General features: G+C 46.1%; 119 protein-coding genes, 1 tRNA gene, 3 pseudogenes and 1 riboswitch (1 of these 124 running past the window's edge). Of the genes and pseudogenes, 68 read left to right on the top strand and 55 right to left on the bottom strand.

The genetic code is table 11. The features are described from left to right. Positions 1–825, bottom strand: partial view of a DUF4922 domain-containing protein gene (locus BMY16_RS10185; RefSeq protein ID WP_091842186.1) — the beginning only. It extends 2,862 nt beyond the left edge of the window; the window shows 825 of its 3,687 coding nt (coding positions 1–825); the start codon lies at positions 823–825; its stop codon lies off the left edge, out of view. 100 nt (positions 826–925) lie between these two features. Here BMY16_RS10185 and rlmN point away from each other — a divergent pair, with 100 nt between their 5' ends. From rlmN to BMY16_RS10145, 8 genes are all read left to right on the top strand, one after another. Beyond that, entirely contained in the window at positions 926–1,969 is a 1,044-nt protein-coding gene (rlmN, locus tag BMY16_RS10180; protein WP_091842185.1) for a dual-specificity RNA methyltransferase RlmN, read from the top strand. 16 nt (positions 1,970–1,985) lie between these two features. Beyond that, a complete protein-coding gene (locus tag BMY16_RS10175) occupies positions 1,986–3,035 on the top strand; it encodes a PdxA family dehydrogenase (RefSeq protein ID WP_091842184.1) in 1,050 nt (349 codons plus the stop codon). A gap of 3 nt (positions 3,036–3,038) precedes the next feature. Then, the gene (locus BMY16_RS10170) at positions 3,039–4,043 is read left to right on the top strand and encodes a lysylphosphatidylglycerol synthase transmembrane domain-containing protein (RefSeq protein ID WP_091842182.1); all 1,005 of its coding nucleotides are present in this window, start codon (positions 3,039–3,041) and stop codon (positions 4,041–4,043) included. Positions 4,044–4,108: 65 nt separating this feature from the next. Continuing rightward, positions 4,109–5,335, top strand: a complete 1,227-nt coding sequence (locus BMY16_RS10165; RefSeq protein ID WP_091842456.1) for a sigma-54 interaction domain-containing protein — start codon at positions 4,109–4,111, stop codon at positions 5,333–5,335. Beyond that, complete coding sequence (locus tag BMY16_RS10160; RefSeq protein ID WP_091842180.1) at positions 5,319–5,840, top strand: LptE family protein; 522 nt, start codon at positions 5,319–5,321, stop codon at positions 5,838–5,840. The genes BMY16_RS10165 and BMY16_RS10160 overlap by 17 nt, the downstream gene beginning before the upstream one ends. Positions 5,841–5,864: 24 nt before the next feature. Continuing rightward, the gene (locus BMY16_RS10155; RefSeq protein ID WP_091842178.1) at positions 5,865–6,626 is read left to right on the top strand and encodes a tetratricopeptide repeat protein; all 762 of its coding nucleotides are present in this window, start codon (positions 5,865–5,867) and stop codon (positions 6,624–6,626) included. 4 nt (positions 6,627–6,630) lie between these two features. Then, a complete protein-coding gene (gene secG, locus BMY16_RS10150; RefSeq protein WP_091842176.1) occupies positions 6,631–6,996 on the top strand; it encodes a preprotein translocase subunit SecG in 366 nt (121 codons plus the stop codon). Between the two features lie 72 nt (positions 6,997–7,068). Continuing rightward, on the top strand, positions 7,069–7,362 hold the full coding sequence (locus BMY16_RS10145) for a hypothetical protein (protein WP_091842175.1): 294 nt from the start codon (positions 7,069–7,071) through the stop codon (positions 7,360–7,362). 43 nt (positions 7,363–7,405) lie between these two features. On the opposite strand, the gene BMY16_RS16055 is transcribed toward BMY16_RS10145, so the two are convergent. The 3 genes from BMY16_RS16055 to BMY16_RS10130 are packed head-to-tail and all read right to left on the bottom strand — an operon-like array spanning position 7,406 to position 10,214. Then, the gene (locus tag BMY16_RS16055; RefSeq protein ID WP_411267778.1) at positions 7,406–8,542 is read right to left on the bottom strand and encodes a nitroreductase family protein; all 1,137 of its coding nucleotides are present in this window, start codon (positions 8,540–8,542) and stop codon (positions 7,406–7,408) included. A 33-nt stretch (positions 8,543–8,575) separates the two neighbouring features. After that, positions 8,576–9,361: a cytochrome c biogenesis protein CcsA gene (gene ccsA, locus BMY16_RS10135; protein ID WP_091842173.1), complete on the bottom strand. Its 786-nt coding sequence runs from the start codon at positions 9,359–9,361 to the stop codon at positions 8,576–8,578. 13 nt (positions 9,362–9,374) lie between these two features. Next, positions 9,375–10,214: a cytochrome c biogenesis ResB family protein gene (locus BMY16_RS10130; protein ID WP_317614782.1), complete on the bottom strand. Its 840-nt coding sequence runs from the start codon at positions 10,212–10,214 to the stop codon at positions 9,375–9,377. Between the two features lie 218 nt (positions 10,215–10,432). Here BMY16_RS10130 and BMY16_RS10125 point away from each other — a divergent pair, with 218 nt between their 5' ends. Further along, positions 10,433–12,142 carry a Na/Pi cotransporter family protein gene (locus BMY16_RS10125; RefSeq protein WP_091842170.1) on the top strand — a complete coding sequence of 570 codons (1,710 nt, stop codon included), beginning with the start codon at positions 10,433–10,435 and terminating at the stop codon, positions 12,140–12,142. Here the strand turns inward: BMY16_RS10125 and BMY16_RS10120 are convergent. After that, a complete protein-coding gene (locus tag BMY16_RS10120; protein WP_091842169.1) occupies positions 12,139–13,608 on the bottom strand; it encodes a sensor histidine kinase in 1,470 nt (489 codons plus the stop codon). The genes BMY16_RS10125 and BMY16_RS10120 overlap by 4 nt on opposite strands. Next, on the bottom strand, positions 13,556–14,254 hold the full coding sequence (locus tag BMY16_RS10115; RefSeq protein ID WP_170836082.1) for a response regulator: 699 nt from the start codon (positions 14,252–14,254) through the stop codon (positions 13,556–13,558). Before BMY16_RS10115 ends, BMY16_RS10120 begins: the two co-directional genes overlap by 53 nt. Positions 14,255–14,349: 95 nt before the next feature. On the opposite strand from BMY16_RS10115, the gene BMY16_RS10110 reads away from it, so the two are divergent. Both BMY16_RS10110 and BMY16_RS10105 read left to right on the top strand, forming a co-directional pair. Beyond that, positions 14,350–15,063 carry an AzlC family ABC transporter permease gene (locus BMY16_RS10110; protein WP_244513024.1) on the top strand — a complete coding sequence of 238 codons (714 nt, stop codon included), beginning with the start codon at positions 14,350–14,352 and terminating at the stop codon, positions 15,061–15,063. Then, positions 15,056–15,367 (top strand): AzlD domain-containing protein, encoded by a 312-nt coding sequence (locus BMY16_RS10105; RefSeq protein ID WP_091842167.1) that lies wholly within the window; start codon positions 15,056–15,058, stop codon positions 15,365–15,367. Before BMY16_RS10110 ends, BMY16_RS10105 begins: the two co-directional genes overlap by 8 nt. Before the next feature lie 177 nt (positions 15,368–15,544). Here the strand turns inward: BMY16_RS10105 and BMY16_RS10100 are convergent, their stop codons facing one another. The 33 genes and pseudogenes from BMY16_RS10100 to BMY16_RS09960 all read right to left on the bottom strand — a co-directional run bounded on the left by BMY16_RS10100 (position 15,545) and on the right by BMY16_RS09960 (position 42,283). Then, entirely contained in the window at positions 15,545–15,727 is a 183-nt protein-coding gene (locus BMY16_RS10100) for a hypothetical protein (RefSeq protein ID WP_091842165.1), read from the bottom strand. Positions 15,728–15,778: 51 nt separating this feature from the next. Beyond that, a riboswitch (cobalamin riboswitch) is annotated at positions 15,779–16,039 on the bottom strand. A 234-nt stretch (positions 16,040–16,273) separates the two neighbouring features. After that, a complete protein-coding gene (locus tag BMY16_RS10095) occupies positions 16,274–17,395 on the bottom strand; it encodes a DUF418 domain-containing protein (protein WP_091842164.1) in 1,122 nt (373 codons plus the stop codon). Positions 17,396–17,401: 6 nt separating this feature from the next. After that, a complete protein-coding gene (locus BMY16_RS10090; protein ID WP_091842162.1) occupies positions 17,402–18,022 on the bottom strand; it encodes a CatA-like O-acetyltransferase, family 2 in 621 nt (206 codons plus the stop codon). Between the two features lie 91 nt (positions 18,023–18,113). After that, on the bottom strand, positions 18,114–18,587 hold the full coding sequence (locus tag BMY16_RS10085; RefSeq protein WP_170836081.1) for an acyltransferase family protein: 474 nt from the start codon (positions 18,585–18,587) through the stop codon (positions 18,114–18,116). Continuing rightward, positions 18,511–18,888, bottom strand: coding sequence for an acyltransferase family protein (locus tag BMY16_RS10080; RefSeq protein ID WP_091842450.1), 378 nt, complete (start codon positions 18,886–18,888; stop codon positions 18,511–18,513). The genes BMY16_RS10085 and BMY16_RS10080 overlap by 77 nt, the downstream gene beginning before the upstream one ends. Continuing rightward, complete coding sequence (locus BMY16_RS10075; RefSeq protein ID WP_091842158.1) at positions 18,888–19,961, bottom strand: linear amide C-N hydrolase; 1,074 nt, start codon at positions 19,959–19,961, stop codon at positions 18,888–18,890. The genes BMY16_RS10080 and BMY16_RS10075 overlap by 1 nt, the downstream gene beginning before the upstream one ends. Positions 19,962–20,067: 106 nt before the next feature. Continuing rightward, positions 20,068–22,434 (bottom strand): outer membrane beta-barrel family protein, encoded by a 2,367-nt coding sequence (locus tag BMY16_RS10070; protein ID WP_091842157.1) that lies wholly within the window; start codon positions 22,432–22,434, stop codon positions 20,068–20,070. 128 nt (positions 22,435–22,562) lie between these two features. Beyond that, a complete protein-coding gene (locus BMY16_RS10065; RefSeq protein WP_091842448.1) occupies positions 22,563–22,964 on the bottom strand; it encodes a VOC family protein in 402 nt (133 codons plus the stop codon). Between the two features lie 5 nt (positions 22,965–22,969). Next, complete coding sequence (locus BMY16_RS10060; RefSeq protein ID WP_091842155.1) at positions 22,970–23,491, bottom strand: GNAT family N-acetyltransferase; 522 nt, start codon at positions 23,489–23,491, stop codon at positions 22,970–22,972. Next, the gene (locus BMY16_RS10055; RefSeq protein ID WP_091842154.1) at positions 23,488–23,832 is read right to left on the bottom strand and encodes a DUF3795 domain-containing protein; all 345 of its coding nucleotides are present in this window, start codon (positions 23,830–23,832) and stop codon (positions 23,488–23,490) included. Before BMY16_RS10055 ends, BMY16_RS10060 begins: the two co-directional genes overlap by 4 nt. A 58-nt stretch (positions 23,833–23,890) precedes the next feature. After that, a complete protein-coding gene (locus BMY16_RS10050; RefSeq protein WP_091842152.1) occupies positions 23,891–24,715 on the bottom strand; it encodes a MerR family transcriptional regulator in 825 nt (274 codons plus the stop codon). Positions 24,716–24,802: 87 nt separating this feature from the next. Beyond that, positions 24,803–25,210, bottom strand: coding sequence for a hypothetical protein (locus tag BMY16_RS10045; RefSeq protein WP_139207195.1), 408 nt, complete (start codon positions 25,208–25,210; stop codon positions 24,803–24,805). 1 nt (position 25,211) lies between these two features. After that, positions 25,212–25,985: a serine hydrolase gene (locus BMY16_RS10040; RefSeq protein WP_170836080.1), complete on the bottom strand. Its 774-nt coding sequence runs from the start codon at positions 25,983–25,985 to the stop codon at positions 25,212–25,214. Between the two features lie 112 nt (positions 25,986–26,097). After that, the gene (locus BMY16_RS16050) at positions 26,098–26,598 is read right to left on the bottom strand and encodes a CDP-alcohol phosphatidyltransferase family protein (RefSeq protein ID WP_411267780.1); all 501 of its coding nucleotides are present in this window, start codon (positions 26,596–26,598) and stop codon (positions 26,098–26,100) included. 26 nt (positions 26,599–26,624) lie between these two features. After that, complete coding sequence (locus BMY16_RS10030; RefSeq protein ID WP_091842146.1) at positions 26,625–27,173, bottom strand: GyrI-like domain-containing protein; 549 nt, start codon at positions 27,171–27,173, stop codon at positions 26,625–26,627. Between the two features lie 37 nt (positions 27,174–27,210). Beyond that, positions 27,211–27,336 carry a hypothetical protein gene (locus tag BMY16_RS15935; protein ID WP_262987327.1) on the bottom strand — a complete coding sequence of 42 codons (126 nt, stop codon included), beginning with the start codon at positions 27,334–27,336 and terminating at the stop codon, positions 27,211–27,213. A gap of 94 nt (positions 27,337–27,430) precedes the next feature. Further along, complete coding sequence (locus BMY16_RS15860; protein WP_244513037.1) at positions 27,431–27,856, bottom strand: VOC family protein; 426 nt, start codon at positions 27,854–27,856, stop codon at positions 27,431–27,433. Further along, positions 27,839–28,447 (bottom strand): annotated as a pseudogene (locus BMY16_RS10025) (DJ-1/PfpI family protein); the annotation flags it as partial. The gene BMY16_RS15860 and the pseudogene BMY16_RS10025, both read right to left, overlap by 18 nt. A gap of 14 nt (positions 28,448–28,461) precedes the next feature. Next, the gene (locus tag BMY16_RS10020; protein ID WP_091842144.1) at positions 28,462–28,962 is read right to left on the bottom strand and encodes a GNAT family N-acetyltransferase; all 501 of its coding nucleotides are present in this window, start codon (positions 28,960–28,962) and stop codon (positions 28,462–28,464) included. Positions 28,963–28,967: 5 nt separating this feature from the next. Then, positions 28,968–29,387, bottom strand: a complete 420-nt coding sequence (locus BMY16_RS15535; RefSeq protein WP_170836094.1) for a pyridoxamine 5'-phosphate oxidase family protein — start codon at positions 29,385–29,387, stop codon at positions 28,968–28,970. A 108-nt stretch (positions 29,388–29,495) separates the two neighbouring features. Continuing rightward, a pseudogene (locus BMY16_RS15530) lies at positions 29,496–29,669 on the bottom strand (zinc ribbon domain-containing protein); the annotation flags it as partial. A 37-nt stretch (positions 29,670–29,706) separates the two neighbouring features. Further along, entirely contained in the window at positions 29,707–30,234 is a 528-nt protein-coding gene (locus BMY16_RS10010) for a GNAT family N-acetyltransferase (RefSeq protein ID WP_244513023.1), read from the bottom strand. After that, positions 30,231–30,500 (bottom strand): zinc ribbon domain-containing protein, encoded by a 270-nt coding sequence (locus tag BMY16_RS15855; protein WP_262987329.1) that lies wholly within the window; start codon positions 30,498–30,500, stop codon positions 30,231–30,233. Before BMY16_RS15855 ends, BMY16_RS10010 begins: the two co-directional genes overlap by 4 nt. Before the next feature lie 234 nt (positions 30,501–30,734). Beyond that, positions 30,735–31,121: pseudogene (locus BMY16_RS15850) on the bottom strand (GNAT family N-acetyltransferase); the annotation flags it as partial. After that, positions 31,111–31,713 (bottom strand): flavodoxin family protein, encoded by a 603-nt coding sequence (locus BMY16_RS10000; RefSeq protein WP_091842139.1) that lies wholly within the window; start codon positions 31,711–31,713, stop codon positions 31,111–31,113. The pseudogene BMY16_RS15850 and the gene BMY16_RS10000, both read right to left, overlap by 11 nt. Positions 31,714–31,740: 27 nt before the next feature. After that, positions 31,741–32,262, bottom strand: coding sequence for a hypothetical protein (locus BMY16_RS09995; RefSeq protein WP_091842138.1), 522 nt, complete (start codon positions 32,260–32,262; stop codon positions 31,741–31,743). A gap of 9 nt (positions 32,263–32,271) precedes the next feature. Then, positions 32,272–33,492, bottom strand: a complete 1,221-nt coding sequence (locus BMY16_RS09990; protein ID WP_091842136.1) for a transglutaminase-like domain-containing protein — start codon at positions 33,490–33,492, stop codon at positions 32,272–32,274. Positions 33,493–33,680: 188 nt separating this feature from the next. Then, on the bottom strand, positions 33,681–34,289 hold the full coding sequence (locus BMY16_RS09985; protein WP_091842134.1) for a hypothetical protein: 609 nt from the start codon (positions 34,287–34,289) through the stop codon (positions 33,681–33,683). Between the two features lie 12 nt (positions 34,290–34,301). Next, positions 34,302–34,793 (bottom strand): RNA polymerase sigma factor, encoded by a 492-nt coding sequence (locus BMY16_RS09980; protein ID WP_091842132.1) that lies wholly within the window; start codon positions 34,791–34,793, stop codon positions 34,302–34,304. Between the two features lie 70 nt (positions 34,794–34,863). Then, the gene (locus BMY16_RS09975) at positions 34,864–37,227 is read right to left on the bottom strand and encodes an outer membrane beta-barrel protein (protein WP_170836079.1); all 2,364 of its coding nucleotides are present in this window, start codon (positions 37,225–37,227) and stop codon (positions 34,864–34,866) included. A gap of 229 nt (positions 37,228–37,456) precedes the next feature. Next, entirely contained in the window at positions 37,457–39,475 is a 2,019-nt protein-coding gene (locus BMY16_RS09970) for a M13 family metallopeptidase (RefSeq protein ID WP_091842129.1), read from the bottom strand. Between the two features lie 83 nt (positions 39,476–39,558). After that, the gene (locus tag BMY16_RS09965) at positions 39,559–41,706 is read right to left on the bottom strand and encodes an outer membrane beta-barrel family protein (RefSeq protein WP_091842128.1); all 2,148 of its coding nucleotides are present in this window, start codon (positions 41,704–41,706) and stop codon (positions 39,559–39,561) included. 16 nt (positions 41,707–41,722) lie between these two features. Next, on the bottom strand, positions 41,723–42,283 hold the full coding sequence (locus BMY16_RS09960) for a LiaF domain-containing protein (RefSeq protein WP_170836078.1): 561 nt from the start codon (positions 42,281–42,283) through the stop codon (positions 41,723–41,725). Positions 42,284–42,461: 178 nt separating this feature from the next. On the opposite strand from BMY16_RS09960, the gene BMY16_RS09955 reads away from it, so the two are divergent. Continuing rightward, positions 42,462–43,427 carry a LytR/AlgR family response regulator transcription factor gene (locus tag BMY16_RS09955; RefSeq protein WP_170836077.1) on the top strand — a complete coding sequence of 322 codons (966 nt, stop codon included), beginning with the start codon at positions 42,462–42,464 and terminating at the stop codon, positions 43,425–43,427. A 39-nt stretch (positions 43,428–43,466) separates the two neighbouring features. Here the strand turns inward: BMY16_RS09955 and BMY16_RS09950 are convergent, their stop codons facing one another. From BMY16_RS09950 to BMY16_RS09935, 4 genes are all read right to left on the bottom strand, one after another. After that, entirely contained in the window at positions 43,467–44,981 is a 1,515-nt protein-coding gene (locus BMY16_RS09950; RefSeq protein ID WP_091842123.1) for a S41 family peptidase, read from the bottom strand. A 454-nt stretch (positions 44,982–45,435) separates the two neighbouring features. Next, positions 45,436–45,509 (bottom strand) — tRNA-His (locus BMY16_RS09945). A 140-nt stretch (positions 45,510–45,649) separates the two neighbouring features. After that, entirely contained in the window at positions 45,650–47,107 is a 1,458-nt protein-coding gene (locus BMY16_RS09940; RefSeq protein ID WP_091842121.1) for a metallophosphoesterase family protein, read from the bottom strand. Next, the gene (locus BMY16_RS09935) at positions 47,104–47,592 is read right to left on the bottom strand and encodes a KdsC family phosphatase (RefSeq protein WP_091842120.1); all 489 of its coding nucleotides are present in this window, start codon (positions 47,590–47,592) and stop codon (positions 47,104–47,106) included. Before BMY16_RS09935 ends, BMY16_RS09940 begins: the two co-directional genes overlap by 4 nt. A 325-nt stretch (positions 47,593–47,917) precedes the next feature. Between BMY16_RS09935 and BMY16_RS09930 the strand changes: the two genes are divergently transcribed. The 15 genes from BMY16_RS09930 to BMY16_RS09860 all read left to right on the top strand — a co-directional run bounded on the left by BMY16_RS09930 (position 47,918) and on the right by BMY16_RS09860 (position 63,581). Then, entirely contained in the window at positions 47,918–48,484 is a 567-nt protein-coding gene (locus BMY16_RS09930) for a UpxY family transcription antiterminator (RefSeq protein ID WP_170836076.1), read from the top strand. 24 nt (positions 48,485–48,508) lie between these two features. Further along, positions 48,509–49,600 carry a GumC domain-containing protein gene (locus BMY16_RS09925; RefSeq protein WP_091842117.1) on the top strand — a complete coding sequence of 364 codons (1,092 nt, stop codon included), beginning with the start codon at positions 48,509–48,511 and terminating at the stop codon, positions 49,598–49,600. 4 nt (positions 49,601–49,604) lie between these two features. Further along, positions 49,605–50,885, top strand: coding sequence for a DUF4910 domain-containing protein (locus tag BMY16_RS09920; RefSeq protein WP_091842115.1), 1,281 nt, complete (start codon positions 49,605–49,607; stop codon positions 50,883–50,885). A gap of 2 nt (positions 50,886–50,887) precedes the next feature. Next, a complete protein-coding gene (locus BMY16_RS09915; protein ID WP_091842114.1) occupies positions 50,888–52,306 on the top strand; it encodes a lipopolysaccharide biosynthesis protein in 1,419 nt (472 codons plus the stop codon). 6 nt (positions 52,307–52,312) lie between these two features. Next, entirely contained in the window at positions 52,313–53,308 is a 996-nt protein-coding gene (locus BMY16_RS09910) for a glycosyltransferase family 2 protein (RefSeq protein ID WP_091842112.1), read from the top strand. A gap of 24 nt (positions 53,309–53,332) precedes the next feature. After that, positions 53,333–54,535, top strand: coding sequence for a hypothetical protein (locus BMY16_RS09905; RefSeq protein ID WP_091842111.1), 1,203 nt, complete (start codon positions 53,333–53,335; stop codon positions 54,533–54,535). A 31-nt stretch (positions 54,536–54,566) separates the two neighbouring features. Next, a complete protein-coding gene (locus BMY16_RS09900; protein WP_170836075.1) occupies positions 54,567–55,301 on the top strand; it encodes a glycosyltransferase family protein in 735 nt (244 codons plus the stop codon). Then, positions 55,298–55,993, top strand: coding sequence for a glycosyltransferase family 2 protein (locus BMY16_RS09895; protein WP_091842107.1), 696 nt, complete (start codon positions 55,298–55,300; stop codon positions 55,991–55,993). The genes BMY16_RS09900 and BMY16_RS09895 overlap by 4 nt, the downstream gene beginning before the upstream one ends. 11 nt (positions 55,994–56,004) lie before the next feature. Then, positions 56,005–56,790: a glycosyltransferase family 2 protein gene (locus BMY16_RS09890; RefSeq protein ID WP_170836074.1), complete on the top strand. Its 786-nt coding sequence runs from the start codon at positions 56,005–56,007 to the stop codon at positions 56,788–56,790. 64 nt (positions 56,791–56,854) lie between these two features. Next, a complete protein-coding gene (locus BMY16_RS09885; protein ID WP_170836073.1) occupies positions 56,855–57,937 on the top strand; it encodes an MraY family glycosyltransferase in 1,083 nt (360 codons plus the stop codon). Then, entirely contained in the window at positions 57,937–59,046 is a 1,110-nt protein-coding gene (locus tag BMY16_RS09880) for an MraY family glycosyltransferase (RefSeq protein ID WP_244513022.1), read from the top strand. Before BMY16_RS09885 ends, BMY16_RS09880 begins: the two co-directional genes overlap by 1 nt. Beyond that, on the top strand, positions 59,039–60,118 hold the full coding sequence (locus BMY16_RS09875; RefSeq protein ID WP_091842100.1) for a hypothetical protein: 1,080 nt from the start codon (positions 59,039–59,041) through the stop codon (positions 60,116–60,118). The genes BMY16_RS09880 and BMY16_RS09875 overlap by 8 nt, the downstream gene beginning before the upstream one ends. A gap of 12 nt (positions 60,119–60,130) precedes the next feature. After that, positions 60,131–61,180 carry a polysaccharide biosynthesis protein gene (locus tag BMY16_RS09870; protein WP_091842098.1) on the top strand — a complete coding sequence of 350 codons (1,050 nt, stop codon included), beginning with the start codon at positions 60,131–60,133 and terminating at the stop codon, positions 61,178–61,180. Next, positions 61,177–62,376 carry a polysaccharide biosynthesis C-terminal domain-containing protein gene (locus BMY16_RS09865; protein ID WP_091842096.1) on the top strand — a complete coding sequence of 400 codons (1,200 nt, stop codon included), beginning with the start codon at positions 61,177–61,179 and terminating at the stop codon, positions 62,374–62,376. The genes BMY16_RS09870 and BMY16_RS09865 overlap by 4 nt, the downstream gene beginning before the upstream one ends. A 2-nt stretch (positions 62,377–62,378) precedes the next feature. Next, positions 62,379–63,581: a glycosyltransferase family 4 protein gene (locus tag BMY16_RS09860; protein WP_091842094.1), complete on the top strand. Its 1,203-nt coding sequence runs from the start codon at positions 62,379–62,381 to the stop codon at positions 63,579–63,581. Between the two features lie 57 nt (positions 63,582–63,638). Here the strand turns inward: BMY16_RS09860 and BMY16_RS09855 are convergent, their stop codons facing one another. Genes BMY16_RS09855 through BMY16_RS09845 form a run of 3 tightly spaced genes read right to left on the bottom strand, consistent with a single transcriptional unit; the run spans position 63,639 to position 67,699 of the window. Beyond that, positions 63,639–65,831 carry a glutamine synthetase III family protein gene (locus tag BMY16_RS09855; protein WP_091842093.1) on the bottom strand — a complete coding sequence of 731 codons (2,193 nt, stop codon included), beginning with the start codon at positions 65,829–65,831 and terminating at the stop codon, positions 63,639–63,641. A 12-nt stretch (positions 65,832–65,843) separates the two neighbouring features. Continuing rightward, a complete protein-coding gene (locus tag BMY16_RS09850; RefSeq protein WP_091842091.1) occupies positions 65,844–66,731 on the bottom strand; it encodes a carbon-nitrogen hydrolase in 888 nt (295 codons plus the stop codon). Then, complete coding sequence (locus tag BMY16_RS09845) at positions 66,728–67,699, bottom strand: agmatine deiminase family protein (RefSeq protein WP_411267779.1); 972 nt, start codon at positions 67,697–67,699, stop codon at positions 66,728–66,730. The genes BMY16_RS09850 and BMY16_RS09845 overlap by 4 nt, the downstream gene beginning before the upstream one ends. An 88-nt stretch (positions 67,700–67,787) precedes the next feature. Here BMY16_RS09845 and BMY16_RS09840 point away from each other — a divergent pair, with 88 nt between their 5' ends. Next, positions 67,788–68,384, top strand: a complete 597-nt coding sequence (locus BMY16_RS09840) for an ATP-binding cassette domain-containing protein (protein ID WP_091842088.1) — start codon at positions 67,788–67,790, stop codon at positions 68,382–68,384. 5 nt (positions 68,385–68,389) lie between these two features. Beyond that, on the top strand, positions 68,390–69,148 hold the full coding sequence (locus tag BMY16_RS09835; RefSeq protein WP_244513035.1) for an ABC transporter permease: 759 nt from the start codon (positions 68,390–68,392) through the stop codon (positions 69,146–69,148). A 6-nt stretch (positions 69,149–69,154) separates the two neighbouring features. Here the strand turns inward: BMY16_RS09835 and BMY16_RS09830 are convergent, their stop codons facing one another. Next, on the bottom strand, positions 69,155–70,705 hold the full coding sequence (locus tag BMY16_RS09830) for a CotH kinase family protein (RefSeq protein WP_170836072.1): 1,551 nt from the start codon (positions 70,703–70,705) through the stop codon (positions 69,155–69,157). 615 nt (positions 70,706–71,320) lie between these two features. Here BMY16_RS09830 and BMY16_RS09825 point away from each other — a divergent pair. Beyond that, positions 71,321–72,082 carry a DNA/RNA non-specific endonuclease gene (locus tag BMY16_RS09825; protein WP_091842083.1) on the top strand — a complete coding sequence of 254 codons (762 nt, stop codon included), beginning with the start codon at positions 71,321–71,323 and terminating at the stop codon, positions 72,080–72,082. A gap of 13 nt (positions 72,083–72,095) precedes the next feature. Here the strand turns inward: BMY16_RS09825 and BMY16_RS09820 are convergent, their stop codons facing one another. Further along, the gene (locus tag BMY16_RS09820) at positions 72,096–73,898 is read right to left on the bottom strand and encodes a phosphoethanolamine transferase (protein ID WP_170836071.1); all 1,803 of its coding nucleotides are present in this window, start codon (positions 73,896–73,898) and stop codon (positions 72,096–72,098) included. Positions 73,899–74,034: 136 nt separating this feature from the next. Here BMY16_RS09820 and BMY16_RS09815 point away from each other — a divergent pair, with 136 nt between their 5' ends. Both BMY16_RS09815 and BMY16_RS09810 read left to right on the top strand, forming a co-directional pair. Then, positions 74,035–74,820 (top strand): Nif3-like dinuclear metal center hexameric protein, encoded by a 786-nt coding sequence (locus tag BMY16_RS09815; RefSeq protein WP_091842080.1) that lies wholly within the window; start codon positions 74,035–74,037, stop codon positions 74,818–74,820. A gap of 12 nt (positions 74,821–74,832) precedes the next feature. Next, entirely contained in the window at positions 74,833–75,681 is an 849-nt protein-coding gene (locus BMY16_RS09810; RefSeq protein WP_091842078.1) for a zinc ribbon domain-containing protein, read from the top strand. A gap of 2 nt (positions 75,682–75,683) precedes the next feature. Here the strand turns inward: BMY16_RS09810 and BMY16_RS09805 are convergent, their stop codons facing one another. Beyond that, on the bottom strand, positions 75,684–76,133 hold the full coding sequence (locus BMY16_RS09805; RefSeq protein ID WP_091842076.1) for a type I restriction enzyme HsdR N-terminal domain-containing protein: 450 nt from the start codon (positions 76,131–76,133) through the stop codon (positions 75,684–75,686). A gap of 48 nt (positions 76,134–76,181) precedes the next feature. On the opposite strand from BMY16_RS09805, the gene holA reads away from it, so the two are divergent. From holA to BMY16_RS09785, 4 genes are all read left to right on the top strand, one after another. Continuing rightward, positions 76,182–77,210: a DNA polymerase III subunit delta gene (gene holA, locus BMY16_RS09800; protein ID WP_091842075.1), complete on the top strand. Its 1,029-nt coding sequence runs from the start codon at positions 76,182–76,184 to the stop codon at positions 77,208–77,210. 777 nt (positions 77,211–77,987) lie between these two features. Next, positions 77,988–78,464, top strand: a complete 477-nt coding sequence (locus BMY16_RS09795; protein WP_091842445.1) for a helix-turn-helix domain-containing protein — start codon at positions 77,988–77,990, stop codon at positions 78,462–78,464. A gap of 67 nt (positions 78,465–78,531) precedes the next feature. Then, entirely contained in the window at positions 78,532–79,305 is a 774-nt protein-coding gene (locus BMY16_RS09790; protein WP_091842073.1) for a dihydroorotate dehydrogenase electron transfer subunit, read from the top strand. Beyond that, positions 79,293–80,201 carry a dihydroorotate dehydrogenase gene (locus BMY16_RS09785; RefSeq protein ID WP_091842071.1) on the top strand — a complete coding sequence of 303 codons (909 nt, stop codon included), beginning with the start codon at positions 79,293–79,295 and terminating at the stop codon, positions 80,199–80,201. The genes BMY16_RS09790 and BMY16_RS09785 overlap by 13 nt, the downstream gene beginning before the upstream one ends. 198 nt (positions 80,202–80,399) lie before the next feature. Here BMY16_RS09785 and aroC read toward each other — a convergent pair whose 3' ends face one another. Next, the gene (aroC, locus tag BMY16_RS09780) at positions 80,400–81,473 is read right to left on the bottom strand and encodes a chorismate synthase (RefSeq protein WP_091842070.1); all 1,074 of its coding nucleotides are present in this window, start codon (positions 81,471–81,473) and stop codon (positions 80,400–80,402) included. A gap of 38 nt (positions 81,474–81,511) precedes the next feature. Next, on the bottom strand, positions 81,512–82,108 hold the full coding sequence (locus BMY16_RS09775) for an FKBP-type peptidyl-prolyl cis-trans isomerase (RefSeq protein ID WP_091842068.1): 597 nt from the start codon (positions 82,106–82,108) through the stop codon (positions 81,512–81,514). Between the two features lie 300 nt (positions 82,109–82,408). Between BMY16_RS09775 and BMY16_RS09770 the strand changes: the two genes are divergently transcribed. From BMY16_RS09770 to BMY16_RS09745, 6 genes are all read left to right on the top strand, one after another. Next, positions 82,409–82,771 carry a hypothetical protein gene (locus tag BMY16_RS09770; RefSeq protein ID WP_091842067.1) on the top strand — a complete coding sequence of 121 codons (363 nt, stop codon included), beginning with the start codon at positions 82,409–82,411 and terminating at the stop codon, positions 82,769–82,771. A gap of 127 nt (positions 82,772–82,898) precedes the next feature. Further along, positions 82,899–83,792 carry a M48 family metallopeptidase gene (locus BMY16_RS09765; protein ID WP_091842065.1) on the top strand — a complete coding sequence of 298 codons (894 nt, stop codon included), beginning with the start codon at positions 82,899–82,901 and terminating at the stop codon, positions 83,790–83,792. An 8-nt stretch (positions 83,793–83,800) separates the two neighbouring features. Further along, positions 83,801–85,207: a C1 family peptidase gene (locus BMY16_RS09760; protein ID WP_244513020.1), complete on the top strand. Its 1,407-nt coding sequence runs from the start codon at positions 83,801–83,803 to the stop codon at positions 85,205–85,207. A gap of 26 nt (positions 85,208–85,233) precedes the next feature. Beyond that, entirely contained in the window at positions 85,234–87,357 is a 2,124-nt protein-coding gene (locus BMY16_RS09755; RefSeq protein ID WP_091842062.1) for a M3 family metallopeptidase, read from the top strand. Position 87,358: 1 nt separating this feature from the next. Next, positions 87,359–87,835 carry a GAF domain-containing protein gene (locus BMY16_RS09750; protein WP_091842061.1) on the top strand — a complete coding sequence of 159 codons (477 nt, stop codon included), beginning with the start codon at positions 87,359–87,361 and terminating at the stop codon, positions 87,833–87,835. A gap of 178 nt (positions 87,836–88,013) precedes the next feature. After that, complete coding sequence (locus tag BMY16_RS09745; protein WP_091842059.1) at positions 88,014–89,654, top strand: site-specific integrase; 1,641 nt, start codon at positions 88,014–88,016, stop codon at positions 89,652–89,654. Between the two features lie 352 nt (positions 89,655–90,006). On the opposite strand, the gene BMY16_RS09740 is transcribed toward BMY16_RS09745, so the two are convergent. Then, positions 90,007–91,341 (bottom strand): hypothetical protein, encoded by a 1,335-nt coding sequence (locus tag BMY16_RS09740; RefSeq protein ID WP_091842058.1) that lies wholly within the window; start codon positions 91,339–91,341, stop codon positions 90,007–90,009. 591 nt (positions 91,342–91,932) lie between these two features. Here BMY16_RS09740 and BMY16_RS09730 point away from each other — a divergent pair. Beyond that, a complete protein-coding gene (locus BMY16_RS09730) occupies positions 91,933–92,241 on the top strand; it encodes a hypothetical protein (RefSeq protein WP_139207193.1) in 309 nt (102 codons plus the stop codon). A gap of 222 nt (positions 92,242–92,463) precedes the next feature. On the opposite strand, the gene BMY16_RS09725 is transcribed toward BMY16_RS09730, so the two are convergent. Continuing rightward, positions 92,464–92,718, bottom strand: a complete 255-nt coding sequence (locus tag BMY16_RS09725; protein ID WP_091842053.1) for a helix-turn-helix domain-containing protein — start codon at positions 92,716–92,718, stop codon at positions 92,464–92,466. A gap of 249 nt (positions 92,719–92,967) precedes the next feature. On the opposite strand from BMY16_RS09725, the gene BMY16_RS09720 reads away from it, so the two are divergent. The 9 genes from BMY16_RS09720 to BMY16_RS09680 all read left to right on the top strand — a co-directional run bounded on the left by BMY16_RS09720 (position 92,968) and on the right by BMY16_RS09680 (position 99,231). Continuing rightward, entirely contained in the window at positions 92,968–93,249 is a 282-nt protein-coding gene (locus BMY16_RS09720; RefSeq protein ID WP_091842052.1) for a hypothetical protein, read from the top strand. A 36-nt stretch (positions 93,250–93,285) separates the two neighbouring features. Further along, entirely contained in the window at positions 93,286–93,630 is a 345-nt protein-coding gene (locus BMY16_RS09715; protein WP_091842050.1) for an SH3 beta-barrel fold-containing protein, read from the top strand. A gap of 66 nt (positions 93,631–93,696) precedes the next feature. Beyond that, positions 93,697–94,032: a hypothetical protein gene (locus tag BMY16_RS09710; protein ID WP_139207192.1), complete on the top strand. Its 336-nt coding sequence runs from the start codon at positions 93,697–93,699 to the stop codon at positions 94,030–94,032. Positions 94,033–94,120: 88 nt separating this feature from the next. Then, entirely contained in the window at positions 94,121–94,711 is a 591-nt protein-coding gene (locus tag BMY16_RS09705) for a tyrosine-type recombinase/integrase (protein WP_091842047.1), read from the top strand. Between the two features lie 331 nt (positions 94,712–95,042). After that, positions 95,043–95,687 carry a hypothetical protein gene (locus BMY16_RS09700; protein WP_091842045.1) on the top strand — a complete coding sequence of 215 codons (645 nt, stop codon included), beginning with the start codon at positions 95,043–95,045 and terminating at the stop codon, positions 95,685–95,687. Positions 95,688–95,743: 56 nt separating this feature from the next. Further along, on the top strand, positions 95,744–96,178 hold the full coding sequence (locus BMY16_RS09695) for a hypothetical protein (RefSeq protein WP_091842044.1): 435 nt from the start codon (positions 95,744–95,746) through the stop codon (positions 96,176–96,178). Between the two features lie 24 nt (positions 96,179–96,202). After that, positions 96,203–96,784, top strand: a complete 582-nt coding sequence (locus BMY16_RS09690; protein WP_091842042.1) for a hypothetical protein — start codon at positions 96,203–96,205, stop codon at positions 96,782–96,784. A 265-nt stretch (positions 96,785–97,049) separates the two neighbouring features. After that, the gene (locus BMY16_RS09685; RefSeq protein WP_091842040.1) at positions 97,050–98,708 is read left to right on the top strand and encodes a hypothetical protein; all 1,659 of its coding nucleotides are present in this window, start codon (positions 97,050–97,052) and stop codon (positions 98,706–98,708) included. Between the two features lie 55 nt (positions 98,709–98,763). Then, positions 98,764–99,231 carry a low molecular weight protein-tyrosine-phosphatase gene (locus BMY16_RS09680; RefSeq protein ID WP_091842039.1) on the top strand — a complete coding sequence of 156 codons (468 nt, stop codon included), beginning with the start codon at positions 98,764–98,766 and terminating at the stop codon, positions 99,229–99,231. Here BMY16_RS09680 and BMY16_RS09675 read toward each other — a convergent pair. Further along, complete coding sequence (locus BMY16_RS09675; protein ID WP_091842037.1) at positions 99,215–99,490, bottom strand: TIGR03905 family TSCPD domain-containing protein; 276 nt, start codon at positions 99,488–99,490, stop codon at positions 99,215–99,217. The two genes, BMY16_RS09680 and BMY16_RS09675, sit on opposite strands and share 17 nt — an antisense overlap. Before the next feature lie 361 nt (positions 99,491–99,851). Between BMY16_RS09675 and BMY16_RS09670 the strand changes: the two genes are divergently transcribed. The 13 genes from BMY16_RS09670 to BMY16_RS09610 all read left to right on the top strand — a co-directional run bounded on the left by BMY16_RS09670 (position 99,852) and on the right by BMY16_RS09610 (position 110,625). After that, positions 99,852–100,694 (top strand): prephenate dehydratase, encoded by an 843-nt coding sequence (locus BMY16_RS09670; protein WP_091842035.1) that lies wholly within the window; start codon positions 99,852–99,854, stop codon positions 100,692–100,694. Positions 100,695–100,737: 43 nt separating this feature from the next. Further along, entirely contained in the window at positions 100,738–101,898 is a 1,161-nt protein-coding gene (locus BMY16_RS09665; RefSeq protein WP_091842034.1) for a pyridoxal phosphate-dependent aminotransferase, read from the top strand. Between the two features lie 2 nt (positions 101,899–101,900). Next, positions 101,901–102,965, top strand: coding sequence for a bifunctional 3-deoxy-7-phosphoheptulonate synthase/chorismate mutase type II (locus BMY16_RS09660; RefSeq protein ID WP_091842032.1), 1,065 nt, complete (start codon positions 101,901–101,903; stop codon positions 102,963–102,965). Positions 102,966–103,002: 37 nt separating this feature from the next. After that, entirely contained in the window at positions 103,003–103,797 is a 795-nt protein-coding gene (locus BMY16_RS09655; RefSeq protein ID WP_091842031.1) for a prephenate dehydrogenase, read from the top strand. After that, a complete protein-coding gene (locus BMY16_RS09650) occupies positions 103,781–104,692 on the top strand; it encodes a DMT family transporter (RefSeq protein ID WP_262987326.1) in 912 nt (303 codons plus the stop codon). The genes BMY16_RS09655 and BMY16_RS09650 overlap by 17 nt, the downstream gene beginning before the upstream one ends. Positions 104,693–104,761: 69 nt before the next feature. Further along, positions 104,762–105,001: a GlsB/YeaQ/YmgE family stress response membrane protein gene (locus BMY16_RS09645; protein ID WP_091842027.1), complete on the top strand. Its 240-nt coding sequence runs from the start codon at positions 104,762–104,764 to the stop codon at positions 104,999–105,001. 7 nt (positions 105,002–105,008) lie between these two features. Then, positions 105,009–105,797, top strand: a complete 789-nt coding sequence (locus tag BMY16_RS09640) for an inositol monophosphatase family protein (RefSeq protein WP_091842025.1) — start codon at positions 105,009–105,011, stop codon at positions 105,795–105,797. Positions 105,798–105,808: 11 nt separating this feature from the next. Continuing rightward, a complete protein-coding gene (locus tag BMY16_RS09635; protein WP_091842023.1) occupies positions 105,809–106,654 on the top strand; it encodes a DnaJ domain-containing protein in 846 nt (281 codons plus the stop codon). A gap of 59 nt (positions 106,655–106,713) precedes the next feature. Then, a complete protein-coding gene (locus BMY16_RS09630) occupies positions 106,714–107,286 on the top strand; it encodes an epoxyqueuosine reductase QueH (RefSeq protein WP_091842021.1) in 573 nt (190 codons plus the stop codon). 113 nt (positions 107,287–107,399) lie between these two features. After that, positions 107,400–108,764 carry a signal recognition particle protein gene (ffh, locus tag BMY16_RS09625; RefSeq protein WP_091842019.1) on the top strand — a complete coding sequence of 455 codons (1,365 nt, stop codon included), beginning with the start codon at positions 107,400–107,402 and terminating at the stop codon, positions 108,762–108,764. A gap of 38 nt (positions 108,765–108,802) precedes the next feature. Further along, positions 108,803–109,438 carry a TerB family tellurite resistance protein gene (locus tag BMY16_RS09620; RefSeq protein WP_091842018.1) on the top strand — a complete coding sequence of 212 codons (636 nt, stop codon included), beginning with the start codon at positions 108,803–108,805 and terminating at the stop codon, positions 109,436–109,438. Positions 109,439–109,535: 97 nt separating this feature from the next. After that, the gene (gene folD / locus BMY16_RS09615; RefSeq protein ID WP_091842016.1) at positions 109,536–110,414 is read left to right on the top strand and encodes a bifunctional methylenetetrahydrofolate dehydrogenase/methenyltetrahydrofolate cyclohydrolase FolD; all 879 of its coding nucleotides are present in this window, start codon (positions 109,536–109,538) and stop codon (positions 110,412–110,414) included. Between the two features lie 31 nt (positions 110,415–110,445). Continuing rightward, a complete protein-coding gene (locus BMY16_RS09610) occupies positions 110,446–110,625 on the top strand; it encodes a tetratricopeptide repeat protein (protein ID WP_091842443.1) in 180 nt (59 codons plus the stop codon). A 42-nt stretch (positions 110,626–110,667) separates the two neighbouring features. Here BMY16_RS09610 and BMY16_RS09605 read toward each other — a convergent pair whose 3' ends face one another. Then, positions 110,668–112,788, bottom strand: a complete 2,121-nt coding sequence (locus tag BMY16_RS09605; RefSeq protein WP_170836070.1) for a virulence-associated E family protein — start codon at positions 112,786–112,788, stop codon at positions 110,668–110,670. 780 nt (positions 112,789–113,568) lie between these two features. Here BMY16_RS09605 and BMY16_RS09600 point away from each other — a divergent pair. From BMY16_RS09600 to BMY16_RS09590, 3 genes are all read left to right on the top strand, one after another. Beyond that, on the top strand, positions 113,569–113,967 hold the full coding sequence (locus tag BMY16_RS09600) for an HU family DNA-binding protein (RefSeq protein WP_091842012.1): 399 nt from the start codon (positions 113,569–113,571) through the stop codon (positions 113,965–113,967). 411 nt (positions 113,968–114,378) lie between these two features. After that, entirely contained in the window at positions 114,379–114,567 is a 189-nt protein-coding gene (locus BMY16_RS09595) for a hypothetical protein (RefSeq protein ID WP_091842010.1), read from the top strand. Positions 114,568–114,602: 35 nt separating this feature from the next. After that, a partial coding sequence (locus BMY16_RS09590) for a serine/threonine protein kinase (RefSeq protein WP_139207191.1) occupies positions 114,603–115,343 on the top strand: 741 nt, incomplete at its 3' end.

Here is a 115,343-nt window from a genome sequence, read left to right as displayed (position 1 = left end):
CTGTCCTAAGGCACTATTGACGGCATCGCAGATGGTCTTCTCACGATTATAGACGGGGATGATGACCGAGGCCTCGAATTCGAACTCCTGCTCATTGAAGTCCGGACGACGGTAGTAGGAGGGGTCGATCTTGGCGCCAATCTCTTGCAGGTGGGCCGTGGCGGCCTGTTCCATCTCTATCTGTACCTCGCGGTTGGCGGGATTCACGTAGTCGAACTGCTTCACACCCGAGGCGCGTGTATCCAACTCTTCCTCAGTGTAGAGCTTCTCGTTGATGTGGAAGATCTGTCCATTGCGGCTCAGGAAGAGGCGGAGGGCATAGAGGCCCGCATGATGATAATCGGTCTCACCTGCCTGCATGGCAAAGGTGTGGAGCAGGGGCGTCTTGATGAGCCAAAGCGATCCGAAATCGAAGTCATCGCGAACACTACCAATTTGATAGTCGATGACGGGATGGTCCTTGCGCTGGCCTTCGGTGATGTCGTAATGGTCGGCATAGACCATGGCAGCATCGGAATCGGAAGCCACACGGAGGGCGCGCTCCAGGGCGCGTTCACCGAGCAACAACTGTCGGGGTTTGGTCTGCAGCAGGGCATAGTCGGCATTGGCATTCTCTGCAATGCTCATGATGGTATTGCTGCTGGCAAGACTGTCGACGAGTATCTGCTGACAGTCGGAGAATCGTTTGGAGTCTTCGGCTGAGAGTAGTTCGGTGACGAGCAGGAATATATGTTGGATGGTCTTGTTTCCTCTAAGTTGCCTGACGGTATTCTGGGCGGCTTCAAGGTCGTCGCAAGGTAAAAAACAGTCAATTTTTTCTCTCATGGAATAAAAAGTATATTAATAAGGTGCAAAATTCGTAATATTTTCCGAGAATACCAAATAATTCAATATTTTTTTTGTACCTTTGCACAAAAAATAGACGATGAACGGCGAAAAGAAGGTATTGCTAGGTATGAGCCTCGACGAACTGAAGGCTGCTGTCAAGGAACTGGGAATGCCCCAGTTTACGGCAGGGCAGTTGGCGAAATGGCTTTATCAGCAGCACGTGATGGGTATCGACGAGATGACCAATATCTCCAAGGCAAATCGCGAGCGGCTCTCCGAACTGTATACCGTGGGAGCCAGGGAACCTATCGACTGCCAGCGCTCCGTTGACGGTACCGTGAAGTATCTCTTTCCCGTGGGTGACGGACAGCAATTCGTGGAAACGGTGTATATCCCTGACGGCGACCGCGCCACGCTCTGTGTCTCTTGCCAGGTGGGCTGTAAGATGAACTGTCTTTTCTGTCAGACGGGAAAGCAGGGCTTTGAAGGAAACCTGTCGGCGGGAGATATCCTGAATCAGGTCTATGCCCTTCCTGAAAGGGAGTCGCTGACGAATATTGTATTCATGGGACAAGGGGAACCGATGGATAACCTCGACAACGTATTGCGTGCTACCCAGATACTGACGGCCGACTATGGCTATGCCTGGAGTCCGAAGCGTATCACGGTAAGTAGTGTGGGGGTGAAGAATAAGCTGAAACGGTTTCTCGATGAGAGCGAGTGCCATGTGGCCATCTCGATGCACAGTCCCCTGCCAGAGCAGCGTAGGCAGCTGATGCCTGCAGAGAGGCAGATGTCGATTACGGAGGTGGTAGAGCTGTTGAGGCAGTATGATTTCACCCATCAGCGCCGTTGCTCGTTTGAGTATATCTGTTTTGCAGGTTTGAACGACTCGACAACCCATGCCCGTGAGATTGTCAGACTGCTGGAGGGGCTGGAGTGCAGGGTGAACCTGATCCGGTTTCACGAGATTCCTGATGTGGATCTGCCCGGAGCAGATGAGAAACGCATGGAGTCGTTGCGCGACTACCTGACGAAGCATGGGGTGTTTACGACCATCCGTGCCAGTCGGGGACAGGACATCTTTGCTGCCTGCGGACTGCTCAGTACAGCTATGAAAAGTAAAAAGGTAAAAGAATAAAAAAAGGTAAAAATATATGGAAGATAGAAAGATTCGCGTGGCTATCACGCACGGCGACACTAACGGCATCGGATATGAGGTGATTTTCAAGGCTTTCGAGGATCCCATGATGCTGGATTTGTGTACACCTATTATATATGGTTCTCCCAAGGTGGCTTCTTTTCATCGCAAGACCATGAATCTGGAGACTCCCTTCAGCATCATTGGTTCGGCTGAAGAAGCCCGTGAGGGAAAACTGAACCTGCTGGCCACCTTCGACGATGAGGTGAAGGTGGAACTCGGTGTTCCTACCGACGAGTCGGCTGAGGCTGCCAAAAAGGCCATGCAGCGTGCCAAGGAAGACCTGCAGAAAGGTCTCTACGATGTGCTGGTGCTGGCTCCTGTGAGACCTAATCCTAACCCTGCCAAGGAGGATAAGTCGCTACTCGTGATGTTAGGCGATAGGGTGCGTATCGGTCTGGTTACCAACCACCTGCCTATTAAGGACGTGGCTCAGGCCCTGAGCATGGAGAAGATTGCCGAGAAGGGAAGGCTGTTTCACACGAGTCTGAAGCGCGACTTCCGTATCTCCAATCCGCGTCTGGCTGTGCTGGCCCTGAATCCGCAGGAGGGGACAGAGGAGAAGGATGTGATCCGTCCCGCTATCGAGGCGATGGAGAAAGAGGGTATCCAGGCTTTCGGTCCCTTTGCTGCCGACGATTTCTTCGGCAACCATCAGTATGAGTATTTCGACGGTGTGCTGGCAATGTATGACGATCAGGGCACTGTGCCTTTCAAGACCCTTTCACAGGAATACGGTGTGAAGCTGAAAGCCGGCATTACGGCCATCTGTACCACCCCCGACCATGGGCCTGCCTTCGACATTGCCGGAAAAGGCATTGCCAGTGAGGACTCCCTGCGCCATGCCATCTATACCGCTGTCGACATCTATCGTCATCGCATCGACTATGACGAGCCGTTGGCACATCCGCTGCCCAAACTCTATCATGAGAAGCGCGAGGACGGCGAGAAAGTGCGCTTTGCCATCCCCAAGGCGAAAGACTCCAAGACTCCACAAGAGGAATAGCGGATGAAGAAGAAATACCAAAACGGTTTTTTCATCTTCGGTCTGCTGGTGCTGATTGTCATGGTGACCCAACTCGACTTCAAGGAAGTCTGGGCGGGTGTCCAACATGCCGGCTACTGGTTTATCAATGCCCTTGTACTCTGGGGATTCCTTTATATCATTAATACCTATTCCTGGTATCTGATTATCGACAGCATCGGTAATGAACAGGGTGTCTGCCGCAAATGTAAGATTGGTTTCTGGTGGCTCTATAAGATCACCGTTTCGGCTTTTGCACTGAACTATGCGACGCCTGGCGGACTGATGGGCGGCGAGCCCTACCGTATCATGTCGCTCGCACCGAAAATCGGTACCCAGCGGGCTTCATCGTCGGTGATTCTTTATGTGATGACCCATATCTACAGTCATTTCTGGCTGTGGCTCCTCTCGGTGCCGCTGTATATACTGACGCAGAAGATGACACCGCTCACTTATGTGCTATTGCCGATTATCGCATGTGTGGCACTGGTTGTGATATGGTTCTTTCAGATAGGCTACCGCAGGGGTATTGCTGTGACAGGCATGAACATTCTGAGTCATTTCCCCATGGTGAAGCGCTGGGCACAGCCCTTTGTGGAGCGTAACAGGGAAAAACTGGCTGAGGTGGATGCGCAGATTGCCGCCCTCCACAATCAGAATCCACGTACGTTTGTGGCTGCCGTGCTTCTGGAACTCTCCTGCCGACTACTCTCCACACTGGAGATCTATTTCATCCTGTTGGTGATTATGCCCGGTGTGACGATTCCACAGTGTGTGCTCATCTATGCCTTTACCACGCTTTTCGCCAATATGCTTTTCTTCATGCCCTTGCAGTTAGGAGGGCGCGAGGGTGGCTTCCTGATGTCGACGGAAGGTCTCAGTATGACGGCCCAGGCAGGTATTTTCGTGGCACTTTTAGTGAGGGTCAGAGAACTTATTTGGACGGCTATCGGACTGTTGCTGATCAAGTTCGACAAGAAAGAAAAGTGATTTTGCGTTAAAAATCTGCCAAAATTGCAGATAATTCAGAAATAATGTGTAATTTTGTCAGCTCAATGAAGACTTCAGAACTTCAAACCATCAAACAACGGTACAATATCGTAGGCAACTGCGATGCTTTGAACCATGTGCTCGACGTAGCCCTTCAGGTGGCGCCGACAGATCTCAGTGTGCTTATCGTGGGTGAGAGTGGTGTAGGTAAGGAGATTATCCCCCGCGTGATTCACGACAACTCTCCGCGCCGCCGAGAGAAGTACTTTGCCATTAACTGTGGTTCCATCCCCGAGGGAACCATTGACTCAGAACTCTTCGGCCACGTAAAGGGCTCCTTTACGGGTGCCATCAACGACTCACCTGGTTACTTCGGTGTGGCCAATAAGGGAACGCTGTTCCTCGATGAGGTGGGTGAGCTGCCTTTGGCTACGCAGGCAAGGCTGCTACGTGTGCTCGAGACGGGTGAGTATATCCCTGTGGGTGCCACTGAAGTGAGAAAGACCGATGTGCGTATCGTCGCTGCAACGAACCTGAATATCCGCAAGGCCATCAGCGAGGGCCGTTTCCGTGAAGACCTCTACTATCGTCTGAACTCCATCCCCATCCAGATGCCGCCGCTCCGTGAGCGTGGAGAGGATATCATCCTGCTGTTCCGTCTTTTTGCCATGCAGATGGCCGAGAAATATAAGATGGACCGTATCGTGCTCGACGAGGGGGCTCGCCAGCTGCTGATGAAATATAAGTGGCCTGGCAATGTGAGACAGTTGAAGAATATCACCGAGCAGATCTCGATACTCTCGCCAGAACGGAAAATCACAGCCAGCGTACTGAGCAAGTTTATTCCTCAGGATCAGGAGACCACCCAGTTGGCTGTCATCAACCACCGCAATGATGCTTCACACGATCAGGAGACGGAGACGCTGTATATGATGATACGACAGTTGCATGGCAGTATGAACGAGATGCGACGTGAGATGGAACTCCTGAAGAAACAGATTGAGGAACAGCATGGCCGTACCATCAATACTGTACAGCTACCATCATCCAACCAGTTGGCTCCTATCCAGCCTGTGGCACCCATCCAGTCTGTAGCTGAGGATGCCTTTGCCGAGGAGTATGTCGAGCCGGAGAAAGAACCGGAGAACCTCAATCTCAATGATATCAGCAAACAGATGCTTGAGAAAGCCCTGGAGCGTAACCATGGTAATCGCAGGAAGGCAGCACAGGAACTGGGCATCAGTGACCGTACACTCTATCGAAGACTGAAACAGTATGGATTGGACCAATAAATATGTAAAGATGGCCTTGACGGCGATGCTTGTCGCTGTCATCACAGCCTGTTCCGTGAGCTATAAGTTCAACGGTGCCAGCATCGATTATACGAAGACCAAAACCATCCAGATAGCCGAGTTTCCCATCCGTGCCAGCTATGTATGGGCTCCGATGCAGGCATTGTTCAACAACAGACTGAAGGACGAATTCAGCACACATACGAAACTTGAACAAGTGAAGCGTAACGGCGACCTGAAACTTGAGGGTGAGATTTCGCGCTATGAACAGCGTAACAAGGCCGTCAGTGCCGAGGGTTATTCGGCTATGACGGAGTTGTCGATCACCGTCAACGTCAGGTTTACAAATAACGTGAACCACAATGAAGACTTTGAGCAGCAGTTTACGGCACAACAAAGTTACGACTCCACACTGTCGCTGAACTCCGTGCAGGAAGAACTCGTCACGAAGATGATTGAAGACATCTGCCAGCAGATATTCAATGCAACGGTTGCCAACTGGTAGGAAGTGAATAATTAAAAATGAATAATGGTAAGGATAGCAGAACTCATCAAACACCCTGAGCAGCTTGACCGTGATACGCTCTATGAGTTACGGTCGATACTGGCATTGTATCCTTACTACCAGACGGCTCGCCTGCTGATGCTTCAGAACCTGTTCTTGCTTCACGACCCCTCTTTCGACGAGGAACTGCGCCGTGCTGCAATCTATATCACAGACCGTCGTGTGCTCTTCGATATGATCGAGGCTGCCCACTACCGTCTGCGTCCTTCCAAACCGGTTGCTAGCCAGACTGCAGAGACCACTGCCCAGCCATCAGCTTCACGTACGATTTCCCTCATTGATAACTTCCTTGAGTCGATGCCTAAAGAAGAAGCACCAAAGGAAAAACGCAAGCCGACACCAGCTGATGCGGCCGTAGACTATGTGGCCTATCTGATGGAGAGCGAACCCGAGGGTGAGATGATGCCCGGAGAGATACCTCAGATGCCTGGTCAGGATCTGATAGATTCATTCATAAATAGTGACAAAGGTCGTATTGTGCTCAATGAAGGTCCATTGCTGGCTCCTGAAGATGAAAAAGTTGCGGAATTTGTAGAAAAAGACCCTGAAGAAGAGTATTTTACCGAGACTTTGGCAAGAATTTACATAAAACAAGGCAGATATTCGAAGGCTCTTGAAATTATTCAGCGATTAAGTTTGCAATTTCCGAAAAAAAATGCTTACTTTGCAGACCAAATACGATTTTTAGAGAAATTGATAATAAATAATAATAAAAAATATAGTTAAAAAAATGTACACATTATTTGTAATTCTTATCGTAATTGCAGCACTGCTGATGATTGGCATTGTGCTCATTCAGGAATCTAAGGGTGGCGGTCTCGCATCTCAATTCTCAGGCTACAACCAGATTGGTGGTGTGCGTAAGACCACAGACTTCATTGAGAAGGCTACCTGGTTTCTCGCTGCCTTCATGGTAGTCATCAGTGTTGCTTGTGCTTATGTGGCTCCGCAGGCCACTACTAACATCTCGGTGATGGAGAACTATCAGGCTCCTGCCACCAATCCTAACAACCTGCCAGGTTTCGGTGCCAGCCAGCAGAAAGAGGCTGCTCCCGCTGCTGAGGCTCCCGCAGCTCCTGCACAGCCCGCTCAGTAAGTATTAGGTTATTCCCTCATACAATTCAGGCTCTCAACCATTGTGGTCGGGAGCCTGATTGATTGAAGTCATATGGCTTGGAAACGGAAATATCGCTGTAAGGCTTGTGGTTACGAGGCCGAAATCTATGAGGGCCGTGGTTTGTTCCGTCAGCAGATCACAGCTATGACATGTCCCGATTGTAAGACCATCCAGAATATCGTCGTGGGTGGTATCATTGCTGATGTGGCTCCTTCTTATAGGAGTGAGGTGGGGCGCCTCTGTCTGCAATGTGGTAGCGATCGTATCCGTATCTGGGACATGAGAACCTGTCCGAAGTGTCAGGGCACGATGGAAGATACGGGCGAAAAAGAGTTCTGGACTTAGAAGAACCCCACCGAAAGACACGTCAGGAATTATAATCCCTTCATTATTTGATAAACTTCACTTTAGAAGCATCACGAGGTTTGGCATCTGGCTGTTCGTCGGGATAACCGATGGCGATGATGTAATTCAACTTGTAATCGGCAGGAATGTCAAGGCGGTCAAGGAAGAACTTGCATTTCTCATTTGACAGCAGGAAACGCACGGGACCTCCCAGGCAGCAAGTGCCTAGACCCATCGATTGCGCAGCCAGCATCATATTCTCGCCAAGCAGACCGGCATCCAACTCACCACCGCCGTTGGCTGGCGTGCAGACACAGATAATATTCGGGGCGTTACGGAACATGTTCTTGAAGCCCTTATCGCGTTTCACCTGTTCGGCATTCTCCTGCTTGTAAACCTCCGTTACATCGGCAATCAGTTTCTGGTCTTCCACCACGCGGACAATCCATGGCTGACGATTCACACCACTCGGCGCATTGATACCGGCACGAACGATAACCTCCAGCTTCTCATGCTCCACGGGTTTGTCGAGGTACTTGCGGATGGAGCGGCGTGCCATGATGCTGCTCAACACAGGATTCACCTCCATACAAATATCGGCCTCGATATCGCTCATTTTATCCGTCGGTTCGTAGCGCTTCAGAACCCGTCCGTCACGGGAAACAAGGAATTTGGTGAAGTTCCACTTGATGTCGCTCTTCTTGTCGTAACCGGCATCCTGCTTGCGGAGCATCTCATCCATAAACTTACCCCTTTGGTCGTTGACATCGAAACCGCTGAAGCCTTTCTGAGCCTTCAGCCATGTATAGAGGGGAGCCTCATTCGCACCGTTCACCTCGATCTTGTCGAATTGTGGGAACTGAATATCGAAGTTGATTGAGCAGAACTGGTGAATCTCCTGAATAGTGCCAGGAGCCTGTTGACCAAACTGGTTACAGGGGAAGTCCAGAATCTCCAACCCCTCACTGCGGTATTTCTCATACAAAGCCTCCAACTCCTTGTACTGAGGGGTGAATCCACAGCGGGTGGCGGTATTGACAATCAGAAGTACTTTCCCCTTGTATTCAGAGAGTGATACCTCCTGGTCTACATCATTTATTACCTTAAAATCATAAATACTTTGTGCCGAAAGAGTCAGCACACTTACCATTGCCATCAGGCAAAAAATCATTCTTCTCATAAGCATATCAGTTTAGTTCTTTTCTTTAAGTTATCATGTACTATAAGTATGTACGCTGGAGCCTTGGGCAGCGGGCAGGTAATTGATGCCCCACCAACACATCTGCAGGAGGATGAAGGATAGGATGAGCATCCCCAAGGCCAGACGGGACTTTTGCTGAGGCAACTGGCGGTAGTGGATGTAAATGAGGTAGGAAAACCAAGTGATGGCAGCCCAGGTCTCTTTAGGATCCCATGACCAATAATGCCCCCATGCCTCCTTTGCCCAGAGTGCGCCAAAGAGCATGCCAATGGTCATGAAGGCCAACCCCACGTAAACCAGATTGTCTGTAATCTCATATTCTTCATCGGAAACCTTTCCCTTTTTGAAGCACAGCAGATAGAGTGCCATCACTGTTGAAGCACCTAAGACGGCATAGGCGAACATATAGACGATGACATGAGGGGCAAACCAAGGGCTCTGCAAGGCAGGCATCAGCGTCTTGGAGTGAATCTCAGGCTTGAAGAGGTTCACACAGATAAACACCAGTGCCAGAACCGTTGAGAACGAGAGTATCCACTTATATTTCCAACGCGAATAGACGGTGATACCTGCCAACGGCAGGAAGAACGAGTACCAGAGGCGTGTCTCACCCATTGTACGCAAAGGCGGACGTTCCAACGATATCCACATCATCAGGATAAAGCTAAAGAATATGGCGAGTCCTGCGATGGTCGACATATAGGCCACTGCCGTCTTCTCTTTCCAGGCAGCCCAGGCCCCTATAGCCCAAAGTAGCATCGCGGCAATCGCAAAATATATAAACTCTTCCCAACTCATGATCTTTCCATTTTTACTTTTTCACCTTTTTCCCTTTCAAAAACATGCAAACAGCTCCGGCAAGCATCATGTAGATGCCCGTATAGACCAGGGGCAACCAAGGGTCGCTCACAAGTTCAAGTATGGAGATCTGACTCATGGCCCCCATCTTTGTGTCGTAGCCATATTGGTAGATCTTCCATCCATCCACCTCTACGGGCTTGTTGACATCGACGGTGGTCTCAATCTTCTTGCCACTCTTAGTCTGAATCTGTATCTCTGAGGCATACCGCTTGGGTGAGCCGTCATCATAGGTCTCCATGATAAACTGCTTCAGTTCTATGGTCAGAGGCATCTCGCGGATGGCTCCATTCTGGGCCATTGCCCGCCATTCTGGCTCGCCAACCATTGTAATCATCTTCAGTCGTTGCATATCGGCATTGCCTAGTGTGGCAGTGGTCATGGCGATGAACAAACCAAGGTGATTCAGCAAAAAGGGAATGTTATTTAGTCGTCGGAGTACAGTGACGCCGAGAATCACCGCCATATAGACATAGATAAGCACAAAGGGCCAGAAAACAAGCATGTTGTTCAGCCACGTGCCATTCTCCGTCTGTCGCGTCAGTCCCATAATAATCGTGAGTAATACAGCATACATCAGCGTGGGAATGGCTGCCTGATAGGTGCCTATGAAACGAAACGCATAAACTCGTTTCCGCAAGAGGAAAACGGTGGCAATCAGTGCCAGGAATCCAGCTAGCACGATTCCATTGACAGGCCACGCAAAGGTCTCCCACACTACAGGGCCGACACTCAGTTCCAGTATCAGTCCTGCAAAGATAAGGCCTCCTCCAATGATAAAGCCTTCTTTCATTGTCCAGGGTTTAGTCCACATCGGAATTCAAATAATGGACAAAGGTACTCATTTTCCCCCAAATTCCTCTGCAATTGTGGTAAACATTATGAAACTTTATGATTTCCCTTGTGTCGAAATCCATAGCACGGGCCAGTTGTAACAGCATTGTAACATCTGTGTAATAAAGGCGTAACAAAATACCATTACCTTTGTCGCATCATTAAAAAGACAAAGAAATGGAATTGATTATCAACATTTTCTCGCTTGTGGGTTCGCTGGCATTGTTCCTCTTCGGAATGAAGACGATGTCGGAGGGCCTTGAGAAGTTTGCGGGCGATCGCCTGCGTAGTATTTTGGCGGCAATGACCAAGAACCGCATAATGGGTGTCCTGACAGGTGTCCTGATTACGGCACTCATCCAGTCGTCGAGTGCAACGACGGTGATGGTGGTGAGTTTTGTGAATGCCGGATTGATGACGCTTGGCCAGAGTATCGGTGTCATCATGGGTGCCAACATCGGTACGACGGTGACGGCGTGGATTATCTCGGCTGTAGGTTTCAAAGTGGATATTGCAGCCTTCTCTATTCCTCTGCTGGCCATCGGTATGCCACTGATTTTCAGTGGAAAAGGTAACAGGAAAAGCTTTGGGGAATTCATCTTCGGCTTCTCGTTCTTGTTTATGGGCTTGGCCTTCCTTCAGGATGTAGCTACAGCCATGGGTATTGGCGATATGGTGGCGGGCATACTGGCGCATGTGCCGCAGAATTCGTTCTTCACAATCTTGCTGTTTATTGTGGTCGGTGCATTGGTGACAATGATTGTACAGTCATCATCTGCCGCAATGGCTATCACGCTGATGCTCTTCGGCATGAACATCCCCGGCTTTGGTTTCGAGCAGGCTGCAGCATTGGCCATGGGACAGAACATAGGTACTACCATTACGGCGTTTATGGCCTCGCTCACCGCCAACACACAGGCGCGTCGTGCCGCTCTCGCCCACATGTTCTTTAATGTGTTTGGCGTCGTGGCGTTCCTCATCGTATTCTATCCAGCATGTGATGCTGTCAGCTGGTTTGTCGACAATGTGATGGGTGGCGGCAACGACCTCTTCAAGCTGTCGGCCTTCCACACCGCCTTCAATATCATCAACACGCTGCTGCTCATCGGTTTCGTCCGTCAGATTGAGATGCTCGTGTGCCATGTGCTGCCGATGAAAGCTCAGGACGAGGATTATCGTTTGCGGTTCATCAGCGGTGGTCTGCTCTCCACAGCAGAACTCAGCATCATGGAGGCACAGAAAGAGATTCACCATTTCGCAGAGCGTTGCCAACGGATGTTTGGCTTCGTTCCAGAACTGATGCAGACGGAGGACGAGACGGAGTTCAACAAACTTTTCTCACGTATCGGGAAATACGAAAGCATCACCGACTCGATGGAAATGGAGATTGCCGCCTATCTGAACAAGGTGAGCGAGGGGCGCCTGTCGGATGCCTCGAAGGCTCAGATTCAGAAGATGTTGCGCCAGATAACGGAACTGGAGTCCATCGGCGACTCGGTGTATAACCTCGGTCGCACGCTGAACCGCCACCGCATGCATTGTCAGGATGCCTTTACGCCAGAGCAGACGCAACACATGCAGACGATGCTCGGCCTCGTAGAAGGCTCATTGGAAGAAATGATGAAGCGCATAGACCTAACAGCACCAAGAACTAACATCACGAAATCCATCAACATCGAGCATGAAATCAACAACTACCGCAAACAGCTACGCAACCAGAACCTGTATGACGTGAATGCCGGTCACTACAGCTATCAGCTCGGCGTGTTCTACATCGATTTCATCTCCGAGTGTGAGCATCTGGCAGACTACGTGATGAACGTGGTGCAGGCAGGCAAAGGTCTGAACAACGACTATGAAGACAGACCGAGGAATGGACAGGATTAAAACCTCGCAAGGGTAAAGCGTATGGTGAGCCCGCCGCCGGGTGTGAGTTGTGCAGTTGCCGTTCCTCCGTGGGCAGCAACTGCATTTTTCACGATGGCAAGGCCGAGACCTGTGCCGCCGAGTTTGCGCGAGCGACCTTTGTCAATGCGGTAGAAACGTTCGAAGAGGTGGTCGAGGTGTTGCGGTTCTACGCCAGGGCCATTGTCGCTAACCAGGAACTCATAGAAATGGCGGCCTTCGGATTCTGCCTCTTTGCAGACAATGGCGAGACGCGAGGCACCTGTCGCGTAAGATATGGCGTTGTCGATGAGGTTGCGGAAGATGCTGTAGATTAGGCTTGCATCGCCGAGGACTTCTATATGCTGGGGCACTTGAAGCGACGGGGTGATGCCTTTGTCGTGGAGTTGCAGGGCTGTATCGTCGAGGGCACTCTGAATGATTTGCAAGACGTTTACCTGATGGTAATTTTCACGTGAGTGGCTGTCATCCATTTCGTCCAATTTGGTGAGCGCGCTCATGTCTTGTAGCAGTTTGCTCATACGCTCGCTCTGAGCATAGCAGCGCTCCAGAAAATGTTTCTTCTTGTCTTCGGGCATGTCTGGATGGTCGAGGATGCTCTCCAGGTAACCATGAATGCTGGCGGCAGGTGTCTTCAGTTCGTGAGCGGCATTCTGCGTGAGTTGGCGCTTGATGCGCACCTTGTCTTCCTCTGAATGGCGCAGTTTCCAGTAAAGCATGATGATGGTGTGACTGATGTCGCCCAGCTCGTCATCGGGCAGACGGCGCTCCAGTTCGTGATCTAGTTCCTCGCCTTCTTCAGCCTTGACGGCGAATTCACGAAGATAACCGATATGGCGGCTGATACGACGGGTGCTCAGATAGAGCACGATGCCCAGCAACAGGGTCAGGGCAATGGCAAAGTAGATGTAGGTGTTGTCGGCCTGAAGCGAGCGTGTCAACTCGGCAGAGTAGGGCACGGCAGCACGCACAATGAGGTTGCCGAATCGAGTGGCAGAATAGAAATAGGTCTCGTGGGTGGATTGTGACAGACGCTTGATGTCGTAGCCGTTACCATCACGCAATGCCTGTTGAATCTCCGTTCGCTGCAGGTGATTGCCCAGTGAACCGGGATTGGCATCGTAACTGTCGAGAAGGACCCGCCCATTCCTGTCAATAATCGACACACGAAGCCCTTCCATGCTGTGCCGTCCTACATAGTCGCGAAACAGACGGCCATTGGTCAGACTATCCTCGCCCAGCGTCTGCACCATTTCATAGTTGTACATCTGAAGGCGTGAGTGCAGAATGTCAATCTTGTATTCCTTCTCGCGCTGGTATTGATACACGCTGAAGCAAACTGCAAAGAGCAGGAAAACGCCACCTATGCTAAGCAGCAGGTTGCGCTGAAAGGACTTACTTCTCAAAGTAGTAGCCATATCCGACACGTGTTTTAATTTGTTTGCCATAACGACCGATTTTCTTGCGCAGTCGGGTGATATTTACGTCTACCGTACGATCGAGCACCACTACATCCTGCGGCCAGCAATACTTCAGCAGATCCTCCCGCGAAAACACCCTACAGGGATGCTGGAGAAAGAACGACAACAGTTCAAACTCCAGTTTCGTGCATATCAGTTCCTCGCCATCGAGGGTAACGGTCTTCGCGTTTAGGTCGAGCGTAATGCTTTCATAGCAAATCCTGTTACCTGAAGTTGTAATGGGCATATCTTCTTGTTTGGGCAAAGTATGAGACGCCCGTCTGAGTACCGCTCTGACTCTGGCCATCACCTCCTTCATACTCAGCGGTTTAGCAATATAGTCATCTGCTCCGATGTTCAGTCCCTTCACTAGGCTGTCTTCGCCATCGAGCGCTGTGATGAAAATGATGGGAATCTGCGCTGTCGTTGGGTTATCCTTCAATTGCCGTGCCATCTGGAATCCCGACATCTCGCCCATCATCACATCCAGCAGAATCAGTGAAAACTCATGCAGAGGAAGCTGGAGCGCCTCTTCTGCCGAATTAGCCGTCATGACCTCAAATCCTTCAGTCTCCAGATTGTATTGCAGTATCTCACAGATATCCTGTTCGTCGTCTATAACAAGTATTTTCATAAATTACATAAACTTTTGGGTGCAAAGTTAGCAATTATTCCGAAAAAAATTGGTGGTTTGGAATGAAAAGTGTACTTTTGCACGCCGAAACTGTTATGCGACAAAGAGAAATACTTCAAGGCTTTCGCGACGGAATCCCCATAGCTTTGGGCTACTTTGCCGTCGCTTTCTCGCTGGGCATCATTGCCAAGCAGGCAGGCTTGTCGGCTGTTGTGGGCTTTGTAAGCAGTTTCTTTACCCGTGCCTCGGCTGGCGAATATGGCGTCTATACGTTGGTGGCTGCCCAGGCTGCCTATGCCGAGATTGTAATCATGTGTTTGGTGGTTAACCTGCGTTATATGCTGATGAGTGCGGCACTCTCGCAGAAGATTGCACCAGGCACGTCGTGGTTGCACAGAGTGCTGATGGCCAGCTGCGTTACCGATGAGGTTTTTGGTATCTCCATCGCCCGTCAACCTTATTGTAAGCCAGCTTACACCTATTCGGCAGCCCTTGTCTCTACATTGTTCTGGGCGTCGGGCTGTGCAGCAGGCATTGTGGCTGGCGGTATGCTGCCGGCTAACATCGTTGCCGCCCTTAGTGTGGCCCTTTATGGCATGTTTCTGGCCATTATTATGCCCCCTGCCCGTAACGACCGTCATGTGCTGTATGCCGTAGTGGCCAGTTTCGTGCTGAGTGGCATCTGTGCTGTAGCACCTGTGGTGAGCAGCTGGAGCGCTGGTACGAGAACCATCGTGCTCACCATTGTTATTTCGGCTGTGGCAGCCTGGTTGAAACCTATTAATACCAAGGAGGAGGCCCATGGATAACCGTAGCATCATTATCTGCATTCTGCTGGCTATCATCACCACCAATTTAATACGTGTGGTGCCCATGATGCTCATCAAAGGTGAGATAAGCAACCGTTTTGTGCGCAGTTTCCTGTATTATGTGCCCTACGTAACGCTGGCCGTCATGACCTTTCCCAGTATGATACAAACCACCATCTCGCCCCTCTCTGGCATCGTCGCCCTCGTAGTAGGAATCATCGCTGCCTGGCGCCGCTTAGGTCTTTTCCCCGTAGCCGCTATCTGCTGTGCCATCGTGTATCTGATGGATAGCGTGATGCAATGATGTGGAGGCCGTTAGGTAAGCTTAACGGTGCTCGCTGCTCTGTCACTTGTGGTTGTAGTACTTGATGAGTAGGGCGACTCCTGTGAAAGCAATGACAAATTCAATGGCAACAATAAAGATATACTGCATAATAGTAATGGTTTTATAAGTTAGGCGAAATGGCGCAGATCCAATTCTCTAAAGTATTAGAGCAACCAGAGGTCGAGCGATTGAGATTGCACGTCGGAGCATCTGGCTGTTCTCGATCTGCCTGACATTCATACTCTGGACACTGATGGTTTCAGCACCCAACTTGTCGGCTATCTCCTCAGCGATAGCCTGACAACTGTCGTACACGACGACGATTGATTCATGTTTCATAATCCCACAAAAATGTTTGTTTCTCCGCACGCCCTTACATCGAGGGTCGTTTGGCATGTTACCGAAAAAGGCTGGTCTTCAGACTTTCCTCCACTCCCAAGCGCCTTCTCACCCAAACGGGCAATGGCGTGTTTTTGCGAGAACAAAGCTGAAAGTAATCGAGCTTTGTCGAGCGTGAACGCTATCAAGCGAAGCTTAATGGCGTTTATGCTTGGGAGCCATAATGGAGTTTACTGCTGCGGGACAGTCGGGGATTCACACCCCAGTTCCCAATTAAGCACAGCTAAGTGCACCTTTACGGGCGACTCTTTCCAGAATCACAATGCAAAGGTACAATAAAGAAATGAAAAAGAACACTTTTGGAGACAAAAAAATCAGAATTTGTCAGTTTTTTCATAATTATTTGGTATTTCCCTATTTTCAAACAGGGAAATACCATTGACATCATTTCTTGAACTTTACTTGGAGTAGCCCCTGACTTTACTCCGAGTAAACTCCCACTTTACTCCGAGTAAAATACCGCTTTACTCCTTATGATGTATCTAACTAAAAATCAATCCATGTCAGTTTTCTCCAAAGACCCTCTAACGGTCCGCGAGTATGGCTGCTAAACCAATAACGGGCAAAGAGATACTGACAAACAACCATTCCACATCCAACCATGACGGCATAGGTAACACCTAAAAGCCGATAACAGGCAAGACCATAGCCGCAGAAGATGAAGCAGCCGATGATGGATTGGAGCAGGTAGTTGGTAAGACTCATACGCCCAAAGATACAGAGATGATGCAGCACTCGACGAACACCCTCGAAAGCATACCAAGCCGAGACGATGGCAGAGACAATCATCAATAGGATCAAGAAGTTGTAGATGGGCGTAAGCCAAGATTCAAGATTGCCAAAATCCACAAAACTCAATGCAAGGACTACGATGGCCGAGCTAATGAGGATGCTGTGCCATATCTTCAGATGTCTGCCCTCGTTGTAGAATAATCTCTGCCGTCCCAACTGCATGCCTAGGATAAAGAGGCAGAGCAACTGTGTCAGACGTCCGCTATAGACATTGAAGCGCAGATTCAACTCAAAACCGTATCGCAGGTTGGTGAGGGTGTTCTCCCAGAATGTACCATGCTCGTGTGTACTGATGACCTTGCCATACATTTCCCACAAGGTGCTGTGGTCGATTGTGGTGCCTGTCAGCAGATAATAAAGTTCTACTGGCTGTATGGCCAACAAGGCGATGATGCACCATACCCATTTTGACGGCAGATAGCTGACGGGGATGAGCAGCAGACCGTAACACGCATAAAGCATCAGAATGTCGCCATCGTAGAAGGCCACGTTGACAACGCCAAAGCAGAACAACAGGCACATGCGCCAAGCAAAGCGTAAGGAGAAATTCTTGCCTTTCTGCTGCTGGTTGTCGTTCATGATGAAAAAACTCAAGCCGAAGAGCATGGCGAAGATGCCATACATCTTGCCTGAGAGCAGCCAGGCCATAACATCGGCCACTGTCTCGTCGATTGTCAATGTATGGACTATCGGATCTTGCGTGAAGATGTCGAAGTGCTCTACTGAATGATACAGAATGATGCCAGCCACGGCGATACCTCGCAAGGCATCGGCCACATCGATTCGGGTGTTGGGGAGATTGCTAGTTTTATACATCTTTATTTATTCTATAGAATTGATTGCTTTCTGCAGTTCTTCCAGGAATCGGGCGGCGTGTGAGCCATCCATTTGGGCGTGATGGAACTGGAAGGAGATGGGCAAAGTCACTTTGAACCAATGCTTGCGATATCTGCCCCATGCCAGGAAGGGATTGGTGTAGATGCCGCTGTACTGGTTGACGATGCTGTCGAGCTCTGTGCCAGTCACAGCCGACGTGCCGACTATCACAGCCTCATCGTCAAGGATGTCCTGACAGGTCTGGCAGATGGTCTCTGTCAGATGCAGGTAATTGGCATTAAACGCTTCCAGATCATCGCTGACGGCAACGTCGCAGAAACTGAGTCCCCCCTTTACATTATCCACTATCATGTTGATAGCCATACGATCATATTTGTACAGCTTTCCGTTCTGGGGCAACATGTAAAACTCCTCTATGCTTGATGCAGCCTTGCCGATGCACCAGCAGAGCAGCATGTTGAATTTCATACCGCGCCTACGACTCACCTTACACAGTCGCGTTACGTCGAAGGTCTTGGTAAGTGTCACCATCGGCATGGGCGATTTCATCCACAGTTCGAATGCAATGGCCCGATTCGTATCCTTGGGATTAATTTCCTGCTTCATCTTATTATTTGTTTTCGACTGCAAAGTTACGAATTGTTGTCGAAACAACCAAACATTTGGGATATTCTGTATCGATTTGTGACGAATGGATTTATAGTACTTTCTTTACACCAGGAATCATCCGAAGTAGCCAGGTAAGCCCGAAGGATGCGATGGTGCTGGCTATGCCGATGAACATGAACTTACCGAATGCGCCCATCCAGATACCGTCAACTGCATTCTGCAAAGCTATCATCAGTAATAGATGGAAGATGTAGGCTCCATAAGCCTGAGCGGCGCACCACTGCCAGAATTTGTTGTTCCAATTTCCATACTCGCGGAACAGCCAGAGCAATCCGAAACAAATAAAGACACAGAGTAACGACTCGTAGATGCCGAACCACTGAGCTACAAAGTTGTTCCACTCACCGCCATCACGCAGATATATGCCTAATGCCAGCAAACATCCTATCAAAAGCGACAGAATTCCTGTAGCTTTGGAAATTCTCTCAAGCCAATGAAAGCGACTGGCCAGAATGCCGACGACGAACATCATCACGTATTGCAGATAATGAGCTGGTTCCATCGGCAGAGGGATGATGCCAAAGGGCCATATCCAATGATCCTGCGGACTGACCAAACGGATCAGATAACTGCCAACACCCATGACGCCACCAAATGAAATAGCCGGAGATTAGGAAGAACAGTCCCATGAAGAAGGCGGCATTTACTGAGAAGAAATGCCATATCCAAGGCATCACCTCAGCTGGATTACTGGGTGTATAGGCCCAGGCTCCACCATCACCGTATGCCTGACCTGCATGGTGGAATATCACCAGCACCGTCAGGCATACTTTCAGATTGTCCAGATATAAAAGTCGTCTCATTAATTTGTCTGTGAAAGTGTGAAATGGAGCGGTTTATCAAAATGTCGACGAGAATAATAAGTGACGGATGGATGCTTCAGATCCATCACCATTGTCCATAATGTACCACCTACGATGGCACCTTTCTCTGGAAGCTGTGTTACCGATGCGATAGCCTTTGTCAGCTGCTCTTCATTCATCACACCGCCAGTCTTTTGGTATTGCTCCATCAGTTTCTCGTGACGATGGTCTCCCTCATGAAGTCCCACTTCGAACTTTTCTTTGCACAGATAGTGGTTCGTCACAAAGGGCGAGTCTGTTACCACCATTTTATTATCTACATATTCCACAGCCACACTTCTGCCCGTAGCATCAGCCATTGAGAGATGATAGGCAGAACCTGGGTCAGAGTTCATGTCGATACCACGAAGCAGCTCCAGTGCTTCTTTTACATTGGCTGCATTTTTAAGTAGATATTGTACGGCTGAAGTGGTAGTAAGGTCAGGCTTGGGGGTATCCTGCTTGGTCACCACCTTGTCACCAGCATCGAGCACAGCAATAGCGAGACCTTTCTCATTGATACCGTCCAGTGCCATGAACAAGCTTGCCAATGCCATGAATTGGTTCTGGAAACCTTCTGGCTTGTAATTCTCACCGAAGCCAAAGAAATCGGTTGAGAAGGTTGTGATAGATTCATAGCCATCGTCAGATGTGGTATGCAGAATCATAGCTGTGCCATAAGGGAAATCGAAGTTGCGGGCCATCATGACGCCACCATCAGGAGTGCTAACAGTCAACGTAGAGCAGCCTACTGGCATGAGCGGGCAGTCAATCTCGGCAGTCTTGAAATGCCCTTTTGACAAGAAGTCTGTGATATAATTGGCCAGAACGTTGATATTCGCGCAGCCGCCTCGTTTCATCAGTTCGTCAAAGCCGTCGTCGCCCTCGTACTCCATGTAATACATACCTTCGTCGAGTTTCTCACACGACATGGCTCCCTTTATCAGCGAACCAAACTCCATCCAAACTAACACGCCAGCTACGACAAATAGCCCCAGAATGCTGAACAGCGCGATTTTTAATGCTTTCTTCATTGTTTATTATTGATTGATTTGATGTCTGTTAGACGCTACAAAATTACATAAAGTTGCGGAATGCACCAAATATTTGGGATATACGGCGTAAAAATGTGATGAATGGCTAATTATTACCCATTCGCTGCTGCTCGGCTTTACCGGCACCAGTGCCCTTGTACTTGCTCTTCGAGGCGTTGAAGGTGTAGCGGATAGAGATGTCCAGACGGTGGCTACGGCTTCGTGTTTTCTGCACAGTGTAGAAGAAACCACAATCATGAGCCATATCCTGTACGCTACGCTGGAACACATCGTTGATGCTGGCACGCAGGCACAGGGCATCATTCTTCAACCAGCACTTCTGTACCACAAAACTGACATTATACGAAGGTGAGAGAATACGGAAGTTCAGTACATCACCCTTTGTCTGGATGTTGGCATTGGCCTCCAACTGCCAGCTGTGCTTAAAGCGGAAGGTGTTGTAGATGTCGAAGAAGAAGATGGGCTTAGTAAAGGTCACATCCGTCTTGCCTGTGGCGCTACGAGGATCGTCGTAGGTCATCGTGTTCCAAAACTTCTGCCCGCCAATGGTCCAGCTTGGGCTATATACACCCCAAGTGGGATTGGCCGAAAGGAAGATGGCCAGATTACGAACGGGATCGGACAAGTTAGCCTGCTTCATCAGCATGATACCCTCGTTGTTATAGGCCATTGGCACCTGTGTAATAGTGTTATCACGACGTTCGTAGGCAGCAAACAGGTTGATCCACTTCCAACGGGCATTGATGCTCACCTCCTGCATAGTGGCATTCTTGAGTTTCGAGTCGCCCTGCGACAGGGTATAAGAGTTCAGATAGTAAATATGGTCGTTCAGTGAGCTGTACTTCGGACGCACGGTTTTCATAGTGTAGCTCAGCGAGGTCTGGATGGCTCCAAACTGCTTTGACCATGTGATATTGGGGAAGAACTCATCCTGATAGCGCGTCATATTGTTCTCGGCATCCAGGTTGTCCGTATAGTCGAAACCCACATGCTCGTAACGCAGTCCGGCACTTACGGTACCATATTTATCCAAGTTGGCATTGTAAGCTACAAAAGCAGCCACGTTGTTCTCCTTAACATCCGCATCAGTAGAGGGGAGAGGATAGTTAGTAATCGACGTACAGCTCTGTCGCTTTACGAAACTCATCTCCGTTCCAGCCTGCAACTGTCCCTTCCACACAGGATAGCTCAACACCAGTTTGGTAGCCCAAAGTCGCGATGATATATGCGAGTTCTGTTGCATGGTCTGGGTTTCAGGCAAATACACATCTATCTGGTTGTCGTCATTCTCCTTATCCGTCAGGAAATCCACGTTCAGGTCGATGTTCAGTTTACCCACCTGACCGTTATAATAGGCATTGCCCTGCCAGTTATAGGGGTAGTGTGTATGACCACCCTGATGCGAAAGGTCGCGGCCAGTGAGGTTGTTTTCAGTATCCACCCACATGTCATTATACGTTTTAAACTGGTCGTGGCGTTCCACTCTGGCACCCAGCGAGTGCTTGTCGTTAATCTGCCAGTTAAAGCCCAGGTTGTAGTTCAGACCCTCTCCATGCCAGTCGTTACGCATGTGGCTGTCCTGAAGAATATTCCTGATGCCTTCATCGGCCCGGAGGAATGTGGATTGCGTAATATGCAGGTCGTTAGGACTATCCCACGACCAGTAGTTCACCATACCAAACAGGTCCAGATTGTTGCGGCGATAACGCAGGTTCAGCGTGCTACTGGGATCGCTGAAGCCAAATGCTAAGTCCTGATTGTTGGCAGCCATCAGGTCGAAGCCGAAACCAGCCCCCTCACGACGAACAGTCTTGATACGTACCACTGCCGAAATGGTGGCATCGTACTCTGCACCAGGATTGGTAATCACCTCTACGCTCTGAATCTCCTCCGAACGGAGTCGTTTCAGTTCGTCCTTATCTCGCATCTTTCTTCCGTTGATATAAAAGACAGGTGTACCCTTACCCAGCACTTCCAGGTCTTCGCCCTTCAGCGTCATGCCTGGTACCTTGGCCAGCATTTCCTTAGCAGTACCCGATTGACCTAAGATTGTACCCTGAATGGTGGTTATCATCGAGTTGCCCGTCAACTTGGTTTTAGGCATCTGTCCCTTTACCACAATCTCACTGAGCATCGCCTGGTCTTCCTCCATCTGGATGGTGCCTATTTCCGAACTATTCACGTTCACATACTTGGTGCGATATCCGATGTACGAGAATCGCAGAATGCAGCAGGCGTCGGTAGTAATAATCTGGAAGATACCATCCGCATCGCTCGTTGCACCTTGTATATAAGTAGAGTCGGATGCGAGCAGTGCCACACTCACAAATGGCAAGGGTTCACCCTGCGCGTCAATTACTCGTCCACCAACATCCTCGGTCTTAGCCTCGGCTGATAAACACATCATCATTGCAGCTATCAAAGCTACCATTTTCAAACTGATCTTTTTCATTTTTCAAATTTTTAAATGTTTTGCCAGTTTGACGCAGATAAAAAATAAAAAAGTTGCAATCCACCCCATTTCTGGGATGAATTGCAACATTTTGTGACGAATGGCATACTACGATATGTACTATTTCGCTATTTCGTAAACGTACCTATCTCTATCAGATTTCCGTCTGGGTCGGCCACATAGCAGGTACGCTGGCCCCAAGGTTCTGTGGTTGGAGAAAGAACGGAGGCGGCACCATTCGCAAGCGCATGCTGGTATTCCTTGTCGACATCAGCGAAAGTGGGCACGTCGAATGCCAATTCCATCGTGCCGTTGAACCCCTCGGGATATTGAAATTTCCGAGAGACCATATGCTCGAAAGCGTCACGCGGGAAGAGGATAATGCGCATGTTGCCCAGCGTCATCTCCACGTTGGGCTGAATGCCATCCCAATCTGTGGTAAAACCAAAGGTTTTCGTGTAGAAATCGACAGTCGCTTTGTTGTCGCGGGTGAAAAACCCCACGGTGTTGAATTTGAATCTTTCTTTCATATCATTCATTGTTTAAGTTCAAAGAAATAGAAGTCTGTCCAGCCAGTGTTTTTGGCGTAGAGGTGCTGCTGGCCGCGATACTCGAAACCGAGACGTTTGTAGAGTTTGTGGGCGGGTGTGTTCGAAGCAAGGGCATCGAGACGGATGGCCTGCATGCCTTTACTCTTTGCCATACGGATAGCCTCGCGAATCATCTCTGAACCGATGCCTTTGCCTTGATAGCCAGGACTGACGGCAAGGATATGAATCACAGCCACCTTTTCGTCTGGCACCTGCTGCGACCAGTCGATGGCGTGATAATCCTCACCCTGATACATCGTCACTGCTATCGCGCCGACGATGACACCTTGCTCACGGTAAATGTACATGCTACCCTCGTTGATATAGACCTTGATGCTTTCAATCGTGGGGTGTTTCCTTTTGCTCCATCTGGCATATGTGGCCATCTCTGGCGTACGCTCCGTCACATCATCATAGAAGGCGATGATGGCATCAAAGTCGTTTTGTGTTGCTAATTCTAACCTCATTCCCTTTTCATCGTCATCTGTTGATCTTTTGCCATCTTCTCCGCGAAGGCATCCTCTCCGTTTTCGCGGATATAACGGATGCAGGCGGCTCTGTCGCTATTGAACAGGAAAGCAAAGATCTTGCCGACAAAGTTGTTGTGAATCATACATTCTTTCACATCCTTGTCGCACTCGGCGCAAGTATGCAAGTCCTTCTCCTGACAGCACTTGCGAATCTTGCACCATGATGCTTTCTCGTTCTCCTTGCATCCTGGACATTTGCCATTGAGGAACTTTTTGCATGCTCCGCAATATAATCCACATGCGGCAATCTGCTGAGGGTTAATTGTGATTTCTTTCATTCTGTAACTCATTTTGTCCTGACCGCCCCAAACTATATGGGACGATCAGGGCGGATTATCACTCTATTGGTATCTGAATCACCGACAGCCATTTCTCAGGGTCTTCTTGGTTCCAGGCTCCATCGATGTAGCATGTACGATGTTGACCGACGGGTTTCAGACCGTGCTCCTCGATGTAGCGGAAGGCTTCGGTGAACGACTCGTAGAAGCGCTCGTAAGGGCCAATGTGCTTCATGCAGAGTGCCTTTGGCACGGCGGGCAGACGTTTGAACTGGATGATAGCGCTGTCTTCGCCCATCTCCTCCACCTGTTCGCAATACTCGATATCGATGTTGGTGGGGGTGTACTCCTTGTTGTGCTCAATGGTGAAGCAGTAACCTGGTGGCGGACACTTGCATCCTAAACGTTGCATTTCAGGACCAATCTTCTCGACACACATAGGGCCGATAGCGGCGTAGTTAGGAATTACTTCACGATGACTTGCCACGATGATTTCGGGCAGAGATTGAATACTAATCTTTTCCATTGTCTTCATTTCTTTGCGAGCGTTCCTCCAGTCGAGCAGTTGGTTACGACGGGCGATCAGCAGTTTCAGCTCAGCCTCTGTTTCCTTTATCTTCTCAGTAAGCTGGCGGATGGTTGGAGTGTGAGAATATGAATCGCACAGGTCCTTAATCTCATCCAGCGAGAAACCGAGACGTTGTAGGTCGCGTATGGTCTTCAGCCGTTGCATCTGGTCGATGCTGTAATAGCGATAGCCCGTCCACTCGTCCACCTCGTCAGGCACAAGTAGTCCCTTCTGCTCATAATGACGCAGGGTTTTAACTGTTACCTGCATCAACTGTGAGAACTCTCCGATTTTTAATTTCTTTTTAAAATTCATAATCGCGCGATGTATTTGCTAAGCGACTGCAAAGATAAGGCATGCCCTTAGGGACGAGTCAAGAGAAATGAATACTTTAACACGGATTTAACACATCTTTGCTCTTTCTTTTACTCCCGGCCAGTAGCACCATGCTATAATGGCGGGAATGAGGGATGAGATACATTGTAGCCAGGTGAAATCATTGATACAGCTAATGCCTCCAGCCAGAGCACGAAGGCTATAGAGCACAACAATGGTGATGATTGCCATACGTGTTAAGGGCAAGCGACGGATGTCACCAGTGGCAGAGAGGGCATAAAGTCCTGCCAGGCAGAAAGCGAGGACAAGACCAATGGTCAGGGCATACAGCATCCAAACATGTCCTGATACCATCTGATGCATGATTTCCCGGATGCCATAGGCTTCGAATGCCTCATCCAGAGCGAACAGGCAGCCGATGTGGCCAATGGCTATAAGGAAGTGGAGCACCGCTCCGAGTCGCAATCTTTTCATCTTATTTTATTATGGCGTCTAACAGTTGTCTGGTAATATTTGCTATCACTGCCTCAGATGATGAATTCGTGGTGAAAACGGCGATAATGGCGTGGCTTCCATCAAGCATGAGAATGATACCTGCATCGTTCATGTCTTGCAATCCTTCAGCAGATGGGAATCCCGTACCTGTCTTATGTACGATACGAGCATCTGCGGTTATCGCTGCAGGGATTCGTTTCAGTCCTGTTGAGCAGTCTGCCATCGCCTTCCAGATAAATGTCAGATATCGGTTGTCATCTTTATGATGATAAAACCACTCGAACAAACGAACCATTTCGGCGGGGGTGGAACTGTTTTCGATGGCCTTCGTAGGGCGCTTATGCATCTGTTCCTCTGTCATACGGACATGAATATCGCGGAATCCAAGTTTTCTCATGTACTTCTCTACAGCTTTGGGCTTGCCGCAATGCTTGAAAAGGAGTTCGCTGGCATTGTTGTCGCTCTGTCCGAGAGACAATTCCAGCAGTTCTGCAAACGAAAAGGTCGTTTTGCATTCAAACCGTTTTAGCATTGGCGACCATGTGTCTTGCATCAGGTCTGCCTTATCGACAACGATAGTGTCATCGAGATCCAGCCCTTTCCGATTCAGGTAATCGGCAACACATAATGCTTGCGGGAACTTCATCACACTGTGCATGGCAAAAGGCTTATCCTCGTTAATGCCAACAATAGAGCCATTTTGCATGATGCACGCACCATAACTGGTACTGTCGCTTATTGGCTCTTGCGCCAAACACGATGTAGCAACCAATGCATAAACTATAGTTACTATCTTTCTCATATTATTTCTTGTCCTTATGAAATGTCCATGACCTTCGGTCGAGTCTGCTCACGCTCGGCAGAATTCAAGTATGACTTGATTCTTCTCTCGCTAAAACGCAGCCTTCATGTATAGCAGCAAATGTGGCTACGATTGCAGCTATTGAGATGGGGGCGATAGACCACAATGTCATGGGTACCGTAATGAATAGCAGGAATCCCGCCCACTTGTTCGCGAGGGTGTGAGGGAAGCAACAGCGCCCATACATCACAAGTGCTGAAAGCTGATTCACGACTTTAATCGCGACGATTACTCCTGCCCACAGCCATAGCCATTGTGGCAGTTCGAGTATCGGCAGGAGCTTCCAGGCACAACATGCTACGAAGCAGATGTCTGCCACGCTATCTAGCAATGCTCCAGTCCTGGTAACGCACTTCAGTTTCCTAGCCAGCCACCCGTCGGCTATGTCGCTGATGCCGCAAACGATGTAAAGCACCCCAAAAAGAATGCTTGACACATCACTTAACAACAGAACAACAGTTCCGACAATTCGGAGCGACGACAGGATATTCGGCAGGTGTTTCATTGGCATTGTCTTTCTTATCCTTTATTTTATTCCAATGGCATCATCACGCCACACTGGTAATTGGGCGAGTCGATGTCGGCACCGTTGTACCATTCCATCGTCATGGCATTGTTGGGGCAATGGAATTCCGGGTGCTGGGGCAGCCACTCCTTGTAGAACTTCTGGAGCTGCTGCTGAAAGGCTTTCATGCCGCCCTCGAAGTGAACCTTCAGCCATTTGCCGCTACGGATTGGGAAGAGTTTCATGCCCTCAGACACGCAGCCACCTTTATAAACACCACCAATCACGTAGGTGAAGGTCTTGCTGCTGCAAGCGCCAAAATTCGTCTCCGCACAGGTCATGCAGTTGTGGTTAGGAATGTCGCAGGTGCAGAGCCCAAACTCTCCGACACCATTGTCGATGGCTGCCTGCTGAAAAGCATCTGGTGTTTTGTGCTCCATAAACACTGGCTTGACGATTCTTTCCACATACTCGCTCCAGAACTTAGGACACTCTTCCTGTCCCTTGCAGAATGCAATTTCCTTGTGCATACCGATAATCTTAACATCGGCTAATGTAATAATCTCGTGTTTCATTATTTTTGTTCGTTTTTAAATATGTTCTCTAATCTGTTTAATTGTTCTCATAGCTCCCGGCCAGTAGCACCATGCAATGATGGCGGGAACGAGGGATGAAATCACTATAGAATCGGCCATCGGTGGCGGTGAACTTAAACACGCAGTAGTTAGGGTTAGTCACACCGCCAGGATAGTACCTCTCGATTGTTAGCGTGCCAGCATTCCTTCAAAAATGCCATTCACGGTCTTGACGAATGCACTTCATTATCTACTAATCAATGATTATTCTGCTCGATTGTAAACGAACCTATCTCTATCAGATTTCCGTCTGGGTCGGCCACATAGCAAGTGCGCTGGCCCCAAGGCTCTGTGGTGGGAGGAAGAACGGAGGCGGCACCATTCGCGAGGGCATGCTGATATTCCTTGTCAACATCGGCATACGAAGGAACATCGAATGCTAATTCAACAGTGCCGTTGAGCCCCATTGGATAATGAAATTTGTAAGATACCATTTGTTCGAAATCGCTACGAGGATAGAGGATGATACGCATGTCGCCCAGCATCATCTCCACATTGGGTTGAATGCCATCCCAATCAGTGGTAAAACCAAAGGTATTCGTATAGAAATCGACAGTAGCCTTATTGTTGCTGGTAAAAAGGCCAATGGTGTTGAATTTGAATCGAGGACATGGTGTGTACAATTTTACCAGTCCATCGCTCATAAACGTGTACCAGCCATTTATCATTTCAGGTGTATCGTTCTCAAGCAGTTTCAGCAACTCGCGTGTAAACTCAAGATATCCCGAACCATTGGCTGTAACGATACGACCATCAGTTACGGCCTGCTCGTTCACATAACCGGCCTCGTTGGTATAGTTGTTGCCACCCCACAATTTCAGTTGGTCGATACCATTACCTGTATGTTTGATGTTGTTCAGCAGTCCCTGCTTGGCCATCCACGAAGCGGCATTACAGATAGCCCCCACAACAACACCTTTGCTCAGCGCATCCTTAACAATGGGCAGTACACGCTCAGCTTCGGGATTCATCCAACCGAAACCACCTATCAGTACCAAGGCAGCATAATCTGCAGGCATGGTTTCGAACGAATAGTCGGGCAGGGTTCGCATACCACCAATCGATTTTACAGGCTCCATCGTTGGGGCTACCATCTTATTAATATACTTAGGCTCCTTGCGAAAGCCTGTGGCATCGGTGCTCACCGCACCTGGCATAAAACCAATCTCGTGCTCAGCATAATTATCCAGCAGTATGTACAATATTTCTTTCATCTTTATATTATGATTTATATAACTAATTCCATTTCTTTTCCAGTCCATTCTTCGCCATCTATCGCATAGGTGTCGGTACCAGTCACAACGAATCCTACCGACTCGTAGCAATGAATGGCTGAGGGATTATTGTCGAACACCCCCAAAGTAATATTCCGAGCACCAAAATCTTGTTTCGCCTTCAGAATGGCCAATTGCAACATCTGTTTGCCATAGCCTTTACCTCGTTTCGAATCGTCCACGATGACAAAGCCAAAACGAATAACGCTTTTATCCTCTGAGGGAAATCTCAATAGGATATGCCCAATGATCTCCTCTTCCACAACCGCTGTGAGCGGATACATATTTTCTCCCTTGTACTGCTCCATCATCTCATCAGGCTGAGCAGGGAATTCTTTATACCTGTCTGCACTCCAAAGCCGGAAGGCATGCTTATCCTTACACCAACTCAGAATCGTCTCTGCGTCATCGGGATTAAATGCCCGGAGTTGCATCTGATTTTCATTAGTATTCATATTATTTATTCAATCACGAAGCTACGCGGATAGAAATCGCTGTAGAAGCGACCGTCGGTGGCGGTGAACTTCAACACGCAGTAGTTTGGGTCGGTTACACCACCGGGATAGTACTGCTCGTCGCCCTTGTGCCAGATCATCTCTTTCGAGGCGGCATCCGTCAGTACCTCCATCGTGCCCCGCAGCATCATTCCCTTGAAACCTTTGGCATCGCAGAAATAGATGCTGGCCTTGGGGTTGGCTTTGTATTGAGCCACACGTATTGAGAATGTGTTGGTTGTAAAGTAGAAGGTTTTGATACCCTCACGTTTGCGTGGTTTCAACATGGCCTTGGTCCAAGGAAAACCTTCTTGGTCTACTGACGAGATGTAAGCGATGGGCAGTTTGTCGGCCATCTGTGCAATAAGTTCTTTAACGCCTGCCAAAGCGGGGTTGACATTCACGACTTCATCGTTACTAACATTCAACGTTTTGCGCCAGCGCTTCAGCTGGGGGAAATACGTTTTCATCATGCCGATGTACTCCTCTTTAGTGATGGGTTTCTCCAACCCCTCGTTGACTGCACCAACAAACTGGGCACAATGTTCGATCATCTCTTCCATCGTGCAGTCCTGCAAGAATTTTCCATCCCTGTAGCAGTACATGCAGTAATCTTCGTTCTTACTGCCGTCGGCATTCGTGCCGAGGATATCTTCGGTTAGCGGCATGCCGCAACTCTGACAAAATTTCTGATTCATAATATCTTTATTTGTTAAGTTCTAATCTTAATATTCTAATTGGCCTATTCTCACCTTGATACTGATTCGCATCGATGCAGGTTTCACCTGTAGGGACGAAGCCACATTTCTCCATCACTCGGCCTGAAGCGGGGTTGTCAACGAAATGACCACTGATTAGCGATTTGATGTCCGTCGTTTGTCGGATATGGTCTAACATCAACTGTAGCGCCTCCGTACAGATACCTTGATTCCAATAGGGTTTCGCCACCCAATAGCCGATAAGCGGTTCACCTTCACGTGCAGGCAGGTCACACTCACATGAAGACCCATAGCCCATTGCGCCAATCGCCTCACCTGTTTCCTTTAATTCAATAGCCCAAGTATTGGTTGCATCATTGAATACGGTGCGGATAATCTCCAGACTTTCCTCCACACTCTTATGTGGCGGCCAGCCTGCACGAGGCCCCACATCCGGATTAGAAGCCCATTTGAACAGTATCTCTGCATCCGATTCGCGCCAAGGGCGCAATATAATTCTATTCGTTTCCATCATTTTCTCCATCGCTTTAGCATCGGGAAGAAACTTTGCATCATCTGCTTATACTCCTCTTTGGTCATGGGCTTGGGCATGTTCTTGTTTACCTCATCAATAAACTGAGCGCAATGCTCTATCATTTCGTCCATGGTACATTCCTGCACAAACTTACCATCCTTGTAGCAATACTGGCAATAATCAAAATTGGTACTGCCGTCTTCGTTTGTACCGCAATCCTTGATACGCATTAATGGCATGCCGCAACTCTGGCAGAACTGTGGCAGCTGGCCCACTTGAAAAGCTTTCTCCTTCTGAGAGAAACTGGCTTCGTAAGCCTCGAAACCCTCTGGGTTCTCATCAGCTACGAAATAGCCCTTAGGGGGACAATAGGTCGCTTCGGCAATGCCATTATTCTTAAGCCAACCAGGAATTAGTTCCTGAGCCAGGAAATAAGGCACTTCGGCATCTTTCGGCTCGGCATGATAGTGAATATTCAGCTTGCTGGCAAGGTCGAAGCCTGCATGCTTATAAAACTCGATATTACCCTCCATACAGATAAATCCAATACCCATGTCGCGAGCCTTATCCAAGGCATATTGCAGCAACTTCAGACCATAGCCCTTGCGCTTGTAGTCGGGATGAATGCTGATGGGGCCGAATGTCCACGAATCATTTTTGCTGCCATCATCAAGCACAAGTTCAGCCTTCGAGAACATCACATGACCGATGATCTTTTCATCTACCTCCATCACAAAATCCAACTCTGGGATAAAGTCGGGATTGGTTCTATATTGATTGAGCACGTAATGCTCTGTGCATCCTGGACGATATACGTTCCAGAATGCCTCACGCGTCAGGTTCTCTACCTCACGATAGTCTTTTGTATCTTCTAATCTAATAATCATTGCTATTTTTGATTTTAATTATATACAACTTATTGATAGCCTTACGGCATTTTTGTTTGTCTTTCTCGGTCAGCTCGGGATGCATGGCTGTACCGCCACGCTCGATGGTGCTCACGATTTTGAAACCTGCATAGCGGGCTATCTCACGCATAGCACGGATAGCTCCGCGCGACTGTTTGAACAGAATGTTCCAAGGCCAGGGCGTGGTGCAGGTGCTGATAAGGATACACTTCTTGCCTTTCATCAGCGGTTCTGGAAAACGATTAGTATCACGCATCATGCCATACACCTGACGGTCGAACATCAGCTTCATCTGTCCAGGGATGTTGCCCCAATAGCAGGGTGCCCCCATGATGATAGCATCAGCCTGCTGCATCATCTTCAACACCCGCTGCGAATCATCCTCAGCCAGCACACATTTCTCCTTCGCACGACAAGCCATACAGCCTGCGCAAGGCTTCACGGTCAAGTCGTTGGTATAGACCATCTCCACCGTATCGCCTTGCGTTTCGGCCTCCTCCTGCATGATGCTGAGCATCTGAGAAATCAGCCCCTTCTTCCGAGGGCTACCATTTATAATCAGAATGTTCATATTCTATTTTTTACTCAAGAATCTATTTTATTTGTATCGCCCACTGAGAATCCTTTTGCGCAGGCATTTGATGGCAGGTTTGTAATACTCTATCTCCATCGCTTCAAGGGTGCGTTTCAACTCGTCCATCAGTTCCGGATAGAAAGTGCACATATGAAAAGCAAGTTTCATGCAGAGTGTTTGGATGCCGGAGAACTCCTCGATGCTGACCATGTGTTCGAAACAGAAGTCAAGGAAGTCGGTCCGCAAATCATCTTCGTCCATTTTCAGCCTTTCGATGATATTCAGTGTTAACCGCCTCACCGACGAGTTCTCTGACTGGATGGCCTGGTCAATCAGTTCATTGAGTATCGCCTGCAATTCTGATAGTTCATTGCCCTTGGCCTTGGTCAGTCCCCACAAGGCACTCCTCGCCACGCGATAATCGGAATCGAAGGCATAGCGTTGGGCAAAGCCCAGGAAATCACCGTTCGACTTAATCTCTTGGTATATCTCCTGAGCTCCGCCCTCACTAAAAGCCAGACTTAATCTCTCACTTTTTGTCTCCATCGTAACTATTTATTCTGGTTTAGCCCAGAACACCTCTGGGTCGGTAGTGGTGTCACACTTCCAGTTGTTGTTGACGAAGCCAACGGGTATGAGCCGGACATCATCTGCAGGATCGTTGTTGCGATAGAGGCTCTCAGGATTAAAGCGGTTCAGCTTCTTACAAACGAAGTAGTAGAGGTTCTTTGCCATGTAGGTTTCCAAGTAGTATTCCTTTGTCTGCTGCGACTCATGATTCCAGTTAGCAGTCTCGCAGAGCACCAAGGGTTGGTTGTTGATGAGTCGTTCGCGTACCTCGGCGATGCTGAGCATCGTGCCGTTCGCGTCAGTCACCCAGGCATCCATCGTGGGATCGATATAAAGCCATTTCTGCAACTGCTCCGACCACACGGTGTTAATCACATGGCACTCATAGTCGAGCGAATCGGCTGGCATGCAGGTCACATAGCGGGCCGGGATGCCCATCGACAGGTACATCTCGCAGAGCGATATGGCCAGCTGGCGACAGTTCACGCCCTTACCGGTAGTCTTGTAATAGTTATAAAGGTCGATGGCATCCAACTCTGCAAACGCCTGGTTACCTCCGTCGTGGCGGATGTTGTCGTGGGCAAAGTGCAGCAGATTGATAATCTTCGAGAGTTCGTCGCCCTGCCCGACTACGGAGTCAAGCTTGAAATAGTCGCGAACCATGCGTAGGTTCTTCGACTCTTTAGGTTGATAACGGAACAGAATGTCTTGCTGGGCCGCATCTTTAGCGTATGGAGCCGATTTTTTCAGCACACTGAGGGGCTGACGGTCGTTCACCTGAGCCAGCAGCGACAGATATTTCTTGTCCTTGCGCAGCGAGCGGAGGTCGTTGTCGTTCACCATATTATTATAATCTTTGTAGCCCAGCAGAACAGACTGCTCCAGTGCCGCGAGTGCCTGTTTCTTCTGCCCCACCAGTGCATAGCAGCACGCATAGTCGTAGTACAGCAGTCCCTTCTGCTCCATGATGGCTGCCTCGGGGATGGGCGACACCTTGAAAATCGTGGTGGTGTCGAGCATTGCAATGCAACTTGCCAGCGGAGCCATCGCCTCCTTGTGCTTTCCATTGTACATCAGGTCGCGATATTGCGCCTGGTACCTGCTGAACTCATTCTGGAATTCATTCATTCGCTGACTCTGAGCCTTCAGGCTCATAACACTCATAAAACCGATGGCCAATACAGCCCAAAATCTCACTTTTTTCATATCACTCAAAATTTATGTCTATTTGACGTTGCAAAGGTAAGAATAGTTGCGGAATGCACCAAATATATGGGATATTCTGCATGATTCTGTGACGAGTGGCTCATAAAGCAGCACCCGTCATCGCGACGGGTGCTGCTTTCCTACTCTAACTTAATATTAACAATCATACAAGCAAAGTATGATATTCCTTATTTCTCGAACTCTCGGAGTTCCTCCAGTCCGCGCTCTATCTCCCCTAACTGCTGGGCGTGGCGACGAAGTTGCCATTTCGCAAAGACAAGGCCAAGGCCAAAGGTGAGCAATGAGAGTCCGAGAGGCAACAACAATCTTGTACTATACTCATAGCCGGCCTCCGTGTTGAATCCAAGTTCCAGAATATAGAAGGCTATCATCGCCAGGCATACGGCGCCAATCATCCAGACCTTCTCCTGATGGCAGACCTTCTTGTAAGTAAGCACTAAACGGCTGAGCTCGCGGCTGCTCTTGCCGCCCAGATCGAATTTTGACAGCAGAGAGAGTTTCCATACCAGAGGAATCAGTCCTATTACCATCACACCCTCAACGATAGCGAATGAGGTGGCCTGGATGGGCGTATTCATATAGACATACGGGAATACCACGCAGATGATGAGCATATTCACCACGAAGTTGTAGATGTTCTGTCCAATGATACCTTCATAGGCCGACTTGGTCTTCTGCTGAATCACTTCCTTCACCACGCGAAGGTTCACTATTTCCGTTGCTGCCAGACGCTCATCGAGCTTGTTCCAACTGGCTTTCAATGCTTCAAGTTCCATAACAATTCAAATTTAACGGTTCGACATTTTCTTTAATTTCTCTTTGGTGCGATTCAGTTTCACGGCGACGTTGGTCTTAGTGATGCCAAGGATGTCGGCGATTTCCTCATAACTCCTTTCTTCCAGCCAGAGGAGAATCAGCGCGCGTTCCAATTTCCCCAGCTGGTTGATGAGTCGGTAGAGTTCCCTGAGTTGCCCTGCCGTTTCGTTGTCTTCTGCTGCCATGCTTGCCACATTGGCCGTCATGGGGACGGTCTGCGGACGGGTATTGGAGCGTCGGAGGAACGTGATGCAGGTGTTCATCGCGATGCGATATACCCATGTGTTGAGTGTGCTATCTCCCCTATAGCGGGGGAAACTCTTCCATAGGTTGAGCACCGTCTCCTGAAACAGATCGTTCAGGTCGTCCTGGTCGTTGGCATAGATGTAGCACACCTTGTAGATGGTACGTTTCTGCGCCTCGATCATCGTCAGGAATTCTTTCTCTAATTCTTTCGTCTCCATTGTTTAACTGAATCCTTTTATCCTATTAGTCGCAGAAAACGCGAAAAAATTACATCTAAACGGAACTATTTTACATTCTTGCCTTCTGCTTCGCGCCAGCACCAGAGCCGCGATACTTCGAGCGGGCCTCGTTGAACTTCCAGGTAAGGTCGAGCGTGAAGGTGCGACGGGCAGGATTGTGCGTTGTCAGCTCGCGGATGCCGTAGACGATAGCATCCGTCTTGTTAGTATGGAAGGGATCGCTGCAACGGAGGTCGAAGGTCAGCGTGCCCATGCGCTTCAGGTTGAAGTCGCGCTGCAGCCCGACGTTGGTGAAGAGACGGGTCTTGGTCATGCGGAAATTGTTGTAGTCACCTTTAGAATACCACTGGGCAGAGACATTGAGGCGGAAACCATGAGGCAATTCGATGTCATTCTGCCAGCCGATAATGAACCAAGGGCGGTTGAGCGTGATGGTGGAGCCGACAGCCGTGGGCGACTTGAAGTCCTGTATCTGGGTGATGACGCTCCATGCCGGATGCCAGCAGCCGATGATGGGGCGTGCAGACAATTGGATGCTGAATTGGTTGTAATCCTCCCAGCTGTTGATGGGACGCACAAGGCTGACTAGGGGATCTTCTGAGCCTGGGAAAGGCTCTGTCGACATCGTAAGGGCATCCTTCACGCGGCTATAGTTCAGCGTCAGGTTCGCCCATTTGTAGGCAGCATTGAACACTATACTATGGGTATAAGTCGGCAATAGATATGGATTGCCGCTCTGGTAAGTATAGCGGTTGACATAAACCGTCGAACTGGTCAGATTAGCATAGTTAGGACGCTGGATGTCACGACGGTAAGAGAGCGAGAGCTGTGCATTGCCTACAGGGGCAGAGATGACTGCCGTAGGGAACCAGTCGCCATAGTCGCGGCAGACCTCATCCTCCTTCTTACCAAAATTGAAGTAGTCGTTTGTCAGGTGTTCATAGCGCAGTCCCACCTGGGCATAGACTTTGCCAAAAGAGCGGCCATATTCCAGGAAGGCGGCCGATGATTTCTCATTGATCTCTGTGTCGGTGGTTTTCACAGGCACATAGTCGGTGGCTGTAAACGAGTAGGCATCTGTTCGATGGTTATAGCTGTATTCGCCACCCAGAGAGAGATTTCCATTCCATATAGGATAGGAGAGGATGAGTTTCGTGGCCCAGAAGTTGTTGCCGCTGTTGGTGCTGCTCTCAAAGCTACGCTCCGTAGAGCCGCCTGTGGCATCCTTTGTAGTCTCTGTGGTACTGCCTGGCGTCTTTGTGTCGTCGAAGAGACCATCCACGTTGAGGTCAATACCCAGTTGTCCTATCTTGCCGTTATAGTAGGCATTGAATATGTGCTTGCTGATAGTCTCGTCCTGCCAGACACGGCTCTCTGAATGTTCCGTGAACTGGCCATTCTCGTAATTGTCTGTAAAGATCATACCATTGTAGTCACTACTCGGATGACGGTCATATTTGTAGAATGCGCCAAAACTATGGTTTTCATTCACCATGTAGTTCACCTGCAACTGAGGCGACCAGCCCTTCCAGATGCCCTGCGACTCCTGCGAGTTGCTGCTCTCGATGTAATCTGGACCGACAAAATATGTCAGTTCATGCTCCTGCAACGACTTATAGTGACCGTAGCGCCCAGCCCACAGCGAAGCGGTGATGTCGAGACCGCCAGTTCGGTAGTTCACATCCAGATTGTTCGTCAGTGTGTGTCCATACTGATAAACGCCACCGAGGTTATCCTCAAAACTCAGGCCCTCGCCCTGTGCCTTCTTCAGCGTGATGCGCACGACGGCCTTCACCGAGGCGGCATAGCGAGCACCTGGGTTCTGCACCACATCGACGTGCTGAATCTGGTCGGAGCGCAGACGCGAGAGTTCCTTCATGTCCTGCACCCGTCGACCATTGATGTACACCTCGGCATCGCCTCGTCCCAGAACCTTCACGCCGCCGTCGCGCTCTGCTTCAAGCGAAGGAATCTTCGAGAGCGCATCGCTTATGGTTCCGGCCTTTTCCAGTATCGTTCCGGCTACGGTGGTACGCATGGCGTCGCCCTTCACATGAGTCTTAGGCATCTGACCTTTTACCACTACTTCCTTTAGCAGTTGGGTGTCCTCTTTCATCTGGATGGTCAGGTCGTTGCCAGCATTGATATATAAGGTCTGGTAGCCCACGCTGGTCACCTTGAACAGACCTTGTTTTATATCCGTCACAATCTTGAACATGCCTTGCTCGTCAGTCATCGCACCCTGCACAAAGGCCGAGTCGGGCAGCGACAGTAGCACCACGTTCACATAGGGCATCGGCTCGCCCTTCTCATCCAATACCCGTCCGCCAAAGTCTTGTGTCTTAGCGAAACTCATCATTGTCATCATCATTGCAGCCATCAGCACTGCGAATCTTAAACTTACTCTTTTCATATCATTTATCATTTTAATTGATTCTTTGACTTATTTGTTGTATATGACGCTACAAAATTACAGATAGTTGCAGAAACCCCTGCATAAGTGGGATAATATGCAGGGGTTTGTGACGAATGGTGTGATAAACGGTAGATCTGTGACGAATGACATGATTAAGCGAGAGTAAAACCGAATTTATTCGAGTTTTGCCGAGCGCAAATGTCATCGAGCGAAACTCTGGTGGCACTTACCACACTAATGCTCGCTTCTCCTTGGGGATAAACATCTTGTCGGTGGGCAGGATGCCGAAAGCCTCGTACCAGGTATCGATCATCGGCAGGGCTGCCATCACACGCAGACGAGCTGGTGAGTGAACGTCGCTGTTCACCAACATGGCGGTGTACTCAGGCGTTGAGTTGCAAGCCCAGACGCGGGCATAAGCCAAGTAGAAACGCTGATCAGGGGTGAAGCCATCGACATCGCCGAGAGGCTCAGAGGCCATGCGATTCTTGTAGGCACGATAGGCAATCTTCAGGCCACCATTGTCGCTGACGTTCTCGCCGAGGGTTTTCTGACCGTTCACTTTCAGACCAGGCACGGCTTCCTGCTCACTGAACCAGTCGGCAATAACCTTGGTACGCTCATCATAGCGGGCCTTATCGCCAGCCGTCCACCAATTGGCGAGATTACCGTCTTTGTCGAACTGACAGCCCTGGTCGTCAAAGCCGTGGGTCATCTCATGGCCTATGACAGCTCCTATAGCACCATAGTTGCATACATAATCGGCCTCGGGGTCGAAAAACGGGGGCTGTAGGATGGCAGCAGGGAAATTGATGCTGTTGAAGAGCGGGTGATAGAAAGCATTGACCGTCTGCGGCGAGCAGGGCATCATAGTCTTGTCAACGGGCTGATGCCAGTACTTGCGCAACCCAGCCTGACGCGACTCCTGCTTGATGCGGATGAAGTTCTCGACGAGGTTCTCCGTCTCGCGGATGTCAATGAACTTCTCCATGTCCTGCCACTTGTCGGGATAGCCTACGTTGATGTGCATGGCGTGCAGCTTCTCCAGAGCCTTGGCTTTAGTCGAGTCGCTCATCCAGGTGTTCTCCTTCAGACGGTCCTCGAAGGCTTGCTGTAAGTCCTTCACCAGACGGTAAACACGCTGTTTGCTACTCTCGGGGAAGTATTCCTTGACGTAGAGTTTGCCGATGGTTTCGCCCAGATTACCACTGATGGTAGCGACGGCACGCTTCCAGCGGGGCTGCTGCTCCTGCACACCGCTGATGACCTTTGAGGCCTCGAAGGCACGGTCGGTGAAGGCATCGCTCAGAAAACCTGCGTAGGCGTTAATGACGTGCAGTTCCATATATGACTTCAAGTCCTCGACGCTCGTCTCAGCAAGCACTTTCTCTACCTCGTGCAACGCGTCGAACTGACCAACGTTCACCACGTCGATGTCCTTTGGCAAGCCCAAGGCATCACGATAGGCCACATAATCGATGCCCTTGAAGTCGTTGAGCAGCTGCTCCCACGGCATCGGGTGGTTCGTGGCAATAGGGTCGCGACGAGCCACCTGATCGAGCGTCTTCATACCTATCCTATATTCTACGGCCCATGCGGCCTGCATCTTCTGCTCGGCGGCAGCATCGCTGTAGCCTACCATCTTCAGATAGTCCTTGTTAAGGCTCTTGATGGCGTTGACGGTGGCCTGCTGTTGCTCGTTTGGCTGGTCGTAGTACTCCTTGGGCAGCGAGGTACCACCATGCCCCGCAAACATCAGATACTCTGATGAGTTGAAGGGGTTCAGGCTTAGACTGAGGCCGAAGGGAGCAGTATTAAATCCCTTGGCATCGAGGGCGTACATCAGGCGCAGCGCCTCGTCGCGGGTCTGCACCTCGCGCACCTGCTTCAGGTAAGGCATAATCGGCTCGTAGCCCATACGGTTGCGGCTGACGCTGTCCATGTAGAGACGATAGAGCGCACCTATCTTCTGACCGTCTGAACCCTGCGGCAGATCTTTTTTCTCGGCGTATGCCATGATGAGTTTGTTGATGCGGTCGTTGTTCAGTTCATACAGGTCGGTAAACGCTCCGTTCTCAGGATGCTGTGCATCCAGCGGGTTCGCCTTCAGCCATCCGCCAACGGCGTACTGCCAGAAGTCATCACCAGGTTTCACACTCGGGTCCATGTTGATTTTCATCGAAGTCTGTGCCGTGCTCGCTAAGCTAACAAGAGCGAGGGCAACGGCGAAAAACAATTTTCTCATAATTACAATTTATTCAGTTTAACTGTTCATTTTAACTCTTAGACGCATGGTGCAGTCGAAAACTACACGATTAACGTTGAATTTTACGTACTCATTCTGGCCTGTGCCTCCTTACCTGCGCCTGTACCTTTGTATTTGCTGCGGGTGGCATTGAGGCGGTAGACAATGGAGAGAAGGAGTTTGTGTGTAGAAAAGCGGTTGCACTGACGGAACTGGTTGTAGCCTAAATCTCCTGACTCGTTGACGCGGTTGCGCTGTAGGCAGTCGAGGACGGCACAGCGGAGCGTGAGCGAGCGATCCTTTAGCAAACTCTTCTGTGCCACGAGACCAAGACGGAGGTTGTAAGTATCGTTGTAGAAATTGTAGGAGTAGCCTTTGGAGCGGTACATCAGATTGATATCGAACTGCCAGCCATGATTCAGCGTAAAGGTGTTGAAGGCGTTAAGCGTGTAGCGTGGCTTGTCGCAATAGACGCGATAGGTGCCGCTTGGACCTGTGACGTCGAGGTAAAGGTCCTGCTTCTCAATGCCTGCCGTGGCATTGAGCGACCAGATGCCGACACGAGGTGTGACAGCGAGATAGGCACTGAGCGTATTGACAGGTTTGTCGAGGTTAATGTGTTTGACAAGAGTAGCATCCGGCTGCGTAGTGCTGATGTATGTCCATTGGGTGATGGCGTTCTTGGTGTGCTCGTAGGAGGCAGTGAAAGTGAGCCATCGATAGGACAAGTTCAACGTCAGCTCGTGCAGACGTTCGTTGAGCAGCTGCGAGTTGCCAGCCTGTAAGGTATAACGGCTGATGTAGGTCACGGCGTCGTTCATGGCGAAGAAGCTGGGACGCTCGGTCTTGATGCTGTACGACAGAGCCGCTTGCACCTTGCCCAAGGATATGGAATAGGCAGCGGTGGGGAACCATTCGTCCATCGAGCGGTGCAGGAAATTCTGGTTTTGTGTATCGTCATAGTCGTAGAGTGTATGCTCATAGCGCAAACCGACGCTGGCGTTGCCGTACTGGCCGAAGTCACAACCATACTCTGCAAAGGCGGCAATATTGTTCTCCTTGATGTCGGCATCGGTGTTGGCGATGGTGACCTTGTCAATCCAATAGGTATTGTGGCGCTTGGCGAAGGTCATCTCCGTACCCGCTTCAATCGTGCCTTTCCAGAGAGGATAGGACAGCACGAGCTTAGTGGCGTAGAGACGGCTATTGGTGCCTGACTTGCTGAGGACGAAATCGTCGTTCACCTGACTTTGCTCAACGTTCTCACGATTGGTATCAGTGCCGCTCGTCATGTAGTCGAAGTTGAAGTCGATGCCCAATTCGCCAACTTTGCCGTTGTAATATGTGTTTACGAACCAGCCCAGCGGTTTCGACTCCTTGCTGGTTTGATGAGAGTAGAGATGGTCGATATGTACGTCATTCTCAAACACATCTTCGTCGTAAATCACCTGATTGACGCCGTTCGTCTGCTGCGTAAAGTCGGCTCTCACCCCAAGCGAGTGATTCTCGTTCAGCTGCCAGTTTACGCCTGCCGTATAGGTAAGGTTGTCGTGCTTCCACGTCATCGTGTAAGGACCATACTGGCGGAATACCTTGTTCGTTTTGGTGATGTCCTCGATGGTGCTGTACTGGCGATAGTCCTGATGGTAATAGTAGATAGAGCCAAAGATATCGACAGCATGGGCACGATAGTTGGCACCCAACTTCACTTGTGGACGATCGAAATCGTAGCGCAGGTCGTGCTCGTTAAACAGCGTCGCATTCAGGCTCAGACCATCGCCCTGCTGCTTACGGGTACGGATGCGTACCACGGCCCGCACCTGGGCATCGTACTGAGCACCAGGGGCGTTTATAACCTCCACGTCGCGGATGTCCTCACTATGCAGACGCTTCAGTTCGCTTGCGTCGCGCATCTTGCGGCCATTAATATATATAAGAGGTGAACCCTTACCCAGCACCTCTGGTGCTTCGTCGGAACCTGTCATACCTGGCACCTTGATGAGCATCTCGCCCAGTGTGCCTGACTGAGCCAGTGGTGTGCCTTCAATGCGTGTAACCATCGCACCTGCTTTCAGACGGGTGTTGGGGAGGCCGCCTTTGATGACGACCTCCTGCAACGCCACCAACTTGTTTACAGATTCTATAGAGTCCTGCGACTCCTGCGCTTGCACCGTCATTGCCCAAAACATTGCAATCACCAGTGCTGTCATCCAAAAAACAACTCTTTTCATCTTAAATACTTAACTCTTAATTCTTGATATCCACGCCGCCGAGGAAATTGCTGGCGATGATGTGGAGGGTTGGTGCCTTCGGGTCAACAGTATGTGTGGCATGATTGCCTACACCACCGATAAAGCTTTGGCTTTTTACCTCTACGTTGACCGTCGTGGGCACGAAGAGTTCGATGCCGCCAATAAAAGTGTGGATGTCGATCTCCTCATCCTCAGTAATCACGGCCTCACGCAGATCCAGTCGGATGCCGCCGCAGAAAGCGTCGAGCCGGGCACCGTGGAAGGTCTCGCCGCGATAGACGTACTCGTCGCCACCATAGTGAACCGAACAGCGGATACGCTTGCCGTCCTCACCGATAGGCAGCGGTCGCTGTAGCCACTGGTCCGGGTCTTGACGATAGCTGTCGATAATCAGATGTATGCCCACGCATAATAATATGAAGATGCAGAAATACATGACCCACGGGCCTTCCGACATCGTTTCAAACCAACTCCAATGGAGTATGCCCCACAACGTACCGATCTTCAGCAGACTGGCTACAACAAAAAGGACGCCGATAACTGTTCTTGGTTTCATAATCATATTTCTTTTAAATGGTTCTTGCAAAATTGCACTACAAAGGTACATGGCACTTCTTGACCCTCCAAATTTCTGGGATAAACAGCACGGAAATGTGACGGATGGTGTGACAAATGGCAAAAATTTGAGGAATGATTTGGTTATTCGCTCGTTTCTCAGTACCTTTGCTGCTTGTATGAAACAGGGACGTATAGAAACGATAACAACGAGAATTATCAGCACTACGTTTATGGTGGTGGCGCTGGCTGTATTTAAACCTTTCGGATTAGATACATGGCTGTGGCAGGGCTATGTGCATCTGATAGCTTTGGGGGTGATTGGTTTCTCGATCTGCATGATGACAGACATCATTCTGAAGTATATCGTCAAGATGCCGAGGTCGTTCAAGAAAGGCGTCGAATACATCATCCGCCGCAATCTCTGGTTTCAGCTTATCAATACGCCGCTTGTGGCTCTGAGCATCTGTCTCTACCGCCATTTCGTACTGAATGACCGCGTAGAGGGTAATCAGTTTTCTATTGTCAATTTCCTTGAAACCCTTATCATCATCGCCTTCTGCTCCTTCGCCATCGGACTATACTGGCGTTTCAAGTTCCGAAGCAAGTATCTGGCGATGGAACTGGAAGAAACGAGACTGCTGAACGATGAGTTGAAAGAGATGCAGGAGAGATCCTTGCTAAGTATGTCTTCGGACAATCCAATAGTTGATACAAATGTCAATTCCGAGGTTCACAAGCAGGATATTTCTGCGGTGAACGAAGTGAAAGAAATGAGCGAGAAACCACGCCCGCAGGAGCTAACCCTCACTGGTACGACCAACGAATCGGTGACGCTCCAGATTTCTCACCTATTATATATTGAGGCCGTGGGCAACTATATGAAGGTCTGTCATCTGCGCAACGAGCAAGTGCGTACTGACATGCTTCGCGCCACGATGAAACAGATGGAAGAAACGTTGCAGGACTATCCGATGATTGTCCGCTGCCATCGCGCCTTCCTGGTCAACCTTGGTCATGTCGAGCAGATCGTCTCACATTCCGGCTCCATCCAGTTGCTCATCAAGCACTGCCACGAATCACTCCCCGTTTCTCGCAGTAACATGGCGCAAGTCAAGGCTGCGATTCAGCGAGGAGAAAGCTGAACTTGCTTAAAAATTCCCGAGCGCGAGCAGTCTCGAACTTCAGTCTGTAACTATTTTAAGCTTTTCGATATACAATAATTCTGCATCCTTACTGAACTCGGACTGGCGATAGTCATCATACGACAGTTGTATGTCTGGGGTGAAAGTTTTTGCCATAGGATGATCCGTGGGAAAACAACTCTGGAGTGAGTTGGAAACAGAACATTCAAGACCGGTATTTGGCAACTTGAATCGTGTAACCTCCATATACGTGTTGGGCGCCTGCCCAGAAGGTACACCTACCACCTTGGCTCCCATCTTCCACAGCATGTAAGCGGTATGGAAAGCTGCGCTGAAAGTCTGCACGTCTGTAACCACATATATTTCTTTTGGTGTGTAAATGGGGGCACCTTCTTGTGCTTCGATAATGCTCATGTCGGCACACATAAACAAGTCGAAATTGCTGATGCTTGATGATTGTTCAATGAAATCGCCCATCTTCAGCGATGTTCCTCTATCCTGATTGAGCTGTTCTAAGGACGTATTGTTCTTCTTGATCCAGCCGTCCGATACTTTGGTGGCAAAGTGCATGCCTAAGTCGGTATCCATGAAACGCTTGCCGTAGAGCTCATACAGCGCAGCATACATGATCATCGTCCAGCCACCGTTATTACCGCGCAGGTCAATGATGAGACGCTGACTGTTGGCAGCCTTCATATCTCGCAGCATCCTGGCAAAGACATCAGCCACAATCACATCCGATTTCAGGCCATAGCTCTCGAGATTTGGTATGTCGGCACTTACCACAGAGTTAATGCAAATAGCCATCGTTTGCTGATTGGCATCAACAAAGCGATATTCGAAATTCTTATGGGGGAAACGCTCATCAGTAGATGTCCATATCATGTTTTCCCAGAACGGACCATTAGGGTAGAATGGCAGACTGACAAGCGTATCCTTGCCATTGGCCATACGGAACTTCATCGAAACCTTTTCCTTGTCAAATGCAGGAAATAACTGCCGCAAAACATTAGCATTGCCAATACGCGTACATGCTTTCCCCATCAGTCCATAGCGATTCTCTGATATGACAATCTTGTCGAGCTGGTTAAGCACCAATTCTAATGCTTCACCTTCGACTTCACACAACATTGCTCCCTTCAACGACTCTAGTTCTGGAGCATATCCGTTTACAATGATGCCATCGGGAATCACCTTCAGTTTCAGCGGTATCCATCTGTCTTCTTCCTTCTTGGTTGCATGGTCATATTCCATATAAGTATGACCATCGTGGAGTGCGGATATCAGCCTGGTCACTTCCACCTGCATCTCGTTAAGTGTCATGGAGCCGCGGCTAGCCAGCTCATCTCTCAGCTGTTTAACTGCCTTGTCAAACTCATCCTTTCCGCCAAAAGCGCTATAGGGATCTGGATGTATCTGCTCCAATTGACTGAAGAAATAGTCGTAATCCTGAAGAAGAAGCTCTTTGCTCGTCGATTGAGTATGAATCGTCGTCTGCCCTAGTGCACCTGGAAGTGTTGCTACAAACAGAACTAATAATACTAATGTTCTCATATTCTCAAATATTTTTGATTATAAACTTTGACGCTGCAAAAATATTCATAACTGCAGTCAATGGCAAATATCTGGGATAAACGACACGAAAATGTGATGAACGGATCATTTAAAAAGACGAAACGTCAGATATTTCATCTGAATGTCAAAACATATTTTTTTGCGAAGCATCTATATTTTCGTAAAAATAAGCATATCTCCTTCCATTTTGTTTAGAATTTGCTAATTTTGGATAGGGAAAACTTGTTTTTGGGGGACTAACTTTCACAAAAAATTGCTTGCTATTTTTGCGTCGATTTTGCGTCGATTTTGCGTCGATTTTGCGTCGATTTTGCGTCGATTTTTGAGAAAAATAGTGATTAAGTAAGCGATTTAAGTTAATTTTAAGTTAACTTTAACAATTGTCAAGAAAATTAAAAAGCACTGCAATCAATTGACTATCAGTGCTTTAGCGGGTGCCCGGACGGACTCGAACCGTCGACATTCAGAACCACAATCTGACGCTCTAACCAACTGAACTACGGGCACCATGTTGGCTGCAATTTCGTTTTGCGGGTGCAAAGGTAGGCATTTTCTTCCGAACTACCAAATATTTGACTCAAAATTTTGCAAAAAACATTGTTTTTGTCTATTTTGATTAGCCAAACACTATTCAAAAGGCACTATTCTTATGGCTGTGATGACGTGATACTTTGCACTCGGCCATTGTGAATGTACATACCATGGTGGGAGGGTTTCCCCTCCAGCCGTACACCTTGTAATGTGTACCATTCATCGGTATCGGTCATTTCTGATTTTACCTCATGGATGCCGACGGACGGGCTGAAACTCATGTCGATGGTTAGTTCACGATCCTTTATAATATTATCTGGCTCGTCAGGTGCCTGATAATCGCCGAGCATGCTCTTGGCCACTTCTTGTACCCAGGCCAGCATCTCAAGCGCATCGGGTTCGAGTTCTCTGGTACCTATATCGTAGATGATTCTGAAGAAGGCCAGTTCATTACTTGACTCGGGATTATCGGGCTCATCGCCCATAGCGTGAAGCACAAAACAATAGGCCAGTTCAGTTGTAAAGAAATCGTTGACAATATTTTTGGTGGCCAACCATCTCTCAGCCCATTTCTTGACGGCAGAAAGTAGTCTGGATTTGGCCTCATTGTCCCAGTCGCTGTCTTGCTGTTCCATATCATCGCAGAGTGCCCGTGTGCTGACTTTTAGGGTGTTGCCACTCAATGTCAGGATGCGGAAGTCGCAAGGGTAGGAGATGGGGCTCCCGTTGCTGATGTCAAAGATGTCGTTGCCTTCGGTGCTGGTATAGCGGCAGATATCGGAAGCATGGGTGTGGCCTGTGAGTATGGCGCGGATACCTGCATTAGCAAATCTTTCCCTGACATCCAGATATTCCTCAGGCGTAGAAAGTTCAAAAATTTTATCCTGTGTATAGTAATGCGGCATGACAGGGTGGTGTTGCATGACCAATAGCTGGTTGCCTTTCTTCCGGGCTTCGGAAGCTTGTTGACAGACCCAGTCGATGACACCTTCACGATACTGGCACCAAATGCCTGTATCAATGCCAATGAGCGTTAGACCGGGCAGGGGCTCCGTAACGTAGTTCATTGAGTTGTCGTAGAGCTGGGAGTTATCGTCGAATCCATAGATCTTATAATAATCAAAGAATATTTGATTGTCAAATGTTTTGGCTACGGTACTTGTGTCGTTGGCATATACCAAGGCGTTGTCCATATAACCTCTATCGTGGTTGCCTGGAATGAGGAGCACTTTTATGCCTGCTGCCTTGATCTTGTCGAGTCTTTCTTTTACGCATTGGTGACTTTCAACCTCACCATCCTTCGTCAGATCGCCGGTGATCAGCACAAGATCGGGCTTTTCTGAGAGTGTCTTTTCCACAAGTAAATCGAACATGGAGACACTGACGTCCAACATGATTTTACTCTTAGCAAGGTCGTTTTTCCATTGTTTGTTAGTCGGACTATCTAAAAGCGATGGAGCCATGACGTGGAGATCGGAGAAAACATAAATGGTTTTATCGGCAGCAACCGATGGCAGGAAACCTGTCAGGGCCGTGGAAAGCACGATAATGAGTAAGGCTCTCTTTAACTTCATAACCCCAGAAGCTCCTTGATTTTTTCCTCGCCAAAGATTGCCTCCACAAATTCCCGGAATACACCTTCACCGCCCTTCTTTGTAAGAGGAACTTTTCCGAGGGCTCTGATATAATCTGGGGCACTGGCAGGAACGCCGGCAAAGCCGACTTCTTTCAGCAGGTTGATATCACCGATGTCGTCGCCGATATAGGCTACCTCTTTCAGCGTGATCCCCATCTCTTCGCAGATACTTGTGGCCACAGACAATTTGTCGCGCACATTCTGGTGGAGATAGTCAATGTGCAGTTTCTTAGCTCTACGGGCTACGATTTGTGTCTCCTCACCCGTAATAATGCCTACGGGAATGTTCAGCCGATGGGCAAAAAGCACGCCAGCACTGTCGGAAGTGTTAAAACGCTTCCATTCGTTGTCAGTCTGGTCGTAATACATTCCACCATCAGTCCAGACGCCATCGATATCCGTCAATATCAACTTGGGTAACATGCCATCATCTAATTCGGCGGCAAAGTTACAATTATTCTTTGAGATTTCAAAACAAATCGATAAAAATTTAAGATTGCTGCAATTTTATGCTTTTTTTCGCACGATTGTCGATATTTCTTTGTACCTTTGCGCCGAATTTCTGCCCGCTTCATCCTATTAGGATGGCCTGAACGGATCAAGTGTGGGTAGGCTCGGTACTCAGAAGTCGCTGAATGTCAGTGCTATATGGATACTGTACTTGATGAAAACGAATCGTTTGGTCGCCGCGTTCACTGGAGCGGTGTCCCCCTCCTTTGTCTTTGACTGATCTGTGCATGAGATGAATATGACGGAAGAAATACATTGGTATCCGATGCGAGTAACCTATTCTCGTGAGTTGCAGGCAAAGGCTTTCCTTGACTCCATTGGCGTGGAGAGTTTCATTCCTATGCATTATGTACCTGTGGAAGGCAAACATCCCCGCCATCAGGTCTTAAAGCCCGCCATTACCAGCCTCATTTTCATACATGCCTGCCAGAAAAGCATTACGGAACTGAAGATGACCAAACGTGAGTTAAGTTCTCTGCGCTATATTATGTTCCCCGTTTTAGATGATAACAACAATGTCTTGCGTAAAGATATCCTGACCGTACCCGACAAGCAGATGGAGAATTTTATCAAAGTGGCTTCCGTGTATGACGACCGTGTGTTCTACATGGAGAATCTTGAATTCGCAGGTAAGCCTGGTCAGCGTGTGAAGGTCGTGGAGGGCGATTTTGCAGGTGTTGAAGGGACTATCAAGCGTGTTAAAAAGAACAAGTGTGTTGTGGTGCAAATTGAGAATGTGGTGGCAGTAGCCATCGCTTTCCTCCCTGCTGCCTTTCTCTTGCCACTTGACAATGAAAAAAAGTAGTAACAATTATATTCAACCCAATTTATGGAAGAACAGAAGAAAAATGCTTTGGAATCACAAGAGCAGATGACGAATTCCCAAAAGATTTGGAATGCTCTTAAGAAGCATCGGAAGGAGTATCTGAAATCGCTCCCAGTAGCGTTTGTTTTAGCTTGTCTATATGCTTTGGGACTGCCAGACTATTATAGTGCTCAGGTGACTGTGGTGCCAGAATCCGGAGGCAGTGAGATGGGGTCATTGGCCTCACTTGCCAGCTCTTTTGGTATCAGCATTGGAGGAGGTAGTAAGAGTGGTGATGCTATTGTGCCGACGATGTACCCCGACTTTATGAACTCTGTTGCTTTCACATCCTCCTTGTTTGGTATCAAAGTTCAGAAGGATAGTGATAATCGTGTGATGACTTACTACGATTATCTTACTTATGAGCAGAAATCTCCTTGGTGGGGTAAAGCCATAAAGTCTGTTACTGGTCTTTTCAATTCAAAGAAAGAGAAGCGCGAGGGGATGGGGAAGGTTGATCCGTTCCGTTTGACGCCCGATCAGTATTCCATGGTGCAGACCATTCACGGCAAGATTAAGTGGGATTTGGGTCGAAGGGTAGAAGCCCTTACCATCAAAGTGGAGGATCAGGATCCTTTGGTGGCGGCAACGGTCGCAGATTCTGTCAGGGCGCGCCTTCAGGAGGCTCTGACTGAGTATCGTACAAAAAAGGCCCGTCATGATTTGGCTTATATTGAGTCTTTGTATAAGGACGCAAAAGTGAAGTATGAAAAGAGCAGTGAAGTCTATGCGGATTTCCTGGACGCCAATAGGGATGTCACGTTAGAAACTGTGCGTCTGAGACAAACCAAACTGGAGAACGAGCTGCAGCTGTACTATAATAATTATCAGGCTCTTAGTGCCCAGCTTTTGGCTGCCAAAGCTAAGGTCCTGGAAAAGACACCTGTATTTGCAACACTGGAGAATGCAACTGTACCGCTGGGAAATGCCGGACCATTTAGAAAACGTATCGTCATGTTGTTTGTCCTTTTTGTGTTCCTTTGCCATTCTGCATGGATTCTTTATAGGGAAGACCAGCTGAAACTATTGTTGAAGGTTGAGAAACGGAATCAATAAGCATATGGAGAACGTCGGAAATACGATGTTTCATCTGGCAGAGAGGCTGTTTCCTATCTGTCGCAGTATCACGGGTAATGGCTTCCGCAAGTCGTTAGAGTTGATCCGTGAGATATTGCCGGAGATTGTTGTCCATGAAGTTCCTTCTGGTACGCAGGTGTTTGATTGGATAGTCCCTAAGGAGTGGAATATCCGTGGTGGATGGATAAGAAAGAAATCAGGGGAGACTGTCGTAGACTTCAATGATTCAAACCTTCACGTGGTAGGTTATTCAGTGCCCGTTCATAAGACAGTCAGTCGTGAGGAACTGCTGGAACATGTATATACCATTCCCGACCAGCCAGAATGGATTCCCTATGTGACCTCCTACTATAAAGAGCGTTGGGGATTTTGTATGACAGAGAAACAAAAGCAAACCCTGACGGATGATGAATATGAAGTCTTGATTGACAGTACGCTTAGCGACGGCTCTTTGACGTATGGAGAACTGATTCTTCAGGGAGAAACACAAGACGAGATTCTGATCTCGACTTACCTCTGCCACCCGTCGATGGCCAACAATGAGCTCTCAGGACCTTGTGTACAGACAGAACTTGTGAAATATCTGAAGGGCCTGTCCAAACGTAGATATACCTATCGTTTCATTTGGAATCCAGAGACCATAGGCTCCATCACCTATCTAAGCCAGAACTGGGAGTCGCTGCAACAGCACGTGAAGGCTGCTTTTGTACTTAGTTGTGTGGGTGATGACCGTACCTATTCCATGGTTTGTTCAAAATACGCAGACACCTTGGCTGACCGTGTATTGGGGAATGTGCTGAAGTACCATTATCCGGCATATAAGCGTTATTCGTTCTTGGAACGTGGCTCTGATGAACGGCAGTATGGATCGGCAGGTATAGATTTGCCGGTATGTGGCTTTTGTAGGAGTAAGTATCAGGAATATCCGGAGTATCATACTTCGGCAGACGATATGAGCTTGATTAGTCCGGAAGGGCTTGCCGGGGCCTATGAGGTGATGGTAAAGGTGGTGAATGCACTCGAGCATAATGACTATTACGTGATGACATGCAGGTGCGAGCCACAGCTGGGTAAGCGTGGTCTGTATCCGACAATCAGCAGGAAGGGAAGTAACTATTCTGTCCGTACTATGCAGCATTTTATTGCCTATGCCGATGGCAGAAATGATCTGATAGAAATCAGTAATATAATAGGAACGCCAGTAGACGAACTTATCCCGATCAAAGACAAATTAATGGAGCACCAGTTGCTGACAGTTAAATAGGAATGTCTACCAGGAAAATAGTCACAAATACAGTCTATTATGGTGTAGTGCCGAAACTGACAATGCTGCTGAGTGTTGTCATTCTACCGCTTACAACACCTTTTCTTACGACATTCGACTACGGCATCTATGGCGTCATAACTTCATATACAAGCTTGTTTGTTTCCATTGCTCCTCTTGGCCTGCACGTTCATCTGACAAACAGTTATTTTGAATATCCTCGCCACTACAATCTGGTGTGGGGTAGGGTATTGATGTTGATGCTTATGGCATCATTTCTGTTTGGATTGGTGAATATAGGGATACTGATGTATACCCTGCCGTTAGAAATCTCCTGGAGCAAATGGCTGTTATGCCTGATAGGCTCCATGCCTATATTCCTGTTGGCCAACGGCCTGTTGGCACAGCACCTGTTCCCGTTGCGTGAGAATCCGAAACCGTTGGTGTTTACAAACCTTATCGGTTCGGTCCTCGGAATGCTCCTATCATTTGTGATGATCTATTATCTGCGACTGGGATATTGGGGACTGATGGCATCGGGTGCCCTTTCGTCGCTCTTCATCTTCACAGTCTTCGTGAAGTTTGTCTGGTCGGATTTCGATATACGTCCGATTCTCGACCGTAAGTGGAAGCGGATTAAGGAGATGCTGCGGATTGCGTTGCCGTTGGTGCCCCATACGCTGGGTTTTGTTTTGTTGACGAGCTCTGCTCGTATCGTGATGAGCCAGTATGATGTTCCTTACGATGAAATTGGCCTTTACAGCCATGGTAGTACGATGGGCGATTATGCGGTTGTCATCACTTCAGCATTGGTAACAGCCTTGGGCCCTCAGATTCAGCGGGCATATAGAGGAGGCGATTATAAAGCATACAGGAAATTGTTTTTACTTTGCCAGGCAGTGGCACTGATAACAACCTTTTTGATATGTGTTTGGATGCCGGAGATTTATGCGTTGCTGATTCGTAATGAGAATTTGGCACAGTCGTGTGATATTGCCAGCCTGCTGTGTTTCGCTAACGTGGTGTTCTCATTCTACGTGTTTATGAGTGCTCCCGTTTTTATTGAGAAGAACACCATGCAGTTGCTGTGGCTGGTGTTTGTTCCTGGAATATTGAACTTCGCATTGTGTTATGCCTTTATACCTTTATTCGGTTATCGGGTTGCAATTTATTCTACGATTATCTCTTATTGGAGTCAGTTGCTGATTCCTTTCTTCGTGGGATATTATAAGAAGAACGTAAAGATGTGGTTAGGAAACCTTCATTGGACCCTGGTCATTCTTATTGTCATACTTGCCGATTTATTATTGGCAAACTCTTTTATGTATACAGCTCTTTGGCTTAAAGTCGTTTTGGCATTTGTGGCTGTTGGAAGTTTGTTCTTCTTCTATCGCCATTATAAGTTGAATGAGCTAGTTTAATGATTCATGCAAGATTTGAAGATTTCGATAGTAATTCCTGTATATAATGTTGCTCCATACATTGCAGAGTGCATTCAGAGTGTAATGAATCAGACATGGCAGGGAGAGCTGGAATGTATTCTTGTCGACGACTGTGGTACGGATGATAGCATGACGGTGGTAGGGGCGAAATTGAAGGATTATAATGGAAAGATTGACTTCAAGATCGTTCATCATCAACAAAACCGGGGCCTTTCCGCAGCACGCAATTCCGGGATTGAGGCAGTGACAGGCGATTATGTCTATTTCCTCGACAGTGATGATGAAATAACGCCTGATTGTATCGAACGACTTGCTTGTCCTTTGAATGGAGAAAAGGCGTTTGATTTAGTAGTTGGCGATTACCGGATTACAGGAAGTGATATGCCAAAGCCTCCATTGCTTCTCCAGGATGGGTGTTCCCTCTATGGTGAGGATGTGTTGCATTCTTATCGGAAAGGTGAGTGGTATATGCTCTCAGTGAACAAACTGTATCGAGTTGGATTTTTAAAGTCCAATCATCTTCTATTTCTTGAGGGTATCATTCACGAAGATGAGCTTTGGAGTTTCCAGATAGCATGTCTGGCTCAGTCATTGTATGCCGTTGGTTCAGAAACATATATTTATAAGGTACGCGAAGGAAGTATTACTGCTCATAGGAACCATCAGCGTCGTTGTGAAAGTATCAAGATCATTTTGAAGGAAATGAGGCAATTCTCGTTTACTCATCATTTGCTAGATAATAAGGATGTTTACAATCTGATTCAGAATTTCCAAATGATCATGTTGTATTCATTGCAGGTAGAAGCTCCTGGCATGTTCCGCCAGTTCTATATAGAGTTGAGACAAATAGGGGGAAGTACATGGAAATATTGTCTTTTAAGAAATGGATGTGATATACGTAAGCAGTTGCGTGATTTGCACCTTTCAATGCCAGTCATGATTGCCATCCCTTATTTGAGATTGCTTTTTCACTTCTTATAATTTTCAGGTGCTACAGTAAAATACATGGAAGAGGCTCGTTTGGCAGACAATAAATACATGAGGTGGTTTTGCTACTTTGTCATGTTTGAGCTCTTTCTGATGGGAAGTGGCCAAGAACTGCATGTAACCAGTTTCTTGACGGTTCGTATGGTTAATTTCATCGTGGCAGTGGCAATCAGTTTGTATTGTTTTATGCGCACAGACGATTTCCCAAAGACCATTTTTTGGTTTATAGGATCATTTACAATCCTCTTACTACTTTCTTATTTTATAGCAATAGCGATAGGGGCATTTCCTGAGTATATTATGGAAGATATAAAACCATTGATATATTTCTATATTCTATTGTTTTATTATTATGCTTCATCATCGGAAAAAGTTGTAGAAAAGGCATTTAATTTACTCCTTCTGTCGGCTAAGATTATGACTGTCTTATATCTGATATATATGGTCTTGACGGATTTGACAGGAATAATAGATTATGTCTTTGCCTATCAGGCCTTAAAATCAGACTCTTTCCTATTCCGTGGAGTTGGCAGCTCTTTTTTCTATAAAGGCTTTATTTTCCTGCCAATAGCTGCCGTTGGCTTTTTCAGGAGAAGACAATATATATGGTTGATATTGGTAAGTGTGGCCATTTATTTTACATATACTAGAGGCTTGTATCTTTTGCTGGTTTTTGGTTTGGCTGTATATTATATGAGAACCAGACATGTAAGTATAGTCAAGATTATTGCATTGGCTCTTGTGCTATTGTGTATATATGAGTTCTTGGGAGTAACAGAATTGTTCTCTATTGATAAGTCTTTTCAGGAAAACCGTGAAGAGTCTGACATTACACGAGTACTGATTATTGAGCAGGTTATGGATGCGATAACTTATTGGTCGTTTTTTATTGGTCATGGATTTGGCTATGGTATAGCAGAACGTTTTACACATATGGAGATTTCTTATATGGATATTTTTCATAAACAAGGTATCATAGGAATTGCGTTCTGGCTATCATTGATGGTTGCAGTCATATATTATGCAAGGACGGTCTCAAACAAATATAAAGAAACTGCTGATTTCTGGGTGACGGCCACGCTGATGATTTATTTGCAGTCATGCTTTAACCCGTATATTAATACTCCAATGGGCATGACAGTTGTGTTTATGGCTTTGGTGTTCTGTTATAGATTTTCACAAGATGAACGTTTTGCCGATAGTAGTCCTGTACAATGTTGACTTTTACGAGACTAATGTCTATCGTACGCTTTTGAGTCATTTCCAAGGAGAGAGAATACTCATATACGAAAATTCACCAGAGCCACAGAACCAATGTTACGAGACAGAAACTATTCTTTATCATCACGATTCCAGCAATGGAGGAGTTTCTGCCGCTTATAATTATGGTGCGACCATAGCGAAACAATATGGTGATGTAGATGCCATTCTGTTGTTGGATGAAGATACGCGGTTTGAGCCAGACTATCTGACTGTTCTACAAACAGCAATTGAGATTCATCCAGATATTAAACTGTTTGTGCCACAGGTGCTTTATGCAGGTGATCAGCCTTTCTCTCCAATCAGTAGGGGAATTCACAAACACCGTGGTGCTTTGCTGGGTGAGGGCTTGTATAGCTTGAATGATTACCTGCCGGTTAATAGTGGGGCATGCATTCGTATAGCTGCCTTTGAAAAGGCGGGAGGATATAATCCTGAGATTCGTCTGGATTTTGCAGATTTTGATTTTTTCTCCCGTTTGGCTGTTCATGACGATAGGTTTTATCGCGTAGACAGTGTGGCACGCCAGTCATTCTCTAACGAAGAGAAACAGCTGGACAGATTGTTCAGGAGATACAAGTTTTATATCGAGGGTGCGAGGGTAGCACGCCGGAATCCACTGATCCGAAACATGGTGACAATTGAGGTCATGCGCCATACGTTGGCATTGACAGCCCGGACCCGTAGATGGAGGTTTATAAACTATTTGATTCAGAAATTTAGATGATATCTGTATGTATAGCCACATATAATGGTGAACGCTTTATAGAACGGCAAGTAAACTCAATACTCAGTCAGATTGGTGTTGAGGATGAGGTTGTTGTCGCTGATGACGGTTCCTTTGACAATACGCTGGCGATTCTGAGAGATTTGAATGATCCTCGGATTCGAATTGTTGATGGTGCCCATCGCCATTCTCCTACCTGGAACTTTGAGAAGGCATTGAAAGAGGCACGAGGTGAGTATATCTTTCTGTCAGATCAAGACGATGTATGGATGCCAGAGAAAGTTGCTGTTACCATGAAATATCTCCAGCAGTATGACTGTGTTGTTAGTGATAATGTAATAGTAGATGCCGAAGGTGGTGTGATTGCCGATTCTTTTTATGCTGTTAATAAAACCCGCTCAGGGAAATATTACAATCTTCTGATTAAAAACGGCTATTTAGGTTGTTGCATGGCATTCCGTCGTTGTGTACTTGAGTCAGCGATTCCGTTTCCGTCAGATGCTCCCGATCACGACGGATGGATTGGAAACGTTGCGGCATTTAAGTATTCGGTTTGCTTTATTCCTGCCAAATTGATACATTATAACCGTCATGGTGGCAATGCTTCCACAACTTCAGCCCCCAGTGCTTATTCCCTGAGGCAGAAGCTGGGATTCAGATGGAGTGTCATACATAATTTGTTTCTTAAGTAATGCATGATATAATGAAGAAGGGACTTGTGTCAGTGATTATGCCTTGTTTTAATCAGGGCAATTATTTGCCAGAGGCCTTAGAGAGTATAATCAGTCAGACATATCCGAACTGGGAATGTATCATCATTGATGATGGTTCGACAGATCATTCAGAAAAAGTCGCCAAAGAATACTGCCAGAAGGATAGCCGCATTAGATATATTTATCAAGAGAATGCAGGCGTTATTGCCGCAAGGAATCATGCTATTAGTGAGTCCATCGGAGAGTATGTATTGCCCTTGGATGCCGATGATACCGTGTCGTGTCATTATCTTGAGAAGGCGGTTCATGTACTGACGACGGATCCTTCCTGTAAGATAGTTTACGGGAAAGGCTGGTTGACTGGAGAAAAGAATGAGCCGTTTATCTTGCCACCTTTTTCAATAGAAGGACTGTTGCGGGATAATTGTATCTTTAATTCCTCAGTATTCCGACGCCAGGATTTTGATAATGTCGGTGGGTATAATCCTAACATGAAGGAAGGATATGAAGATTGGAATCTGTGGCTCTCCTTGTTAGAAAAGGGGGGCAATGCTCATCAATTGGATGAGGTTGTCTATTATTATAGAATCCAGTCTAAGTCAAGAACAACAGAAGCTGATCAGAACGAACAGAAGTTAAGGCTGCAGATTCTGGAGAACCATAAGGAATTGTATTTAAGACAATATACACATTTATATGACCTGCATGCTGCCTTTTGTCCTTCAAAGTGGTGGTTTAAGATGAAGGTTGCTATAAATAGATTAAAGAATAGATAATAAAAAGAAGTAAATGCTATACATTTCTACGTTAGTGCCATTGCTGCTATCAATCTGCTTGGCCATGTATATTATTCCGCGTATTTTGGTGGTGAGTACGAAGAAAAACTTGAATATCCCGCCTCGTCATACAGATAAGGGACGGCGGCCTGTACCACGTCTTGGTGGTGTATCTCTATTCCCCATCATAGTGATATGTGTGGGTGTGGCTGTCGTGTCTTGTTTGATGCAGGATAAGCATTTACTCTTATTAGAAGAGAATGATGGCACTTTTGTGCAGTATATGTTCGCTATTGCAGGATTGACAACAATGTATCTCTTAGGTGTGATGGATGACCTCATAGGTGTGTCATTATCTTGGAAACTGATTATTGAGTTCCTTGCTGCCTTATTGATTCCGTTGTCAGGTCTTTGGCTTGATCAGCTACATGGATTATTAGGTATATATGAGTTGCCCTATTTCTTGGGTATGCCATTTACTGTATTGACGGTCATGTTCATTGCAAACACGATTCCGATGCTTGATGACGTCGATGGCTTGGCTTCTGGTATGGCAATGATTGCATTCTCTGTTTTGGGAGTTTTGTCATTCATTGCTAATCAGCCATTCTTATTAATGATTTGTGCAGCGATGGTAGGGATGCTCTTGCCGTTCTTCTTCCGTAATATGATGGGCTGGCGTATAGGTTGGCGTAACATCTATTTGGGAGGAACGGGTGGTCTTACCATTGGTTATATGCTAAGTTTTGTCGTAATAGCATTAAGCCGCCAGGGAGGATATACATTGCCTGATGGTATTATTATGGTATGCTTTGGCACATTGTTGATCCCAATGTTCGACGTGCTTCGTGTGGCAGTGATGCGTATTGTAAACCATGTAAGTGTCTTTACTCGTGATAATAACCATATTCATCATCGTTTAATGATGGGTGGCATGGGGGCCGTGGGAGTCTTGGTTACAATTATTGCAGTGACTTCGTTCTTTATCCTGCTGAATGTATTGGGTGTATGGATGAATTGGAACCTGTCTATCCTATTAGTAAGTAATGTCGCTTTGTGGCTTGTGCTTCAGGTGGTGATTAGTTATTATAAGAACAAGAATGTGTCTGATAATGAAAATGAAAAAGATCAAGAATGGATAATATAATGATTACAACCTTTTCGATAGCAGTACCTTTCCTGCTGTCTGCGGTATTGGGATGGCTATTCATTCCAAGAGTACTAATCTTAAGCCATCGCAGGAGGTTATACGATATCCCTGACGACCGTAAGATGCATGACCGTCCTGTGCCACGCTTAGGAGGTATCACATTCTTGCCGATTCTACTTATCTGTGTTTGTTTGACTATCGGCGGGTGGGTGATGTTTGGTATTCCTTATATGACCAATTACCTTAATATTATGATTATCCGTTTCTGCCTGCTTTTTGTAGGGATGATGATGCTTTTCTTGGTAGGTGTGGTTGATGACTTGATAGGCGTGACATACAAGGCTAAATTTATGGTACAGATTGCCTGTGCTTTGTTGTTCCCATTGTCTGGAATGTGGATCCATGATTTGTCTGGATTGTTTTGGGTACATGAGATTTCTGCATGGGTAGGTATCCCCTTGACTGTCTTTGTGGTGGTATATGTTATTAACGCCATCAACCTCATCGATGGTATCGATGGCCTGGCTGCAGGTATCTGTGCCATTTCCCTGATGACCTTAGGGTCAGCAGCAGCAGTTATGAGCCAATATTTCTTTTTAATCTTCGCCTTTGGCATGTTGGGCATCTTGGTGCCTTTCTGGATATATAATGTCTTTGGCAATGTGCAAAAGAGTCATAAGATTTTTATGGGTGACACGGGTAGTCTCACTTTGGGCTATCTGGTTAGTTTCCTGCTCGTGTATATGGCCAGTGAATCTGGCGTCACTTTTCATTCGGAAATACTTATTATCGGCCTATCAACAGTACTCCTCCCGATGTTCGACATAGTCCGGGTGGTTATTGCCCGTATGAAGAATCATCGGAATCCGTTCTTACCAGATAAAAACCACATTCATCATAAACTGCTTCGTACGGGACTTTGCGCCCGTTGGGTAATGGCAGTTCTTGTGATGGTCTCATTGGTTATCGTCCTAATGACGATGGTGGGGGTTAAGCTGGGACTCGGAGCCACTTGGATCTTCCTCATTGATTTGGGTATCTGGCTTGCGTTCGACTACACGGCTAACTATTTTATCCATAAGAACCACCGTAAGAAATATGAGTAATATCACACTGGCAGGAAAACAAATGGCACCTTTATGCTTTATGCCTGATGGTCGCCTGGTTTGTTACAGGTTTGGTGATATCTTTTTATTTCGTGAGGGAGTCTTGCTGAAACAGTTCTCACTGTTCGCTGAATTAAAAGAGAGACTATTAGGGCGTTTCAGGTTGTTGTATCGGCTGCTACGCTTGGGAATCCGTGCAGCTATTGCCATTGATGAGCAGCATATCCTGCTTTCAGTAGGCCATCGACTATATGAACTGAATATTGAGACGGGTGACCTTTCTGACGGTTGCCCTTGTGATGAAAACGTTCGTCCGCTGCTCTTTACACATGTTCAAGGGATTGAAGGTTTTGATGATGGTATTTTTTATGGCGGATATTTCTTGAATAGAGAGAAACTTCCTATTCATATCTACCAGCGTATAGGTGTTGACCGATGGGAAAGGGTTTACACCTTCTCGCAAGGTACAATAAATCATGTTCATCAGATAGTTCCTGACCCTTATCGCCAATGCCTATGGGTGTTCACTGGTGATTTTGATGAGGCTTCGGCAATCTGGAAGGTCACAGATCATTTCAGGTCCGTAGAACGGATAGCTTGTAATGACCAACGATATCGAGCATGTGTCGTTTATGCAGTGTCAGAGGGACTGCTTTATGCGACGGATGCCCCTTATGCCGATGATTATATTTATTTGTTTAGGCCAGAGACGCAGACGATAGAGGAACTGTTTCCTATTGCTGGCAGTTGTATTTATGGTTGCCGATGGAAGGATAAGTATGTGTTTTCATCTACGGTCGAAGGCGACGGGCGTCATCTCTCCCCTTGGCAATTCTGCTTTTCTCGAAAACGCGGTTCAGGAATTAAAGATGACTGTGCCCATCTCTATATAGGAGAACCTAAGACAGGTTTTAAAGAGATATATCGGGAAGAGAAGGACGGCTGGCCTTTCTATACCTTTCAGTTCGGTGTTTTTAAATTCCCATATGGAAATAATAATGGCGACACTTTGTATTTTCAACCTGTTGCTACCCGGAGTAACGATTTGAGTCTAATGGTTTATCAAGAATAATCATTTTATAATATGTCAATATATAAGGATAAAACCCTTCTTATTACAGGAGGTACAGGTTCTTTTGGAAACTCTGTGTTAAATCGCTTCTTAACCACGGATATCGGTGAAATCCGAATCTTCAGCCGTGATGAGAAGAAACAGGATGATATGCGTCATGTCTATCAGGCGCGATTCCCGGAGGAGGCCCACAAACTGAAGTTCTTCATTGGTGATGTGCGTGATTTGCAGTCGTGTCGGAATGCCATGCCTGGAGTCAATTATATCTTCCATGCTGCAGCTTTGAAGCAAGTGCCTTCGTGTGAATTTTTCCCGATGGAGGCTGTTAAAACCAATGTGGTAGGTACCGACAATGTTCTGACTGCGGCCATTGAGGCTGGCGTCGAGTCAGTTATATGTCTCTCAACGGACAAGGCTGCTTATCCTATTAATGCAATGGGTATTACCAAAGCCATTGAGGAGAAGATTGCAGTGGCTAAGTCCAGATATTCTGGAAAGACGAAGATATGCTGTACCCGTTATGGCAATGTAATGTGTTCTCGTGGTTCCGTCATCCCATTGTGGATTGACCAGATTCGTCAAGGACACCCTATTACCGTGACAGAACCTCGGATGACACGTTTTATTATGTCTTTGGAAGAAGCAGTTGACCTCGTACTCTTTGCTTTCGAAAAAGGCCAGAATGGTGATATCCTTGTCCAGAAGGCTCCGGCATGTACAATTCAGACGCAAGCAGAAGCTGTTTGTGCTTTATTTGGAGGTAAGAAGGAGGACATCAAGATTATTGGTATCCGCCATGGTGAGAAAATGTATGAGACGCTTCTGACTAACGAGGAGTGCGCCAAGGCTGAGGATCTGGGCAATTTCAATCGTGTGCCTGCTGATAATCGCACCCTAAACTATGACAAGTATTTCACCGAAGGTGACAGTAGTCGTGCTGAGATGAAAGAGTTCAATAGTGAAAATGCAGAACAGCTGACACTCGAAGAGACCATTGAGAAGATTGCAGCTTTGGAATATATTCGCCGTGAGCTGGAGGATAAACGGAACTCTTTAATATGAAAATCTTGGTGACCGGTGCCAAAGGGTTTGTTGGAAAGAACCTTTGTGAGGCACTGAAGAACATTCGGGATGGAAAAGACCGTACAAGGCCTGCATTGCAGATTGAGGAGGTCTTTGAGTATGACATAGATTCTTCTCCTGAGCAATTAAACGATTGGTGCCGGGAGGCAGATTTCGTATTCAATCTTGCCGGTGTTAACCGTCCTAAGGACCAAAGCGAGTTTATGGAGGGTAACTTCGGTTTTGCCTCTGTGCTGCTCGATACCTTGAAGAATTCAGAGAACTTTTGTCCTGTGATGCTGTCATCTTCCCAGCAGGCATCTTTGTCTGGCCGATTCGGAAACTCGGAATATGGACGTAGCAAGAAGGCTGGCGAGGATTTGTTCCTTGACTATCAAAAGAAAACAGGTGCCAAAGTCTTGGTCTATCGCTTTCCAAACTTGTTTGGAAAATGGTGCCGCCCCAACTACAACTCGGCAGTTGCTACTTTCTGCAATAATATTGCGAATGATCTGCCTATAGTGGTTAATGACCCTGCCGTAGAACTGGAATTACTATATATCGACGATCTGGTTGCGGAGATGCTCGACGCTTTGGAAGGAAAGGAGCATCGTTGTGAATTCAATGGGCTTGAAGTTCTTCCGAAAGGCGATGGCAGATATTGCTATTGTCCGATTACTCACCAGGTAACCTTGGGTCGTATTGTGGATCTGATACACTCTTTCGCAGATCAACCCAAGACGCTGGTAATTCCGGAGATTCCTCATGGCAGTTTTGCAAAGAAACTCTATTCCACTTACCTTAGTTATCTACCCAAGGAAAAGATTTCCTTTCCCTTGAAGATGAATACAGACGATCGTGGCTCGTTTACGGAACTTATCCATACATTGAACTGTGGACAAGTCAGTATCAATATATCAAAGCCTGGCATTACGAAAGGACAGCATTGGCATAATACCAAGTGGGAGTTCTTTATCGTAGTGTCTGGTCATGGTTTGATTCAGGAACGTAAGGTTGGTTCAGATGAGATCTTGGAGTTTGAAGTCTCTGGTGAGAAGATAGAGGCCGTCCACATGCTTCCAGGCTATACACATAATATCATCAACCTCTCTGAGACGGAGAATCTGGTGACGGTGATGTACTGTAATGAGATATTTGATTCCAGTCATCCCGATACATTCTTTGAAAAGGTCTGAGCATGCAAAAGGTTCTTATTTGTACAAATCACTTTTATCCCGAGACCTTCAGATGCAATGATGTAGCGTTCGAACTAGTCCGTCTTGGCTACGATGTTACGGTATTGACGGCTATTCCTGACTATCCGGGAGGAAAGTTCTTCGAAGGCTATGGCTTTTTCAAGAAACGAAGGGAGACAGTTCGAGGAGTTAAGGTAATTAGGGCCTTTATCATTCCGAGGGGGCAGGGGGGCGTTATCCGTCTGTTGCTCAACTATCTCAGTTATTTCTTGTCTTCCCTCCTAGTTAGTATCCGCTTGGGGCTATTTGGGAAGTTCGATAGGGTTCTGATTCATGAGACCTCCCCAGTGATGATAGGAGTGCCTGCTGTCATTGTAAAGAAGCTGCAGAAGATTCCGCTCTATTTCTGGGTACTAGACTTGTGGCCAGAAAGTCTGCAAGCAGCAGGAGGGGTTAATAATCCTTGGGTACTGGGCTTCTTCCGTCGCATGACAACTTGGATTTATCGTCACTCTGATAAGATATTGATGAGTTCAAAGGGTTTTGAGTCATCGATAATGGAAAAGGGTGACTTTGCCAATAAACTGATTTATTTTCCCAATTGGGCAGATAAGGCATTAGAAGGCCATGGAGAATATCGGTTGCCAGCAATGCCTGATGGCTTTATAGCTATGTTTGCAGGAAATATGGGAGAGGCTCAGGACTTTGACCATATCATGTCTGCAGCAAGATTGTTGAAGGAAGAGAAAAATATCCATTTTGTCTTTGTCGGTGATGGTCGTAAACGTCCTTGGGTAGAGGAATATTGTGAGAAACATGGTCTGCAGGCGACAGTTCATTGGGTGGGGCGTCATCCTGTTGAGGCTATGCCGTCATTCTTTGAGAAGGCTGACGTGATGTTGATGACTCTTAAAGATGTCAGTATTTTCAATCTGACGGCTCCTGCCAAGCTGCAGGCTTATATGTCTGCTTCCAAGCCGATATTGGCTATGATGAATGGAGAAGGACCTCGTATTGTGACAGAGGCTCAATGTGGTAAATGTGTACCTGCAGCCGATGCTGAAGGATTGGCTAAAGTACTGAAGGAGATGTCTCGGATGGATAAGGCGGAACTTGTTGAGATGGGACGTCGTGGAAAGATATATCAACAGTCGCATTTCGACCTCGACCAATCCATCCGTCATCTGATGGAGATAATGGAGTAGAATACGTTCTTTGTAAAATTAAAGGCCAGCTCAATTTGATTGGGCTGGCCTTTTCTTTTATCGGATAAACAGAAGCTCCCGGTATTTGGGGAGTGACCAAAGGCCATCTTCTACAATCATCTCCAGATGGTCGATTTCGTAGCGGATGGCATCCATCTTGGGGCAGACTGTGTCATGATAAGTAATGGCACGCTCGTGGATGTTGTAGATACGGTTAGCCACGCGACGGGCATCAGTAAGGTCGTCCACCAATTGCTCAATGCGTTCTGTACGTTCGGCAATCTCCTGAATGAGTTTCATGTTACGAGCAGAGAGACGATTGGCTTGTTCTGTTGGGAATACGTCTTTCATACCCTGAACATTCTTGATAAGTTGCGACTGGTAGTGAGTGGCAACAGGGATGATGTGGTTCATTGAGAGATCACCCATAACACGAGCCTCAATCTGTACTGTCTTTACATAAGTCTCCCATTTCACCTCATTGCGAGCTTCTAGCTCCTTGCGGTTCATCACCTTGGTTGCCTCAAACATCTGAATGCTTGACTTGTCAAGGTAGTGTTCAAAGATCTTTGGACATGACTTCTCTACATCAAGCCCACGCTTTGCAGCTTCGCGCACCCATTCGTCGCTATATCCGTTTCCGTCGAAGCGGATAGGCTTACAGGTCTTGATATCTTCACGGAGCACGTCAACGATGGCAGAAAGTTTGCTCTCACCCTTCTTGATACGTTCATTCACACGCTTCCTGAAAGAATTGAGGGCTTCGGCCATAGCAGAGTTAAGGGCAATCATTGCCGATGCGCAGTTGGCTGAGGAGCCAGGTGCACGGAATTCGAAGCGGTTACCCGTAAAGGCAAAGGGCGACGTACGATTTCGATCGGTATTGTCGATGATGAGGTCAGGAATTTGGGGAATATCTATCTCCATACCCTGCTTGCCCTTCAGATTGAAGAGATCCTCCTTGTCTGAGAGTTCGATATGGTCGAGCAACTCTGTAAGCTGCTTGCCCAGGAAACTGCTGATGATGGCCGGAGGCGCCTCGTTGCCACCAAGACGATGAGCATTCGTGGCACTCATGATTGAAGCCTTCAGCAGACCATTATGGCGATAGACGGCCATCAGCGTCTCCACGATGAAGGTGACAAAACGTAAGTTCTCCTCAGGTGTCTTGCCAGGGGCGTGGAGCAGAGTGCCATTGTCAGCTGTAAGACTCCAGTTATTATGCTTACCGCTTCCGTTGATACCGTCGAAAGGCTTCTCGTGGAGCAGCACACGGAATCCGTGGTTGCGGGCCACACGCTTCATGAGCGACATGAGTAGCATGTTATGGTCTACTGCCAGATTGCACTCCTCGAATATCGGGGCGAGCTCAAACTGGTTGGGGGCCACCTCATTATGGCGTGTCTTACAGGGGATAGCGAGCTCCAAAGCCTGAATCTCAAGATCTTTCATAAAGGCCTGTACACGATCGGGGATGGTTCCGAAATAGTGATCGTCCATCTGCTGATTCTTGGCACTTTCGTGGCCCATCAGCGTACGACCTGTCATGACCAGGTCAGGACGGGCAGAGTAGAGTCCCTCGTCTACGAGGAAATATTCCTGTTCCCAACCCAGGTTCACCTGGACCTTCTTCACGTCGTTGTAAAAGAACTGGCACACATCGGTAGCTGCCTTGCTCACTGCGTGGAGTGAACGGAGTAGGGGGGCCTTGTAGTCAAGTGCCTCACCAGTATATGAGATGAATATGGTGGGGATACAAAGTGTATCGTCTATGATAAACACTGGCGATGTGGGATCCCAAGCAGAGTAACCTCGGGCCTCGAAGGTGTTACGAATACCGCCATTAGGGAAGCTGGAGGCGTCGGGCTCCTGTTGTACAAGCAATTTGCCACTGAAGTTCTCCACCATACCACCTTTACCATCGTGCTCTACAAAGGCATCGTGCTTCTCGGCTGTCCCTTCTGTCAAAGGCTGGAACCAATGGGTATAATGAGTGGCCCCCATCTCCAAGGCCCATTGCTTCATGCCTAAGGCCACAGCATCGGCGATGCTGCGATCAAGGCGTGCACCGTTGTCGATGACGTCGATGAGTTTGTTATACACATCGGCTGGCAGGTATTTGTACATCTTCTGACGATTGAACACATACTTGCCAAAATATTCAGAGGGGCGCTCTGAGGGTGCTGATACTTCAATGGCCTTCTTTTTAAAGGCTTCTTCTACAACTTGGAATCTGAGTAGGTTTGACATATCTTATGGTTGTTATTTGTCTATGAATCTTCTTGTGATATCTGTATACCCGTCGATACGACGGTCACGAAGGAAGGGCCACCAGCGACGAACCTGTTCGGAGTGGTCGAGATCCATCTCAACGATGATGCTCTCTTCCTCATCGGTAGAGGCTTCGTAGACGATCTCGCCCTGAGGACCAGCCACGAAACTGGTGCCCCAGAACTGGATGCCATTCGTCTGACCAGAAGGATCGGGTTCGTGCCCCACACGATTGACGGTGATCACAGGGAGCCCGTTGGCTACAGCGTGCCCTCTTTGTACTGTTTGCCAAGCCATACGCTGGCGTTGTTGCTCCTCTGGTGTGTCGCTCGACTCATAACCAATGGCGGTGGGATAGATGAGCATCTCTGCTCCTTGGAGAGCCATCAGACGGGCTGCCTCAGGATACCACTGATCCCAGCATACGAGGACACCTAAGCGACCCACGGATGTCTGGATAGGATGGAAACCGAGATCGCCAGGAGTAAAGTAGAACTTCTCATAGTAGGCAGGATCGTCAGGAATATGCATCTTACGATAGGTGCCTGCGATGGTGCCGTCTTTCTCTAAGACCACAGCTGTGTTGTGATAGAGTCCTGGAGCGCGCTTCTCGAAGAGCGAGGTGACGATGACCACACCAAACTGTTTGGCCAACTCTCCAAAGAACTTGGTGGAAGGCCCAGGGATAGGCTCAGCAAGGTCGAAGTTGTCCACGTTCTCCGTCTGACAGAAGTAGAGCGAGTTGTGTAACTCTTGCAGTACAATGAGTTCTGCACCCCGCTTGGCCAGGTCTCTGATGCCTTCTGCCAATCGCAGTATGTTGTCTTTGGTGTCTGCAGTATTATGCTGCTGCAGGAATCCTATCTTCAGTTCTCTCATACGCTTGGATATTGCATGGTGCAGCAATGGAGCGATCCGTGCTGCTTGATGATACTTCTACAATCGATGCCCACAATCTCCCTTTCAGGGAAAGCCTCACCAATAAGTCGCAGGGCTTCTGCGTCAAGGTCTGGCTGGGCGTAAGTGGGGCAGAGTACGGCCCCGTTGATGACGAGGAAGTTGGCATATGTGGCTGGCAGTCGCTCGCCCTCGAAGATGATGGGCCTTGGCATGGGAAGCTTCAACAGCCTGTAGGGCTTGCCTTCAATCGTGCGGAAGGTCTTCAGTTCCTCTTCCATCAGATGGAGCTCTGCATACTGCTCGTCGTCAGGGTTGTCGCACCCCATATATAATAAGGTGTCGTCAGGACAGATGCGCACCAACGTGTCGATATGGCCGTCGGTATCGTCGCCCGTCAGTGAACCATGGTTAATCCAGACGATGCGCTCTGCGTGGAGTTCTTGTTTCAAGTGCTCTTCTATCTGCTCTTTCGTCATGGGCTGGTTGCGATGGGGCGCCAGCAGACAGCAGGAGGTGGTAAAGACCGTTCCCTTGCCATCGCTCTCTATGGAACCACCTTCGAGTACGAAGTCCAGACAGTCCACGTATTCGCCCTTTACCTTACCCTCATCGTAGAGACGCCGATTGATGGCGTTGTCGAGTTCGGCAGGGAACTTCTCGCCCCAGCCGTTGAAGCAGAAGTCGAGCAGTCGGGCGTGGCCTTGATCGTCCACAAGGGTGATAAAGCCATGATCGCGAGCCCAAGTGTCGTTGGAGGGTTCTCCTACCACCAGCAACTCCTCGCGCTTCTCTATCTCACGGGCCATTTCCCGGTAGGTGGCAATGATCTCATCGAGCATTGGAGCCCAATCCGTATTAGCGTGCGGCCAGGTTAGCTGCACGCCCCACTGAGGCTCCCATTCTGCTGGTAAACGCCACTCTCGTGTATCGTTCTGAGTCTTCAAAATCAAAAATTTGCTGCAAAGGTACAAAATAATTCATAATACATCATTCATAATTCATATAATTTTAGTATTTTTGCCGAAAATAATTCAGATGTTAGAGTTTAAAGACGCTACAATCAAGGTTGGGGAAGAGGTGCTGGCCTCAAATATCTCGCTGATTGCCAGAGACGGACAGCTAACCTGTGTCACTGGGCCTGAGGGCTCTGGAAAGACGGTTCTGCTCCGTACGCTGATGGGCTTCCTGCCTGTTAGCGAAGGCTTTGTGAGTGTTGATGGCGAATTGCTCACCGTTTATTCTGCTCATGCCTTTCGTAAGATGATGGTCTATCTGCCTCAGAAGATGAGTCTTCTGGCGCATCAGCTGCGCGAGCCGGAGCCTGAAGAGCCTGAGCCAGAGGAGTTTGCGGTATGGAACAACGTTATGCCTTCTGCCATCGAGGAACAGCAGCCTGAGCCCATGAACGCTGAGGATATCTTCCTTTTGGCGGAGAAAACACTGAGGGAGGCTGCAGATAAGCCCATCGTGATAGCCGATGAACCTGCTGCCTATCTGACGCCAGAGCTGACGATGCGCATGATCGAACTGCTTCGCCAGCAGGCTTCACAAGGCAAGACGGTGCTGATAGCCAGCAGAAAGCCTCAGGTTATAGACTATGCAGACCAAGTGATAAGTTTAGATAATAGATAAATGTGATGGATACAAGACTCGTTTTACATACCTTTCTCGCCCTCCTGCTGTTGCTGATTCCTGCAGGGGCCCTTTACTTGTTGGAACGCAGTAAACTCGTGAAGTTTGTGGCGGTTATTGTCCGTATGGTGGTTCAGCTGCTGGTGCTCTGCCTTCTGGTGTGGGCGATTCTCAAGGTTGACAGCCCTTGGTTGTCGATGGTGTGGCTCGTGGCAACGGCTGTAGGCTCATCGTGGCTGGTGCAGAAGCGCTGTGCTCTTAAAGGGCGTAAGCTCATGCCAGCTATTGCCGTAGGCTTGTTCCTGGGTGTATTTCTGGTGGGGATGTGGCTTCTGGTGCTGGTATTGCCTGTGCGGGCTTTCGATGCCCGATGGTTTGTGCCAGTGATGGCGCTCTTGATGGGCCATTCTGTCACGATGCTCATTCGTGGACTCAGCACTTATCTCTCTGCCCTGAAGGCCGATCATGAGCAGTATGAGTTCTTGCGTGGCAATGGTCTCTCTCATCAGAAGGCTCTTCAGCCCTTTATGCGTAGGGCTTTGTTGGCTGTTGTCCAGCCTACGATTTCCAATCTCTCTGTTTTGGGCTTCACGTCTATGCCCTTGCTCCTCGTTGGCATGTTTCTTGGTGGTCTTACGCCCATCAATGCCTTCGTCCTGATGCTCTTCATGACGATAGGCTGCGTCTCTGCCTCCATCCTTGTTCTGGGGTTCACCATCCTGCTGGCAGACAAGTTGGGCGCTGGCCGTCAGAGTAATATGTAGCCAGAATCAGTAGGCACTTATTTGGGCGTCAAGCCAATAGAGCTGCTGATAGAAAGCTTTTTTCATTTCTCCTACGCATACTTCGTAAGAGAAGGTTGGGTAAAGGTTCCCGTCTGACCAGTCTGGCCACATCTGTTCATTTCTTAATGCAGAGCGAAGAATCATGTTCATATGGGTGTCAATGAACAGGGGGATCAGCTCTTCCCAGAGAGGCTTGTAAATGGCCCACTTCTCTTTTAATCGTTGTACGAAGACGGGGTCTTTTAGCAATTGGCGATAATAGAGGCACCAGTTGTTGCAGTTATGCCATTCTATTGCTGACTGCCCAAAGCTCCAGGCATCAAAGTCCCAAGGCGGACCTAAGCGGAATTTGTCGTTCCTATCTTTATATAGGTAGAGATTCTTGGTTCTTGTAGTCTCCTCATTTGTGCTGAGTTCTTGTACCAGATACCAGTTGATTGCCGTCTCAATGTCAAGATAGTCGCGATAGGCTCCAGTCATTAACTTGTTGTCGTCATAAATCAAGGATTCCATCTTGTTCATGGCAGACTTGATATAGTCAAGCTGTTCTTTGGGGATGGAGAAGTCGCCTTCCGGGTCTTTGATCTCCCAAGCCAGCCAACAGTTCAGGTTGTATCCTGTGCGGTTGAAGTAGTCTGTTTGAAAGGGATACCCGTCAAAGTAATAGTCCCCTAAGTCGACATAGCTCTCTAAGAGGTATCCTCCTGTCAGCGCTTCACCGCTGAGGTCTTCTGGATCCATCTCTGTGATGTTTATCTTGTCGTTCTCGACGCGTATTTTCTCGCAGAGATAGTATAGGCCGAGGTGGGTGCCATTTAGAATCAGTTCGACGAATCTTCCTGATTGCACCCAGGGGAAGTCTGTCAGCCTTGCCATTTCAAAGGCTGTGGCATTGTGGAGCTGGGTGCGGTCGTAGTAGCAGTTGGCCAGCAGAACCCAGTTCTTGCTCTCGTTCATCCCCAGAATAGCATGCTTGTTGTCGAACTTGACGTTATAGGGCTTCTTGTCTAGTACCCACGTCGTATTCCCTCTTCCTCTGATGCCTGCTGTCCCTAGATCGTCAATACTTCCGTCAAGGTTCACCAGTTTGACGGTGCAGCCCTCTTTCCTGACTTCTTTGTCGACGATGGGTTCTCCGTCTGGGGTGTTGATCATCATGACGGGCAGGTCGTAGACATTCACCTTCCAGTCTTTCTCTTCACCTTGAGAAGATTCGACGCGATAGGTGATGGGATTGGTGAAGTCGGAAAAATCAAACGCATTCCAGCCCGAACGCTGTTTGGTGTCTTCTATATATACATCTCTGCCGTTGATAGTATATTCTGGGATAAGTGAAGTCAAATTTGAATGTTGGACTGCCATGATATGGATGGTACCATCTTGGATCAAAAAGGCTTCGGACTTGCTTTTCGGATTGCCCTGCTCGTAAAAGGCATACTGCAGGAAGTCGGTTTTATCCCTCTCTGCAGAATCCTCATCTTCGTGGCAAGAGAATAGCAAAACGGCCAAAATAGCTAATATGAATGTTTGTTTCATTGTCTGATCTTTCCCAATTTTAATGCAAAGGTACATAAAATTATTGGATTATGAACTCATTAGCGGTAAAAAAAAGGAGAAAAGCTGTAATTCTTTCGTTCCTCAGTCTTGCTTATAGGCTCTGGACCCCTTTGTAAGCTGTTTTGATTTGTAAAGAATATATGCCTAAAAAAGTATCTGACTTTTTTGCCAATCTAGAGAAACGAGGAGTGGATTTTGGACCGATTCGGAGTTATATTACGACTAAGTAGAGGTTTGCCGTAACTAAAGTAGGACTTTACTCCGGGTAAAGTATAGGTTTACTCCGACTAAACCCTATCCCTTTTGGGCCAAAAGATAGTCTTTTACGAAGCAAAACAAGTTGTTTTGCTGTCTAAAAAAGCATCTTTTCGAGCTCAAAACACTATTCAAAAATCTAAGTGTCATGTTCTCAGTTAGTTACGAAGATGGCTCAAAACTCGCGTGTTTGCGGCCTCGAATCGGCTTCTGCTCTAAAACGCGATTCTCATGAGACGGTTTGTCGGGGAATTTCAAACCAGCTTAATGGGAGGCTCACAAAATTAATCCCAATTTATTTTGCAGTCTCCACTATTTGCATTACCTTTGCCAACAGTTATGAAAAAGAGAAGATACTTAATGATGATGCTGGCCCTGATGGTGACGATGACAGCCTGTCAGGGGCAGGGAAGCGTGAAATATGAGTTGCCAGCCAAATTGAAGGACCGCCCTGAGCTGATTCTTCAGCGGGTGGGCTATACCACATCGTATAATGAACAGACAAAGACGCCAAACTGGGTGGCGTGGCATCTGACGAAGGCGCATACCTATGGTAAGAACCAGCGTAAGAATGAGGTGTTCGCAGAAGATGAGGACATCGCCAGAGGGCATCGCGCCACGAATATGGACTACTATAATTCGCGCTATGACAGAGGCCACATGTGCCCTGCTGGCGATAATAAATGGGACAAGGTGGCCATGACCCAGTCGTTCCTCTTTACCAACATCTGCCCTCAGAACCATGGGTTGAACAAGTACGAGTGGAACGATCTGGAGATCCTCTGCAGGGACTGGGCGCGCAAATATGGTGCCATCGACATCGTCTGTGGGCCGCTTTACAGCAAGAACAGCTCGCCCAAGACCATCGGAAAGAATAAGGTCTGCGTGCCTGAAGCCTTCTTCAAGGTGGTGCTTTGTCGTCAGGGTAGGGCAAAAGCCATCGGATTCGTCTATCGCAATGAGGGCGTGAAGCAGAAGATGACTGAGGCCGTTCGCTCCGTCGACGAGATAGAACGCCTTACAGGCATCGACTTTTTCCCCTCGCTCGACGACCAGACAGAGGCGAGGGTAGAGGCGGAGGCCCGCCTAAGCGACTGGTAAAACAAAAGCGTTTCTATTTCTTGTAATCTTCGTAGTTTATTTTTGTTTCTTTGATGAGCCTGTCTTTCGGTGCGTAGTGTGGGCTCAGCAAGTCGCGGTCTTTGTGATAATAGACAGTTTGGATGCCTCCTATGTTGAAGAATAGTTGGCAGAGGTTATCCGTCATAAAAGGCTTGTTAATAGCTGCTTTTATGTTGTCAATCATGTCTGGGTATGTTTGTCGATATTGGTTAGAGCACCAGATGATGAAAGGTATCTGAAATTGGCACTCCAAATAGTTCCATGTGATATTGTCAGTATAGTTACGTCCGATAATATCCCGATAATCATATACTTCTTCTCCATGATCAGACAAATAAACGAGAAGAGTGTTTTTGTCTGAGAAGAATTTGATGATTTCATAAATCACAGCGTCATTATATAAGGTGGCGTTATCGTAGTCGGCTATCTTTTGTTTTCTCTCATTGTCAAGGAAAGATTCCTTTCTGTTTCCATAATGGCTGATATTAAAATGCGTATATTGCTCAGAATGAGGATATCGATTTGCTGCCGCCACATGTTGGCCAATTAGGTGAAAGATGTAAAAATTATGTGCTTTCTTATTCAGTTTAGTCTGACAGAAGTTCTTAAATAACTCTCCGTCATACTCAAAAGTAGCACTATTTTTCTGGGAGTATGTTATTTGGGAAATGCTGTCGTTATGGATGTAACTGTTAAGGGCATATTCCCACACCATTCCTTGGTCCACGTCATATTGGTTGTCCCAGAAAAAGACTCCAAAGCCAGCTTTCCTAAGTATAGTAGGGAAGTATGGCAAGTTATACCACTTCTCTGAATCTGCTATGCTGTTGCAACTAAGCATGTTCTTTATCGACTTGCTTGTATAGTTGTATGGGGTTATCACGTCATGAAATACAAATAGACTATCATGATTATATAATTCCATCAGGCGTGGTGTGGTGGGTAATGGATAACCATAGATCTCTGCATGTTTTTTGCTATACGATTCACCAATGACTAATACTATGTTTAACGAATCTGCATCATTAAGTGTGGTTCCTGTATCACCAATCTCAAGAGTGGAGGCAATTGCTTGTTGGATGACATCAGAAGAAGCATTTGTTACATACCATGAATAAAGAAAACGAGTATAGATGTCTGTGGCAGGATATTCGATCAGATCTGTAGCATCGCTCTCATTTATACTGTTGTTACAATTGTAGAAAAAACGGAAAATTATCTCCCCGACGCTAAAATAGGCCCCCAAACATATAAAGACGCTTAAAAACGAAATCCAAAGCTTATTGGGGGGGGTGTTTATGACTATTCGGGGAAGTTTCTTGTATCCATATTCTAAGGCTACTGCGATAATAATATAGATGATGGTTTTAATATATACGCTGATACTGTTTGATGAACAAATATAGGTGTTCAGAAACTCGTTTGTTTCAGTATTGTTAGTCTCTTTAAGCAATACAAACAGAGTAGGACTAAAGTCCATGTTGAAATGAATGCTAACGAAACTGGCAATTGTATAAATAGTAAAGAGAAAAACGTACCATGCAATTTTCAGTATGGAGCCTGCCTTTCCAAGATAATAAATGGAGGCACTTATCAAGAAGGCATAGAAACACCATATTGCAGAATATGAAACAATCATATCGGCAGAATAATGAAAATCCTCGCTGAAGAATGAAAAGATACTCGTCCTGATAAGAATGAAAAAGACCAATATGATGGGTAATTCATTAAGTACAGGAGATGCGAAGAAGAATAAAAGCTTTTCTAAACGACTATGATTGTTTGTATGAATCATTTTATGTGATGTATTGATTATTTTAATTGCAAAAGTACACATTTATAATAAAAAAGAAGGTATCAAGGCTGTTAAAAACCTTTAATTTATTGTAGTACAGAAGCTTTGTCTCAGCTTTTTGTTGTACCTTTGCAGCGTGAAAATAAAAGAAGTGCTGAGCGCCCTTGAACGTTTCGCGCCTCTGCCCTTGCAGGAAAGCTGGGATAATGCTGGCTTGCAGGTTGGACTGACAGAGACGGAGGTTTCAGGGGCATTATTGTGTCTGGACGTCAACGAACGCATCATTGACGAGGCCATCGCGAAGGGCTGCAACCTGGTTGTCAGCCACCATCCGCTGTTGTTTCGTGGACTGAAAACCATCAGCGATATGACGGATGTCCAGCGCACTGTGATGAAGGCCATCGAGAACCATATCGCTGTGATATCCATGCACACGAATATGGACAACGCCAAGGGTGGGGTGAACTTCCGCATCGCCCAGAAGTTGGGACTTCAGGATGTTGGCTTCTTCGCTTCCAAAAGCGTCGATGGTATCGAGGCTGGTAGTGGTGTTATAGGCGAACTGGCAGAACCTCAGGCTGCTGACGATTTCATTCTCATGGTAAAGAAGGCTTTTGGTGTGGAGTGCGCTATGTGTAATGAGTTGCTTCGCCGTCCTATCAGAAAGGTGGCCATCTGTGGTGGAGCAGGGGATTTCCTGCTTGACGAGGCTCTGAAAGCTGGGGCCGATGCATTCATCACTGGCGAGATGCACTATCATCAGTACTTTGGCTATGAGCAGCAGATACAGATATGTGTCATCGGCCATTACCAGAGCGAACAGTATACAGCCGAGGTCTTCGAGGAGATTATCCAGAAGGACTGTCCAGGCGTCAGGACCTGCATCGCAGAGACATGTACGAATCCAATTTTATATATCTAACATAGTTGAATTATGGCAAAGAAAGATCCTACAGATTTGTCAGTAGAGGAGAAGCTGAAGACCCTTTATCAGCTTCAGTCAGCTCTCTCTGCAATCGATGAGAAAAAGGCACTGAGAGGTGAACTGCCTCTCGAAGTACAGGACCTGGAAGACGAGATTGAAGGTCTGACAACCCGTATTGAGAAGATCAAGAACGAAATCAGCGAGTTCCAGAAGGCCATCTCCCAGAAGAAGGGCGAGATTGCTGATGCTGAGGCCAGTGTAGCCCGCTACAAGAGTCAGCTTGATGATGTGAAGAACAATCGTGAGTATGACACACTCTCTAAGGAAATTGAGTTCCAGACACTTGAGATTGAACTCTGCAACAAGAAAATCCGTGAAGCCAACACCCGTATCCAGGAGAAGCAGAATGAGCTGGTTCTCAACGAGGAGGTCATCAAGGAGCGCGAGGGCGATCTGGAGGTAAAGAAGAATGAGCTCGACGAGATTATGCAGGAGACTCGTGCTGAGGAGGAAAAACTGAAGGAGAAGGTGAAGGACTTGGAGTCAAAGATCGAGAGCCGTTTGTTGACTTCTTTCAAGCGTATCCGTAAGAATGCACGCAATGGTTTGGGCGTTGTCTACGTTCAGCGTGATGCTTGTGGTGGTTGCTTTAATAAGATTCCGCCCCAGCGCCAGCTCGATATCAAGATGCACAAGAAAGTTATTGTCTGTGAGTACTGTGGCCGTATTATGATTGACCCTGAATTAGCAGGTGTGAAGATTGATAAGGCAACTGGCGAGGAGAAGAAAACCCGTAAGCGTGCTATCCGTAAGTCGGCTTCGTCGAAAAAGACGACGGATGCCAACGATATGGAGTAATGTTATAGATTTTGATAGTCCGGGATTGCCTCAAGGAAACAATATTTTTGATTGGGATAATCCATCTTGCAGCAATAATGCTGCAGTCCGTTACTGACTATCAGATAGTCCACTTTCAGCAGAAGATTGTAGACCGTTATCTGGTCGAAAGTCTTCTGCTGAATTTGTATAGTGGGGGCCTTATATTCGATAATCATTTGAGGCTGTGCTAACTTATTATATAAGATAGAGTCGCAACGAAGCCTTTTCTCACCTGCTTTCAGCTCAATCTCGTTACCAAGGAGGCCCTTGGGATAGCCTTTATGCTCAACGAGGTAGTGTACGAAATGCTGGCGCACCCACTCTTCTGGGGTCAACGCCACATATTTTCGACGCAAAAAGTCGAAAATCATCCTTTTATCACCCTTTTCGGTGATTTTTATGGGGTATGGTGGTAGGTTTAATTGAAACATTTTTGTAACTTTGCAGGCAAAAGTACGAATAAAAAATGAAATAGCGTCATGGCTGAAGCAAAAAATGTAAGTTTTGAGGGTATTATGCGTGATTTGGAGGCGCGGAAGTATGCCCCTGTCTATTATCTGATGGGGGACGAGCCGTATTATATCGATAAGATTGCCGACTATATCGCTGAGCATGTATTACAGCCAGAAGAGCGCGATTTCAACCAGACAATCCTCTTTGGATCCGATGTGACAGCTTCGCAGATTGCTGACGCAGCACGTCGTTACCCCATGATGTCGGAGTTTCAAGTGTTGATTGTAAAAGAGGCACAGAACGTTAAGAATACTGAGGCTCTGGAGAGGTATTATAAGGCTCCGATGAACTCCACTATTCTCGTGATGTGCCATAAAAATGGGACGATTGATGGTCGCAAGAAGGAATATGTAAAGGCTATTTCTTCTGCAGGCGTACTTTTTGAGAGCAAAAAACTGCGTGATCGCGACCTTCCGGCCTTCATCGAGAACTATCTGAGGGTTCGCAAAGTAAGTATTGATCCAAAATCAACGCAAATGATTGCCGATAACATCGGTGCAGACTTGAGCCGATTGACAGGAGAACTGGATAAAGTCATTTTATCGTTGTCGGAGCAGGATAGGAGAGTGACCCCCCAGATAGTGGAGGATCAAATTGGGGTAAGTAAGGAATTTAATAGTTTTGAACTTCGTGATGCCATTGTGAATCGAAATGTATTCAAGGCAAACCAGATAATAAAATATTTTGACGAAAATCCGAAGGTCGGTAGTATCTACTTGTTTCTCCCAATGCTCTTTAATTATTTCCAGAATCTGATGATTGCCTATTATGCGCCCAATAATAAGAGTCAGGAAGCGGTTGCTGATTGGCTGGAATTGAGATCGGCGTGGGCTGCTAAGGACTATATGATAGGCATGAGAAATTATACTGGAATGAAAGTGATGCATATTATTTCTAAGATACGCGAAATAGATGCCAAAAGTAAGGGCTTGGATAATCCTAATACCCCTCCAGGAGAGCTAATGAAGGAACTGATTTTTTACATTTTGCACTAATTTGGGGGTATTTTTCACTCTAGAATTTCTAAAAATAGCTCTTTTCAGGAGCTATTTTTTTAGGCCCAAATGCCGATAAAATCAGGGGTTGTAGGAGATTTATACCCCCTCAAAACTCGCGTTTTTTCAGGCTTCCTGTCCCGTCGTTCAGATTCTGCGAAAAATGACGTATTTTCACTTTCTGAGCTTTCTGTGTTTTGGTATTCACATTCAATAACATTTGATTTCTTGTATTCATGTTTGTAAATGTAAAATTATGATGGCGTAAATTTGGATTTGTATCACGGGGATTTGTGTATCGAAACACAAATATATTATCATTAATTTAAATATGCAAATGTGATTTTTGTCATTTGGATTTTTATATTCCTAAATATGCACAATGTGTATATTGCATATAAATGCTTGTAAATCAAGTGTATATATTTAAATACTTATAAAATGGTTGATAATTTCATACTTCTATGTTATAAACAACAAGTATAAATCCCATTTATAGAATAATCATCTTCTAATTACTTTATTTATAGTCAGATAATTAGCATTTTAGGTTCTATGATTACTTTGTATAAATTTATCTTCCTAAATTTATATTTGTAATTCCGAATCAAAATATTCAGATTCTTAAGATATGAATTTGGAAATATAAAAATATAAATTTAAAGTTTAAAAAACAAAATATTTTTTTAAATTGTTGTTTATTTCAAAAAATTGATTTACCTTTGTAAACTGATAATAATAATGGCAAAATTGCCTCTTAAACATATAGCGATAGTCATGAAGGATCGAATCAGGCAAATTATGGAGTCTCAGAAGATGACTCAGCAGGAGTTCGCCGACTATATTGGACTGGCACCTGCAACCTTAAGTAGTATCTTTAACGGTCGTACCCGCCCTACTCTGAATGTGGTGGAAGCGCTAAAAAAGAAAATTCCTAACATCAGTATCGATTGGCTGATGTTTGGTTCTGGTGATATGTATGTATCCTCACAAAGTGATGTCTTAGAGTCGGAACCAACGTCTTCGCCATCACTTTTTTCAAACTCACCCACCTTCGAATTTGATCAGTCATCATCTCCTACCCCACAAAATGGTGTTTTGCCAATGCAAAATACCAATAGTGTAAAATCTACACGGTCGGATATAGTGCGAGATGAAGTAAAAATTATTGAAAAACCGCAACGTCGTGTTATCGAGATTCGTGTGTTTTACGATGATCAGACGTGGGATACATTTGTTCCTGCTAAGAAATAACATTTGGTAATATCAAGTTAATTTCGTACCTTTGCAGCATCATTTGTTACAAAGGTACCTTTTTTATATGAAGAAGTATATATTAGACCTCAAAGTTAAGTCAGTAGAGAGACTTCACGAACGCTATGTTCTCATCAAGTTGACTGACGATAATCCTTTGCCGGAGATGTTGCCTGGCCAATTTGTGGAGGTTCAGGTTAAAGGATCGCCATCAACTTTCCTTCGTAGGCCGATTTCAATCAATTTGGTGGATTACAAAGAGAATGAGCTGTGGCTTTTAGTAGCTATGGTTGGCGAGGGAACCAGTCAATTGGCTCGTATCCAAGATGGCGATACACTCAATTGTGTTCTACCTTTAGGTAATGGCTTTACTCCTGCTGTAGCTAATGAGAAGATTTTGCTCGTTGGTGGTGGTGTAGGTGTTGCTCCCCTGCTTTATATGGGAGCAAAGATGAAAGAATCAGGCTTAGAACCTACTTTCCTTCTTGGTGCCCGTTCTGCCAAAGACCTGCTGATGCTGGATATATTTAAGAGGCTTGGACGGGTATTTGTGACAACAGAGGATGGTAGTGAGGGTGAGAAAGGCTTCGTGACGAATCATTCATTGCTTCAGCAGGAGCAATTCGACCGTATCAGTACCTGTGGTCCTACACCGATGATGAAAGCTGTAGCCCGCTTTGCCCGTCAGAATGGTGTTGATTGTGAGGTATCCCTTGAAAATTTGATGGCTTGTGGCCTGGGAGCCTGTCTTTGTTGTGTGGAAAAGACGGTGGATGGCAATTTATGTGTTTGTAAGGACGGACCCGTGTTTAATATTCAGAGATTGTTATGGCAAGATTAAATGTAAAGATTGGTGAACTCTCGTTAAAGAATCCCGTGATGACGGCCTCTGGCACCTTTGGCTATGGCCTTGAGTTTGCTGATTTCATGCCGCTCGACGGTATTGGCGGTATTATTGTGAAGGGTACAACCCTGAAGCCCCGTGAGGGTAATGATTATCCTCGTATGGCCGAAACTGCTAGTGGAATGCTTAACTGTGTCGGTCTGCAAAATAAGGGTGTTGACTATTTCTGTGAACATATTTATCCTCAGATTAAGGATATTGATACGAATATGATTGTCAACGTCAGCGGTTCTTCTCCTGAAGACTATGCCGAATGCGCTGCCCGTATTGACGCTTTGGATAAAATACCAGCTATAGAACTAAATATCTCCTGTCCTAATGTGAAAGATGGAGGAATGGCCTTTGGCGTTACTTGTGCAGGTGCCTCCAGCGTGGTTAAGGCCGTTCGTGAACGCTATCATAAGACGCTGATTGTCAAGCTCTCTCCCAATGTGACAGATATTACAGAGATTGCTCGTTCCGTTGAGGCAGAGGGGGCCGATAGTGTTTCGCTCATCAACACCTTGATGGGTATGGCTATCGATATCGAAAAGCGCAAGAGAGTGTTGTCAATAGGTACAGGCGGTCTTTCCGGACCTGCAGTAAAGCCTGTAGCATTACGAATGGTTTATCAGGTGGCCAAGGCCGTCAAGATTCCTGTGATTGGTCTAGGAGGTATTTGTTCTGCCAAGGACGCCATAGAGTTCCTCATGGCAGGTGCTACAGCCATCGAGATTGGAACGGCCAACTTCCTGGATCCTGCTGTCAGTATTAAGGTGCGTGATGGCATTAATGACTGGCTAGACGGTCATGGCTGTCAGTCGGTAGAAGAAATAATAGGTGTGATCAGCTGATCACACCTATTTTATTAACTTTATATTCAAAATTTGGGGGCTGGCAATCGCCAGCCCCCAACCAACACAAAAACTAAACTAGACTTAACTAAAGCATTTCAGGATTTTCACAAATCCCGCGAATGCAGTTGCAAATATACAACAACTTTTCTAATGTTCCAATTTTTTTTGCATTATTTTGCAATTAAAATGCGTTTTCTATAAAATAACGGCCTTTTTCAGCAAAATATAGTCCAAAATAGTCATGGAGGCCATTGACTCGACAATGGGAACTGCTCTTGGCAAAACGCATGGGTCATGCCGTCCTTGAGCCTTGAAAGTAGTGGCATTTCCTTCTATATCTACAGTCTCTTGTTCTGTTAGAATTGTGGCTACAGGCTTGAAAGCTATACGGCAGTAGATGTCCTGACCATTAGAGATGCCTCCTTGAATACCTCCACTATGATTTGTTTGGGTCGTGATGTGTCCCTCTTGTGAGCAGAATACATCGTTTTGCTCTGAGCCGCGGGCTGTCACACCGTCAAAACCTTCTCCATATTCGAAACCTTTAACTGCATTGATACTAAGCATGGCAGCTCCCAATGCCGCATGTAATTTCCCAAATTCTGGTTCTCCGATACCTATCGGACAGCCTTTGATTACACAGGTAATAATGCCACCAATGGTGTCGCCTTCGGCTTTCATCTGGGTAATGAATGCTTTCATCTCGCGAGCCTTATCTGCATCTGGGCAGCGTACGGCATTTGTTTCTGTTAGGGATAAGTCGTATTTTCTGTAATCACGATCAAGTGCAATGGAGCCAACTTGTGAGGTATATGCCTGAACAGAAACACCTAACTGACGTAATACAAGTTTGGCAAAGGCTCCCCCTACACATCGGCTGATGGTAATACGGGCTGATGAACGTCCACCGCCACGATGGTCTCGGATACCATATTTATTATAATAGGTATAATCGGCGTGGGATGGACGGAACAAACAGCGCATATTCTCATAATCCTGAGAATGGTGGTTGGTATTTCGGACAAGAAAGCCAATAGGACAGCCCGTTGACTTCCCCTCAAACACTCCGCTGAGAATTTCTACCTGATCCGCCTCCTGCCTGGAAGTGGTGATCTTGCTTTGTCCTGGGCGACGGCGATTTAATTCCTGCTGGATAAAATCTAAATCGATGTCTATTCCAGCGGGCATGCCGTCAACGACACCGCCAATAGCTTCACCATGGCTCTCACCGAATGTTGTCAGTCTGAATATGTTACCAAATGTATTCACTTCTCACTCTTTAAAATGCACTATTCACTCTCAATTCCCTAATGACAGTGTCCACAGCCACAACCGTCACCGTGCTCGTGATGGTCGCCACATCCACCACACTCGCCGTCGCCATGATGATGCCCACAACCACTGCAGCCACCTGTCAAATGCTTGATAAGGTGCTGTATCTCCTCTTCTGTGGCATCGCGGTTCTCCTTGATTTCTCCCTTGAAGTTAAGGGTCTTGCCAGCTAGAGGGTGGTTGGTGTCAATTGTCACACCGTCTTCCTCAATCTTTTTCACTTTGGCCATAAACTGGTGGTCCTCATTGTCCATGAGCGTGATGACCGCCCCCTCGAAGATATTCTCATGGTCAAAGTGGCCGTTAATCATAAATACATCGCGCTGCAGTTTGTGAACGCCCTCGGGGTCATATGCACCGAATGCCTGATCTGGCTGAAGGATAAAGTCGAAAGATGAGCCCTTCTCCATATTCATCACCTGCTGTTCGAAAGCATCAAGTGCCACGCCGAAGCCTGTGATAAACTCAAAGGGACGATCATTACCCGTCTGTTCTTCCAATGTATTCTCTCCGTCGGCCACCGTATACAATTGGTATACGACCGACATAAACTTGTTTTGTGCTTTGTCCATTCTTTATATATAATAATGTATAATTGGCTGCAAAGTTACGAATAAACGTCCGAACTACCAAATTTATGGGGATTTATATGCCAAAATAATCTCAAAAACAAGAAAAATGAGCTATTCCCACATTTCTTTGATATGTGTCAACAAAAGGGCTGTTATCGCACACAATTTTACTAAAACGTTTGCGTAATACCAAAAAACGCCGTACCTTTGCACCGTCAAAAGACATTAAGGATAACAAAATTAAGTATTAAGGTAGGGCGGCTCAACACACCGCTCGAGTAAAAAAGAAAGGGTAAAAAGATGAAAAAGATGATTTTGACAATGGTAGCAATGCTGAGTATGACAACCGCATTTGCAGAAGGTGAGAACGTAGCCAATGTAAGCAACTTAGAGGCTTATGAGTTGAATATCAATATGAATAAGCTCTCTGATGTACTGGAGCTGGCTGACGACCAGAAAGAGGCCGTAGAGAACATTCACCACACTTTCGCAGCTGAGCTGATTTTTGCTGCTCAGTATGGCAAGAACGATCGCAAGGCTCTCGTTGACCGTGCTGTCGAGAACGATGTGAAGTGGATGCGCTACGTCCTTAACGACAAGCAGATGCGTACTTACCTCCGCCTGCTGAACGCTACGATGAAGAATCGTGGTCTGAACAAGTAAGAAAAGTAATTATTAGTAGTCTTTTAAGAGGCATTCCGCAAGGGATGCCTCTATTTTTATGCTTAAAATTTGCAATTCTCGAATATTTTTACTTACTTTGCAGTCAGAAACTAAAAATATAGTCAATATGAAGAATTTTAAGCTTTTTATTTTATCTCTAGTAGCTGTTGTTTTTGTCAGTTGTGGTACTTCCAACACAGTGCCCATTACAGGACGTAAACAGAATCTGATGGTCAGTGACGGAGACATTCTCTCCCTCTCTACCCAACAGTATCAGGATTTCATGAAGTCTGCCAAACTCTCTACCAATCAGGCCAATACGGCAATGGTAAAGCGGGTAGGACAGAATCTTGCCAATGCAGTTACCAGCTACCTTACGGCAGCAGGTCTGCAGAATGATCTTCAGTATTATAAGTGGACATTCAACCTAGTGCAGGACAACCAAGTTAATGCCTGGTGTATGCCTGGTGGACTGATTTGTGTCTATGAAGGTATACTGCCTGTCACGCAGGATGAGCCTTCACTCGCTATCGTGTTGGGCCATGAGATTGCTCATGCCGTTGCCCGTCACTCCGCAGAGCAGATGAGTACCCAGATCAAGCAGCAGTATGGTCTCCAGATAGGAGCTGCCGTTCTCGGTGGCCTGGGCATGGGCGCCAATACCACCTCTATCATTCAGGCTATTGCGGCTCAGGGCTTCAACTTCAAGAATCTAAGTTATTCGCGTAATCATGAAAACGAGGCCGATCATATGGGACTTATTTTTGCAGCGATGGCTGGCTATGATCCTAACGCAGCACTTTCTTTCTGGCAGCGTATGGCGGCCTCAAACAAAAATCAGACCTCAGAATTTCTGAGCGACCATCCTTCTGATGCCACCCGCATTAAGAATATTCAGGGTTGGTTGCCTGAAGCACTGAAATACTATAAGCCGCAGTCTACTGCTAAGGCTGTTACGACAACCAAGAAGACAACAACCACTACTAAGAAATCGGTAACAACTAAGAAAACCAAGAAATAATTAGGTATATGAAAAGATTGTCAATATCGTTTCTGATGGCTGCTGCCTGCATGTTGACTGCTCAGGCACAGACAAAAAATGGAGGTATCTCTCCTGACATGCTTCAGGAGTTCCAGAAAGCGCATCAGTCCTGTGCCAAGGAAAAAGTACTTGCTAATGCCATTGCCGGCATGAGTATTGATGCTCTGGCCAAGAACTATCAGGTGGCTGCCAAGCCTATCGATTCAAACTTCAGTATTGAGACCCGAAAGCAGAGTATTACTAATCAGAAGTCATCGGGTCGTTGCTGGATGTTTAGCGGTTTCAACGTGTTACGTTCGAATTATATGGCTAAGGCCGACTCTGTTGCTATTGAATTTTCACAGGCATATCTCTTTTTCTGGGATCAGTTAGAGAAGTCAAATCTTATGTTGCAGGGTGTGATAGATACTGGCAAAAAGCCCATTGATGATGAGCGAGTGCGCTTTTTCTTCAAGTCGCCTATTGGCGATGGTGGCACTTTCTGTGGTGTAGCCGACCTTGCCCCCAAATATGGTCTTGTACCTTCTGATGTCCAGCCTGAGACATTCACCAGTGAGAACACCTCAAAGGCCCGTAGTCTGATTTCGTCTAAGTTGCGTGAGTATGGTCTCCAGCTTCGTGAGATGGTTGCCAAGAAGCAGAGTCCGGCAGCTATTCAAAAGGAAAAGACCAAGATGTTGGCTCAGATCTATCACATGCTTGAACTGACTCTTGGCAAGCCCGTGGATAAGTTTACCTATGCTTTTAAGGATAAAAATGGTCGTACCCTCGGTGCAGCCAAGGAGTATACGCCTCTGAGTTTCTACCAGGAAGTGGTGGGTGCTCCCCTCGATGGTACGTTTATTATGGTGATGAATGATCCTCGCCGAGAGTATTATAAAACCTATGAAGTTGAGTACGACCGCCACACCTACGATGGTACAAACTGGCGTTACCTGAACCTTCCGATGGAGGAGATAGAAAAACTTGCTATTGCGTCACTCAAAGATGGTCGCAAGATGTATAGCTCCTACGATGTAGGCAAGCTTCTTGATCGGAAGCGTGGTTATGCTTCTCTTGACAATTTCGACTACGGCTCTGTCTTTGGCACAACCTTTGGCATGGACAAAGCCCAGCGTATCTCTACCTTCGACAGCGGTTCTACCCACGCCATGACCCTTACTGCCGTTGACCTTGATGCTGACGGCAAACCTGTAAAGTGGAAGGTCGAGAACTCCTGGGGTGCAGACTCTGGTCAGAAAGGCTATCTGATTATGACAGCTGAGTGGTTCCGTGAGTATATGTTCCGTCTTGTGGTTAATAAGAAATATGTACCCGAGAACATCTTGAAGGCTTATGATTCTAAGCCTGTTATGGTAATGCCGGAGGATCCTCTCTTCTTGCCAGATGAATAAAGACAATAATTAATAAGGTGAAAACAATGAAAATAACGAAGATATTTATGAGTATAGGTGTTGCATCGGCACTGACGATGCAGTTTAGTGCTTGTCAGCAGGCTCAGCGTGAGAACCCTCTGTTGCAGGAGAGCACAATTGCTTTTGGTGCACCAGATTTCAGTAAGATTCAGACATCTGACTATCTGCCGGCTTTCGAGACAGCCATTCAGCAGACACGTGATAATATTCAAAAGATTGTGGAGTCAGAGGATTCTGCTACGTTTGAGAACACCATTCTGGCCTATGAAGAGAGTGGGCGTTTGCTCGATCATGTAAGTCGTATATTCTTTGCTCTGACAGAGGCAGAAAAGACCCCAGAAATAGGGGATATTGAGAAAAAGGTTCAGCCGATGTTGACGGAACTGGAGAATGAGATATCTTTTAATAAACCGCTCTTTGAACGTATTCGTCAGGTTTATGACAAACAGCATGATACGTTGACTGGAGAGGATCAGAAACTCTTAGAGGAAATCTATAAGGATTTCGTACGCAACGGAGCCCTGTTGCCAGATGATAAGATGGAGCGCATGAAGGCAATCAATCTCCGTATCTCTGATTTGCAGCAACAGTGGGGCGACCAGTTGCAGGAAGCTACCAACAATGCTGTGGTATGGGTCGATAAGAAAGAAGATCTGGCAGGACTTGGCGAGGCCGGTATCGCGCAGTGCCAGAAAGATGCAGAGAGTAGGGGAGGTAAGGCACCTTATGCTATTGTCATTGTGAACACCACCCAACAAGCAATCCTGGCAAATCTCGATAACCGCGATCTTCGTAAGCGTGTCTTTGAGGCTTCCATTCATCGTGCTGATGGTACGGGCCAATCGAATACTTTCCCCATTGCTTCTGAGATCGCCAAGTTGCGTGCAGAGCAGGCAGAGATTATGGGCTATCCTAACTATGCCGCTTACTCACTTGAGAAGACGATGGCCAAGACACCTGAGAACGTCTATGCTTTCCTGAAGAACCTGATTAGTCAGTATTCACCGAAGGCTGATGCAGAGACAAAGGCCATTGAAGACTTCGCCCGTCAGACAGAAGGTGCAGATTTCCAATTGCAGCCCTACGACCGTTTCTACTATTCTGCCAAGATGAAGAAACAGTTGTTGAATGTTTCCGACGATGAGGTAAAGCCCTATTTTAATGTGGATAGTGTGCTGATCAATGGTGTCTTCTATGCTGCCAACCGTGTCTATGGCCTTACTTTCAAGGAACGTACGGATATCCCTCTTTACCATCCAGACATGAAAGCTTTTGAGGTTATCGACAAGGATGGAAAGACCAAGGCCCTCTTCTACTGTGATTATTTCCGCCGTCCCACTAAGCGAGGCGGTGCCTGGATGGACGGTTTTGCCAAACAGAGCCGTCAGTGGAACCAATTACCTATTATATTTAATGTATGTAACAACGCCAAGGCTCCTGAGGGGCAACCTTCGCTGCTCACTTGGGATGAGGTAACCACGATGTTCCATGAGTTTGGCCACGCCCTGCACGGTATTCTCTCCGATTGTCAGTACAATCGCCTGAGTGGTACCTCTGTGGCTCGCGACTTTGTGGAGATGCCATCGCAGTTCAATGAGTCATTCGCCTCCATTCCGGAAATCTTCGACCACTATGCCCGTCATTGTGAGACTGGTGAGCCTATGCCTGCCGATCTTAAGGAACGTATGCTGAAGAGCATTAATTTCCAGACAGCATATGCTCTGGGCGAGAACCTTGCTGCCACATGTCTTGACCTTGCATGGCATATGTTGCCGTCAAAGGATATTCCAACGGCAGAAAAGGCTGCGGAATTCGAGACTCAGGCTCTGCGCCAGATAGGTCTCTTCAATCCGCAGATTCCTCCACGTTACAGTACCAGTTACTTCAACCATGTTTTTGGTGGTGGCTACGCTGCTGGTTACTATAGCTACCTCTGGACAGAGGTCTTGGCTGTCAATATCGCTGATGTCTTTGCCAAGCGTGGTGCTCTTGATCCTGCTACAGGTCAGGATATGCGCGACAAGATCCTGAGTCGTGGTAACACGGGTGACCTCATGCAGATGTTCACCGACTTCACTGGCATGGCACAACCCGATGCATCCAGCCTGCTTAAAGCCAGAGGATTATAACATGAAGGAAAAAGAAGAAAAATACCGTCTGCTTACGGAGCAGATACGGAGCCTGATTGAAGGAGAGACTGATGTGGTAGCGGTGATGGCAAACATCGCCGCTGCCATTCATGAGACCATGAACTTTTTCTGGACAGGTTTCTATCGGGTGATGCCAAAGGCTGACTCTGGAGTTCAGGAATTAGTACTTGGTCCTTTCCAGGGACCAGTGGCTTGTATGCATATCCCCTATGGTAAAGGTGTCTGTGGTTCTGCGTGGAAGCAGCGTCAGACGCTCGTGGTCCCTGACGTAGAGCTGTTTCCTGGGCATATAGCCTGTAGCAGCCTCTCACGTTCCGAGATTGTTGTGCCCGTCTTGTCGTCAGCTGGGGAGGTATGGGCTGTCCTGGATATCGACAGCAAGGAACTTGCTACATTCGATGAGACAGACCGTCAGTATCTGGAAACCATCTGTGGCCTCCTTTCTCCAATCATATAGGTTCATGAAAAAACATAAGATACTGTTCGTCTGTCATGGAAACAAATAGAAAAAATTAAGATTAATTAATATCCCTAACTATCAATTAGTTAGGGAATTTTTGTATCTTTGCAAACGTAAACCAAAATCAGATTTTATTGAAATATTTGTAAACCGTAGTGTAAACTGATATAAGGATATGAAAAGAAACCTACCAACTATTTCTGCTGTTCTGTATTTGTCTAAGACATTGGCAAATGGAGAACACCCCATTATGCTGAGAGTTTCATATAATGGGCAAAGAAAATACAAAAGCCTTGGTTTGTCGTGCCCAGAAAAGTTATGGAATGAGAATAAGCAAGAAGTTAGATTGGGGCATCCAATGGCACGAAACATGAATACAATAATCAGAAGCGAGATAGATAAAGTAAATAGTTATGTTTTGAGTGTCGAAGGCAAGGAGGACTATTCCGCCAGCAGTATTATAAAAGCCGTTTTAAAAGCAGCCCCCACCACGCACACGTTATTTTCACTTTTTGAAGAAAGGATTGATTATTTCTCCAAGACCACTCATAAGCACAATACTGCAACTGGATATAGAACACTTCTAAACATTATTAAACGCTATAATGAGAATGAAGATATTGAATTATTTGAATTAAATATTGGTTGGATAAATAATTTTAAGCAGTATCTCAAGACTAAATACAAAGATAATTCTATTAGAAAATTCTTCGATTGTCTTAAAGCATTGCTGAACTATGCAGCAGAGCATGAATACATCAAAGAATCGCCCATGACAAATTATGATTGCAAATCTGGATTAAATTGTCAAACTAAGAAAAAGGCACTAAGCCTTGCTGAAATCAGCTCTCTTATACAATATTATTATAATACATACGGATTCACAGGAATGAATCCACGACCAGACTTAGAAAAGACTAAGGTTCATTATTGGAATCAAAGGTTTAAGCCACGTGGTACTACAAAATTAACTCCGATTGATGCCGAACAGTTTTCATTGGCACTATTTCTGTGTTCCTATATGTTTCAAGGTCTAGCTTTGGTCGATTTGGCAAAATTGAAAAGGAAGGATTTGAAAATTGTTAAAGTAGTGAATGAAAAGAAATGGATGGAAGATGCAGCAGAACACGATATTGAGTATGCCAACTCAAATAAAGAGGTAACAGAATATTATGAAATCAATACTCAGAGAGAAAAGACCAACCATCCTACTCGTATCATGTGTGAGGCTCAATCATTAATTCCTTTTCTTAATCCATTCGGTTCATGGGTCAATGGTTGTGAGGATGATGATGAACTGGAAGAATATGTATTCCCTATCTATGATAAAGACAATGATGATGAATATATGAAATTTGGTAGGATGAAATATGCAACATATCTAGTAAATGTTAATTTGAAAAGGGTAGCAGAAAAAGCTGGTATTAGCAATGACATAACCTTTTATTCGGCACGGCATTCTTATGCATCAAATCTTTATCATTCTAATGTACCTGTTGGTCTGATAGCTCAAAATATGGGTCGTAATCCTAATGATATAGATACGTACTTAAAGGCATTTGATAAGAACAAGATAATTGAAGCCAATGAAAAGGCTTTTATAACAGGACATGAAGAATTTACTTCAATAAGAAAAGAGCAAAGAAGAAAAGAAAGAACCGAATATATCGAAAAGAATAGGGAACTTTTAGAGAACAAAAGTGGAATTATTTTGCCAAAGCAAGATACAAAAGAAAAAGACCAAAGGAAAGAGGCATTGAGACAGTTAAAGGAACACATTGAACAGGAACTAAGTAAGTTGAAAAATGAAAGGTAGGCATCCGAGCCACTAGATTAGGGGGGGGCTTGTAACCTAACGTCTCTTTTCTATGAATTGGGTAGGTCACATATTCACAAACAGTCTGCCATGTAAGAAAAATTTTGGGGGCTGGAATGGCGATATTTTCAATTCGAAGCTATGTCCACTCAATTGAAAACCAGTGAATTGAGAAAACCATATAGTCACCAAGCGTTTAAAAAAAATTCTGGGACCTATTTTGAGATATTTTCAGAATCGGTCCCATTTTCATACGTTTCGATTGAGGTGGATTCCAGTCACACAGAGACGTTTTTCATGGTCTGAAGGTATAACTATCCCCATAAGGAATATCAAGCCCTCAGAGAGCACTCTACGCATTTTTCTTGTATTTGGTGATACCATTCTGTTTGCGCCACCTCTTTAGTGTCACTAGTGAAATCTCAAGCCCATGTGATTTCATAACCTCCAGATTCTCCTTATCAGTCTTTGAACAGTCGTATAGCTCACCCACACCTTCATTACGAATCATCTTACAAACCTTATTCCTTACTTGTCTCTTATTCAGACCGTATTTCTCACAGAACCTAGGATTAACCATGAATCTTCTATTAGTACCCTTTAATCCTTCACCTCTAGTTAAATCAGCCTTCATTACGTTTCTAGCTATGTAGAAGATTTCCTTTTTATCAATGACATTTTCAGCATCAAAATTTGATATATAATAAACGAGTTCGTATAACAAATTGAATAAAAGGTTATCGAAGGTAATACTAGGGTTAATCATTCGCCTAATGACACCATTGATGAACAGTTTCTTTCTACGACCATTGCCATCTGCAATCTTAATAGCTCTGCCATTGCTTTTCTTCCAGTATCTCTTAATCTCAATGTAATCTGAAGGAAATACAATATAGGGTGTATCATCATCAACGATTGGTAACGGTGTATGCTCAATATTTGGGAAAACATCAATATATTTACTCAAAACATCTTCCATTTTCATATTCCAATAATCATCTTTGAAATTATTATTTACAAAAGTATCATTCAAACTAATAATAGTTGGTGGTGTTGTATTATTAGTTACATTGATACTTTTATTATTATTACTATCTATATTATTAATATTATAATAATCTTTATAATATACTATAATATCTAGCTTATTATATATTATATTGGTTACCATGATGTCGATATTGCCACAGCCATTGCCATTATAGTACTGACTAGCCTTGAAGCTTCTATCATCAATGTCACTAGTTGAAATCTTATTTGCTTCCAACAAGGAATTAACATAGTTATAATACTCATTACAACCTTCAATTTTATTAGCGAAGCAATATATAAGGCGGTAACTATATTTCCCATCGAGACCATTGCTGCATGAGGTGTAGGAGATAGTAGGTTTATACTCCAGTCCATCTACCATCGTATTCATATCAACATCGGTGTGGTCAATGTCGAGCGATACGAAGGAAGAATAACTGAAGTTCCTATCAGTCTTATCTCTCATTCCAAATGTGGCATTATTGAAGATAGGTGTATAGCAATACCCTTTAGCCAAAGCTTCAGCGAAACCACTAACATCTGTGTATATCCTACTGAATCTTAGCTTTCCGACCTCTGTTTCCCTATTGGGTTTATGGTCAAATTTCTGATGGGATAGACTTACCCAAAACTTGTAATCATCTGTGATTTCCATATCTGTAATCTCGTTAACAATACGTCTGCAATCTCATTATTTTTAAGAGAAAAAGGGGTTTACCAATCGAGATTACAGACAAAAAGAACTGGCTTAACGGTAGCGAACCGCACCCCTCTGTGACTAAAATATAAACCTTGATTCTAGTTTTTCAAGTGTTATTGAAGAAAAATAGGTTATATTGCAAAGATATGTAAAAAAATCCGAAAAAACAAGTTTTTCAACTGGTATTTTCTCTAGTACCCTAATATTTATCTAATGGATGAATTGAAGTCATACCAAGTCATGCTTTTTAAATAAATATAATAATGTAACACAAAAGTATATTATGGATAACACAAACGTTAATCAACCAAGACAGAGACAAGATAGGCATGGGGCTAATAATCCGATGTTTGGCAGAACCCATAGCCAACAGTCACGAGAAAAGATGAGCCAAGCAGCAACCTTGAGAAACCAACAGTATAGGGATGCGCTTAGAAATCAGCATCATGTCAGCATGGATGAGTTTCTGAGTGCCAACCCTTCAGTGGAACAGTATATAAAGGCATTGGCTAGTAAGGTAATAAAAGAAGAAATAGACAAAGTTATATGGAGAAAACAGAATCAACCAATATCAATCCCAAATTCATGGGATTAACCGAATTAAAAAAGAAACTAGGGTTAGACAAGATTCCAGTGATACACCCTCCCATCCCCATCAAAAGGGATGGCAAACATTTATATCAAGTTGTCGGCTATACCTACCCACTGAGACCAGAGACCATTGACAGATTGAATATACCACCTCAAAAGATTCTATTTGAAGTTGATAGGGAACAGTGGCACAGAGAAATGAATGAAGTAAAGGAGAATCAAGATAAGAACCCCAAGGAGTATATAGACCCTTGGGATAAATAACGCTGCAATAAATTGATAAATTACAGCTATCAATATTTAACAATTTGGAGGCTCATTACAGCCTCCTTTTTTCGTCAATGTAGTCACGCACGGCATTGGGCTATCAAAAGCCACAATGAGCCTTAATATACCTATATAAAGGCAATCTAAGCGTTTTTGAAGGTAAAAACAAACGCATTGGTGCGTTTATTCTCTCTCAAGTTCTGAAAAAAGAAAATCTATCTACTCAAGCGTGATTTTCAACTCCTGACCACAGTGAGGACACCTCAGAACTGGTGCAGTATTCTCAACCTCACTCATTTCATCGGTGAAGAAATCACCAACCTTACAACCGATTATCTCTGCAATAGTGCGCAATGTCTTAACATTGGGCGAACCATTCACAATCTGACTGATTCCCCCCTTGGTAATCTCCATCTTATTGGCTACATCAATCAAGGTGTAGCCATGTGCCTTAATAACTCCCTTTATATCCATATTAATAATGTTTAGAAATAACTGGTGCAAAATTACCAATAAAAAAACAATCTACCAAATATAATCGCAGAAATGTTTAGTTATGACTTTAATTCTGTTAATATGTGTTTAGTTTGGGCTTAAAATTGTTACTGGAGGTTAAAGTTATAGTAAAAACTAAACTTTTTATTCAAAAACCTTGCATGGTTTAGAAAAAAGTATTATCTTTGCATCAGAAATAAGAAATAGTAACAGTTAAAAGTAAACAATATGTGGGGCATCTACTACAAAGTCAACGGCAAAGGTCAGTATAAGAACTATATGGATGGTACTTATACAGAAATGAAGAAAGCATCTGATGAACTGATTGCTAGAGCAACCGCAAAGGGCTTCAAGATGATTAGACGTGCTCAAGGTACTGGTGGTGTAAACCTCACTTATTCAGACGGTAAGACTAGAGTTGAAATCGTCTATGTTGAGAATGAGAGAGATAGAGAGTGGTTAGCATTCTTCGACAAGTGCCAAGCAGAACGTGAAGCAAAGGCAGCATAAATAGAAGTTTAACATTTTAATATAGGAGATAGAGATATGAAGCAGATTGCAACAGTTAGCACCAGTGAGATTGCTCGTTACGCAGCAAAAAATATCGTTTTGAACAACGTGGATATGCTTACAGCCACAAGTAAGGGTATTGCCCTTGAGACAATGAAGAAGCGCATGATGCGTGGCGAGGTCATTAGATTCGCCTATATGAAGAAGGATGGCTCTGTACGTGTTGCAGTTGGCACATTGCAGCCCCAAGCCGTTGCAGCCAACGTGAAGGGTACTGGAATCCCTAAGAAGTTCTATGGTATGTTTGTGTACCTCGATTTGGAAAAAATGGCATGGAGAGGATTTTTGGAGCAAAATTTTGTGGGTACGATTGAGAACTAATAAGGGTAAGGGGGAGAAATCCCCTCCCTTCTAACCGATAAGTAGAACGATTAACAGATAAGAGATATGAATACAAAAATGGCAGAGTATATAATGGTGATTCTCAAGTCGAGAATTAATATAATGTGGTCATGGGGTTGCAAAAACTTTGTTGCACTCAATGATGGTCTTATGTGGCATGTTCAAGGTTATTTGCTGAATGGTTATGTGAAGGTATTATACAATATTGCTACAGATGCCTTTGATGTGTATTTCCTCAATAACAAGAAGGAACTAGTGAAGAAGGTTGAAGAAGTGTACCTTGATAACCTTGTAGATGTGATTGATTGGAATGTCGAGAAGGACGATTCGTTTGATTACGACAAAAGAGTTAAACAGCAATATTCTATTTCTTTATATTAATGAATATAGGCTGAAAATCAGATAGTTACAAAATGGATAGTTGGAATTACATTCAAAAACATAGTTGAACCAATAAAAAGATAGGATTATGAAGCAAGAATATCACGAATACCGTACATCAAATGCCCTTGAGTGGGACACTATGCTTTCACTAGTTAGAAAGTTGTATAGGGATGGTGATTACCGTATGTCATTACTCATAGGTTGTGGGGCATTTTTTGGCTTACGTATCTCAGACACTTTGAGCCTTACATGGTCAATGTTGCTCAACGATGATAAGTTTGTTATCTATGAGAAGAAAACCAATAAAAGGCGAGTAGTGAAGATTAACAAGGGATTTCAGAAGCATATCAAAGATTGTTATGATGCTTTGCATATCACCAATGAGGATGAAAAGTGTTTCTTGTCGAGAAAGAAGATGGTGTATAGCACACAGCGTATCAACATTCTGCTGAAAGAGATTAAGAAGAACTATAACCTCAAAATCGAGCATTTCAGCACTCACAGCCTCAGAAAGTGTTGGGCATTGAAAGTGTATAAGGAGAGTGGAAATGATGCCTCTCTAGCCTTACAGAAATTGAGCCTTATGATGAATCATGCTTCCGTATCGGTCACACGCACCTATTTGGGGATTACTGAATCTCAGCTTTTGGACACTTACGACCTCTTAGATTTTTGATTGATTAATATAGATGTTGTGGCGGATCGCCACAACATCAAATACAAAATAGTATAATTTGATTTATATCTCAAAAAAACAAGTCTTTACAATTGCATTAAGTCCCCTTTGGTGTGGAAGTTGGGAAAATGCGTTAGAGTGCTCAAGGTTATTCTTGTCATGTCTTTTGCTGCAAGAGTTATGCAAAGAATACTTGAGGAAGATAAATTCATTCAAGTTTGACTAAATCTTAAATTTTGATGAGTTTTGTTTTTTTTAGATTTTAAATTTGGAAGTAAAAGATAAAACATTTATATTTGCAAAGGATTATTAACTTCAAATTATTGTAATAATGAAGAAAATAGTATACAAATTCAGACCTCTGGTTATCTTTTGCATAAGTGCATTTGTTTTATCTGCATGCAAATCAAAGGATGAGAAAATTGCTATTCTTATTAAAGATATAGTTAAGGAATCGCTTACCAACCCAGATTCATACCAATCTGTTGAGATTCATATTGATAGTCTGAAAAATGATAGATATGGAGATACTCTCATTTTTGATAACGCTATTAAGGATATAGAAGCGAGAAAAATATTCAATAAAGCATCAAAGAATTTTTATGAAAAACGTGATATTATACATGGTTATCTGTCTTCACCATCTATTTCAAAGGAAGAAAGAGATGCAATTGATAGAGAGAGATATAAAATGGATGAGTATTTGAAAGAAATGGAAGCTCAAAATCCTACAATTAATAAGCTTGAAGCAGAAATCAAAGCATTCGATAAAAAGTGTGATGGTAAGTTCTATGGATGGCTAGTAACCCATAAATACAATTATGTATCTAAAGACGGTGAGGCTTCATCAGGAACATTCATTTTTTATATTGATAAAGAATGTAGTACTGTCTATAGATATTTAGATGAAGATAAAACCCCTTTCGAAGCTTTTAAAAAGTATATTGACATGGTAGTAAATGGTGAAATAAAGTAATAGAAGAACATTATTTTTTAGCCAAATCAAATATAACTTGTGTAGCCTGTTACGTTATGAAGAAAATAATTTGTTTCTTACTCGTAGTATTGTCCGTGACTTGTGTTCAAGCTCAAAACAAGTACTCATATAAAGATGTAATGGTATTTAAACGTGGTATATTAGATTCTGCTAGAGAAATGGCAAAGTCTGTACCTATACAGATTAATGAGGTAGAGACCCTTTATGCTATAGGTGTAACGGAAAATTTGGTAGTATATAAATCTGAAATTGCTGGATGGGATGGTAATATAATGATGACAAAAGACGAAACTGAACAAGTGAAATCTGGGATGATTATAAATATGAGAAGAATGTGGCAACAACATATGGATATTGTCAATGAATGTCTGAGACGAACTAATTTAGAATTTCAATTCATGTTTTTTTCTGAGGATAGAAAATACATAGGTGGTTTTAAATTAGGATATAAAGATTTCCCAAGAGAATAAGTTTTAATTCAACAGAATATCAATATGAACAAGAAAGTCAAAAAAACGCTTGAATATGGAGCAGTTGCTGTTATTATATTTGTATCTTTTTCTCTAAGGTTAGGTATAAATGCATGTCATCGTTCTAACTATAGCATTAGTAATTTAATCAGTTCTTCCAACGAGGAAAAGCCTATTGAACGGATTAACGAATTTACGAATCACTTGAACGATATTTGTCCTATATACTTTGAAAGTTGGGCAAAGATTGAGAGTTGTGCAATTAATACGAACACGATGAATTTAAAAATCTGTGTCGATGATGATTTCATAGAATCATACAATCAAGGTACTTTTATCATAGCCGTACATCAACAATTTGAAAACGAGATTAGCGATATTGACCTATTAAAAAAAGATATGGACGCAGAAAATATTACGATAAAACTTTCGATATGCAAAACAGATGGAGATGAAATTGACAACATAGTATTGCGACCTAAAGATATTTTTGATAGTCCTATTGTTCACTATGAGGAAAATAGGAATTTGGAGCGTACTTTACAAGAAGCTGATATAGCATCAAAAGTCACTCCATATAGTGTTACTATTCAAAACAACAATTAGAGCCAATTAGATTTTTGCTAAATATTTGATATAGTTGACGCTTGAATAAGAAACCATATTCAATTCTGATTATTTTTGAATATTAGAACCACTGAAGAACCCTCTATTTATGGGGGTTTTCTTTTTGCTGAGGCTCTAATCATACATTTTTGTTAGTTTTTGTATGTTTTTGAATGGATTTTTTTGTAGTTTCTGATATTTCTATTAACTTTGCAATGAAGAATCAAATTTGAATAAGAAATAGGGCTTGTAATTTAACAAACTTATGGCATATCAAGGTATATTTCACAGTAGCCTATTGCGGATAAGGGAAGCATTAGAATGGGCTGAAAGACAAAATATCGAAAGATTACGTAGGTTCTTAATTGAGAACTCTAATATTCCCTTGTATTGTTTTTCATCTGGTGGTGCATCGAGTGCATTAGAATATGCTGCACTATTGTATGAATCAAATAGGTCAATGGCAAAGGCAATTACACCATTAATGATGGCTTCAATTTCTGATGAGGCTTTAAAGGCATCCAAAATTCTTATTACCACTGGTGATGGTAATGGTTGGGATGAAAAATATACAGCAAAGAGAGCCGCTGAAGTTAATCCCAAAGGAACAGCAGCCATCGTTAGAGATTGCGGTGCAGATAATTACGTTATCAACACATTAAAGAAGGTTACTACAAATTGGTTTATATATAATTGGATTGAATTGGGAGGGAAACCATTTATAGCAACGATTGAAACGATGTGCAAATTTGGACTATTCTATAGGGCATTTACAAATGAAGATGAGATAGTCTCTAAGTTAGATTTCAATCTTACCCCCAATGATTGCTTTACCTACAAAGCAAGAGTAGAAGGTACAGTTCCAAAATTGAGTGAAATAAAGAATTATATTGTGCTATATAGTGGATGGTCAAAACCAGTAGCCACAGATTTCGAGTGTAAGATGATAGAAGGTGGTTTTGCTAGCGTACAGTTAGCAGACTACCGAAATTTTTGTCATGGTAGATTTATCTTTATATCTAAGCACCTATCAGATTCCGCCTTTGTTTTGTTCCTTACACCAAGGGAAAAACAGTTTGCCAAAGACCTTATACTTGAGAGTGTAGCGTGGAGAGATAAAACGGATATATTCCCTAGGAACACTCCAGTTGCTATCATTGAAACACAGTATGATTCACCAATTGCAAGTATTGACTTAATGATAAAGATGCAAGTATTCTTCGATGAAGTTGCTAAAGCACTAGATGATGAGCCATGCGACCCATCAAATCCATGTGGAATAGACAAGAGATTCCCCAGAAGCACACCTTTTAGGAATCTGTTAGAAATGGGAGCATTGAATCATGGGAATCTGCAAGGTTCAAATGGGGCAATGAATAGTGTAGATAGGAAATGGACTATTCTGTATGACCCCAAAAAAACCATTTCCCAAATCGCAGAACTGAATAAAAAGAAACTAGGAAAAGACGTTTCTGAAGCAACGATTAGAAAATATATCATTGAGCATAGAATTGATAGGAGGTATGATGAAAAAATGGTCATTTATAATCGAGTATGGCTACAGTACATAAAGGATTCAGACCAATCAATTTCATCTATTGCAAAGACTTTGAAGATGTCAAAAAACACCGTAAAGATGTATCTAAGGGAGAAGGTTAAGTTTGAACGAAAAGAAGGTAGAAATAGAATGGTTAGTGAAGATACTAGGATAACTAAGTTAAAGGAAACCTTAGAGAGAGCCATTGCTAGATTTCCTAGGGTCAAGGCAATACAAGCAAAGCATCCAGAATATGATGTAAATGCTATTCTTGAGAAACTACCATTGACAAAGGATGATAAGAATACATATCAAATTTCATGCTTCATGCAAATGAGGGAATTGAGATATAAATACAAGAATGGTGATGTAGAATACATAATATAATATTGTAAACTGTTATGTAAACTAATATATAATAATAATAGATAATATACTGATAATGAATAAGGTATATAAGATATTGTTCGTCTGCCATGGGAATATCTGCAGGAGTCCGATGGCTGAGTTCGTGATGAAGGATATTGTCAGGAAAGCAGGCTTGGAGGATCTGTTTGAGATAGAGTCGGCAGCAACATCGACGGAGGAGATTGGCAACGAGGTATATCCTCCTGCCAAACGTAAATTGTCTGAACATGGTATTAGTTGTAAAGGCAAAACGGCGCGCCAGATGACGCGCCGTGACTATGACCGTTTCGACTTGCTGATAGGCATGGACTCTTGGAACTTCCGTAATATGAACCGCATCTGTGGGGGTGACCCTGAGATGAAGATCCGGTTGCTGATGGACTTTACGGATGAACCCCGCGATGTGGCTGATCCCTGGTATACAGGTAACTTTGAGGCCACATGGCGTGATGTGTCAGAAGGCTGTCAGCAGTTACTCGATTACCTTATTTCTCTTCAATAGGGGCGTTCTTGAGTTGCTCGAGGGCACGGCAGAGCTGGTCGGGACAGGAAGTACCTTTGGCACCACAACGGATGCCATTAAGGCGCTTCATGACGTCATCGATATGCTGTCCGCGCACTAACTGACTGATACCCTGTAGGTTGCCGTTACAACCTCCGAGGAAGAATACCTGCTGGATGATGTTGTTCTCGTCGGCAGTCACATCTATCAGCTGTGAGCAGGTGCCTTGGGTCTGGTATTGTACGTGTTTTGTTTTCATAAAGCGTTGTTTATTGAGTCTAATGGATTCTTTTTCTTTGTTATCGTCTGCAAAGATAGTTATTTTTATAAAAATGTAAGCGAAAAAGCAAAATTTCTTGCAAAATATTTGTTTGTTTCGAGGAAAAGTAATAATTTTGCATCCGAAATCAATAAAAACTAGAGAATATGTCAAAGTTGAATGCATACTTTTACGGCTATTATTTTTACTTTGCAAGCAATTGTGAAGCGGGTAGTCGTAAGTAATAAATTGAAGATTGAAGATTGAAAATTGAAATAAGGCTCCGCTTCACGAAAAGGTGAAAGCGGAGTTTTTATTTAGAGGTAAAATAGTAAAAAGGTAAAATAGTAAAAAAAGAGATATGAAGAGAATTGCCATTCAAGGACTGATAGGGTCGTTCCACGATATCGCGGCGCACCTGTATTTCGAAGGAGAACAGATACAGTTGATTTGTTGTTCAACCTTCGAACAGGTCTTTGCCAATATTAAGCAAGACCCCACGGCCATCGGAATGCTCGCCATCGAGAACACGATTGCAGGTTCATTGCTGCACAACTATGAACTGCTACGCGACTCGGGTACAACCATCGTTGGAGAGCATAAGTTGCATATCTCACATTGCATCTGTTGTCTGCCTGACGACGATTGGGACACCATTACCGAGGTTCATTCCCATCCCGTCGCTCTGATGCAGTGCCGTGAGTTCCTGGCTCAGCACCCACAGTTGAAGAATGTGGAGGCAGAGGATACGGCTGGCTCTGCCAAGATGATTGCCGAGGGTCAGAAGAAAGGGTGGGCTGCCATCTGCCATGCTGAGGCTGCCAGACTCTATGGTCTGAAGGTACTTGAGGACCATATTGAGGACAATAAGCACAACTTCACCCGTTTCCTAGTGGTGTCGAATCCCAATAAGGCTGATTTGCTGCGTCCCCTGACGGAGACCAACAAGTCGAGCATCGTCTTCTCGCTGCCTCATGAAGAGGGTAGCCTCTCCCACGTCTTGGCAATCCTCTCGTTCTACAAGATTAATCTGACGAAGATTCAGTCGTTGCCGATTATCGGACGCGAGTGGGAGTATCTGTTCTATGTCGATGTGATGTACGACGATCTCACTCGTTATCGCCAGTCGATCGATGCCATCATTCCGTTGACAAAGGACTTGAAGATTCTGGGAGAATACAAGGATGGTAAGCAGACGAACTAATGTAATCATAAAATTAAAGTTTAAAGCTCAAAGTTCAAAGTATATGATACAACCAGCAGATAGATTATCGCTTGTTAGCGAATACTACTTCAGCAGAAAGCTGAAGGAAGTGGCTCAGCTTAATGCTGAGGGTAAGGACATTATTAGTCTCGCCATTGGCAGTCCAGATATGCCACCGTCTGAGCAGACCATCAATAAACTATGTGAGGTGGCCCGCCAACCCAATGCTCATGGTTATCAGCCCACGATGGGAACGCCAGAGCTTCGTGGGGCTATGGCCGACTTCTACAAGCGTTGGTATCATGTGGACCTTGACCCAAAGACAGAGATCCTGCCGTTGATTGGTTCTAAGGAAGGTATCCTCCACGTCACGCTTGCCTTCGTCAATCCAGGCGACGAGGTGCTCGTACCCAATCCTGGTTATCCCACCTACACCTCTTTATCAAAGATATTAGGTGCCAAGATTGTGAACTACAATCTGCGTGAGGACAATGGTTGGCAGCCTGATTTTGATGAATTGGAGAAGATGGATCTTACGAAGGTTAAGCTTATGTGGACCAACTATCCCAATATGCCGACAGGAGGCAGGGCTCAGCGCACCACTTACGAGCGACTAGTAAAGTTTGCCAAGGATCACGACATTGTAGTGGTGAACGATAATCCATATTCGTTTATCTTGAGCGAGGAGCATCTGAGTATACTACAGGTGCCTGGCGCCAAGGACTGCTGCATTGAGTTCAACTCTATGTCGAAGAGTCATAACATGCCTGGCTGGCGTGTAGGTCTCTGTGCTACGAACGCTGAGTTCATAACTTGGATTCTGAAGGTGCAGTCAAATATCGAGAGCGGCACGTTCCGCGGTATCCAACTGGCTGCTGCCGAGGCATATAAGAATGACGAGGCCTGGCATCGTGAGTTTAATATCGAAACCTACGCTCGTCGTCGTCAGTGGGCCGAGAAGATTATGGATGTCTTGGGATGTACTTACGACAAGAATCAGGTGGGGATGTTCCTATGGGGAAAGATCCCTGAGAAATATGCCGATGTCGAGGATCTCACGGAGCGAGTGCTCCATGAAGCCCGTGTATTTATCACCCCAGGCTTTATCTTCGGCTCCAATGGTAAGCGTTATATCCGAATCTCCCTTTGTGCCAAGGAAGAGAAAATCAAGGAAGCATTAGAAAGAATCAAAAAAACAATATAATTATGGAACTAGAATTATCTCCACTGAACTTACCGAGTGACAACGAACGTCCCTTCGTGATTGCAGGCCCTTGCTCTGCAGAGACTGAGGAACAAGTGATGACCACAGCCCGCGAACTGGCGATGAAGGGCTGTCACAACTTCCGTGCTGGTGTTTGGAAACCCCGTACCAAGCCGGGTGGTTTCGAGGGTCATGGTGAACCTGCCCTCGTCTGGCTTGTCCAGGTGAAGAAGGAGACGAAGATGCTCGTCTCTACCGAGGTGGCTACGCCAGAGCATGTTGAGCTGGCATTGAAATATGGTATCGATATCCTTTGGATTGGTGCCCGTACCTCTGCCAACCCCTTTGCCATGCAGGCTATTGCCGATGCCTTGAAGGGTGTTGATGTGCCTGTGTTCGTGAAGAATCCTGTGAATCCAGACATCGAACTTTGGATTGGTGCTCTGGAGCGTCTGAACCAGGCAGGTGTGAAGCGTCTGGGTGCCATCCATCGTGGATTCTCCAGCTACGAGCAGAAGATCTACCGTAATGCGCCGATGTGGCAGATTCCCATCGAACTGCGTCGCCGTATCCCGGAACTGCCATTAATTAGTGATCCTTCCCATATTGGAGGTCGTCGTGAACTGGTGGCTCCACTCTGTCAGCAGGCCATGGACCTTGGCTTCGACGGACTGATCGTGGAGAGCCACTGCGATCCAGACAAGGCCTGGAGCGATGCTAAGCAGCAGGTAACGCCCGATGTGCTCGACTACATTCTCTCTCTCTTGGTGATTCGTGACGAGAAGACCACTACTGAGGGTATCACCCAGCTTCGTAAGCAGATCGATGAACTCGACAATCAGCTGATGGATCTTCTGGCCAAGCGCATGAGGGTTTGTCGTGAGATTGGTCAGTATAAGAAAGAGCACAACATGACCGTGCTTCAGGCTAACCGTTACAATGAAATCCTGAACAAGCGTGGTGCCCAGGGTGCACTCTGTGGCATGGATCCAGAGTTTGTCGCTCACGTCTTCGAGAATATCCATGAGGAATCAGTAAGACAGCAAATTGAAATAATAAATAAGTAGTAAGAGATTTCTCTACGCTCGATATGACAAATAGAGTATGAAGATATTGGTTTTAGGTGCAGGTAAGATGGGAAGCTTCTTCATCGACCTGCTGAGTTTTGACCACGAGGTGGCAGTCTTTGAGCGTGATCCCAAACGGATGCGCTTCACCTACAACTGCCAGCGTTTTACCTCGTATGAGGAGATTAAGGAATTTAAGCCAGAGCTGCTCATCAATGCGGTAACCCTGAAGTATACTATTCCTGTATTCAAAGAGGTGATTCCCTATCTCCCCAAGGAGTGCATCATCAGCGATATCGCCTCTGTGAAGACGGATATGAAGGATTTCTATGAGTCCACTGGCATGCGCTATGTCTCTACTCACCCGATGTTTGGACCTACCTTCGCTAATCTGCAGCAACTCTCTGAAGAGAATGCCATCATCATCAGCGAGGGCGACTACATGGGACGTATCTTCTTCAAAGACCTCTATCAGAAACTGGGACTTAACATCTATGAGTACACCTTCGAGGAGCACGATAAGACGGTAGCTTACTCTCTGAGTATTCCTTTTGTGTCTACCTTCGTGTTTGCTGCTGTCATGAAGCATCAGGATGCACCTGGTACCACCTTCAAGCGCCACATGCGTATTGCCAAGGGCGTGCTCAATGAGGATGACTACTTGTTGCAGGAAATCCTCTTCAATCCCTACACCCACGATCAGGTGTCTCAGATCCGTACGGAACTGAAGGAGCTCCTTGAGATTATCGACAACAAGGATGCCGACGGCATGAAGGGGTACCTCACCAAGATCCGTAATAACGTCAAACGCGACATTGAAATCAAGCAATAGGCTTCTATATCACCTTGTAGCCTTCATGGTAGTAGCCATTTGGGGATCGACATTCGTCTTCACCAAATTGCTGCTACTTGGTGGGCTGACACCTGGGCAGATCTTTACACAGCGTTTCATCATCGCCTATCTCCTCTTGCTGGGTTATTCGCTCCTGATCGGCAAGACAGGGGGGAGGCCTTTCCGCCTCTTCTCTGATTCTTGGCGCGACGAACTGCTGATGTTGGCCTTAGGTGTTGCTGGTGGCTCACTTTATTTCCTGACAGAGAACTCTGCCATGAACTATACCACAACCACCAATACCTCGTTGATTGTCAGTCTGTCACCGTTGGTCGCCACCTTCCTGATATCCTTATTCTATCAGTCTCAACGTCTGAATCGTGTGCAGAGCATAGGCACGCTGATGGCAGCATTGGGTGTGGTGATAGTGGTGTTGAATGGTCATTTCGTACTCCACCTCTCTCCATTAGGCGACTCATTGGCATTTAGTGCAGCACTCTGTTGGGGCTTCTATTCATTATTGATGATTCCCGCTGGCCAGCGTTATGATACGTTGTTCATCACCCGTAAGGTGTTCTTCTATGGTATGTTCTCCATGATACCTTATTTCATGGTTTATCCAGGCCTGAACCTGTCTGTGGTTCTTCATCAGCCACCATTGCTGTGGAATCTGCTATTCCTGGGTTGTGTGGCCTCCATGCTTTGTTTTGTGGCGTGGAACTGGGTGCTGAAGAAGTTGGGTGCCGTTGTGGCTACCAACTATGTCTATTTCAATCCCGTCACAACGATTCTCTTTGCTTGGGCCATCCTCTCCGAGCAGATCACCATTTACTTCGTTATCGGCACCATCCTCATCCTCGTAGGCATGTACCTGGCCGATAAGCGCAAAAAGTAGGAACTTTTCTTTGTATTTTCGAATTAAATACTTACTTTTGCAGAAAAATCAATTAATAATGTAATTGTTATGGGTATTATAGGTTCGATTATTATTGGCTGTTTGGCTGGCTTCTGTGCTGGCAAGTTGATGAAAGGTGGTGGCATGGGCTTCATTATGAATCTGGTGCTGGGCCTGTTTGGTGGTCTTGTTGGTGGCTGGCTGTTTGGGGAGCTGGGTATCCAATGGGGTGGCATCTTGGGTCAGCTTGGTACGGCTATTGTTGGTGCTGTAGCTATCCTTTGGGTAGCCTCGCTCATCAAGAAATAAGGAAAAGATGAATTTGCAGGAAATGACGTTAGCCGTGTGCGATGTTGCACGGCGGGCTGGAGCATATATCAAGGAAGAGCGAAGTAAGTTCTCTCTCGAAAGTGTGGAGCGCAAGCATGCCCACGACTATGTATCGTATGTGGATAAGGGTTCTGAGCAGTTGATTGTCAGTGCTTTACGCGGTCTTCTTCCTGAGGCTGGCTTTATCACAGAAGAAGGCCTGGCAGGTCACGATGCAGAGCAGATGCTCTGGGTGGTGGATCCCCTTGATGGTACCACCAACTTCATCCATCAGTATGCACCATACGCTGTCAGTATCGCCCTGTTGCAGGGTAAGACCATCCTCATAGGTGTGGTTTATGAGATTTGTGCCGACGAGTGTTTCTATGCCTGGCAGGGTGGGGGCGCTTATCTCAACGGGAAACCGCTCCACGTCAGTTCTCAGAATATTCAGGATGCGCTGCTCTGTTTGCAGTTCCCTTATAACAGTGATGCCTATAAGCCAGTGATGAAAAGATTGATAGATCGTTTTTATGGCAATGTGGGTAGCATCCGGGCATGCGGATCTGCAGCGATGGCTCTCTGCCAGGTGGCTGCAGGCAGGCTCGATGGTTATGCGGAGCAGTATATCGGCCAGTGGGACTATATGGCTGGCAGTCTGATGGTGATGGAGGCTGGGGGACAGGTGACTGACTACTCTGGTTCAGATGATTTCACCCAGGGTAACAGCGTCGTTGCGACCAATGGCGTCATTCAACAAGATATTCTGGAAACGATATTAAAGGTAAAAAGGTAAAAAAGGATAAGATGGCAGCAGGAAAATGGATAGGAGGTTTCGTCGGATGGATGGCAGGAGGTCCTTTGGGTGCTCTGGCAGGCTACCTTGTTGGCTCTCTCTTCGACTCGATGCTCGATGGGGTGAACACCCCCAGTAACTCTGGCACTTGGGGTTCAGGATCTGAGCGCGACGGCAGTTGGCAGCAGCGTTCGTATCAGGACTATAGTCAGCAATATCAGCAGGCCTATCGCCAGCGTCAGCAGCAGGGCAACCGCAACAGTTTCTTGTTCTCGTTGCTCGTGCTTTCCTCTTATATCATTAAGGCCGATGGCAAGGCGATGCACTCTGAGATGGAGCTGGTGCGCCAGATGTTGCGCCAGAACTTTGGTGCCAATGCTGTCAATCAGGGTAATGAGATACTAAATAAACTCTTCGACGAACAGAAGCGTGAGGGATGGACGCAGTTTAAGCAGACTGTCCGAGACTGCTGTGGTCAGATCAATCAGCAGATGGACTACTCGCAGCGACTCCAGCTCCTGAACTACCTCGTGATGGTGGCGAAGGCTGATGGAAATGTACCCCAGAGTGAGATTACTGCCCTGAAGGAGTGTGCCCAGTGGATGGGTCTTCGTAGTAGTGAGGTCGACTCGATGCTCCACTTGGAGGGAAGCACCCTCGAAGATGCCTATAAGGTGCTGGGTGTCAGCCCTAATGCTACCGACGACGAGGTGAAGAAAGCCTATCGCAAACTGGCCTTGGAGCATCATCCTGACAAGGTGGCAGCTCTGGGTGAGGATGTGCGCAAGGCTGCAGAGAAGAAGTTCCAGGAGATCAATGCGGCTAAGGACCGTATCTGGAAAGCCCGTGGACTTTAATAATTGAAAATTGAAAATTGAAGATTGAAGATTGAAAATTGAAGATTGAAGATTGAAAAATGAAAAGGCCGGCGATTATAGTACCAGAGGATTTGGGAGGCAAGGTGTTGCTTCATGCTTGTTGCGCCCCTTGCTCCTCTGCCATTGTAGAGTGGCTAGTACAGCATGATATTCGTCCTACTATTTTCTATTACAATCCGAATATCTTTCCCTTCGAGGAATACGAAATCCGTAAGAATGAGAGCAAACGCCATGCAGAGAGTCTCGGACTCTCCTGGATTGATGGCGACTACAACCATGAGCAGTGGCGTCAGGATGTGTGTGGTCTTGAGGGGGAGCCAGAACGGGGGCGTCGCTGTGAACAATGCTTTACGCTCCGTCTGACGGTGGCTGCCCGTAAGGCCAAGGAGTTAGGATTGCGTTACTTTACCACCACACTCGCCTCCAGTCGCTGGAAGAGCCTCGAACAAATAGAGCATGCTGGTCATCTCGCAGAACAGACTGTCGAGGGTACCACCTTCTGGGCTCAGAACTGGCGCAAAGGAGGTCTCTATGAACGTCGCAACCAACTGTTGAAAGAGTTTGACTTCTACAATCAGCAGTATTGTGGCTGCGAGTTTTCAAAAAGGTAAAAAGGTAAAAGGGTAAAAAGGTAAGAAGGCAGGTAAAAGGTAAAAAAACGAGGCTCAAAGTTTGTGAGTCTCGTTTTTTCTTTGTAATTTTGCACCCCAAATAAATAAGTATTATGTTTGAGAATTTATCGGATAGGTTAGAAAGATCGTTTAAGATACTGAAAGGTGAAGGTAAGATCACCGAAATCAATGTTGCTGAAACGCTGAAGGATGTACGTCGTGCCCTGTTGGATGCCGACGTTAACTATAAGGTGGCCAAGACCTTCACAGACACAGTGAAGCAGAAGGCCATGGGTATGAATGTGCTTACAGCCGTGAAGCCCAGTCAGTTGATGGTGAAGATTGTTCACGACGAACTCGCTGAGCTCATGGGTGGCAAGGCTGCCGAACTGAAGGTCGAGGGCCGTCCTGGTGCCCCAGCCATCATCCTGATGTCTGGTCTGCAGGGCTCTGGTAAGACCACCTTCAGTGGTAAACTCGCCAATCTGCTCAAGACCCGTCATCATAAGAAACCCCTCTTGGTGGCTTGCGACGTCTATCGTCCTGCTGCCATCCAGCAGTTGCATGTGGTGGGAGAGAGTGTCGGAGTGCCCGTCTATTCCGAGCCCGACAACAAGAATGTCATTGAGATTGCCAACCACGCCATTCAGGAGGCCAAGGCCAAGGCGAATGATGTGGTGATTATCGATACCGCTGGTCGTCTGGCTGTCGATGAGGAGATGATGAACGAGATTGAGGCCCTGAAGAATGCCATCAATCCCAACGAGACCCTCTTCGTGGTCGACTCGATGACTGGTCAGGATGCCGTGAATACAGCCAAGGAATTCAACGACCGCCTCGACTTCGATGGTGTCGTTCTGACCAAGCTCGATGGTGATACCCGTGGTGGTGCTGCCCTCTCTATCCGCACTGTGGTTACCAAGCCCATCAAGTTTGTGGGTACTGGTGAGAAGATGGAAGCCATCGACGTGTTCCATCCTGAGCGTATGGCCGACCGTATCCTCGGCATGGGTGATATCGTCTCTCTGGTGGAGCGCGCCCAACAGCAGTATGATGAGGAAGAGGCCAAGCGTCTGGAGAAGAAAATCCGCAAGAACAAGTTCGACTTCGACGACTTCATGGGTCAGATTCAGCAAATCAAGAAAATGGGTAATGTGAAGGACCTGGCTGCGATGATTCCTGGTGTGGGCAAGCAGATCAAGGACCTCGACATCGACGATAACGCCTTCAAGGGCATCGAAGCTATCATCAACTCGATGACGCCTAAGGAGCGTGCCAATCCTGATATCATCAATCAGAGCCGTCGTCGCCGTATCGCCGCTGGTTCTGGTACGAAACTCGAAGATGTGAACCGTCTGATGAAGCAGTTCGACCAGACCCGTAAGATGATGCGCATGATCACTGGCATGGGCTCGTCGAAGATGGCTCAGATGGCCAATGCGATGAAGGCCATGAAGGGTGGCATGCCCAAATTCTAAACGTCAACTTTAAACACTCAACTCTAAACATTAAGATTATGGCATTTGGTAAATGGATCAACAATCTGAAGGGACTCTTCGAGGAAGGCCCGATGAAGGAATTGACAGAGCATGTGGCAGACCAGCAGAAGCAGGAACAGGAGGTGAAGCTCTCTGCAGAGAACGTGGTTATTACGGATGAGTTCCGTCAGACGTTCAATGTCAACAGCCCTGTACGTGAGAATCTTCGTAACAGTTTCCTGTTCTCTATGCTGACGATGGCTTCCTATATCGTCATCGCCGATGGTAAGGTGGAGCCTGAGGAATATGATTTCCTGGGAAAATTCCTGCGCGACACCTTTGGTGAGGAGGCTCAGGTGGAAGGCATGGACGTGGTGAAAAAGCTGATTGCCAAGCACGATGAGCTCGAGGCCCGCAAGCCGATGGCTTTCCTGCAGTTGATTGGCGACTGCGGTAGTCAGATTGCCAGTTCACTGAACGAGGACCTGCGTTACCAGATGCTGTCGATGCTCGCCCTGATCGTGAAGTCGGATGCCAATGTCTCTGAAAAGGAAATAGAGACGCTGAAGGAGGTAGCTGTCTATATCGGCATGAAGGCTTCTGATGTGGATGCCCTGATGAATATCGATCCCCAGAAGGCCAAGGACGAGTGGCAGTGGATGAAGGAGATGTGAAAAGTGAAGATCGCGATTAAGTGAGAGCAGAGCCAAGCTAGCTTGAGCTATGCCGAACGTGAGCGATCTCGATGTGTAACATCAAAATTGAAGATTAATGCAACTGATAGACGGAAAAGCAACAGCAGCAGCCATTAAGGCTGAGATTGCTGAGGAGGTAAAAGAGATTGTAGCAAAGGGTGGCAAACAGCCCCATCTGGCAGCCGTTCTGGTGGGTCATGATGGTGGCTCGGAGACCTATGTAAAAAATAAGGTACTGGCCTGCGAGGCTTGTGGTTTCAAGTCAACGCTCATTCGCTTTGAGGAGGATGTCACAGAGGCTGAGCTTCTGGCCTGTGTCGACAATCTGAACCGTAATGGCGATGTCGACGGCTTCATCGTGCAGCTCCCCCTGCCGAAGCATATTGACGAGCAGAAGATTATCGAGGCCATCGACTATCGTAAGGATGTCGACGGATTCCATCCCATCAACGTTGGTCGCATGGCCATTGGCCTGCCCTGCTTTATCTCGGCTACCCCTCTGGGAATCATCACGTTGCTGAAGCGCTACAATATCGAAACCAGTGGAAAGAAGTGTGTCATCCTGGGTCGTTCCAACATCGTTGGCAAGCCCATGGCCCAGCTGATGATGCAGAAGCAGTATGGCGATGCCACAGTCACCGTCTGCCACTCGCGCTCAAAGTCCCTCAAGGAAGAGTGCCGCCAGGCGGATATCATCATCGCCGCCATCGGACAGCCCGACTTCGTTACTGCCGATATGGTGAAGGAGGGTGCTGTGATTGTCGATGTGGGTACCACTCGCGTTCCTGATGCCACCCGTAAGAGCGGCTTCCGTCTGAATGGCGATGTGAAGTTCGATGAGGTAGCTCCCAAGTGCAGCTTCATCACACCTGTTCCTGGTGGCGTAGGTCCCATGACCATCTGCTCGCTGATGAAGAATACCCTCGCCGCTGGTAAGAAGGAATACTATAAATAGTGATGAGTGAATAGTGATGAGTGAAGAAGTGATGTCTGCAGAGGATTATTATCAGCTGGGCAATGAGGCCCGCAAGCGAGGCCAGTGGCATGAGGCCATCAACGCCTACATCCAGGCCATAGAGCTTGACCCCGACAGTCCGGCTGTCGAGGCCAAGCGCATGCTCGACGACATCATGGCCTTCTACTGCAAAGATATGTACAATCCCTGAAGAATAAAGATTCCCACCCTCAACGGGGTGGGAATCTTCTTTTTATCGCTCAACCAGTTTGTAGATATGACCAGATGTCTTGCGGTCGGTCTCGAAGTCGAAACTCTGGTCGCTCAGCGCTTTACCCAGTTTGATGTAGGTGGTCTTCGCGTCGTAGTTGGCGTAGCAGTTTGCCAGATGCTCGCCAATTTCCTTCAGCGTCCACCATCTTCCCTCGCCAGCCTTCGGCTTGCGGAAGGTCTCACCAATCATCTCCACCAGATCGTTCAGCTTCTGATAAGGTTCGTTCTCACGAATCAGTTGGCTGATCTCTTCATCCTCCAACCAGTATCGCTCCCCCTGATTAAAGAGGTATATGGCCTGAGCAAAGAGCTGACGGTGGTTCAGATTGTCCTCGAAATCGATGTTCTGGCCTGGTGTGATGCCCACACAGACGAATCTTCGTGAACCCGTAGGATCCACCAGTGGCTTCTGCTGGTTGGTGGTGCCGATAAACGAGGTGTAACGACGGAACAGCTTGATGGTCTTGCCATAAGGCGGACGGAACTTCACATCGCTCGACGACAACAGGTATTTCAGCACAATCTGCTGCGACGAGGTGGTCTTATCAAACTCGTCGATATTGATCAACGCAAACATCGTCAGGGCGATATTCAGGTCGAACTCGTTCTTGAAGTTGATCTTGTCGTTGTAATAATCACGCAGTTCCGGAGGCAGGATGATCTTGCAGAAACGCGTCTTTCCGCATCCTTGCCGACCAATCAACAGTGGTGTTAACGCATTGCCAGTCAGCTGCTTATCACTCTCTCGCCATTGCCCAACCATACCGATAAGCCACATTCTGAGATACATGCCCCAATGGGGCTGAGAGGTGGGTACTCTCGCTGCCAGATCGGCTATATGGTCATGTCCGTCCCACTGTGGCAACTGGTCGAGCCAGGTGTTCACAGGGTCGTATTGCTCTATGCGGGTGGAGTCGATAAAGCGGTTCACGTCTCTGTCCCACGACTTCAGTCCCAGTTCTGTAGCCCGCATCGTCATGTCGTTTCTCACCTCCTCCGTCAGAGGCTTGAAACGCTGGTCGTCGCTGTACTTCTCACGATACTCAGCCACACCCGTCAACAGATTCTTGCGCATCTCGTAATTCTCGTTGAGGAAAATCTCCGTCTTCATCATCTGCAGCGTGTCGTTGGGAATGGCCTGCAGGGGCTTGATCTTGTGCTTCTTCATATAGTCCTCCTGCAGGCTGACGGCATAGACGGCCTCGAAGGTCTTCTTCACCAACAGCTTGTCGGTGTTCAGTACGGGATGCTCCAGCGTCATGCCTTGGGCGTGGGCCAGAGGAATGCCATGATTCAGGCAAAAAGAGGCTATCTGCATCAGCAGCGTCTCCAACCGCTCCTCGTCGGGCAACTCGAAATACTTGCCCAGCACATTGTCTACGATAAAGAGCCACTCCATGCGGTAGGTGCGCTTGATGGTGCGTCCAGGCATCAGATGGGCACTCTTCTCCGAGATGCTAACGGGTTGAGGCTCAGCATGTTCTTTAGTGTCGGCATAAAACGGGCGTGCCTCTGGGTTGTAATACATCTCTGGGTCGGCACTCATGTAGACCGTTCGGTCCAGACGTGGCTTCAGATATTCGATGTCGAAGCCAAACTGGTTCTGATAAGCCCGTCTGGCAGTCTGATAGATGTTCAGGTGGAACTGCAGGATGTCGGACTCCTCTTTCGGAAGTCCGGCATTGCCATACAACTCTCCTCTACAGACAATCTTCACGCTCTTGCCCGATGCTCCCAAGAAGGTCATCAGCGTCTCAGGCATCTTCTTGGCCTGGTCTCTCACCTCAACAGCCTTCTCGTAAGAGGGTAGGGCGTTCACTTCTATGACCACCAGACCGTTATAGCCCAGCACGCGCCGCTGTCCTCCGTAGTTGTCATAGTCCTGGGCAAAGCAGATGCGCTCCAGTTGGATACCGCCTTTCCAGTTGGTAAGTATCTGTCCGTCGTCCTGTCGCTGACTCACCATCAGGTGATACACCTCACGCAGATTTCTGACAGACTTCTCTCGCCAGCCTTTTTGAATGTACAGTGCTACATCGTCCAATTCATGACGAGTAACGATTTCCTTGGTTTTCTTGTTTTTAATAATTGTGATCTTCATATTATAATGATTTTGACGTGCAAAGATACAAATAATTGCGCAGAAATTATTCATTTATCTCAAGAAATTTGAAAACCATTCGACATTTGACATAGTTCTGTCTATAAGCACTTGTAAATTAATAGTTTATAACACTTTTATACCATCGTCACTCGACATTCATTCGACATTCATTCGACATAATTCGACATACATCTGTCATATTCTGCCTCTTCATGTAGCCTAAACTGCCTCTTTAAGTAGTCTAAACTGCCCTTTTACCCGCCATATTCTTGTACTATCCCCCTAGTAGACTCTTCAATTCTCTAGAGAATTGAAGACTTTAGTCCGTCCAAACACTCAGTAAGTACGTAGCAAACCTCTCAATTCTCTAGAGAATTCATCAGTCTACTCCCTGTATGCTCCAACTCATCCACCTATATATGCCAACTTTGGCCTATCTAAACACTCATTTTGTGCCCGTATTGAGCCCATAAAGCCCGCTTTTATGTCAAATCCATGTCGGATTATGTCGGATGAATGTCGAATAAATGTCAGATGAGTGATGTCGAAAAAGTACGTAAACATCACTATATCAGACAAATACAAATCAAACTATGTCGAATGTCATTAGTTTTTGAGTATTTCATTTTTTTATTTTGAAAAGACTATCTTTCGTCATGCAAAAGACTATCTTTCACCTTCCTAAAGACTATCTTTTATGATACGAAAGATAGTTTAATCTAAAATAAGTGTGATTCTCCAGAAAATTGTGTATCTTTGCACAAAAATTTGGAAAAGATGAAATATAGAATCAAGAAAGAGACTAAGCCGAAGTTGCCTACTTATGGCAAATACAAGGCTGTTGCAGTTCATAATCAGACTTACGGCACTGATCAGATCACCAAAGAGGTGGCACGTGAGATGGGCTGTCATGCAGGTGATGTATATGGCATCATGCTGGGTCTGTCCACAGTCATTAATCGTCATCTTCGTAATGGTGACAAGGTGAAGCTCGAAGGCTGGGGCACGATGAAACTCGAGATTGAGAGCGAGAAGGTAGACAATCTTAAGGATTTCCGTGCCAATAAACATATTCGTGGTGTCCGCCTCCACTTCCTCCCCGAAAGCCAAAACGGCTCCCCTGAACTCTACAAAGACCTCAAGTTCGAGAAAGACAAAACCAGCCCAGAAGATTAAAGGAGTAAGAAAACTCATCAAAATTTGGAAGATTAATAAAAGATTTGTATCTTCAAAACGCTTGCACATGGGCAGTACCTTATGAATCGATTTATTTGCGTGTCTAGTATTCAGATACATTATTAGTGTAAACAATTTCATAGTTTCTGCATCGATATTAGCAGTTTATATGACCTAATGAGTATCTAAAATATATTTTGAATTAACAAAACTTAAGGCTCAGAATAAAAAAAACGAATAAAACATTGCATATATCGATAATAATTACTATATTTGCAAACTTTAATATAAGGACAATCTAAATAATATGCTATTTTATAGTAATTGTGGTACAAATTTAACGATAACAGCGAGGTTCTGTCCTGTCTGTAGAAGTCAAGCTAATAATTCACCATTGGCACGAGTTAAAAGTTGCTTATTGTTCTAATCGATGCCGAAGACTATGGCTTGTCTGTAGCAGAAGACTTCGCGGCAATTGAGGAAGATAATGCATTCTTTAGCGACATTCCTGGAGGTAATGATTCTTTGGGACGTTTTAATCCATACAACTCAGATAACAGAAACGTTGACACAGATACTGTTGATCTTAATGGTGGTTAGCCAAATAAAGCTGGTGGTACTAAATTTATGTAATAATGTCTTTGATTTTTATCCAAGGAGAGGAAGAAAGAAAACGAAAAATCCACTATGAAGTAAACCCTCAGCTACCTTCTCTTGGTGAAGGGGGAATGGGTCAAGTGCTTCGGGGGGTGATGGTCAATGAAAAGAATGGGGTCAGGCAGGATGTTGCTATCAAGTTCCTGTTTGAGGATCTTTCCGTGCATGCCATTGAACGTGCAAGACGTGAGGCTTCTATACAGATCCATAATGAAAATCTTGTGGAGATGTTTGGGTTCATTGAAATGGTTGACGGCAATGGCACGAAAAGATACCATGTGGTCAGTGAGTTGCTACAAGGTGTCATGCTCTTCGACCTACTCAATGGCAAAACAACTGACCAATATGGAAACGAGATAGAATTTGCCCAGGAATTATTCCAGCAATACCAAAACGACAAGTTCAGTTTCGCAGTATTCATTGTGAAGAACATCTTGTCTGGTCTGATGGCGCTTCATGATAAGGGCTATATTCATAGAGATCTTGATCCGAGCAATATCATGATTACACATGATAAAAAGGTGAAGATCATCGACTTCGGAATAGCCAAGCAGCTTAATTCATTGAATACACAAGACCAACAGCTTACAAGTACAGGCCAATTCGTAGGGAAGGCTGCCTATGCAGCCCCAGAATTGGTACTTGGAGATGTGCGCAGCCAAGATAAGTCGACAGATATCTACGCTGTGGGTATTATGCTTTATCAGTTTATCGTAGGC

It is taken from the genome of Prevotella sp. ne3005, from assembly GCF_900110085.1.
Taxonomy (GTDB): Bacteria; Bacteroidota; Bacteroidia; order Bacteroidales; family Bacteroidaceae; genus Prevotella.
Note: the sequence above shows the minus strand (reverse complement) of the source record. Positions and strands in the feature narration are given on the sequence as shown.

Bases quoted from the DNA above. Each gene is read 5' to 3' on its own strand.
- rlmN (WP_091842185.1), top strand. From the start codon at position 926: ATGAACGGCGAAAAGAAGGTATTGCTAGGTATGAGCCTCGACGAACTG.
- BMY16_RS10175 (WP_091842184.1), top strand. From the start codon at position 1,986: ATGGAAGATAGAAAGATTCGCGTGGCTATCACGCACGGCGACACTAAC.
- BMY16_RS10170 (WP_091842182.1), top strand. From the start codon at position 3,039: ATGAAGAAGAAATACCAAAACGGTTTTTTCATCTTCGGTCTGCTGGTG.
- BMY16_RS10165 (WP_091842456.1), top strand. From the start codon at position 4,109: ATGAAGACTTCAGAACTTCAAACCATCAAACAACGGTACAATATCGTA.
- BMY16_RS10160 (WP_091842180.1), top strand. From the start codon at position 5,319: ATGGATTGGACCAATAAATATGTAAAGATGGCCTTGACGGCGATGCTT.
- BMY16_RS10155 (WP_091842178.1), top strand. From the start codon at position 5,865: ATGGTAAGGATAGCAGAACTCATCAAACACCCTGAGCAGCTTGACCGT.
- secG (WP_091842176.1), top strand. From the start codon at position 6,631: ATGTACACATTATTTGTAATTCTTATCGTAATTGCAGCACTGCTGATG.
- BMY16_RS10145 (WP_091842175.1), top strand. From the start codon at position 7,069: ATGGCTTGGAAACGGAAATATCGCTGTAAGGCTTGTGGTTACGAGGCC.
- BMY16_RS16055 (WP_411267778.1), bottom strand. From the start codon at position 8,542: ATGAGAAGAATGATTTTTTGCCTGATGGCAATGGTAAGTGTGCTGACT.
- ccsA (WP_091842173.1), bottom strand. From the start codon at position 9,361: ATGAGTTGGGAAGAGTTTATATATTTTGCGATTGCCGCGATGCTACTT.
- BMY16_RS10130 (WP_317614782.1), bottom strand. From the start codon at position 10,214: ATGAAAGAAGGCTTTATCATTGGAGGAGGCCTTATCTTTGCAGGACTG.
- BMY16_RS10125 (WP_091842170.1), top strand. From the start codon at position 10,433: ATGGAATTGATTATCAACATTTTCTCGCTTGTGGGTTCGCTGGCATTG.
- BMY16_RS10120 (WP_091842169.1), bottom strand. From the start codon at position 13,608: ATGGCAAACAAATTAAAACACGTGTCGGATATGGCTACTACTTTGAGA.
- BMY16_RS10115 (WP_170836082.1), bottom strand. From the start codon at position 14,254: ATGAAAATACTTGTTATAGACGACGAACAGGATATCTGTGAGATACTG.
- BMY16_RS10110 (WP_244513024.1), top strand. From the start codon at position 14,350: ATGCGACAAAGAGAAATACTTCAAGGCTTTCGCGACGGAATCCCCATA.
- BMY16_RS10105 (WP_091842167.1), top strand. From the start codon at position 15,056: ATGGATAACCGTAGCATCATTATCTGCATTCTGCTGGCTATCATCACC.
- BMY16_RS10100 (WP_091842165.1), bottom strand. From the start codon at position 15,727: ATGAAACATGAATCAATCGTCGTCGTGTACGACAGTTGTCAGGCTATC.
- BMY16_RS10095 (WP_091842164.1), bottom strand. From the start codon at position 17,395: ATGTATAAAACTAGCAATCTCCCCAACACCCGAATCGATGTGGCCGAT.
- BMY16_RS10090 (WP_091842162.1), bottom strand. From the start codon at position 18,022: ATGAAGCAGGAAATTAATCCCAAGGATACGAATCGGGCCATTGCATTC.
- BMY16_RS10085 (WP_170836081.1), bottom strand. From the start codon at position 18,587: ATGGAACCAGCTCATTATCTGCAATACGTGATGATGTTCGTCGTCGGC.
- BMY16_RS10080 (WP_091842450.1), bottom strand. From the start codon at position 18,888: ATGAGACGACTTTTATATCTGGACAATCTGAAAGTATGCCTGACGGTG.
- BMY16_RS10075 (WP_091842158.1), bottom strand. From the start codon at position 19,961: ATGAAGAAAGCATTAAAAATCGCGCTGTTCAGCATTCTGGGGCTATTT.
- BMY16_RS10070 (WP_091842157.1), bottom strand. From the start codon at position 22,434: ATGAAAAAGATCAGTTTGAAAATGGTAGCTTTGATAGCTGCAATGATG.
- BMY16_RS10065 (WP_091842448.1), bottom strand. From the start codon at position 22,964: ATGAAAGAAAGATTCAAATTCAACACCGTGGGGTTTTTCACCCGCGAC.
- BMY16_RS10060 (WP_091842155.1), bottom strand. From the start codon at position 23,491: ATGAGGTTAGAATTAGCAACACAAAACGACTTTGATGCCATCATCGCC.
- BMY16_RS10055 (WP_091842154.1), bottom strand. From the start codon at position 23,832: ATGAAAGAAATCACAATTAACCCTCAGCAGATTGCCGCATGTGGATTA.
- BMY16_RS10050 (WP_091842152.1), bottom strand. From the start codon at position 24,715: ATGAATTTTAAAAAGAAATTAAAAATCGGAGAGTTCTCACAGTTGATG.
- BMY16_RS10045 (WP_139207195.1), bottom strand. From the start codon at position 25,210: ATGAAAAGATTGCGACTCGGAGCGGTGCTCCACTTCCTTATAGCCATT.
- BMY16_RS16050 (WP_411267780.1), bottom strand. From the start codon at position 26,598: ATGAAACACCTGCCGAATATCCTGTCGTCGCTCCGAATTGTCGGAACT.
- BMY16_RS10030 (WP_091842146.1), bottom strand. From the start codon at position 27,173: ATGAAACACGAGATTATTACATTAGCCGATGTTAAGATTATCGGTATG.
- BMY16_RS10020 (WP_091842144.1), bottom strand. From the start codon at position 28,962: ATGAATACTAATGAAAATCAGATGCAACTCCGGGCATTTAATCCCGAT.
- BMY16_RS10010 (WP_244513023.1), bottom strand. From the start codon at position 30,234: ATGATGGAAACGAATAGAATTATATTGCGCCCTTGGCGCGAATCGGAT.
- BMY16_RS10000 (WP_091842139.1), bottom strand. From the start codon at position 31,713: ATGAACATTCTGATTATAAATGGTAGCCCTCGGAAGAAGGGGCTGATT.
- BMY16_RS09995 (WP_091842138.1), bottom strand. From the start codon at position 32,262: ATGGAGACAAAAAGTGAGAGATTAAGTCTGGCTTTTAGTGAGGGCGGA.
- BMY16_RS09990 (WP_091842136.1), bottom strand. From the start codon at position 33,492: ATGAAAAAAGTGAGATTTTGGGCTGTATTGGCCATCGGTTTTATGAGT.
- BMY16_RS09985 (WP_091842134.1), bottom strand. From the start codon at position 34,289: ATGGAACTTGAAGCATTGAAAGCCAGTTGGAACAAGCTCGATGAGCGT.
- BMY16_RS09980 (WP_091842132.1), bottom strand. From the start codon at position 34,793: ATGGAGACGAAAGAATTAGAGAAAGAATTCCTGACGATGATCGAGGCG.
- BMY16_RS09975 (WP_170836079.1), bottom strand. From the start codon at position 37,227: ATGAAAAGAGTAAGTTTAAGATTCGCAGTGCTGATGGCTGCAATGATG.
- BMY16_RS09970 (WP_091842129.1), bottom strand. From the start codon at position 39,475: ATGAGAAAATTGTTTTTCGCCGTTGCCCTCGCTCTTGTTAGCTTAGCG.
- BMY16_RS09965 (WP_091842128.1), bottom strand. From the start codon at position 41,706: ATGAAAAGAGTTGTTTTTTGGATGACAGCACTGGTGATTGCAATGTTT.
- BMY16_RS09960 (WP_170836078.1), bottom strand. From the start codon at position 42,283: ATGAAACCAAGAACAGTTATCGGCGTCCTTTTTGTTGTAGCCAGTCTG.
- BMY16_RS09955 (WP_170836077.1), top strand. From the start codon at position 42,462: ATGAAACAGGGACGTATAGAAACGATAACAACGAGAATTATCAGCACT.
- BMY16_RS09950 (WP_091842123.1), bottom strand. From the start codon at position 44,981: ATGAGAACATTAGTATTATTAGTTCTGTTTGTAGCAACACTTCCAGGT.
- BMY16_RS09940 (WP_091842121.1), bottom strand. From the start codon at position 47,107: ATGAAGTTAAAGAGAGCCTTACTCATTATCGTGCTTTCCACGGCCCTG.
- BMY16_RS09935 (WP_091842120.1), bottom strand. From the start codon at position 47,592: ATGTTACCCAAGTTGATATTGACGGATATCGATGGCGTCTGGACTGAT.
- BMY16_RS09930 (WP_170836076.1), top strand. From the start codon at position 47,918: ATGACGGAAGAAATACATTGGTATCCGATGCGAGTAACCTATTCTCGT.
- BMY16_RS09925 (WP_091842117.1), top strand. From the start codon at position 48,509: ATGGAAGAACAGAAGAAAAATGCTTTGGAATCACAAGAGCAGATGACG.
- BMY16_RS09920 (WP_091842115.1), top strand. From the start codon at position 49,605: ATGGAGAACGTCGGAAATACGATGTTTCATCTGGCAGAGAGGCTGTTT.
- BMY16_RS09915 (WP_091842114.1), top strand. From the start codon at position 50,888: ATGTCTACCAGGAAAATAGTCACAAATACAGTCTATTATGGTGTAGTG.
- BMY16_RS09910 (WP_091842112.1), top strand. From the start codon at position 52,313: ATGCAAGATTTGAAGATTTCGATAGTAATTCCTGTATATAATGTTGCT.
- BMY16_RS09905 (WP_091842111.1), top strand. From the start codon at position 53,333: ATGGAAGAGGCTCGTTTGGCAGACAATAAATACATGAGGTGGTTTTGC.
- BMY16_RS09895 (WP_091842107.1), top strand. From the start codon at position 55,298: ATGATATCTGTATGTATAGCCACATATAATGGTGAACGCTTTATAGAA.
- BMY16_RS09890 (WP_170836074.1), top strand. From the start codon at position 56,005: ATGAAGAAGGGACTTGTGTCAGTGATTATGCCTTGTTTTAATCAGGGC.
- BMY16_RS09885 (WP_170836073.1), top strand. From the start codon at position 56,855: ATGTATATTATTCCGCGTATTTTGGTGGTGAGTACGAAGAAAAACTTG.
- BMY16_RS09880 (WP_244513022.1), top strand. From the start codon at position 57,937: ATGATTACAACCTTTTCGATAGCAGTACCTTTCCTGCTGTCTGCGGTA.
- BMY16_RS09875 (WP_091842100.1), top strand. From the start codon at position 59,039: ATGAGTAATATCACACTGGCAGGAAAACAAATGGCACCTTTATGCTTT.
- BMY16_RS09870 (WP_091842098.1), top strand. From the start codon at position 60,131: ATGTCAATATATAAGGATAAAACCCTTCTTATTACAGGAGGTACAGGT.
- BMY16_RS09865 (WP_091842096.1), top strand. From the start codon at position 61,177: ATGAAAATCTTGGTGACCGGTGCCAAAGGGTTTGTTGGAAAGAACCTT.
- BMY16_RS09860 (WP_091842094.1), top strand. From the start codon at position 62,379: ATGCAAAAGGTTCTTATTTGTACAAATCACTTTTATCCCGAGACCTTC.
- BMY16_RS09855 (WP_091842093.1), bottom strand. From the start codon at position 65,831: ATGTCAAACCTACTCAGATTCCAAGTTGTAGAAGAAGCCTTTAAAAAG.
- BMY16_RS09850 (WP_091842091.1), bottom strand. From the start codon at position 66,731: ATGAGAGAACTGAAGATAGGATTCCTGCAGCAGCATAATACTGCAGAC.
- BMY16_RS09840 (WP_091842088.1), top strand. From the start codon at position 67,788: ATGTTAGAGTTTAAAGACGCTACAATCAAGGTTGGGGAAGAGGTGCTG.
- BMY16_RS09835 (WP_244513035.1), top strand. From the start codon at position 68,390: ATGGATACAAGACTCGTTTTACATACCTTTCTCGCCCTCCTGCTGTTG.
- BMY16_RS09830 (WP_170836072.1), bottom strand. From the start codon at position 70,705: ATGAAACAAACATTCATATTAGCTATTTTGGCCGTTTTGCTATTCTCT.
- BMY16_RS09825 (WP_091842083.1), top strand. From the start codon at position 71,321: ATGAAAAAGAGAAGATACTTAATGATGATGCTGGCCCTGATGGTGACG.
- BMY16_RS09820 (WP_170836071.1), bottom strand. From the start codon at position 73,898: ATGATTCATACAAACAATCATAGTCGTTTAGAAAAGCTTTTATTCTTC.
- BMY16_RS09810 (WP_091842078.1), top strand. From the start codon at position 74,833: ATGGCAAAGAAAGATCCTACAGATTTGTCAGTAGAGGAGAAGCTGAAG.
- BMY16_RS09805 (WP_091842076.1), bottom strand. From the start codon at position 76,133: ATGTTTCAATTAAACCTACCACCATACCCCATAAAAATCACCGAAAAG.
- holA (WP_091842075.1), top strand. From the start codon at position 76,182: ATGGCTGAAGCAAAAAATGTAAGTTTTGAGGGTATTATGCGTGATTTG.
- BMY16_RS09795 (WP_091842445.1), top strand. From the start codon at position 77,988: ATGAAGGATCGAATCAGGCAAATTATGGAGTCTCAGAAGATGACTCAG.
- BMY16_RS09790 (WP_091842073.1), top strand. From the start codon at position 78,532: ATGAAGAAGTATATATTAGACCTCAAAGTTAAGTCAGTAGAGAGACTT.
- BMY16_RS09785 (WP_091842071.1), top strand. From the start codon at position 79,293: ATGGCAAGATTAAATGTAAAGATTGGTGAACTCTCGTTAAAGAATCCC.
- BMY16_RS09775 (WP_091842068.1), bottom strand. From the start codon at position 82,108: ATGGACAAAGCACAAAACAAGTTTATGTCGGTCGTATACCAATTGTAT.
- BMY16_RS09770 (WP_091842067.1), top strand. From the start codon at position 82,409: ATGAAAAAGATGATTTTGACAATGGTAGCAATGCTGAGTATGACAACC.
- BMY16_RS09765 (WP_091842065.1), top strand. From the start codon at position 82,899: ATGAAGAATTTTAAGCTTTTTATTTTATCTCTAGTAGCTGTTGTTTTT.
- BMY16_RS09760 (WP_244513020.1), top strand. From the start codon at position 83,801: ATGAAAAGATTGTCAATATCGTTTCTGATGGCTGCTGCCTGCATGTTG.
- BMY16_RS09755 (WP_091842062.1), top strand. From the start codon at position 85,234: ATGAAAATAACGAAGATATTTATGAGTATAGGTGTTGCATCGGCACTG.
- BMY16_RS09750 (WP_091842061.1), top strand. From the start codon at position 87,359: ATGAAGGAAAAAGAAGAAAAATACCGTCTGCTTACGGAGCAGATACGG.
- BMY16_RS09745 (WP_091842059.1), top strand. From the start codon at position 88,014: ATGAAAAGAAACCTACCAACTATTTCTGCTGTTCTGTATTTGTCTAAG.
- BMY16_RS09740 (WP_091842058.1), bottom strand. From the start codon at position 91,341: ATGGAAATCACAGATGATTACAAGTTTTGGGTAAGTCTATCCCATCAG.
- BMY16_RS09730 (WP_139207193.1), top strand. From the start codon at position 91,933: ATGGAGAAAACAGAATCAACCAATATCAATCCCAAATTCATGGGATTA.
- BMY16_RS09725 (WP_091842053.1), bottom strand. From the start codon at position 92,718: ATGGATATAAAGGGAGTTATTAAGGCACATGGCTACACCTTGATTGAT.
- BMY16_RS09720 (WP_091842052.1), top strand. From the start codon at position 92,968: ATGTGGGGCATCTACTACAAAGTCAACGGCAAAGGTCAGTATAAGAAC.
- BMY16_RS09715 (WP_091842050.1), top strand. From the start codon at position 93,286: ATGAAGCAGATTGCAACAGTTAGCACCAGTGAGATTGCTCGTTACGCA.
- BMY16_RS09710 (WP_139207192.1), top strand. From the start codon at position 93,697: ATGAATACAAAAATGGCAGAGTATATAATGGTGATTCTCAAGTCGAGA.
- BMY16_RS09705 (WP_091842047.1), top strand. From the start codon at position 94,121: ATGAAGCAAGAATATCACGAATACCGTACATCAAATGCCCTTGAGTGG.
- BMY16_RS09700 (WP_091842045.1), top strand. From the start codon at position 95,043: ATGAAGAAAATAGTATACAAATTCAGACCTCTGGTTATCTTTTGCATA.
- BMY16_RS09695 (WP_091842044.1), top strand. From the start codon at position 95,744: ATGAAGAAAATAATTTGTTTCTTACTCGTAGTATTGTCCGTGACTTGT.
- BMY16_RS09690 (WP_091842042.1), top strand. From the start codon at position 96,203: ATGAACAAGAAAGTCAAAAAAACGCTTGAATATGGAGCAGTTGCTGTT.
- BMY16_RS09685 (WP_091842040.1), top strand. From the start codon at position 97,050: ATGGCATATCAAGGTATATTTCACAGTAGCCTATTGCGGATAAGGGAA.
- BMY16_RS09680 (WP_091842039.1), top strand. From the start codon at position 98,764: ATGAATAAGGTATATAAGATATTGTTCGTCTGCCATGGGAATATCTGC.
- BMY16_RS09675 (WP_091842037.1), bottom strand. From the start codon at position 99,490: ATGAAAACAAAACACGTACAATACCAGACCCAAGGCACCTGCTCACAG.
- BMY16_RS09670 (WP_091842035.1), top strand. From the start codon at position 99,852: ATGAAGAGAATTGCCATTCAAGGACTGATAGGGTCGTTCCACGATATC.
- BMY16_RS09665 (WP_091842034.1), top strand. From the start codon at position 100,738: ATGATACAACCAGCAGATAGATTATCGCTTGTTAGCGAATACTACTTC.
- BMY16_RS09660 (WP_091842032.1), top strand. From the start codon at position 101,901: ATGGAACTAGAATTATCTCCACTGAACTTACCGAGTGACAACGAACGT.
- BMY16_RS09655 (WP_091842031.1), top strand. From the start codon at position 103,003: ATGAAGATATTGGTTTTAGGTGCAGGTAAGATGGGAAGCTTCTTCATC.
- BMY16_RS09645 (WP_091842027.1), top strand. From the start codon at position 104,762: ATGGGTATTATAGGTTCGATTATTATTGGCTGTTTGGCTGGCTTCTGT.
- BMY16_RS09640 (WP_091842025.1), top strand. From the start codon at position 105,009: ATGAATTTGCAGGAAATGACGTTAGCCGTGTGCGATGTTGCACGGCGG.
- BMY16_RS09635 (WP_091842023.1), top strand. From the start codon at position 105,809: ATGGCAGCAGGAAAATGGATAGGAGGTTTCGTCGGATGGATGGCAGGA.
- BMY16_RS09630 (WP_091842021.1), top strand. From the start codon at position 106,714: ATGAAAAGGCCGGCGATTATAGTACCAGAGGATTTGGGAGGCAAGGTG.
- ffh (WP_091842019.1), top strand. From the start codon at position 107,400: ATGTTTGAGAATTTATCGGATAGGTTAGAAAGATCGTTTAAGATACTG.
- BMY16_RS09620 (WP_091842018.1), top strand. From the start codon at position 108,803: ATGGCATTTGGTAAATGGATCAACAATCTGAAGGGACTCTTCGAGGAA.
- folD (WP_091842016.1), top strand. From the start codon at position 109,536: ATGCAACTGATAGACGGAAAAGCAACAGCAGCAGCCATTAAGGCTGAG.
- BMY16_RS09610 (WP_091842443.1), top strand. From the start codon at position 110,446: ATGTCTGCAGAGGATTATTATCAGCTGGGCAATGAGGCCCGCAAGCGA.
- BMY16_RS09605 (WP_170836070.1), bottom strand. From the start codon at position 112,788: ATGAAGATCACAATTATTAAAAACAAGAAAACCAAGGAAATCGTTACT.
- BMY16_RS09600 (WP_091842012.1), top strand. From the start codon at position 113,569: ATGAAATATAGAATCAAGAAAGAGACTAAGCCGAAGTTGCCTACTTAT.